This window comes from Autumnicola lenta (assembly GCF_031846515.1).
GTDB classification, from domain to species: Bacteria; Bacteroidota; Bacteroidia; order Flavobacteriales; family Flavobacteriaceae; genus Autumnicola; species Autumnicola lenta.
The window spans coordinates 57672-173014 of sequence record NZ_JAVRHO010000006.1; the positions used below are offsets into that span (position 1 = coordinate 57672).

117 protein-coding genes, 2 tRNA genes and 1 pseudogene (2 of these 120 cut by a window edge) are annotated in these 115343 nt (G+C 38.8%); 36 read left to right on the forward strand and 84 right to left on the reverse strand.

Annotated elements, in window-relative coordinates; translation table 11 throughout:
* On the forward strand, positions 1-663 hold the 3' portion of the coding sequence (locus RM545_RS05465; protein WP_311494310.1) for a zinc ribbon domain-containing protein. The gene continues 117 nt to the left of window position 1, outside the view; 663 of the gene's 780 nt are visible here — the last part of the coding sequence; its start codon lies beyond the left edge, outside the window; its stop codon occupies positions 661-663.
* A gap of 193 nt (positions 664-856) precedes the next feature.
* Positions 857-1516 carry a peptide-methionine (S)-S-oxide reductase MsrA gene (msrA, locus tag RM545_RS05470; RefSeq protein ID WP_311494311.1) on the forward strand — a complete coding sequence of 220 codons (660 nt, stop codon included), beginning with the start codon at positions 857-859 and terminating at the stop codon, positions 1514-1516.
* 59 nt (positions 1517-1575) lie between these two features.
* Here the strand turns inward: msrA and RM545_RS05475 are convergent, their stop codons facing one another.
* On the reverse strand, positions 1576-2925 hold the full coding sequence (locus RM545_RS05475; RefSeq protein ID WP_311494312.1) for an FAD-dependent oxidoreductase: 1350 nt from the start codon (positions 2923-2925) through the stop codon (positions 1576-1578).
* A 221-nt stretch (positions 2926-3146) separates the two neighbouring features.
* On the opposite strand from RM545_RS05475, the gene RM545_RS05480 reads away from it, so the two are divergent.
* The 5 genes from RM545_RS05480 to RM545_RS05500 all read left to right on the forward strand — a co-directional run bounded on the left by RM545_RS05480 (position 3147) and on the right by RM545_RS05500 (position 6028).
* Entirely contained in the window at positions 3147-3392 is a 246-nt protein-coding gene (locus RM545_RS05480) for a hypothetical protein (protein ID WP_311494313.1), read from the forward strand.
* Between the two features lie 74 nt (positions 3393-3466).
* Positions 3467-4114, forward strand: coding sequence for a flavin reductase family protein (locus tag RM545_RS05485; RefSeq protein WP_311494314.1), 648 nt, complete (start codon positions 3467-3469; stop codon positions 4112-4114).
* 193 nt (positions 4115-4307) lie between these two features.
* Positions 4308-4460 carry a lmo0937 family membrane protein gene (locus RM545_RS05490; RefSeq protein WP_311494315.1) on the forward strand — a complete coding sequence of 51 codons (153 nt, stop codon included), beginning with the start codon at positions 4308-4310 and terminating at the stop codon, positions 4458-4460.
* 59 nt (positions 4461-4519) lie between these two features.
* Entirely contained in the window at positions 4520-5278 is a 759-nt protein-coding gene (locus tag RM545_RS05495; RefSeq protein ID WP_311494316.1) for an SDR family oxidoreductase, read from the forward strand.
* Between the two features lie 69 nt (positions 5279-5347).
* Positions 5348-6028, forward strand: a complete 681-nt coding sequence (locus RM545_RS05500) for a hypothetical protein (protein WP_311494317.1) — start codon at positions 5348-5350, stop codon at positions 6026-6028.
* A 47-nt stretch (positions 6029-6075) separates the two neighbouring features.
* Here RM545_RS05500 and kynU read toward each other — a convergent pair whose 3' ends face one another.
* Positions 6076-7359, reverse strand: a complete 1284-nt coding sequence (gene kynU / locus RM545_RS05505) for a kynureninase (RefSeq protein WP_311494318.1) — start codon at positions 7357-7359, stop codon at positions 6076-6078.
* Between the two features lie 94 nt (positions 7360-7453).
* On the opposite strand from kynU, the gene RM545_RS05510 reads away from it, so the two are divergent.
* Positions 7454-8095 (forward strand): O-methyltransferase, encoded by a 642-nt coding sequence (locus tag RM545_RS05510; RefSeq protein ID WP_311494319.1) that lies wholly within the window; start codon positions 7454-7456, stop codon positions 8093-8095.
* A 24-nt stretch (positions 8096-8119) separates the two neighbouring features.
* Here the strand turns inward: RM545_RS05510 and RM545_RS05515 are convergent, their stop codons facing one another.
* The 7 genes from RM545_RS05515 to RM545_RS05545 form a co-directional block, all read right to left on the reverse strand.
* Positions 8120-8506 carry a phosphatase PAP2 family protein gene (locus RM545_RS05515; RefSeq protein ID WP_311494320.1) on the reverse strand — a complete coding sequence of 129 codons (387 nt, stop codon included), beginning with the start codon at positions 8504-8506 and terminating at the stop codon, positions 8120-8122.
* A gap of 191 nt (positions 8507-8697) precedes the next feature.
* On the reverse strand, positions 8698-8979 hold the full coding sequence (locus RM545_RS05520) for a Sec-independent protein translocase subunit TatA/TatB (protein ID WP_311494321.1): 282 nt from the start codon (positions 8977-8979) through the stop codon (positions 8698-8700).
* Between the two features lie 80 nt (positions 8980-9059).
* Positions 9060-11372 carry a M1 family metallopeptidase gene (locus RM545_RS05525; protein ID WP_311494322.1) on the reverse strand — a complete coding sequence of 771 codons (2313 nt, stop codon included), beginning with the start codon at positions 11370-11372 and terminating at the stop codon, positions 9060-9062.
* Positions 11373-11432: 60 nt separating this feature from the next.
* Positions 11433-11939 (reverse strand): DUF6702 family protein, encoded by a 507-nt coding sequence (locus RM545_RS05530; protein WP_311494323.1) that lies wholly within the window; start codon positions 11937-11939, stop codon positions 11433-11435.
* A 163-nt stretch (positions 11940-12102) separates the two neighbouring features.
* Positions 12103-12750: a peptidase associated/transthyretin-like domain-containing protein gene (locus RM545_RS05535; RefSeq protein ID WP_311494324.1), complete on the reverse strand. Its 648-nt coding sequence runs from the start codon at positions 12748-12750 to the stop codon at positions 12103-12105.
* A gap of 44 nt (positions 12751-12794) precedes the next feature.
* Entirely contained in the window at positions 12795-13586 is a 792-nt protein-coding gene (locus RM545_RS05540) for a peptidase associated/transthyretin-like domain-containing protein (RefSeq protein ID WP_311494325.1), read from the reverse strand.
* A 25-nt stretch (positions 13587-13611) separates the two neighbouring features.
* Positions 13612-14409: a peptidase associated/transthyretin-like domain-containing protein gene (locus RM545_RS05545; RefSeq protein WP_311494326.1), complete on the reverse strand. Its 798-nt coding sequence runs from the start codon at positions 14407-14409 to the stop codon at positions 13612-13614.
* A gap of 95 nt (positions 14410-14504) precedes the next feature.
* Here RM545_RS05545 and pepE point away from each other — a divergent pair, with 95 nt between their 5' ends.
* Complete coding sequence (gene pepE, locus RM545_RS05550; RefSeq protein ID WP_311494327.1) at positions 14505-15212, forward strand: dipeptidase PepE; 708 nt, start codon at positions 14505-14507, stop codon at positions 15210-15212.
* A 1-nt stretch (position 15213) separates the two neighbouring features.
* Positions 15214-16128 (forward strand): glutaminase, encoded by a 915-nt coding sequence (locus RM545_RS05555; RefSeq protein WP_311494328.1) that lies wholly within the window; start codon positions 15214-15216, stop codon positions 16126-16128.
* Positions 16129-16247: 119 nt separating this feature from the next.
* Here RM545_RS05555 and rpsT read toward each other — a convergent pair.
* The 4 genes and pseudogenes from rpsT to proS form a co-directional block, all read right to left on the reverse strand.
* Positions 16248-16486: pseudogene (gene rpsT, locus RM545_RS05560) on the reverse strand (30S ribosomal protein S20).
* 32 nt (positions 16487-16518) lie between these two features.
* Positions 16519-16590, reverse strand: a tRNA-Glu gene (locus RM545_RS05565).
* 68 nt (positions 16591-16658) lie between these two features.
* Positions 16659-16730 (reverse strand) — tRNA-Glu (locus RM545_RS05570).
* Positions 16731-16807: 77 nt separating this feature from the next.
* Positions 16808-18286 carry a proline--tRNA ligase gene (gene proS / locus RM545_RS05575; RefSeq protein ID WP_311494329.1) on the reverse strand — a complete coding sequence of 493 codons (1479 nt, stop codon included), beginning with the start codon at positions 18284-18286 and terminating at the stop codon, positions 16808-16810.
* Positions 18287-18398: 112 nt separating this feature from the next.
* On the opposite strand from proS, the gene RM545_RS05580 reads away from it, so the two are divergent.
* Both RM545_RS05580 and RM545_RS05585 read left to right on the forward strand, forming a co-directional pair.
* Positions 18399-19565: a hypothetical protein gene (locus tag RM545_RS05580; RefSeq protein ID WP_311494330.1), complete on the forward strand. Its 1167-nt coding sequence runs from the start codon at positions 18399-18401 to the stop codon at positions 19563-19565.
* Positions 19566-19649: 84 nt separating this feature from the next.
* Positions 19650-21137 carry an OmpP1/FadL family transporter gene (locus RM545_RS05585; protein WP_311494331.1) on the forward strand — a complete coding sequence of 496 codons (1488 nt, stop codon included), beginning with the start codon at positions 19650-19652 and terminating at the stop codon, positions 21135-21137.
* A gap of 67 nt (positions 21138-21204) precedes the next feature.
* On the opposite strand, the gene RM545_RS05590 is transcribed toward RM545_RS05585, so the two are convergent.
* Positions 21205-23049 (reverse strand): T9SS type B sorting domain-containing protein, encoded by a 1845-nt coding sequence (locus RM545_RS05590; protein ID WP_311494332.1) that lies wholly within the window; start codon positions 23047-23049, stop codon positions 21205-21207.
* A gap of 143 nt (positions 23050-23192) precedes the next feature.
* On the opposite strand from RM545_RS05590, the gene folE reads away from it, so the two are divergent.
* From folE to RM545_RS05615, 5 genes are read left to right on the forward strand one after another with little or no spacing between them, the layout of a single operon-like run.
* Positions 23193-23870, forward strand: coding sequence for a GTP cyclohydrolase I FolE (folE, locus tag RM545_RS05595; RefSeq protein ID WP_311494333.1), 678 nt, complete (start codon positions 23193-23195; stop codon positions 23868-23870).
* 37 nt (positions 23871-23907) lie between these two features.
* Positions 23908-25392 carry a cysteine--tRNA ligase gene (cysS, locus tag RM545_RS05600; protein WP_311494334.1) on the forward strand — a complete coding sequence of 495 codons (1485 nt, stop codon included), beginning with the start codon at positions 23908-23910 and terminating at the stop codon, positions 25390-25392.
* Positions 25393-25396: 4 nt separating this feature from the next.
* Entirely contained in the window at positions 25397-25636 is a 240-nt protein-coding gene (yidD, locus tag RM545_RS05605) for a membrane protein insertion efficiency factor YidD (RefSeq protein WP_311494335.1), read from the forward strand.
* A 56-nt stretch (positions 25637-25692) separates the two neighbouring features.
* Positions 25693-26514, forward strand: a complete 822-nt coding sequence (gene lgt, locus RM545_RS05610) for a prolipoprotein diacylglyceryl transferase (protein ID WP_311494336.1) — start codon at positions 25693-25695, stop codon at positions 26512-26514.
* Positions 26511-27008: a DUF192 domain-containing protein gene (locus tag RM545_RS05615; RefSeq protein WP_311494337.1), complete on the forward strand. Its 498-nt coding sequence runs from the start codon at positions 26511-26513 to the stop codon at positions 27006-27008. The genes lgt and RM545_RS05615 overlap by 4 nt, the downstream gene beginning before the upstream one ends.
* A 670-nt stretch (positions 27009-27678) precedes the next feature.
* On the opposite strand, the gene secDF is transcribed toward RM545_RS05615, so the two are convergent.
* From secDF to asnB, 5 genes are all read right to left on the reverse strand, one after another.
* Positions 27679-30705, reverse strand: coding sequence for a protein translocase subunit SecDF (gene secDF / locus RM545_RS05620; protein ID WP_311494338.1), 3027 nt, complete (start codon positions 30703-30705; stop codon positions 27679-27681).
* A gap of 165 nt (positions 30706-30870) precedes the next feature.
* Positions 30871-31797 carry a malate dehydrogenase gene (gene mdh / locus RM545_RS05625; RefSeq protein ID WP_311494339.1) on the reverse strand — a complete coding sequence of 309 codons (927 nt, stop codon included), beginning with the start codon at positions 31795-31797 and terminating at the stop codon, positions 30871-30873.
* 88 nt (positions 31798-31885) lie between these two features.
* Positions 31886-32842 (reverse strand): DUF6588 family protein, encoded by a 957-nt coding sequence (locus tag RM545_RS05630; RefSeq protein ID WP_311494340.1) that lies wholly within the window; start codon positions 32840-32842, stop codon positions 31886-31888.
* Between the two features lie 114 nt (positions 32843-32956).
* The gene (gyrB, locus tag RM545_RS05635; RefSeq protein ID WP_311494341.1) at positions 32957-34897 is read right to left on the reverse strand and encodes a DNA topoisomerase (ATP-hydrolyzing) subunit B; all 1941 of its coding nucleotides are present in this window, start codon (positions 34895-34897) and stop codon (positions 32957-32959) included.
* A 185-nt stretch (positions 34898-35082) separates the two neighbouring features.
* Positions 35083-36702: an asparagine synthase B gene (gene asnB, locus RM545_RS05640; protein ID WP_311494342.1), complete on the reverse strand. Its 1620-nt coding sequence runs from the start codon at positions 36700-36702 to the stop codon at positions 35083-35085.
* Positions 36703-36971: 269 nt separating this feature from the next.
* Between asnB and RM545_RS05645 the strand changes: the two genes are divergently transcribed.
* Positions 36972-37529, forward strand: coding sequence for a DUF2911 domain-containing protein (locus tag RM545_RS05645; RefSeq protein ID WP_311494343.1), 558 nt, complete (start codon positions 36972-36974; stop codon positions 37527-37529).
* A 47-nt stretch (positions 37530-37576) separates the two neighbouring features.
* Here the strand turns inward: RM545_RS05645 and RM545_RS05650 are convergent, their stop codons facing one another.
* The gene (locus RM545_RS05650; RefSeq protein ID WP_311494344.1) at positions 37577-38209 is read right to left on the reverse strand and encodes a 7-carboxy-7-deazaguanine synthase QueE; all 633 of its coding nucleotides are present in this window, start codon (positions 38207-38209) and stop codon (positions 37577-37579) included.
* A gap of 132 nt (positions 38210-38341) precedes the next feature.
* Between RM545_RS05650 and RM545_RS05655 the strand changes: the two genes are divergently transcribed.
* From RM545_RS05655 to RM545_RS05670, 4 genes are read left to right on the forward strand one after another with little or no spacing between them, the layout of a single operon-like run.
* A complete protein-coding gene (locus RM545_RS05655; protein WP_311494345.1) occupies positions 38342-39679 on the forward strand; it encodes a D-alanyl-D-alanine carboxypeptidase/D-alanyl-D-alanine-endopeptidase in 1338 nt (445 codons plus the stop codon).
* 58 nt (positions 39680-39737) lie between these two features.
* Positions 39738-40787: a S66 peptidase family protein gene (locus RM545_RS05660; RefSeq protein ID WP_311494346.1), complete on the forward strand. Its 1050-nt coding sequence runs from the start codon at positions 39738-39740 to the stop codon at positions 40785-40787.
* 16 nt (positions 40788-40803) lie between these two features.
* The gene (locus RM545_RS05665; RefSeq protein ID WP_311494347.1) at positions 40804-42321 is read left to right on the forward strand and encodes a helicase HerA-like domain-containing protein; all 1518 of its coding nucleotides are present in this window, start codon (positions 40804-40806) and stop codon (positions 42319-42321) included.
* Between the two features lie 12 nt (positions 42322-42333).
* The gene (locus RM545_RS05670) at positions 42334-42888 is read left to right on the forward strand and encodes a hypothetical protein (protein ID WP_311494348.1); all 555 of its coding nucleotides are present in this window, start codon (positions 42334-42336) and stop codon (positions 42886-42888) included.
* 74 nt (positions 42889-42962) lie between these two features.
* Here the strand turns inward: RM545_RS05670 and ftsZ are convergent, their stop codons facing one another.
* From ftsZ to mraZ, 13 genes are all read right to left on the reverse strand, one after another.
* Positions 42963-44942, reverse strand: a complete 1980-nt coding sequence (gene ftsZ, locus RM545_RS05675; RefSeq protein ID WP_311494349.1) for a cell division protein FtsZ — start codon at positions 44940-44942, stop codon at positions 42963-42965.
* A 29-nt stretch (positions 44943-44971) separates the two neighbouring features.
* The gene (gene ftsA / locus RM545_RS05680) at positions 44972-46327 is read right to left on the reverse strand and encodes a cell division protein FtsA (RefSeq protein WP_311484615.1); all 1356 of its coding nucleotides are present in this window, start codon (positions 46325-46327) and stop codon (positions 44972-44974) included.
* A gap of 3 nt (positions 46328-46330) precedes the next feature.
* Entirely contained in the window at positions 46331-47047 is a 717-nt protein-coding gene (locus RM545_RS05685) for a cell division protein FtsQ/DivIB (protein WP_311494350.1), read from the reverse strand.
* Entirely contained in the window at positions 47044-48390 is a 1347-nt protein-coding gene (gene murC, locus RM545_RS05690; protein WP_311494351.1) for a UDP-N-acetylmuramate--L-alanine ligase, read from the reverse strand. Before murC ends, RM545_RS05685 begins: the two co-directional genes overlap by 4 nt.
* Positions 48391-48522: 132 nt before the next feature.
* A complete protein-coding gene (gene murG / locus RM545_RS05695; RefSeq protein WP_311494352.1) occupies positions 48523-49617 on the reverse strand; it encodes an undecaprenyldiphospho-muramoylpentapeptide beta-N-acetylglucosaminyltransferase in 1095 nt (364 codons plus the stop codon).
* Between the two features lies 1 nt (position 49618).
* On the reverse strand, positions 49619-50821 hold the full coding sequence (locus RM545_RS05700; protein ID WP_311494353.1) for an FtsW/RodA/SpoVE family cell cycle protein: 1203 nt from the start codon (positions 50819-50821) through the stop codon (positions 49619-49621).
* Between the two features lie 64 nt (positions 50822-50885).
* Entirely contained in the window at positions 50886-52226 is a 1341-nt protein-coding gene (gene murD / locus RM545_RS05705) for a UDP-N-acetylmuramoyl-L-alanine--D-glutamate ligase (protein ID WP_311494354.1), read from the reverse strand.
* A gap of 1 nt (position 52227) precedes the next feature.
* On the reverse strand, positions 52228-53460 hold the full coding sequence (gene mraY, locus RM545_RS05710) for a phospho-N-acetylmuramoyl-pentapeptide-transferase (RefSeq protein WP_311494355.1): 1233 nt from the start codon (positions 53458-53460) through the stop codon (positions 52228-52230).
* 44 nt (positions 53461-53504) lie between these two features.
* Positions 53505-54971 (reverse strand): UDP-N-acetylmuramoyl-L-alanyl-D-glutamate--2,6-diaminopimelate ligase, encoded by a 1467-nt coding sequence (locus RM545_RS05715; protein WP_311494356.1) that lies wholly within the window; start codon positions 54969-54971, stop codon positions 53505-53507.
* Positions 54968-56965 carry a penicillin-binding protein gene (locus RM545_RS05720; protein ID WP_311494357.1) on the reverse strand — a complete coding sequence of 666 codons (1998 nt, stop codon included), beginning with the start codon at positions 56963-56965 and terminating at the stop codon, positions 54968-54970. The genes RM545_RS05715 and RM545_RS05720 overlap by 4 nt, the downstream gene beginning before the upstream one ends.
* A gap of 7 nt (positions 56966-56972) precedes the next feature.
* Positions 56973-57290: an FtsL-like putative cell division protein gene (locus RM545_RS05725; protein WP_311494358.1), complete on the reverse strand. Its 318-nt coding sequence runs from the start codon at positions 57288-57290 to the stop codon at positions 56973-56975.
* Between the two features lie 40 nt (positions 57291-57330).
* The gene (gene rsmH / locus RM545_RS05730; RefSeq protein WP_311494359.1) at positions 57331-58227 is read right to left on the reverse strand and encodes a 16S rRNA (cytosine(1402)-N(4))-methyltransferase RsmH; all 897 of its coding nucleotides are present in this window, start codon (positions 58225-58227) and stop codon (positions 57331-57333) included.
* Positions 58214-58681 carry a division/cell wall cluster transcriptional repressor MraZ gene (mraZ, locus tag RM545_RS05735; RefSeq protein ID WP_311494360.1) on the reverse strand — a complete coding sequence of 156 codons (468 nt, stop codon included), beginning with the start codon at positions 58679-58681 and terminating at the stop codon, positions 58214-58216. Before mraZ ends, rsmH begins: the two co-directional genes overlap by 14 nt.
* Positions 58682-58970: 289 nt before the next feature.
* On the opposite strand from mraZ, the gene RM545_RS05740 reads away from it, so the two are divergent.
* Positions 58971-59735 carry an alpha/beta fold hydrolase gene (locus RM545_RS05740; protein ID WP_311494361.1) on the forward strand — a complete coding sequence of 255 codons (765 nt, stop codon included), beginning with the start codon at positions 58971-58973 and terminating at the stop codon, positions 59733-59735.
* A gap of 58 nt (positions 59736-59793) precedes the next feature.
* Complete coding sequence (yihA, locus tag RM545_RS05745) at positions 59794-60399, forward strand: ribosome biogenesis GTP-binding protein YihA/YsxC (protein ID WP_311494362.1); 606 nt, start codon at positions 59794-59796, stop codon at positions 60397-60399.
* A 39-nt stretch (positions 60400-60438) separates the two neighbouring features.
* Here yihA and RM545_RS05750 read toward each other — a convergent pair whose 3' ends face one another.
* The 3 genes from RM545_RS05750 to gldB form a co-directional block, all read right to left on the reverse strand.
* A complete protein-coding gene (locus tag RM545_RS05750; RefSeq protein WP_311494363.1) occupies positions 60439-60789 on the reverse strand; it encodes a GTPase in 351 nt (116 codons plus the stop codon).
* A 64-nt stretch (positions 60790-60853) separates the two neighbouring features.
* Positions 60854-61192, reverse strand: a complete 339-nt coding sequence (gldC, locus tag RM545_RS05755; RefSeq protein WP_311494364.1) for a gliding motility protein GldC — start codon at positions 61190-61192, stop codon at positions 60854-60856.
* Positions 61192-62154 carry a gliding motility lipoprotein GldB gene (gene gldB / locus RM545_RS05760; RefSeq protein ID WP_311494365.1) on the reverse strand — a complete coding sequence of 321 codons (963 nt, stop codon included), beginning with the start codon at positions 62152-62154 and terminating at the stop codon, positions 61192-61194. The genes gldC and gldB overlap by 1 nt, the downstream gene beginning before the upstream one ends.
* A gap of 106 nt (positions 62155-62260) precedes the next feature.
* Here gldB and nadE point away from each other — a divergent pair, with 106 nt between their 5' ends.
* Together nadE and RM545_RS05770 are read left to right on the forward strand one after the other, a co-directional pair.
* Positions 62261-63052: an NAD(+) synthase gene (gene nadE / locus RM545_RS05765; RefSeq protein WP_311494366.1), complete on the forward strand. Its 792-nt coding sequence runs from the start codon at positions 62261-62263 to the stop codon at positions 63050-63052.
* A 118-nt stretch (positions 63053-63170) separates the two neighbouring features.
* Complete coding sequence (locus RM545_RS05770) at positions 63171-63809, forward strand: response regulator (RefSeq protein WP_311494367.1); 639 nt, start codon at positions 63171-63173, stop codon at positions 63807-63809.
* Here RM545_RS05770 and dnaG read toward each other — a convergent pair.
* From dnaG to RM545_RS05790, 4 genes are all read right to left on the reverse strand, one after another.
* Positions 63802-65763 (reverse strand): DNA primase, encoded by a 1962-nt coding sequence (gene dnaG / locus RM545_RS05775; RefSeq protein ID WP_311494368.1) that lies wholly within the window; start codon positions 65761-65763, stop codon positions 63802-63804. The two genes, RM545_RS05770 and dnaG, sit on opposite strands and share 8 nt — an antisense overlap.
* Positions 65764-65897: 134 nt before the next feature.
* Positions 65898-66920, reverse strand: coding sequence for a hypothetical protein (locus RM545_RS05780; protein WP_311494369.1), 1023 nt, complete (start codon positions 66918-66920; stop codon positions 65898-65900).
* Between the two features lie 92 nt (positions 66921-67012).
* A complete protein-coding gene (locus tag RM545_RS05785; protein ID WP_311494370.1) occupies positions 67013-67804 on the reverse strand; it encodes a hypothetical protein in 792 nt (263 codons plus the stop codon).
* Positions 67791-68354 (reverse strand): RNA polymerase sigma factor, encoded by a 564-nt coding sequence (locus RM545_RS05790; RefSeq protein ID WP_311494371.1) that lies wholly within the window; start codon positions 68352-68354, stop codon positions 67791-67793. The genes RM545_RS05785 and RM545_RS05790 overlap by 14 nt, the downstream gene beginning before the upstream one ends.
* A 192-nt stretch (positions 68355-68546) precedes the next feature.
* Here RM545_RS05790 and rluF point away from each other — a divergent pair, with 192 nt between their 5' ends.
* From rluF to RM545_RS05810, 4 genes are all read left to right on the forward strand, one after another.
* Entirely contained in the window at positions 68547-69386 is an 840-nt protein-coding gene (rluF, locus tag RM545_RS05795; protein ID WP_311494372.1) for a 23S rRNA pseudouridine(2604) synthase RluF, read from the forward strand.
* Between the two features lie 111 nt (positions 69387-69497).
* Positions 69498-69920: a VOC family protein gene (locus tag RM545_RS05800; RefSeq protein ID WP_311494373.1), complete on the forward strand. Its 423-nt coding sequence runs from the start codon at positions 69498-69500 to the stop codon at positions 69918-69920.
* Between the two features lie 18 nt (positions 69921-69938).
* Entirely contained in the window at positions 69939-70958 is a 1020-nt protein-coding gene (locus tag RM545_RS05805) for an AI-2E family transporter (protein WP_311494374.1), read from the forward strand.
* A gap of 27 nt (positions 70959-70985) precedes the next feature.
* Positions 70986-71414 (forward strand): YkvA family protein, encoded by a 429-nt coding sequence (locus tag RM545_RS05810; RefSeq protein WP_311494375.1) that lies wholly within the window; start codon positions 70986-70988, stop codon positions 71412-71414.
* A 2-nt stretch (positions 71415-71416) separates the two neighbouring features.
* Here RM545_RS05810 and RM545_RS05815 read toward each other — a convergent pair whose 3' ends face one another.
* From RM545_RS05815 to argS, 5 genes are all read right to left on the reverse strand, one after another.
* Positions 71417-72316: a bifunctional 5,10-methylenetetrahydrofolate dehydrogenase/5,10-methenyltetrahydrofolate cyclohydrolase gene (locus RM545_RS05815; RefSeq protein ID WP_311494376.1), complete on the reverse strand. Its 900-nt coding sequence runs from the start codon at positions 72314-72316 to the stop codon at positions 71417-71419.
* 33 nt (positions 72317-72349) lie between these two features.
* Entirely contained in the window at positions 72350-72667 is a 318-nt protein-coding gene (locus RM545_RS05820) for a four helix bundle protein (RefSeq protein WP_311494377.1), read from the reverse strand.
* A gap of 91 nt (positions 72668-72758) precedes the next feature.
* Entirely contained in the window at positions 72759-74087 is a 1329-nt protein-coding gene (gene ffh, locus RM545_RS05825; protein WP_311494378.1) for a signal recognition particle protein, read from the reverse strand.
* 156 nt (positions 74088-74243) lie between these two features.
* Positions 74244-75488, reverse strand: a complete 1245-nt coding sequence (locus tag RM545_RS05830) for a DEAD/DEAH box helicase (protein ID WP_311494379.1) — start codon at positions 75486-75488, stop codon at positions 74244-74246.
* Positions 75489-76156: 668 nt separating this feature from the next.
* Positions 76157-77935: an arginine--tRNA ligase gene (gene argS, locus RM545_RS05835; protein ID WP_311494380.1), complete on the reverse strand. Its 1779-nt coding sequence runs from the start codon at positions 77933-77935 to the stop codon at positions 76157-76159.
* A gap of 169 nt (positions 77936-78104) precedes the next feature.
* Here argS and RM545_RS05840 point away from each other — a divergent pair, with 169 nt between their 5' ends.
* On the forward strand, positions 78105-78530 hold the full coding sequence (locus RM545_RS05840; protein ID WP_311494381.1) for a hypothetical protein: 426 nt from the start codon (positions 78105-78107) through the stop codon (positions 78528-78530).
* Between the two features lie 65 nt (positions 78531-78595).
* Here the strand turns inward: RM545_RS05840 and RM545_RS05845 are convergent, their stop codons facing one another.
* Positions 78596-78799, reverse strand: a complete 204-nt coding sequence (locus RM545_RS05845) for an LPXTG cell wall anchor domain-containing protein (protein ID WP_311494382.1) — start codon at positions 78797-78799, stop codon at positions 78596-78598.
* 70 nt (positions 78800-78869) lie between these two features.
* On the opposite strand from RM545_RS05845, the gene RM545_RS05850 reads away from it, so the two are divergent.
* From RM545_RS05850 to RM545_RS05865, 4 genes are all read left to right on the forward strand, one after another.
* On the forward strand, positions 78870-80333 hold the full coding sequence (locus tag RM545_RS05850) for an SDR family oxidoreductase (protein ID WP_311494383.1): 1464 nt from the start codon (positions 78870-78872) through the stop codon (positions 80331-80333).
* A complete protein-coding gene (locus RM545_RS05855) occupies positions 80314-81804 on the forward strand; it encodes a BCCT family transporter (protein WP_311494384.1) in 1491 nt (496 codons plus the stop codon). Before RM545_RS05850 ends, RM545_RS05855 begins: the two co-directional genes overlap by 20 nt.
* 324 nt (positions 81805-82128) lie before the next feature.
* Positions 82129-83181, forward strand: coding sequence for a glycoside hydrolase family protein (locus RM545_RS05860; protein WP_311494385.1), 1053 nt, complete (start codon positions 82129-82131; stop codon positions 83179-83181).
* Positions 83168-86950 (forward strand): glycosyltransferase, encoded by a 3783-nt coding sequence (locus RM545_RS05865; RefSeq protein ID WP_311494386.1) that lies wholly within the window; start codon positions 83168-83170, stop codon positions 86948-86950. The genes RM545_RS05860 and RM545_RS05865 overlap by 14 nt, the downstream gene beginning before the upstream one ends.
* On the opposite strand, the gene ctlX is transcribed toward RM545_RS05865, so the two are convergent.
* From ctlX to rpsL, 38 genes are all read right to left on the reverse strand, one after another.
* The gene (gene ctlX, locus RM545_RS05870; protein ID WP_311494387.1) at positions 86947-87876 is read right to left on the reverse strand and encodes a citrulline utilization hydrolase CtlX; all 930 of its coding nucleotides are present in this window, start codon (positions 87874-87876) and stop codon (positions 86947-86949) included. The genes RM545_RS05865 and ctlX overlap by 4 nt on opposite strands.
* Before the next feature lie 13 nt (positions 87877-87889).
* Positions 87890-88801, reverse strand: a complete 912-nt coding sequence (locus RM545_RS05875) for a dimethylarginine dimethylaminohydrolase family protein (RefSeq protein WP_311494388.1) — start codon at positions 88799-88801, stop codon at positions 87890-87892.
* 81 nt (positions 88802-88882) lie between these two features.
* Positions 88883-90166: a citrate synthase gene (locus RM545_RS05880; protein ID WP_311494389.1), complete on the reverse strand. Its 1284-nt coding sequence runs from the start codon at positions 90164-90166 to the stop codon at positions 88883-88885.
* Positions 90167-90298: 132 nt separating this feature from the next.
* Positions 90299-91840 (reverse strand): glycogen synthase, encoded by a 1542-nt coding sequence (locus RM545_RS05885; RefSeq protein WP_311494390.1) that lies wholly within the window; start codon positions 91838-91840, stop codon positions 90299-90301.
* Between the two features lie 130 nt (positions 91841-91970).
* Positions 91971-93260, reverse strand: a complete 1290-nt coding sequence (eno, locus tag RM545_RS05890; protein WP_311494391.1) for a phosphopyruvate hydratase — start codon at positions 93258-93260, stop codon at positions 91971-91973.
* Between the two features lie 849 nt (positions 93261-94109).
* Positions 94110-95222, reverse strand: a complete 1113-nt coding sequence (gene carA, locus RM545_RS05895; RefSeq protein WP_311494392.1) for a glutamine-hydrolyzing carbamoyl-phosphate synthase small subunit — start codon at positions 95220-95222, stop codon at positions 94110-94112.
* 119 nt (positions 95223-95341) lie between these two features.
* Complete coding sequence (gene rplQ, locus RM545_RS05900; RefSeq protein WP_311494393.1) at positions 95342-95845, reverse strand: 50S ribosomal protein L17; 504 nt, start codon at positions 95843-95845, stop codon at positions 95342-95344.
* Positions 95846-95885: 40 nt separating this feature from the next.
* Complete coding sequence (locus RM545_RS05905) at positions 95886-96878, reverse strand: DNA-directed RNA polymerase subunit alpha (protein WP_311494394.1); 993 nt, start codon at positions 96876-96878, stop codon at positions 95886-95888.
* 20 nt (positions 96879-96898) lie between these two features.
* Positions 96899-97504: a 30S ribosomal protein S4 gene (gene rpsD, locus RM545_RS05910; RefSeq protein WP_311494395.1), complete on the reverse strand. Its 606-nt coding sequence runs from the start codon at positions 97502-97504 to the stop codon at positions 96899-96901.
* 89 nt (positions 97505-97593) lie between these two features.
* Entirely contained in the window at positions 97594-97989 is a 396-nt protein-coding gene (rpsK, locus tag RM545_RS05915; RefSeq protein ID WP_311486054.1) for a 30S ribosomal protein S11, read from the reverse strand.
* Between the two features lie 8 nt (positions 97990-97997).
* A complete protein-coding gene (gene rpsM / locus RM545_RS05920; RefSeq protein WP_311494396.1) occupies positions 97998-98372 on the reverse strand; it encodes a 30S ribosomal protein S13 in 375 nt (124 codons plus the stop codon).
* A gap of 2 nt (positions 98373-98374) precedes the next feature.
* A complete protein-coding gene (gene ykgO / locus RM545_RS05925) occupies positions 98375-98491 on the reverse strand; it encodes a type B 50S ribosomal protein L36 (protein ID WP_010519235.1) in 117 nt (38 codons plus the stop codon).
* 119 nt (positions 98492-98610) lie between these two features.
* Positions 98611-98826, reverse strand: coding sequence for a translation initiation factor IF-1 (gene infA, locus RM545_RS05930; RefSeq protein ID WP_014031991.1), 216 nt, complete (start codon positions 98824-98826; stop codon positions 98611-98613).
* A 3-nt stretch (positions 98827-98829) separates the two neighbouring features.
* Positions 98830-100167 carry a preprotein translocase subunit SecY gene (secY, locus tag RM545_RS05935; RefSeq protein WP_311494397.1) on the reverse strand — a complete coding sequence of 446 codons (1338 nt, stop codon included), beginning with the start codon at positions 100165-100167 and terminating at the stop codon, positions 98830-98832.
* Between the two features lie 10 nt (positions 100168-100177).
* Entirely contained in the window at positions 100178-100630 is a 453-nt protein-coding gene (gene rplO / locus RM545_RS05940; protein WP_311494398.1) for a 50S ribosomal protein L15, read from the reverse strand.
* Positions 100631-100638: 8 nt separating this feature from the next.
* The gene (gene rpmD, locus RM545_RS05945) at positions 100639-100821 is read right to left on the reverse strand and encodes a 50S ribosomal protein L30 (protein WP_311494399.1); all 183 of its coding nucleotides are present in this window, start codon (positions 100819-100821) and stop codon (positions 100639-100641) included.
* Positions 100822-100834: 13 nt separating this feature from the next.
* On the reverse strand, positions 100835-101359 hold the full coding sequence (gene rpsE, locus RM545_RS05950) for a 30S ribosomal protein S5 (RefSeq protein ID WP_311494400.1): 525 nt from the start codon (positions 101357-101359) through the stop codon (positions 100835-100837).
* A 6-nt stretch (positions 101360-101365) separates the two neighbouring features.
* Positions 101366-101719 (reverse strand): 50S ribosomal protein L18, encoded by a 354-nt coding sequence (gene rplR / locus RM545_RS05955; RefSeq protein ID WP_311494401.1) that lies wholly within the window; start codon positions 101717-101719, stop codon positions 101366-101368.
* A 12-nt stretch (positions 101720-101731) separates the two neighbouring features.
* Positions 101732-102274 (reverse strand): 50S ribosomal protein L6, encoded by a 543-nt coding sequence (gene rplF, locus RM545_RS05960; protein WP_311494402.1) that lies wholly within the window; start codon positions 102272-102274, stop codon positions 101732-101734.
* A 19-nt stretch (positions 102275-102293) separates the two neighbouring features.
* The gene (rpsH, locus tag RM545_RS05965; protein ID WP_311494403.1) at positions 102294-102692 is read right to left on the reverse strand and encodes a 30S ribosomal protein S8; all 399 of its coding nucleotides are present in this window, start codon (positions 102690-102692) and stop codon (positions 102294-102296) included.
* A gap of 66 nt (positions 102693-102758) precedes the next feature.
* Positions 102759-103028, reverse strand: a complete 270-nt coding sequence (gene rpsN / locus RM545_RS05970; protein ID WP_311484693.1) for a 30S ribosomal protein S14 — start codon at positions 103026-103028, stop codon at positions 102759-102761.
* Between the two features lie 2 nt (positions 103029-103030).
* Entirely contained in the window at positions 103031-103582 is a 552-nt protein-coding gene (gene rplE / locus RM545_RS05975; RefSeq protein ID WP_311484694.1) for a 50S ribosomal protein L5, read from the reverse strand.
* Positions 103583-103584: 2 nt separating this feature from the next.
* Positions 103585-103896 carry a 50S ribosomal protein L24 gene (rplX, locus tag RM545_RS05980; protein WP_311494404.1) on the reverse strand — a complete coding sequence of 104 codons (312 nt, stop codon included), beginning with the start codon at positions 103894-103896 and terminating at the stop codon, positions 103585-103587.
* Between the two features lie 12 nt (positions 103897-103908).
* Positions 103909-104277, reverse strand: a complete 369-nt coding sequence (gene rplN / locus RM545_RS05985; protein ID WP_311494405.1) for a 50S ribosomal protein L14 — start codon at positions 104275-104277, stop codon at positions 103909-103911.
* A 3-nt stretch (positions 104278-104280) separates the two neighbouring features.
* Positions 104281-104538 carry a 30S ribosomal protein S17 gene (gene rpsQ, locus RM545_RS05990; RefSeq protein WP_311494406.1) on the reverse strand — a complete coding sequence of 86 codons (258 nt, stop codon included), beginning with the start codon at positions 104536-104538 and terminating at the stop codon, positions 104281-104283.
* Positions 104539-104556: 18 nt separating this feature from the next.
* On the reverse strand, positions 104557-104748 hold the full coding sequence (gene rpmC, locus RM545_RS05995; RefSeq protein ID WP_311494407.1) for a 50S ribosomal protein L29: 192 nt from the start codon (positions 104746-104748) through the stop codon (positions 104557-104559).
* Between the two features lie 11 nt (positions 104749-104759).
* Positions 104760-105179: a 50S ribosomal protein L16 gene (gene rplP / locus RM545_RS06000; protein ID WP_311494408.1), complete on the reverse strand. Its 420-nt coding sequence runs from the start codon at positions 105177-105179 to the stop codon at positions 104760-104762.
* A 19-nt stretch (positions 105180-105198) separates the two neighbouring features.
* A complete protein-coding gene (gene rpsC, locus RM545_RS06005; RefSeq protein ID WP_311494409.1) occupies positions 105199-105924 on the reverse strand; it encodes a 30S ribosomal protein S3 in 726 nt (241 codons plus the stop codon).
* Between the two features lie 7 nt (positions 105925-105931).
* Positions 105932-106339, reverse strand: coding sequence for a 50S ribosomal protein L22 (gene rplV, locus RM545_RS06010; RefSeq protein WP_311494410.1), 408 nt, complete (start codon positions 106337-106339; stop codon positions 105932-105934).
* An 8-nt stretch (positions 106340-106347) separates the two neighbouring features.
* Positions 106348-106626: a 30S ribosomal protein S19 gene (gene rpsS / locus RM545_RS06015; protein ID WP_311494411.1), complete on the reverse strand. Its 279-nt coding sequence runs from the start codon at positions 106624-106626 to the stop codon at positions 106348-106350.
* Between the two features lie 6 nt (positions 106627-106632).
* Positions 106633-107460: a 50S ribosomal protein L2 gene (gene rplB / locus RM545_RS06020; RefSeq protein ID WP_311484702.1), complete on the reverse strand. Its 828-nt coding sequence runs from the start codon at positions 107458-107460 to the stop codon at positions 106633-106635.
* Between the two features lie 9 nt (positions 107461-107469).
* Positions 107470-107760 carry a 50S ribosomal protein L23 gene (gene rplW / locus RM545_RS06025; RefSeq protein ID WP_311494412.1) on the reverse strand — a complete coding sequence of 97 codons (291 nt, stop codon included), beginning with the start codon at positions 107758-107760 and terminating at the stop codon, positions 107470-107472.
* Positions 107761-107764: 4 nt separating this feature from the next.
* The gene (gene rplD, locus RM545_RS06030) at positions 107765-108394 is read right to left on the reverse strand and encodes a 50S ribosomal protein L4 (RefSeq protein ID WP_311494413.1); all 630 of its coding nucleotides are present in this window, start codon (positions 108392-108394) and stop codon (positions 107765-107767) included.
* Complete coding sequence (rplC, locus tag RM545_RS06035; RefSeq protein WP_311494414.1) at positions 108394-109005, reverse strand: 50S ribosomal protein L3; 612 nt, start codon at positions 109003-109005, stop codon at positions 108394-108396. The genes rplD and rplC overlap by 1 nt, the downstream gene beginning before the upstream one ends.
* A gap of 203 nt (positions 109006-109208) precedes the next feature.
* Positions 109209-109514 carry a 30S ribosomal protein S10 gene (gene rpsJ, locus RM545_RS06040; RefSeq protein WP_007094989.1) on the reverse strand — a complete coding sequence of 102 codons (306 nt, stop codon included), beginning with the start codon at positions 109512-109514 and terminating at the stop codon, positions 109209-109211.
* Between the two features lie 10 nt (positions 109515-109524).
* A complete protein-coding gene (gene fusA / locus RM545_RS06045; RefSeq protein ID WP_311494415.1) occupies positions 109525-111636 on the reverse strand; it encodes an elongation factor G in 2112 nt (703 codons plus the stop codon).
* 5 nt (positions 111637-111641) lie between these two features.
* Positions 111642-112118: a 30S ribosomal protein S7 gene (rpsG, locus tag RM545_RS06050; protein ID WP_311494416.1), complete on the reverse strand. Its 477-nt coding sequence runs from the start codon at positions 112116-112118 to the stop codon at positions 111642-111644.
* Positions 112119-112203: 85 nt separating this feature from the next.
* Positions 112204-112578: a 30S ribosomal protein S12 gene (rpsL, locus tag RM545_RS06055; RefSeq protein ID WP_010230128.1), complete on the reverse strand. Its 375-nt coding sequence runs from the start codon at positions 112576-112578 to the stop codon at positions 112204-112206.
* Between the two features lie 427 nt (positions 112579-113005).
* Here rpsL and RM545_RS06060 point away from each other — a divergent pair, with 427 nt between their 5' ends.
* Positions 113006-115343 carry the 5' portion of a SusC/RagA family TonB-linked outer membrane protein gene (locus RM545_RS06060; RefSeq protein WP_311494417.1) on the forward strand. 935 nt of this gene lie beyond the right edge of the window, so 2338 of the gene's 3273 nt are visible here — the first part of the coding sequence; the start codon lies at positions 113006-113008; the stop codon falls past the right edge of the window.

Consider the following 115343-nt stretch of genomic DNA (forward strand, 5'->3'; position numbering starts at 1 on the left):
GTTGAAGATTTGGAAGACGAAGTAGCAGGATTGAACACGCGTTTGGAAAAATTAGAAGCCGATATTGAAGTAATCGAGAATGATATCAAAAGTAAGAAGAACCTTATTGATGAGTCAAAAACTGCGATGAAAAAGTATTCTGAGCAACAAAAGAACGTTAGAAATAACCGTGAATTTAATGCTTTGAGCAAAGAAGTAGAGTTTCAGGAACTGGAAATCGAACTTGCCGAGAAAAACATTAAAGAATATAAAGCTCAAATTGAACAGAAAAAAGAGGTTATTGCCAAGACAACAGAGCGTGTTGACGAAAGAAAAAAACATCTTGAGCACAAGAAAAATGAGCTAGACGAGATCCTTGCTGAAACTGAGAAGGAAGAGCAGGCCCTTATAGACAAGTCTAAGGAATACGAGCAAAATATTGAAGAACGCCTTGTAAAAGCTTACAAGAGAATTAGAACCAACGTTAAAAACGGTCTTGCAATTGTTCCCGTAGAACGTGGTGCTTCAGGAGGTTCCTATTTTACTATTCCGCCGCAGGTAATCATGGAAATTGCAGGTAGAAAAAAGATTATTACAGATGAACATAGTGGGCGAATTCTGGTTGATGAAGAGCTAGCTAAGGAAGAGCAGGAAAAAATGGACGGCCTTTTCAATAGGTTTTAGTTCCATTCTTTAAACATAGAACACAAAGCTGCCGGAAATCTGGCAGCTTTTTTTTGTTTTACACCTTTGAGCATTGGGATTAACATCAGTTTTACAGTATTTACTGTCCAAAAAGTTATATTTAAAACAAAAAAACTATTCTCGCAGTAATTCCCCGAAATAATACAACTGTGAATTTTAAATCTAAAAAACTATGAAAAGTCTTTTAAGTGTAATTCTAATATTTTTTATGGCCTGCGGAAATCAGGCACAAAAAGAATCTGTTACAAAACCCGAAATTGCCAATGCAGAGCCTATAGAAGTGGCTACTGAAGATGGAATGGCACGTGCTTATTTTGCCAGCGGTTGCTTTTGGTGTGTAGAAGCAATTTACGAAAGTATTGAGGGAGTGGATGAAGCCATTTCAGGTTATGCAGGAGGGCACACAAAAAATCCTACGTATGAAGAAAGCAATACGGGGAGAACAGGCCATGCCGAAGCTGTAGAGGTTATTTACAATCCTGAAGAGGTCGATTTCAGAACGTTGGTAGAGGTATATTTTGGCTCTCAGGATCCAACACAAGTTAATGGACAGGGACCGGATAGAGGTTCCCAATACCGTTCTATTGTTTTTTATCAAAATCAGGAACAAAAAGAAATTATAGACGAAGTGAAGTCGCAGGTAGCTCAGAACTACGAAGAACCAATAGCGGCAGAAATTCTTCCGTTTCAAAAATTTTGGGTAGCAGAAGACTATCACCAGGACTACGAACGAAACAATCCGAACAACCCTTATATTCAGAATGTTTCTATTCCAAGACTTAACAGGTTTAAAAGCAACTTTCCGGAGATTTTAAAAACTAATGCTCATTAATTTTCATAGGTAGTTTTTCTCTCGAAATCAAAATACAAGAATGTCCCTGGAGACAGGAATTATTCTGTTCTGGCAAGCAGTTCCAGTATCCTGTCTTCTACCTCCTGGTTATTCCATCTGTTGCCGATATTGTCCATTTCCATGACCTCATCCATAATTTTTCGCTGCCTCTCACCTAGTGCTAAAGCTTCAGCATAAGGTTTATCTGAAAAAGTTACTCTGGAATACATAGGAATCCAGCTTTCAGGATGTTTTTCTCCCATTCGATTCTCTATTTTTTTCCGAAGAAGAAAATCGGGATCAGCTGTTTTGCTGCTCATTTCAATAAAATTCCTATAGCTAAGCTCGGCAATAGCATCTGTATTAAGCTTTCTTTCATTCTGATATTCCTCAAAAATCAATTTCCAGTTATCATTATGCTTATGAATTTTTTCAAATAATACCGAAATGTCTTCAAAACCGGCATTCATTCCCTGTCCATAAAAAGGAACAATAGCGTGTGCCGAATCTCCAACCAGAGCCACCTTATCGCCAAATGTCCATGGAAAACATTTAATTGTCACCATTGCACTGGTAGGATTTCTGAAGAAATCCCCCTTTAAATTCGAGATTTCATCTTTTATATCCGGAAAATATCTCTCAAAGAAATCATCTGCCTTTTCTTCTGTAGAAATACTTTCAAAAGAAATCTCCCCTTCAAAAGGCATAAAAAGCGTACAGGTAAAACTGCCATCCTGGTTAGGCATGGCTATAAGCATGAATTTGCCACGCGGCCAAATATGAAAAGAGGCATTATCCAGTTTATGGCTACCATCTTTATTTGCGGGTATCCGAAGTTCTTTATAACCCACATCAATAAAATGTTGGGAATAATTAAACCGACTCTGCCGCTGCATCTTGTGACGAATGCGGGAAAAAGCACCATCTGCTCCAAAAATGAGATCAAAATCATATTCCTCCCACTCTCCTTTTTCCGTTTCCCCGGTATAAAGCTTAGCACTCGGCATATCGATATCCCAAACCTTTTCCTCAAATTGAAACTTTACTCCGGCAGCTTCAGCAAGATCGATCATCTTTCGGTTTAATACTCCGCGGGAAATAGAAAATATGGCTTCTCCTTCTTTACCATATTTCTGAAAGTAAAGTGGTTTACTATTTACATGCATTGCTCTTTTATCCAAAGGAAGAGCGAGTTTTCTAATTTCTGTCTCAACTCCTACTATTTCCAGAGCTTTCCAGCCTCTGTTAGACATTGCGAGATTTATGGATCTACCTGAAAATTCTACCTTCCTAACATCAGGTCGTCGATCGAAGACAGTAACCTCGTGCCCAAGCTTTTTTAGATATAGGGCCAGCAAAGATCCCACAAGTCCGGAACCGACTACTGCAATACTTTTTTGTTTCTGCATGTATTAAGCTTTGTTATGCGTAACCTGACGGGACAACATATCACCTTGCGAAAATACTCATTATTTATGAATTATAATGAAAGGAAGCCCTGGATGGCATGTTGAGCTAGCGCACAGCGTTTGATTGACAGAATTTCCAATAAAAACAATAATCCAGTGATAAATTTTTCTTTACCCGCAAAATTTCCACTAAATTATCAAGAAACTTAAAATACTAAAAAATGGATAAACAAAAATTGGATCAAATGCGAGTGACATTAAGTAAACTGGAAGACATCAAAAACAGCCAGGAAAGCATTATCGATAAGATTAACCATGTTATTACCGATCTGTTTCAAAGCCCGGATAGCGAGCTGGAAAAGTCGATGGAAGCTGCCCATCAGAAATCTTCTGACAATGTGGATGCGATACGCGAAGCAATTGACACGTACGAAATGAAGATCAATAAACTGGAAAATCAGGGCTAATTTAAAATAGCATTAACAACTATTTATGCGGGGGATTATTAACTTGGGTTAGATTTTAATCTTTAACCTTTTTGATGAAACATATTAATGCTGAAGATATTCGGGAGATGGATAAAATTTTTCGACTCAACCTTATTAACAGTTGTACCGGCTACAAATCTGCAAATCTTATAGCCACAAAATCTAACTCAGGTGGCGCTAATGTAGCAGTATTTAGCTCAGTCACTCATATGGGAAGTAATCCCCCGCTCCTTGGTTTTATAACGAGGCCCAAGGATGTGGCGCGTAACACCTACAAAAACATTAAAGAAAATTCATTCTTCACAATTAATCATATTCAGGAAAATATGATTGAAAGCGCGCACCAGACTGCGGCAAAATACGAGGAAGAAATATCTGAATTTCAAAAAACAGGACTTGAAGAAGAATATCTGGATGGATTTTTTGCTCCCTATGTAAAACAGTCCGGTGTTAAATTGGGTTGTAAATATGTAAATGAATATGCAATTAAAGAGAACGGCACCACTTTAATCATTGGTGCTATTGAGCATGTTTATTTTGATGAAAGCATTCAGGCTCCAGATGGATGGTTGCGGTTAGATGATGCCAGTACTGTGGCCGTTAATGGACTTGATGGATACGCATTGCCAACACTCCTGGATCGTTTTCATTATGCCCGTCCGGGACAGGAAATCAAATCCTTCTTTAAAAGAGCGGATTAGTTTTTTCATACCAAAAAGGAAAAAACATTACGCTTAATCTTGGGGGACCAGTCAAACCCAAAGAAATGGAACAGATCGGAACAAGGGCTAAAGTAAAATGGAGTTAAACCGTAGTTAAAGCTTAATTAATCCTGCTTTCTATTTCCTAAATTCGTGAAAGCTAGCAACATTAGTTATACCTAAAATTTTGATTATGAAAGATTTAATTTGGCTTATCATCCTATTGCTGGTCATCGGCTGGCTACTGGGGCTTTTTGCTTTTGACCTTGGTCAATTTATTCACGTCCTGATTGTTCTGGCCGTTTTTCTTCTCTTGTATAAATTACTGACCGGTCGTAGACTTTAGGAGTATAACCCTTTGAAAAATCAAAGGGTTTTTTATTTTCAAAAATCATCGCAGCAAATATGTGGAGCTTAAAAAATAAAAAAGCGGTTATTACCGGAGGAACAAAAGGTATCGGTAAAGCTGCTGTTATGGATTTTGTAGCGTTGGGAGCAGAAGTGCTTTTCACGGCAAGAAACAATGAAGATGTTAAAAATTTCGAGGAATCATTGATAAGTAAGGGCTACAAGGCTAAAGGTCTCGTTTCAGATTCAAGTGTTAAAAAGGACCAGCTGGAATTGCAGGAATGGTTGGAGAAGAACTGGGGAGTTGTAGACATACTGGTAAACAATGCCGGAATAAATATTAGAAAAAAAGCCGGGGAATATTCTGAAGAAGAACATCGGAAAGTTATTGAAATTAATCTCATTGCTCCTTTTGAGCTAAGTCGTAAATTGTATCCGCTTTTAAAGAAATCAGGGAAAGGCGTCATTATTAACGTCGCTTCTTCTGCAGCCACACAAGATGTAGGCACAGGCACTCCATATGCGATGTCCAAAGCAGGTTTACTGCAGCAAACACGCAGCCTGGCAGTAGAATGGGCTGATGACGGAATAAGAGTTAATGCTGTTTCTCCATGGTTCACTGAGACTCCGCTTACTCAGGGCTATCTTACACAAAAAGAAAAAATGGATCCTATTATTAACCGTACTCCTTTAAAAAGAATAGCACAAGCAAAAGAGATTTCTTCTATTATAGCTTTTCTCGCCATGCATAAATCATCTTATATCACCGGCCAAAACATAGTTGCTGACGGAGGTATGAGCATAAATGCAATATAACAATTGAATTTTGTACATTTAGTGCTAATCTAATTCCGAAATACGCCGGAAGATTAAATTCCCTTAAATATGAAAAAGATATTCTTCCTTTCTGTTCTAGCCATGGCTGTATGCAGCTGTAATCAGAACACAAATAATTCAAATACTACAAGCAATTCCTCGTCTGAAGAAATAAAAGATTTGCCTCAGGAAATTGCAAATGCAAATGGTTTACAGTCCTTCGATGAAGTTGAAGAGCTCAATTTTACATTTAATGTAAAAGTTCAGGATACGTTAAGATCTCAAAGAAGCTGGGAATGGCACCCAAAAACCAATGAAATCAGTTTAACCGAGAACGGTACGACAAGTAGTTATACCCAGGATGAGGATTTGACTGAAGACGAGAAAAAAATAGATCAAAAATTCATAAATGATACTTACTGGCTGTTATTCCCTTACCAGCTGGTCTGGTCTGATGCAGAGATTACAGAAGAAAAAGATGCAACAGCTCCCATAAGTGGCGATACAATGGACAAGCTAATTGTTTCCTATTCAAGTGACGGTGGTTATACCCCAGGTGATACTTATGACATTTATTATAACGACGATTTAATGGTCCAGGAATGGGTTTACAAATCTGCCGATGGTAACCGCGAAATGCCTACCACCTGGGAGAACTATCAGGACTATAATGGGATGAAAATTGCCAAATCTCATAAGTCACCTGATGGTAGTTTTGAGCTCTACTTCTCAGATATCGCTGTGGAATAGATCGCTGTTAAAGACAGAACCTTAAAAAGACAATTATCGATATTAATTTATTGCTTTTTATTCAAAATCCCCTGTTTTAATACCTGTCCAAAGCGAAAAATATCTAAAAAAGAACAATAAAATGGTGCAGGAGCCAATCTTATGACGTTGGGTTCTCGCCAGTCCACAAAAACGCCATTTTTCATAAGATAATTGAAGATTTCTTTGCCTTCACCATGTAGAAATACAGAAATTTGAGTTCCTCTTTCCGCCTGGTCCGAAGGAGTGATAATTTCAAAAGAACTCTCTACTTCTTTATCTATTTCCCGCAGTACAAATTCCAGATACGCGACAATTTTATTCCGTTTTTGGATAAGAGCCGGCATTCCAACCTCATCAAACATCTCCAGGGAAGCGAGGTAAGGAGCAAGTGCCAAAACCGGAGCGTTACTAATCTGCCATGCATTTGCATCGGGTTCCGGTTGAAATTCAGGTTCCATCAAGAACCGTCTTTTCTTATTGTGTCCCCACCAACCTTCGAAACGGGGAAGATCTTTGCGATTATGATATTTTTCATTAATGTAGCACCCGGAAGCATTTCCAGGACCGGAATTCATGTATTTATAACTACACCAGGCGGCAAAATCCACATTCCAGTCATTTAATTTAAGCTCGACATTTCCAGCCGCATGAGCCAGATCCCAACCTACAAAAGCACCAATATCGTGTCCTGCTTTAGTGATTTCTTTCATATCAAAAACCTGCCCGGAGTAATAATTCACTCCTCCAATCAAAATTAAAGCACACTCCTCTCCTACTTCTCCAATTGTTTGAAGAACATCTTCAGTCCTAAAATTGTTCTCACCCTCGCGTTTCTTTACTTCTACAATAACTTCGGAAGGATCAAAACCATGAAAGCGCACCTGACTTGCCAGCATATACTGGTCACTTGGGAAAGCTTTTTCTTCACAGATAATTTTACATCTCTTTCCTGATGGCCTGTAGAAGGAGACCATTAATAAATGAAGGTTTACGGTAAGCGTATTCATCACCGTGATTTCAGAAGGTTTTGCGCCCACGACTTTGGAAAGCTTTTCTGAAAAACGTTCATGATAATCCCACCAGGATTTTTCGGCTTTAAAATGACCTTCCACAGCCAGTTCTGCCCAATCCTGCATTACCTCATCTACATACTTTTTTGCGGATCTTGGCTGTAGGCCAAGTGAATTTCCCACAAAATAAACAACTTCTTTCCCATCTACTTCAGGAAAGATAAATTGCTCTCTGTATTTGGCAAGATCATCTTCGGCGTCCAATTTTAGAGCAAATTCCCTGTTATTTTTAAATTGCATAGCATCTTTTTTGTGTAAAAATACAATTTACCAAAGAGAATAATTGGTAAAATTTGCCTGTCTAAATTATTTAGATTTGTAAAAAAGTAAAGCAATGGATTTTCTGCCCGATAAAATCGATAACTACATAATTGCCAATTCTCAAAAAGAACCTGAGTTTCTTGCAAAGCTTAATCGCGAGACGAATCAAAAAATACTACAGCCGCGTATGTTAAGCGGACATTACCAGGGGCGGTTACTAAGTATGCTGTCTAAGATCATTCGCCCAAAAACTATTCTTGAAATTGGAACCTTCACGGGTTATTCTGCTTTGTGCCTGGCAGAAGGACTGGCAGAGAATGGGACAATTCATACTATTGATGTAAATGAAGAGCTATATGATTTTCAGAAGAAATATTTTGAAGCATCTGATTACAGCAATAATATTCAGCAATATCTCGGGGATGCCCTGGAAGTAATTCCGCAGATCAATGAAAACTTTGATCTGGTTTTTATAGATGCAGATAAGCCAAACTACCCGGCATATTTCGATTTGATCATTAACAAAATGAATCCAGGAGGAGTTATTTTATCTGATAATGTTTTGTGGAGCGGAAAAGTCGTCGAAGAATTAAAACCAGATGATGAATCTACAAAAGCGCTGTTGATGTATAACGAAATGCTGGCTAATGATACCCGCGTGGAGACAATTATACTTCCTATAAGGGACGGACTTACCTTAACCAGAAAAAAATAGAATAAAATTCTTTATGCTGCAATTCTACAAAGCAAAACGCTTACCTGATCTTTGGTAAACCCAAAAGAAAATAAAGGCCATTATTACACCTACAAAGGCACCCACAAAGATATCTGAAGGATAATGGACTCCCACGAAAATTCTGCTCAGCACAAAAATCAGAGGCCATATATAGGCGAGAAAAATCCACGCCGACTTTTCTTTTAGCACCAACACGATAAAAGTCACGGCTGCAAAAGAAGTAGATGCATGTCCTGAAAAGAAACTATAGTTAGTTGGTTCCTGCAGAATGCGTATAATTTCAATGAGGTCTGGATTATTATTGGGCCGTAATCTTATCGCAATCCCCTTTACCAGATTTGTAAATGCCAGAGTAGTTCCAACTGTGGCAAGCAGAAAAAGTGAAGCCATTAAGGCTTTTCTCCAGTGATAAGAAATAAAAAAAAGGATAAAAAACAGAATGTGTAGCGGAATCCAATTCTCTGGTTGGGTGACAAATATCCAGAAGTTGTCGTGAGATTCAATTCCTAAGCTATTCAGATAAACAAAGAGTTCTCTGTCCCACGTTTGTAGCTTATCCCACATGCTTTTCTACAGAGTAATTATAATTTACGTCTTACAGAACCGGTGATTTCATCGATATCTTCTCTTACCTTATCTATTTCACCTTTAATATCGTTAGACATATTTTTATCAATTCCCTGATTTTCTGCACTCCGCTGGATTTCACCTTTGATATCGTTGGAAGCATTACGGAGCGTCTTCATTCCTTTCCCTAAACCACGGGCAATTTCCGGAATTTTGTCTGCTCCAAAAACCATCACAAGGATGAACATAATAAATGCGATTTCAGCACCGCTAATAAATAATGGTAGTAATAACATAGCACACAAATATATATACAAATATGACCAAAAAAAAAGCCGGCTCGTTAAAGTCGGCTTAATTTTTTAAGTTAAAATTATTATTCCGCGTTTTCCTTAAATTGTTCAAATTGGTTCTTCGTCTCCGTCTCTGGCCAAACATTGTTGGACAGATCAACATCTGCAGTTTCAAGATCCGGATCAATAGTAATTTTTACAATTTCTTTGTCCGTAGCAATCGCTTTACTAACCCGATCATCATTTTTCCTCCAGATTTGAGCAGGATAAGTGACTTTCTCTGCAGTACCATCGGCATATTCATACTCCACGATAAGTGGCATTACTAAACCTCCCGGCTTTTCAAAAACAATCTGATAAAAGTATTTAGGTGTTTTAAGGTTACGACGCTCCTCTTCAGAAAAATTATCCATCAGATATTCCTTAAGGGATGGTGCATTTTCCAATACAGTTTTTCCCTTCATACTTTCTTCAAAACCTTCGCTACCTTCTTCCACTACATAAAGCGCATCAATATCGTCGGGATTGGATATACCCTGACTTCGTAGAAACTCCACAGCCTTCTCTGTTGGCTTATCTGTTACAAAGAGCTTCTGAACCTGCTCAATTCCTATATCCACGTTGTCGGTTCCATAAAACCAACCATTCCAGAACCAATCCAGATCTACACCTGAAGCATCTTCCATAGTTCTGAAAAAATCTTCAGGAGTTGGATGTTTAAACATCCATCTTTGAGCATACGTAGCATATGCATAATCAAATAACTCCCGCCCCATTACGGTCTCTCTAAGAATATTAAGTGCTGTTGCCGGTTTTCCATAAGCATTATTTCCAAGCTGATGCACTTCTTCAGGATTGGACATAATTGGAGCAATAAATTGCTGATTCCCCTTCATATAAGGAATTATTTTGGAAGGTATACCTCTTCTTGAAGGATACTCATCCAATGGCGCTATAGCTTCCGGGTACTCTTCAGCAAATTTTTGCTCTGCCAGAAACTGAGTGAAGGTATTGAGACCTTCATCCATCCAGCCCCACTGGCGCTCATCACTATTCACGATCATTGGGAAATAATTATGCCCTACTTCATGAATAATTACACTTATCATCCCAAATTTTACGCGATCGCTATATTCACCATTTTCATCTGGTCGTCCATAATTCCAGCAAATCATTGGATATTCCATACCCTGATTCTTTGCGTGTACAGAAACTGCTTTATGGTAAGGATACTGGAAAGTATAATTTGAATAACTTTTTAAAGTACTGGCAACTGCTCTTGTTGACCACTGTTCCCAAAGCGGATTCCCTTCTTTAGGATAAACAGAAACTGCCACAACATCTTTCCCCATTACATCTACAGCCATCATATCCAACAAGAACTTTCTTGATGTAGAGAAAGCAAAATCCCTCACCATATCAGCTTTATAGGTCCAGGTCTTTGTTTTACTGGTCATTCCCTGCTCAGCCTTTTCTGCCTCTTCCTGAGTAACAATCATTACAGGCTTATCAAAAGACTTTTTTGCCTGCTCATACCGGTTCATCATTTCACGAGAATACACTTGTTTTCTATTCTGAAGTTCTCCGGTAGCCTCCATGATATGATCTGCAGGAACTGTAATATTTACTTCGTAGTCTCCAAACGGAAGTGCAAACTCCCCGCTTCCCCAAAATTGCATATTTTGCCAACCTTCTACGTCGTTATAAACTGCCATTCTGGGAAAAAACTGAGCGATTACATAGGCCCTATTGTCATCTTCAGGAAAGTATTCGTATCCTGAACGTGCTCTGTTAGTGACATGGTTATTAATGTTGTACCACCATTTAATGGTGAAAGTATAGTTATCCCCAGATTTTAAAGGCTCGGGAAGATCTATTCGCATCATGGTCTCATTGATGGTATAATCCAACGGTTGCCCGTTGCTGGATACTTCTTCAATGTTAAAACCTCCATCAAAAGGCTCTTCAAGATATTGACTAACAAAACGACCCGGAGTAGAAACAGGTGTCATTCCACTTGGATCCTTCTCGAGAGCAGGTGCATCCTTTCTTCGGATGTTTTGATCCAGCTGCACCCATAAATACGTTAATTCTTCCGGAGAATTGTTATGGTAAGTTATAACTTCCTCGCCATCTAATCTGGTATTTTCATCATCCAGCACTATATTCATTTTATAGTCTGCCTGATTTTGATAATAAGCAGGCCCCGGAGCTCCCGATGCAGCACGGTATTGATTAGGGGTTGAAAAAATCTGATAAAGTTGTCTAAATTTGTTCTCATTTATATGCCCTTCCTGACGCTGCGGCTCCTGGCTTTCTCCAGTATTCTCCTGAGCATTAACTCCGGCGAACAGGAACATTGCAAACACTGAACATACTAATCTCATTGTTCTCATTAAGTAATTTTTAATTTAAAGATTGCTAAAAGTAATATTTTCATTGCTAATGAATAAACACTACCCAAAATTAATAACTCCTTTATCCCGGTCTTTATCGAGTAAAAGGCTTTTTATTTGGTCGTCAATTTTTACATGTACCACGTTTTTTTGATCATCATAAAGATCGGTTAAAATAGCATTTTGTACTTCAATCTGCTTAAAATCAGGTACATTCTCTACCTCAACATATAGAATTAATTGATCCCCATCATATTCTTTTCCCAGGTAATTGAGCTTCAGTTCTTCACCATTGATCATAAGATTGAGCTTTTGCGAAAGATACTTATCTATGCTGTTTCTAATATCCCCTGTCTCCTTCTCATGAGAAAGACTGATTTCTTTACCGTAACGCTGATTGAGTACTTTCTGAAAATCATCAATAAATACCCTACTGATAATTTGAAGAGCACCTGAATCCTTTTTGTATTCAATTTCCGTCACACTTAAGAAAAATTCGTGGCGGCCATTCGTCTTAAAGGAAGAAAACAATATGAAGCAAACCAAAATAAGGGTTAAGTTTTTCATTCATAATTTTTTTTAATCTTAGCAAACATCAGTCCAAATTGTAAATTTGAATAAAATCAGGAGCACGTCTTTTATATAGCTCCATAAGTTCTATTACTTTTTCTTCGCTCAACAAGTTCTTAAACCGCGGCTCTTCAGCACAGAAATAAAGAAAACTGATAACTTAAGCTTCAGGTATTTTAAGATCATCTGTGTAGAAAGACAACGGCACCATTTTCTCGGCCTTTTCCAACACAGCCCGAAATTTTTCATTTTTTCCGACCTTCTTCAGCATCTTTATTTCTCCGTTCAAATGCCCAAGAAGCAAATCTACAGGGCTGCCCCCGTAAACTGACATTTTTCGCTCGCTTACCGTCCGAACATCCGGGCCTACACGTTTAAAACCATAATTTTCTTCGATAATGTCCATTTCAGAAATGTCACTTACAAGATTTCCGGTCAAAGAGATATTGCTGATCTTTACTTCCTCTAATTCGTTTATCCCTGGAATCAGCTCCACTTCAAGATAACCTGATTCAAAAATCATCTTATTGATTACAACTGCAAGTTTTTTGTACTGGATTGAGGAAAATTGAAGGGTATCTTTTTCCCTTACCACAATTTCAAATGCCCCGGAAGTAGAATTAATGGTTCCGGTATTGGTATTTTTATTAATAATATTTATAAAACTTCCTTCCAGGGAATCATTTAAAATTCTTCCCTGAAGTTTTATACTTTCCTGACTCCATGCCGGTGAAAGATTCGCAATGCATATAAATCCAAAGAGCATTATGCTCCATTGGAAACTTTTAATCTCAGAAACAGATCTCATTAGCAAAATTTGATGATGGTGATGAAAAAAGCAATGAGCAAAATTTATTCTGAATCTTTCCCATTCAGAAATTCAGGAGCATATTTCATGTAAAACTCCAACAGATCCAATCTGTTCTCCTCTTTTAAAAGATACTTCAGCTGATGATTTTCTGCACAATAATAAACGAAATTAATAATTTTATCTTCCGGAATTTTTAGCTCTTCAACAAAAAAACGGGTAGAAAAAACAGCTACACCTTTTTCTACCATCTGCTGAAGTTTTTCATTTGCAACTATTTTTTTCAGCTCCTTTGTCCTTCCGGTGATGGCATTGATCAAGGGATCGAGACCAGCTGACGCTCCTGCACCATTTGAAACAGATGTAGATATATTAGTAGCAGTGGCCGTGTAAAGTCGCCTTTCTGCAGCACTAAGAGGTGTTCTGTTAGCATTGGGAATTCCAAATTGGGAAATACTGTAGGTATCCATTGCACCTATATCCCTGCTCAAATTTCCAGTAAGATCGATATTGCTAATTTTTACCTCGTCCAACTCGCTTACTCCCGGCACCAGAAGTACTTTTAAATATCCTGATTCGATCACTGTTGGAGTGACTACAACTTCCAGCTTTTCATACTGAATTGAAGAAAACTGAAGGATATCATTTTCTTTTACCTGAATTTTAAACTCACCCGAAGAAGAGTTTATAGTTCCGATATTTGATGTTTTGTTGATAATGTTGATAAACGAACCGTCAAGAGAATCGTTGACAATTCTTCCGTTTAACTGAATACTCTCCTGGGCAAAATTTAAAAATGGGATAAAAAATATAAGGACAATAAAGTTTTTCAGCATAAAAAAAGGTAGATTTTCTGCGTCTCTAAAATTCCTGCCTGTACTGCTCTTTCTGTTCAAAAAGAAACTGCATAATTTCCAAATCGTTCTTGGTATTCAGGAATTCCTGGGTTAGACCATTATCTATAACGTATAAAAGGAACTGGTTGGTATGTTCCCCGGCAATATTAAGGGTTTCTACGAAATAATCTTCACCCATACGTAGCCAAATTTGATCTGCCAGCTTCTGGGGAGAAAGCTTTTCCTCTTTTCTCCCATTTTTGCCGTATTCCTTAAAAAGTGCTCTAAAAATGTTTGCGAAATTTAGGCCCTGGTAATCACTAGCCGTCACATTTCCCATCGCATCGTTGCGCACATAACCGGAGCGGTATCGCTGTGGCATACTTTTTAATCTCTGGAGTTCTGGGGTAGAGACCCACTCTTTCTCACCACCTACCACCCTGATTCTTTTAACATCTACCTCTATAATTCCTGAAAGGTCGCTTATTTTCACCTCAGGAAGGTCATTAACTGCAGCATTTAAGTTAACAGTCATCACCCTTTCTTCCATCAGGTTTTCTGTCACTGTTATTGCAAAATCCTCAAACTGTACCGCCGAAAAAACAAGACTGTCGCCTTGCCTGGCCAATATCTGAAAATCACCATTTCCATCTGTAACCGTTCCTGATCGTAAGTTTTTATTGAAAATTGTGATTCCACCAGCATCATCACCAGGCGGTACTAGAATACGTCCATCCAGAACAGTCCGGCTTTCCTGTGCACCCATTACAGCAGGTAACAGAACAAAAAAGAGGATGAAAAAATGACGTACTGCAACTTCCATTCTTTAAAGTAACGATAGTTCCCTCTAATAATGACAAATAGTAGTTTAAATTCCTCTTAAAAAAGCAATTTTTCTACTTTTACAAAAAGTATACTATGAAAAACGCCATTCTTGCAAGCACTTCAACTTTACACGACCAGAAATACCTTGAATACCTCCTTCCGGAGATAAAAAAGCTCTATAAAGAAACTTCAGAAGTGATTTTTATTCCGTTTGCAAGACCCGGAGGAATATCCCTGAATGAATATACAGAAAAAGCGAGCGAGGCCTTTAAAATGGCAAATATCGACCTCAAGGGAATCCATGAATATTCTAATCCCGCTGAAGCTCTGGAAAATGCAGAAGGTATTTTTACCGGTGGCGGGAATACTTTTCTTCTGGTTTCAAAATTATATCGTCATAAATTGATGCAACCCCTAAGAGAGACAATTTTATGCGGAACTCCTTATCTGGGAACGAGCGCAGGAACCAATATTGCAGGTTTAACGATGCAAACCACTAATGATATGCCCATAGTCTATCCTCCAAGCTTTAAAACACTTGGAATTATCCCTTTCAATATTAATCCGCATTATTTGGATCCCGACAAAAATTCTACTCACAAAGGGGAAACCAGAGAGACAAGGATCAAAGAATTCCATACGATCAACACTCAACCTGTTGTAGGTCTTAGAGAAGGTAGCTGGCTGGAGATTATTGATAATAAAATATCGTTAAAAGGAAGCCTTAGTGCCCGAATTTTTAAAAAGGATAAATTACCTTACGAATTAGATACAAACAATACTTTAACAGATCTTAATTAAAATGGATTATCAGAAAATTCTTGACTCTATTTATGAGGAAATGAGTTATCGGGATGTGACCGGTAAAGTAGCCTCCTACATTCCTGAACTTGCCAAAATCGATCCTAAAAAATTCGGAATGCACCTCTACTGTGGGCAAAAGCAGCACTATGGTTTTGGTGATAGTGAAGAGAACTTCTCTGTACAAAGTATCACCAAGGTTTTTACGCTGGCGATGACGATGAACATTATGGGAGAAGACCTTTGGAAACGTGTAGACGTGGAACCTTCAGGCAATCCATTTAATTCTCTTACTCAATTAGAACAGGAAAGCGGGATTCCGCGAAATCCTTTTATTAATGCCGGAGCCCTTGTAATATCTGATATACTTGTAGATCATCTGGATAATCCTAAAGAAGATCTTCTCAATTTTGTACGGAAAATTACCCGTGATGATGACATTCATTATGATCCAACTATTGCTGCTTCAGAAAAATCTACCGGATATAGAAATATTGCGCTGGCAAATTATATGAAAGCATTAGGAAATATTAAATGTGATGTAGATCCAATCCTGGATTTTTACTTTCACCAGTGTTCCCTGGCCATGTCGTGTAAAGATCTTGCTAAAGCTTTCATGATTTTTGCCAATAAAGGGAGCATTCTGGAAACGGGAGAAAACGTCCTAAAACCGGAAATCGTAAAACGAATAAACGCTCTTATGCAAACCTGTGGCTTTTACGATGAAGCCGGTGAATTTAGTTTTGAAGTTGGTCTCCCGGGGAAAAGCGGTGTAGGTGGTGGAATTGTAGCCATACACCCCGAAAACTATTCTGTTGCAGTCTGGAGTCCTATTTTAAACCCCAAAGGAAATTCTGAATTAGGAATGAAAGCTCTGGAAAGATTGACAACACTCACGGGAGTTTCGGTATTCTAAGCTGAAAAATTGAATCAAAAGATCTCAACACTTCTCTCTTACCTAAGAATCTTCTGTAAATAAAAAAATGCTTTCTATTTTCACAGAAAGCATTCCCTATAAATTGAACACTAGTAAATTTAAAGCGCAGCTACATGTTTAGTCAATTGAGACTTAAGGTTTGACGCTTTATTGTCATGTATAATATTTTTCTTCGCTAATTTGTCTACCATAGAAACTACAGAAGGCAATAATGCTTCGGCTTCCTGCTTATCAGCTTCTTGATAGCATTCCTTGTAGTTTTGTGCTGGTAACGGTTTCTAAGACGTTTAGCCTCATTACTACGTATCCTCTTTAACGATGACTTGTGATTTGCCATTACAAATTCTGTTTAAATTATTTTCTTAAAAGTAGTCCGTAGGGGAATCGAACCCCTGTTACCAGGATGAAAACCTGGCGTCCTAACCCCTAGACGAACGGACCATAAATTATTTCAAATATCGACCTTTTCAGGTCTGCCTCTGTACAAATAACTAATTTTGTACCTCTTGTAGTCCGTAGGGGAATCGAACCCCTGTTACCAGGATGAAAACCTGGCGTCCTAACCCCTAGACGAACGGACCGTTTTTTGTTTAATTGCGGATGCAAAAATACAACTATTTTTGAATGGCGCAAATGTCAAACAAAAAAATTTCAAAATTTAATACGCCTTTGCAAATAACACTCTCTGGGAAGAAGGTTTTCCTGTCAATACACAACTCCCCTCTTCTTTTTCCTGATTGAATGGCACACAGCGTATTGTGGCTTTTGTGAGCTCCTTTATTTTGTTTTCTGTCTCTGGTGACCCATCCCAATGAGCGGAGATAAAACCTCCTTTTTCTTTTAAAACTTTTTTAAATTCATCGAAAGAATCTACTTCAGTAATATGTAAATCCCTAAAAGATTTAGCTTTTTCAAACAAAGAATCCTGCATCTCAGTCATTAGTCCGTTTACCTTTTCTACCACCTCATCCTGATTTACAAATTCTTTGGTAAGAAGATCCCTTCTGGCAAGTTCCACTGTTCCTTTTTTGATATCCTTTGGACCAATTGCCAGACGCACCGGCACACCCTGAAGCTCATATTGGGCAAATTTCCATCCCGGCTTTTGTGTGTCGCGATCATCATATTTCACAGAAATACCTTTAGCTCTTAAATCTGAAGCTAATTGATTGGCTACTTTAGAAATTTGATCCAATTGATCTTCACTCTTATATATTGGCACAATCACCACTTGTATCGGCGCAAGGTTTGGAGGAAGAACTAGTCCGTTATCATCACTATGAGTCATGATAAGTGCACCCATTAGCCTTGTAGAAACACCCCATGATGTTGCCCAAACATGCTCAAGTCCACCCTCTTTAGAGGCAAATTTCACATCAAATGCCTTTGCAAAATTCTGACCGAGGAAATGTGAAGTTCCCGCCTGTAAGGCTTTTCCATCCTGCATAAGAGCTTCAATACAATAGGTTTCTTCTGCACCTGCGAACCGCTCATTTTCGGTTTTACTTCCTTTAACCACAGGAATAGCCATGAATTCTTCAGCAAAAGTGGCGTAAATATTGTTCATCTGCATTGCTTCATCTAAAGCTTCCTGCTTTGTAGCATGTGCGGTATGTCCTTCCTGCCAAAGAAATTCTGCAGTACGTAGAAATAACCTCGTTCTCATTTCCCATCGAACAACGTTTGCCCACTGGTTAATGAGAATAGGCAAATCCCTATAGGACTGCACCCAATTTTTATAGGTGTTCCAGATAATAGCTTCTGAAGTAGGTCTTACTACCAACTCCTCATCCAGCTTTGCATCAGGATCGACCATTAGCTTTCCGGGTTCATCTGGATTATTCTTTAGACGATAGTGTGTTACCACCGCACATTCTTTCGCAAAACCTTCAGCATTTTTTTCTTCAGCTTCAAAAAGGCTCTTCGGCACAAAAAGTGGAAAATAAGCATTTTGATGTCCTGTTTCTTTAAACATTTTATCCAGTTGAGCCTGCATCTTTTCCCATATCGCATATCCATACGGTTTTATAACCATACAGCCGCGCACAGCCGAGTTCTCTGCGAGATCGGCTTTTACAACCAGTTCATTATACCATTTTGAATAATCTTCACTTCTGGCAGTTAGTTTCTTCCCCATTAATCAGTTATTTGGCACAAAACTTGTGTTTTGTTATACACAGGTTAAATCCTCTGTTAGTTAGCGCAAAACTAACTATTTTTGTAATGTTCAACAATAAAATACAATGCTAATGATACGCAATGACAAGAAATATCGACAGTTTTCCTTCTTCATGGCCCCTGTATTTTTGCTATTGTTAGCATCCTGCGGTTCTTACGAATATACAGGCTACGGCAACGATGGCATTTATGGTGATGAGAATCCTGATGTTCGCTATGACCGCAGGGCTGATAGTCGACAGGATAGCTATACAGAAGAGCAAAATAACAATAACAGCAGTGAGTACTATAAAAACCTATTTGCTGAAAAATCTCAAATGTACAATGATGTTCTGGAAAACGGCGCCATTTTTACTGATGTAGAATCTTATTCTTCTACAGAAGGTCAGGATGAAGAGTACTATGATGATTCTATCGCCTACACTGGTGGTTATGCTCCATGGGGAGGGGATCCTGATGAATATACTGTTAACATTTATAATAATGGCTGGAATGGCGGATTTATGAATCCTTACCGTTGGGGCTGGGGTAACAGATTTGGATATGGGTACGCCGGATATGGAGGATTTTGGGGAGACCCCTACTGGGGAGGATGGGATCCTTTTTGGGGACCAGGATTTGGACATCCATTTATGGGAGGTTATGGAATGGGATTTGGACACCCTTTTATGGGCTACGGAATGGGCTACGGCTGGGGTTATTCCGGTTTTTACAATCCCTACTTTTACAATCGCGGCATATTTAACCGTGGCTGGTATGGATCTCCATATTACGGCCAATATGATAACAGGCGCGATATTGCTTTCAACGAAGGAAGAAGAAACTCAAGACAATCTTATTCTGACAGGAGCACGAGAAACTCTTCTGTTAGTACAGCACGCGCAAGGAACTCCTCTTACTCGCGAAGCATAAGGGAAATAAGAAACAACAGAACTGCAGATTATAGCGGTTCCCGAAGCAGGTCTGCAAGGTCTTCTAATGACGATTCTAATGTCTATAGCAGAAGTGCCACCAGGTCTACCCCTGTAAGAGTAAATTCTGAATCATCAAGAGGAAGTAATTCTTCTTATGAAAGGTCTTCTTCACCAACCAGAAGTAGAAGCACACAAACCAGATCTTCAACTCCTACAAGAAGTAGCAGCGGAAGCGTGAGAAGCTCCAGCAGCTCAGGAAGAAGTAGTTCTGGCACCAGAAGTTCTGGTGGAGGACGTTCGTCTTCAAGAGGAGGCAGAGGATAGGATAATATAATTTCATTAAACATTCGACCTTACAGCCTAACACTGTAAGGTTTTTTGTAATACCCATTTAAAATCTTCCATATTATGAAAAAGTTACTTTTAACCGTCTGCATTGGCTTGCTCTCGCTCTCATACGCAGCAGGACAGACTACTGCAGATGCTTACAGATATTCTTCAGAAGAATTAACCGGAACAGCACGTTACCGTGCCATGAGCGGAGCCTTTGGTGCTCTTGGTGGTGATTTGTCTGCGCTAAGCACCAATCCCGCCGGTTCTGCGGTTTTTTTGAATAGTTTCGCAACTGTTACTCTGGACCACCGGAATTCTGAAAATGCCGTTAATTATTACAATGGATTAACCACAAGTGAAAGATCAGATTTTAATTTTTCACAGGCTGGTGGTGTATTAGTATTTCAGGGAAACGACGACAATCCATGGAGAAAATTCACTCTGGGTATTAATTTCTCTGAAACCAACAACTTTGACGATAATTTTATTGCGCGGGGAACCAGTAATGCTTCAATAGATGAATATTTTCTAGGCTATGCTGAAGGTCTTCCTTTGGATTTACTTGAAAACAGGGACTACTCCTATCTTGGAGAAATAGAAGGATATGGTGCACAACAGGCATTTTTAGGATATCAGGGATATATTATAGATCCGGTTAGTACAGATCTTGACAATACTTCTTACACCTCGGCTATTGCAGAGGGTAGTTTTTCTCAAAATTACGCTATGGCATCGACAGGGATGAACGGGAAATTGTCTTTTAATTTTGCAACACAGTATCAGGACTTCCTTTATTTGGGTTTAAACCTGAACAGCCACTTCTTAAACTATGAAAGCTCTTCGATTTTCACTGAATCCAATAATAACTCTGGCAGCAATACTTCTTATGTAGAGTTCGAGAATAATCTTAGCACAACTGGTGATGGATTCTCTTTCCAGCTTGGTGCCATTGCCAAAGTAAACAACAGTGTGAGATTAGGTGCTTCTTACGAATCGCCTACCTGGTATAACATAAGAGAAGAAGGCATGCAATATTTGGAAACTGATAATGACGTGGAAGGCACAACCGTAGTAAATCCTGATGTCCTGAATGTCTACCCGGATTATACTTTAAAAACTCCAGGGAAGTACACAGGAAGTCTTGCTGTATTATTTGGAGGCAGTGGATTAGTTAGTTTTGACTATTCTTACAAAGATTACACAACGATGGAATTTCAACCTACAAATGATCCGGATTTCGGTATCCAGAACCAGGATATTGCGAATAACTTCCAGGCTGCATCGAGCTACAGGCTTGGTGGTGAATATCGTATCCAGGGCTGGAGTTTACGCGGTGGATATCGCTTTGAAGAAAGTCCCTATAAAAATGACAGTACCTTAGGAGAAGTAACCGGATATTCCGGGGGGCTTGGATATAATTTTGGTTCGGTTAAACTCGATCTGGCTTACAATCTTACAGATTATACAGAATCAAGGGAATTTTATAATGTCGGATTCACCAACACAGCAAATATCGAACGTGATATTTCTAATTTTGTAATTTCCCTAAGCTTCGGTTTATAACTAAAACAGTTTTAAGATAAAAAAGGTCTAAAAAAAGTGAGACGGTCTCCTGCTTTTTAGACCTTTTTTATCTTATGAGACTAAAGTTACCGCTGAATTCTCCCTTATTACCGGTAAGCTCATCCACAAATATTATTTTAAACCAGTAATCATCAGCAGGAAGATCTTTTCCATTGGTTGTTCCATCCCATCCTGCTCCTGCAGGAGATATTTGCTTTAACAACTTGCCGTATCTGTCAAAAATATAAATCACTCTAGTGGTCACCCCAGCTTCATCAATTACATTCCAGGTATCATTATACCCATCAGAATTTGGTGTGAAAAAGCGCATGTATCCTATGATATTAAATTTTTCAGAACTGGTCATACCACAACCGTTGACCTCCCTTGCACTAATAACGTGCGCTCCGGGATTTACATTTCTAAAAACTGCACCAGATTGCCAGCTACCGTCATCCAGCTGATATTCATATTCTGTCGCACTACCCAAGCCCTGCACAGCCTCTGCAGTAACCGTGGCGCCACCGGTAAAGTCACTCCCCTCTACGGTAATAAGAACTTCAGCAGGTGCTGAATAATACTGTATTTGGGTTTCAAAATTTCGACTGCATCCGGTTTCATTATCGGTAAGTATTAACCTGTAATTTTCTGCAGAAGGAACTTCAGAAAAAATAAGGACAGGCTCATTGGAAATAATTGCACCAGCACTTCTCCATTGATAGGAATATGTAGAGCCAAGGTCATTCCCTAATCTTATATCATTTTGCAAACCTCCATCTGGTCTTAAGCAGACCTGCGTAATTTCACTCAGGTTCACTTCAGGAAAAACCGTCTGATCTAAACCAAAGGAAACCAGGCTGGATCTACAACCACTTTCAACACCTAAGACCTGTGCAAAAATCTGCTCACCTTCTTCCCAAATATATGCTGATGGTGAATTGACGGGTATATCTTCATCTGCTGCCTCTTCTGACTCATAATAAAGTACCCTGTAATTTTCACGATCTGAATTTCCGGATAAAATTTCGGCAGATGCCTGCGTCAAATCCACGGGCTCACCTTCTCCGGCGCAGATAAGGAAATCGGCCGGTAAACTGGCTACAGGCTCATCATAAAAGTTGACGTCTACATTATCCTCTGCGGTATCATCACCATCAGAATTAGTCACTACCACTCTATAATTTCCGCTCGAAAAAACACTCAAAGTCGGACTGGTCTCGCCCGGAAGAAGATCATACGTAGCTAAATCCTCATTGTATACAAACCATTCATAATCTGTCGCTCCCTCTGTTTCACCATCAAGAATAATTTCCTCTTCACCACAACCTATCCTATCATCTCCTAATGTGCTCTCCAGAATACTACAATCTGTCGCACCCGCACCCGGCTGAGAAGAATTTGTTTGTTGAAGACTTATATATCCCGGCGACTCAGAAAAATTGGTTATAAGTACTATATAAATATCATCGGCCTGGGCGTTATTAATAGTCATCGCTTCAACAGCCGATTCAGAAAAACTACAGTCCACGAGGTTCAGATTACTAAGAGCTGCATCATTGCAATAATCTTCATCCTCATTAAAAGGACCCCACACTGCAAAATCTACATCAAGACTCGCTCCTGAACCATCCCGGTTCTGAAACTGAGAAATCTTAAACTCCAGATTTCCTGAATTTTCTATCTGAAGATAAAACCAAGCCGGGTAAGGCTGAGAAAGAAGACAACCATAATAAGGACCGGACTGGCCCTGGGCCAAAGAACCACTAGCAAAGTTTGAATTCGGAAAAACCAGTTCCTGATCCCCGGCACAAAAAGGTTCAACCTCTTCACATAGACTACCCTGTCCATAGGAACTACCAGTCACAACAAATAGAAATATCGCAAATAAGTGTTTGAAAAATCTGGATTTCATCAAATATTAGGTCTTATGCAAATTAAAGAATAAAATCCCAATACTTTTTAGTATGCTTTTATTTAACTACTATCCTAAAAGCTTATAAATATGTATCTTTGCAAGCTCAACTGCCGGTTTACGACTATTATTGTAAAAATAGGATGAAAATAGATAAGATTTTGAACGAAATAGATGAAATTGGAGAAGCGCATGCAAGTAGTAGTGCTGAAACCCCGCTTCGTGACGATGCTTTTGAAGTAAGCGACTTAGAAAAGATTGAACTTATTAAACAGGATGTAAACAGCATCATGAAAACCCTTGGTCTTGATCTGACCGACGATAGCCTGAAGGGAACACCACAGCGAGTGGCAAAAATGTTTGTTAATGAAATTTTTTCCGGTCTTGATCCTAAGAGAAAACCTAAAGCATCAACTTTTGATAACAAATACAAGTATGGAGAAATGCTTGTCGAAAAGAATATCACGGTTTATTCAACATGTGAGCATCATTTACTACCTATTGTAGGAAAAGCACATGTGGCATACATCTCGAATGGATCGGTTGTTGGTCTTTCTAAAATGAACCGTATAGTAGATTATTTCGCTAAACGTCCACAGGTACAGGAGCGCCTTACTATGCAAATTGTCCAGGAATTACAGCGCGTACTTGGAACCAAAGATGTTGCCTGTGTAATAGACGCAAAACATTTATGTGTTAACAGCCGGGGCATTAGGGATATCGAAAGCAGCACGGTTACCAGTGAGTTTGGAGGAGCGTTTAAAGAAAAAGAGGTTAAACGTGAATTTTTAGATTACATTAAACTGGACACGACTTTCTAACTAGCTGTACAATTTTTCTTAAAACAACAAGGTATTTATGGCGCTTTACCAGGAACAAAGCTTAAAGATTTACAACTCCATGACGGGTGAAAAGGAGAAATTCACTCCTATTAATGAAGGTAATATTGGAATGTATGTTTGCGGCCCAACCGTTTACAGTAATGTGCACCTTGGCAATTGTAGGACTTTCATTTCTTTTGACCTCGTTTTCAGATATCTCAAACACCTGGGATATAAAGTACGATACGTGAGGAATATAACAGATGCCGGACATCTGGAAAATGACGCTGAAACAGGGGAAGATCGCATAGCAAAAAAAGCACGCCTTGAGCAAATCGAACCCATGGAAGTTGTGCAACGCTACACTATTGATTTTCACAACATACTCGAGAAATTTAACAATCTTCCCCCCAGCATTGAACCCACGGCCACCGGGCATATTGTTGAGCAAATTGAAATCATTAAAACTATAATTGAAAATGGTTTTGCTTACGAAGCAAACGGGTCAGTATATTTTGATGTCCTTAAATTTAATGAGAAAAACAATTACGGCAAATTAAGCGGCAGAGCCATTGAGGATATGATCGCAAATACAAGGGAGCTTGCTGCACAGAGCGACAAGAGAAATCCGCAGGATTTTGCACTTTGGAAAAAGGCAGAACCCCAGCATATAATGAGATGGCCTTCACCATGGAGTGATGGTTTCCCCGGCTGGCATTTGGAGTGTACTGTTATGAGTACGAAATACCTGGGTGAAGAATTTGATATTCACGGCGGCGGAATGGATCTGAAATTCCCACATCACGAGTGTGAAATTGCCCAGGGAGAAGCAGCAACAGGAAAAAGCCCTGTTAATTACTGGATGCACGCCAATATGCTTACCTTAAATGGCAAAAAAATGGCAAAAAGTACAGGTAACAATATTTTGCCTAACGATATTTTCAGCGGAAACAATGATATTCTGGAGAAAGCTTTTTCCCCAAATGTGACCCGGTTTTTTATGCTTCAGGCGAATTACAGGAGCATTCTTGATTTTTCCAATGAAGCGCTTTCGGCAAGTGAAAAAGGCTTTAACAGATTAATGGAAGCCTATCATTCTATAGAAAATCTTCCGGTGAGCGATTCATCATCTTTTTCTTTACAAGACTGGAAACAGTCGTGTTATGATGCTATGAACGACGACTTCAACAGCCCTACAGTCATTGCGAAATTATTTGATGCTGTTAAGAACATCAATAACATCAAAGAAGGAGCATCCACTATTACTTCCGAAGATAAAGAAGCTTTAAAGAAAACAATGTCGGACTTTATGTTTGATGTACTTGGATTAAAAGATGTTCTGGAGGAGAAAAACGACTCTACAGATAAACTTTCCAGTACTATTGAACTTCTTATCGGTCTAAGAGCTGAAGCCCGTGCAAATAAAGATTTTGCCACGAGTGATAAAATCAGGGATCAGTTACAGGAGATGGGCATCCAATTGAAAGATGGAAAAGAAGGCACTACGTTTTCCTTAAATTGATACTGTGAAGCGGTGGCTGGCATATCCATTTATAATCCTGGTAAAATTTTACCGGAAATTTATTTCGCCACTAACCCCTGCCACATGTCGCTATACTCCTACCTGTTCGCAATATACACTCACTGCCCTTGAGAGGTTTGGAATGTTTAAAGGCGGATGGATGAGTTTAAAAAGGATGTTTAGCTGCCATCCCTGGGGAGGTTCTGGATATGATCCTGTACCTTCAAAATCTGCACATAAATGATATGGCAGAAACGTTCAAATATGTATATTTACTCTCCTAACAAATAAATTCCCTTCATGTTATTCAACGCCATACAATGGAATCCTTCAGAAGGCCTGGATCTGGGTTTTTTTATGCTTCACTACTACAGTTTAATGTTCCTAATCGCCTTTGGGTTGGGATGGTATATCATGAAAAGCATATTTGTTAGAGAAAAGATCGAAATTGAGAAACTGGACTCCCTCTTTATATACACCGTGCTGGCAACTCTTATTGGAGCCAGGCTCGGCCACGTTATTTTTTATGACTGGGATTACTTTCAATATCACCTGCTGGAAATATTCCTGCCCGTAAAATTTGAACCGGAATTTCAGTTTACCGGATTCCGAGGTCTTGCTAGTCATGGAGCGGCGCTGGGTATAATTGCAGCAATGTTCCTGTACAAAAAACGGATTTTAGATAGACCCGTTTTATGGATATTAGACAGAGTTGTTATTCCCGTAGCCTGTGGAGGAATATTTGTAAGAATCGGGAATTTTATGAATTCAGAAATTGTTGGTAAACCTACCAATTCTGATTACGGAGTTATTTTTCAAAATTTAGGAGAGACATTTCCGCGGCATCCCGCCCAGTTATACGAATCGGTATGTTATTTGGCAATTTTCAGCTTCCTTTGGTATTTGTACTGGAAGACAGAAAAGAGATTTAAAATCGGCTATATTTTTGGAGCTTTTCTTGTCCTTCTTTGGACGGTGAGATTTTTTATTGAATTCCTTAAAGAGCCACAGGTAGAAGAACGTGCTGTATGGCTGCTTAATACCGGGCAATGGCTAAGCATCCCATTTATATTGGCTGGATTTTATTTCATGTTCAGATCCACTAAGAAACGTATGCTATGATTGGCAGAAATAGTTTTGTGATTCTTTTCTTCTTCGGAATATTATGTACCGGGTGTAAAAGTGAATCTGAAGAACCTGAAAGTATAGAAACAGAACCTATTGTTTTTACCAAAGAAGCGGAATTATACCTGATTAAGCCTGAGGGCGACACAATTCAGAAAATCGATATTGAAATTGCCGATAATGACTATGAAAGGGAAACAGGTCTCATGTACCGGGAGAGTATGGAAGAAAACCAGGGAATGCTTTTTGTTTACGATACCCAGTCTCCCCGTAGTTTTTATATGAAGAACACTTATTTCCCCTTAGATCTTATCTTTTACAACAGCGACAGTACCGCGGTAAGTTTCCAAGAGAATGCGCAACCTCTAAATGAAGATCATCTGCGATCGGGAGAAGCCGCTCAGTTCATTCTCGAGCTCAATGCCGGCCTTGTGGAGAACTGGAATATTGAAGAAGGTGATACATTTTCTGTAGTCACAATAGAGGAATAACAAGCCATTCCGATAAGCGTTACCACCCATCCAGGCTGTTTAAAGCATGCCTGAAAATGCCAATTATCGGCCTTTAAATTGTTCGGAGTCGATAAAGCAAGAGGTAAATATCACCTTCAGAATAAGTTCGGATAAAACCTCAAGAAGTACTGGCTGAAAAAGGCAATTATAAGCCCTAGAATTACTTGGAATCAGGTAAAGATAGAGGGAAATATCACCTTCAGAAAAAGTTCGGATAAGACTTCAAAAAGTACTGCCTAAAAATGCCAATTATCGGTCTTAGCATTCTTCAGAATTGGATAAAGCAAGAGGAAAATATCTCCTTCGGAATAAGTTCGGATAAGACTTCAAAAAGTACTGTCAGAAAAATGCCAATTTTCGGCCTTAGAATTCTTCGGAACTAGATAAAGCAAGAGGAAAATATCTCCTTCAGAATAAGTTCGGATAAAACTTCAAGAAGTACTGCCAGAAAACGTCAATTATCGCCCTTAGAGACATTTAAACCTATAAAAAAAATTGGCAATAACTTTCCACCTCCTTAGCTTCGAAATATTGTCAACAAAGAGAGGCTTTAAAATGCCAATTATCGCCCCGGAGGCACCAAAGAAGGAATAATAAAAAAGGCTCCCCTTGTGGAGAGCCTTTCTTTCAGTATTATAATTCAGAAGAATTAAGCTGTAGTAGTTGTACCTGCTTTCTCTGGTTCTTCTTCATTCTTCTTTTTCTTCTCAATTTTAGATTTATCTGTTACACTATCGAACATGATTGGTGTAGCAATAAAAATAGAAGAATATGTACCTACAATTACACCTACTATAAGCGCAAACATAAATCCTCTGATGCTTTCTCCTCCAAAGATGAAGATTGCAAGCAACACGATTAAAGTAGTAAGCGAGGTGTTTAAAGTTCGGCTTAGTGTACTATTAAGGGCACTATTAATTGTTTTACCTAATGGCCAGCTGGAATGCTCATTTACGAATTCCCTAATCCTATCGAACACTACCACTGTATCATTCAGGGAATATCCAATTACAGTAAGAATTGCAGCAATAAAAGCCTGGTTAATTTCCATGCTAAAAGGCATCACTTTATAAAGCAGGGAGAAAATACCCAGAACAATTAGAACATCATGGAATACAGCGGCTACCGCACCAAGGCTAAACTGCCATTTTCTAAATCGCAACAAAATATACAGGAAAACAACAATCAGTGAGCCCAAAACTGCCCAGAATGACGCATTCTTAATATCATCTGCAATAGTAGGTCCAACCTTCATAGACTGCATAATTCCAAGGGATCTACCTCCAGAACCAGCGGTAAAATCGTCATATGACAGATCTGTTGGCAGGTAACCTTGTAAAGCTTCATATAGATTTTGCTGAATTTCTTCATCTACTTGTGCTCCTTCATCATCTACACGGTAGTTTGTGGTAATTTTAAGCTGATTATTTGGACCAAATGTTTTTGCTTCAGCACTTCCAAAGACAGCAACAAGATCCTGTTCCACTTCAGTAGGATTAACATCCTGATCAAACCTTACAGTATATGTTCTCCCTCCTACAAAATCAACACCCTGATTAAGTCCCTGTACAAATAAAGATCCGATGCTAATAATAACAAATATAGCAGAAGCTACATAAGCGATTTTCTTTTTCCCCAGGAAGTCTATGTTCATATTCGTGAACAACTTCTTAGTAGCTCCAGTTGAGAACGACAGGGATTTTCCATTTTTCCCATATCCGTCAATGAACAGCCTGGTGATAAAGATTGCAGTAAAAAGAGAAGTTGCAATACCAATTAATAACGTGGTAGCAAAACCTTTAATTGGCCCTGTACCTAATATTAATAATATAAAACCGGTTAAACCTGTAGTTATGTTCGCATCGAGAATTGAAGAAAGAGCATTGCTAAAACCATCCCGAATAGCATCTACCTGTGATTTACCTTTAGCAAGTTCTTCTTTAATCCTTTCAAAGATAAGTACGTTAGCATCTACCGACATACCTATTGTCAACACAATACCTGCAATTCCAGGTAAAGTAAGTACGGCTCCCAGACCCGCAAGAATTCCAAAAATAAACAAGATGTTTACCACTAAGGCGACATCTGCAAATATACCTGCCTTACCATAGTAGAACACCATCCATATAAGAACAAAAATAAGTGCTATAGCAAAAGAGAGTACTCCACTGTTAATGGCCTCCTGACCTAATGACGGTCCTACTATTTCACTCTGAATAATTTCTGCTGAAGCGGGAAGTTTACCGGCACGTAAAACGTTTGCTAAATCCTGACCTTCAGTAATTGAAAAATCTCCTGAAATTTCACTTCTACCTCCCGAAATAGGTCCGGTAGAAACACCAGGAGCAGAATAGACAATGTTATCCAGTACGATAGCAATATTACTTTGCTGATTTGAAGCCTGACCAGTCATTTCCTCCCAGATCTTAGCTCCTGTACCGTCCATTTGCATAGAAACAGCCACATTACCTAACTGGCCGTAAGTTTGCTGTGCATCTGTAATTACACTACCACTCAAAGGAGGCTCCATATTACGGTTACCCTTTAAAGCATAAAGACCTACAGTACCTGTTTCTTCGTCCGGCACACCCCAAACAAATTTTGCGTATCGGTGCTCGGCGGGCAATAAAGATCGTACTCGTGGTCTGCTCAAATAATCATTAACCTTTGCCGTATCGGCGACTGCAAATGTGGCAAGTACCGGGCTTCCCTGGAAACCTGGTGATTTTATAAGTTCAAATAAAGGATTGTTTCCGGTGGCTACTTCTGTAGTATCTTCAGCATCTGCAAGAAGTTCACTAATATCTTCATCTGCGGCAGTTGTTGTATCTGTAGCAATAGTATCTGTAGTTTGAGCAGCCTCCTGTTCATTATCCACAATATCGGCCAGAACATTGTTTGCTTCAAAAAGAAAATTCCCCAGTTCTGTATTTTTGTAGACATGCCAGAACTCCAGTTGGGCTGTACTCTGTAAAAGATTTTTAACCCTGTTTACATCTTTGGCTCCCGGCAACTCAACAAGTATTCTTCCGGAATTTCCTAACCTCTGAATGTTTGGCTGGGTAACTCCAAATTTATCAATACGTTTACGAAGCACTTCAAAAGCCGAAGTAATAGACTCATCAACTCTACGTCTAATGATTTCCTCTACCTCATCATTGGACATGTCAGGATTAATTTCATCACTAAGAGCTTTATTAAAGAAAACGTCCGGAGAAGCTAAACGCGCATCTGGAATGGAGTTAAATTCTTCAAAAAAGAGATCTATATAATCTTCCTGACTATCTGCCTGAGCTTCGTCGGCCCGGCTTATAGCCTGATTAAATGATGGATCGTTTGTATTCTCTGTCAGACCTTTCAGAATATCTCTAACAGAAATCTGAAGAATAACGTTAATCCCACCCTTAAGGTCGAGACCTTTATTTAATTCTTTTTCCTTTGCACTATTATAGGTAATCCCTGCAATAATTTCTTCATTTCCAATAGAATCAAGATATCTCTGCTCCTCAGCATCTCTTAACTCAGAGTAATCCTCTACTTCTTCACTAACTCTTCGTTCTGCATAATCTTCAGCATCGTTTTCAACTTTATTGCTTATAAAGGTAAACGACAACTGGTATAGACATACCAGTCCAAATAAAATTGCAAAAACTTTGATAAGTCCCTTATTCTGCATTATTCCTTAAATTATAATTAAATAGGTCTATTTTAAAAACGGACAAATATAGGCTTTCAGAAATGAAATCCCAATATTTTTTTTTTGAATATTTTAACTTTTAAACATAAGAAAGACCACTAGTTAGTGGCCTTTCCTGCTTATGCTATTCTTCTGTAGTTTCTCTTAAACCTCCAGCAGTCCGTTGGTTTTCTTTACACCTTCGGCGCTTTCTTTAATTTTGTTCTTTTCTGCCTCGTCAAGTTCAATTTCTACTATTTCTTCTAATCCGTTTTTTCCAAGAATAGCAGGAACACCTATACAGAGGTCATTAAGTCCATATTCACCCTCAAGCAAAGCAGAACAAGGGAACATCTTCTTTTGATCGCAGGCAATTGCCTGTACCAAACCAGACACTGCAGCCCCGGGAGCGTACCATGCGCTTGTACCCAGCAATTTCGTTAAAGTTGCACCTCCTACTTTAGTATCTTCAGCAACCTGGTTCAGGCGATCTTCAGATAAAAATGCAGTTACCGGCACACTATTTCTGGTAGCCAGTCTGGTAAGGGGTACCATACCAGTATCACTATGTCCACCAATCACCATTCCATCCACGTCAGACGGTGGACATTCCAAAGCTTCACTTAATCTATATTTGAATCTTGCACTATCCAAAGCTCCTCCCATTCCGATAATTCTGTTTTTCGGAAGGTTGGTAGTTTTATGTACAAGATATGTCATTGTATCCATAGGATTACTCACTACTATAAGAATCACATCCGGAGATTGCTCGATAAGTTTAGAAGAAACTTCTTTAACAATTCCAGCATTTATACCGATTAATTCCTCCCTGGTCATCCCTGGTTTACGTGGAATACCACTGGTAATAACAGCAATATCACTACCTGCTGTCTTTGAATAATCGTTCGTACTTCCAGTGATTTTGGTGTCAAAGCTGTTTAAAGTAGCAGTCTGCATAAGGTCCATAGCCTTTCCTTCTGCAACCCCCTCTTTAATATCCAGTAAAACAACTTCTGAAGCAAAATCCTTAATTGCAACATATTCCGCACAGCTGGCACCAACAGCACCTGCTCCTACTATAGTAACTTTCATACTTAAATATTTATTCGGTTTATAATTAAAACAAAAATATGAATTATGTTAATGATTTTATAGTAACAAGGGGTTAAAGTACGTCTTCTTATATCCTGAAATGAAGGCCAACATTAAGATTAAAGAATTTTCCGGCCGTAGCCATTGTACTAACCTTAAACTGATTAAAGTAAATATTAAAACCAATATCTCCCTTAAATTGCGCTTCGGAATCTCCTAAGTCTTCCAATGCTTCATTTATAACGTTTAGTCCAAAGTTACTCCCTTGCATCATATAAGAAAAATCTGAACTAGCTACTCCAAGAGCTCCAAATATTTCAAAGTTTTCATATCGTTTTGATCCGAGCAATTCTGCAGTCCACACATTTGCATCCACATCTATAGCATCTAATTGGGCGAAATCAGCCAGATCAACAGGCTCAAAAGCATAGGCGACGTCAAAAATACTATAGGCAACAAAGGCAGAAAACTGAAAGTCTTCTGGCTTGTTATACCTGAGATATTGGCTAAAGTTATGTTTAATTCCGGCGCCATACTGGCTTACCTGCACATCATTAACGGTTAATTTTGGCATTGCCCTGACAGCAAGTTCTGTTTCATAAGGAAGACCGACGGTGACCTGCGCAAAAGGATGCGCCACAACACTTTGATCTACTCCCTCTATAGCCTGAAAGTCGAACTCCTGCCCCGCTACTTCTCCTTCAAAATAAACGTCAGAAGAAGAACCAAAAGCGGTAGGAATTATCGCACTACGCCCCCCTCCCTGAATATTGAGGGAACCCAAATTACTTATGGTAAACGATTTTCTACTTTCGGGTACAATTAAAGCATTGGCATGCAAAGAAACTTCGAATTTCCAAACTCCTAAAGTTTGTGCAGAAGAAAACCATCCTCCATTTGCCTGATAGGCTATACTGGTTGCTGCAGGTCGGGCAAAGTCATCAGCCATATTTTTCAAATCACTCACTAAATCCTCCTGGGCCGAGGCTGAAATACCCAGCAGCAATGCCGCAAGATATAGAATGCTATTTTTTAAGTTTTCCATAGGTGAAATTCAATTTTATTGGGGTGTAAAAATAGTAAATATTTTGCGCAAGGTTTCACAAAAAAAAACAGGCCTGCAAATCTGCCGGCCTGTTTATCATTTATTTAATACAATTTATGCGTCGATATTAGCATACTTCGCATTCTTTTCTATAAACTCTCTTCGAGGCGGAACCTCATCTCCCATAAGCATTGAGAAAATTCTATCTGCCTCTCCACTATTATCAATAGTCACCTGTCTCAATTTTCTACGTTCAGGATCCATTGTAGTATCCCATAGCTGCTCAGCGTTCATTTCTCCAAGACCTTTATATCTTTGGATTTGCACACCTCCGCTGTAACTCTCTGCAATTTCATCACGCTCCTTTTCTGACCAGGCATAGCGCTTTTTTGAAGCTTTCTTGACGAGATATAAGGGTGGTGTTGCGATGTAAATGTGCCCACCTTCAATTAACTCCTTCATATATCTATAGAAAAAAGTCAGGATCAACGTTTCAATATGGCTTCCATCCACATCGGCATCACACATAATCACAACTTTATGGTACCTTAACTTTGACAAATTCAAAGCTTTACTATCTTCTTCTGTTCCAATAGTAACACCAAGAGCCGTGTAGATATTTTTAATCTCTTCGTTATCGAAAACGCGGTGGGTCATCGCTTTCTCCACATTAAGAATTTTACCTCTCAAAGGAAGAATAGCCTGGAATTTCCTGTCCCTACCTTGCTTTGCTGTACCTCCTGCAGAATCTCCCTCTACAAGAAAAACCTCACATTGTGCAGGATCCTGTTCAGAACAATCTGATAATTTCCCGGGCAATCCACCAATACTCATTGCAGTTTTACGCTGCACCATCTCACGAGCCTTCTTGGCTGCATTCCTGGCTTGTGCTGCAAGAATTACCTTCTGAACAATAGTTTTTGCATCATTGGGATTCTCTTCCAGATAAATGTCAAGCATCTCGGACACCGCCTGAGAAACAGCTGATGTAACTTCACGATTACCTAACTTGGTCTTTGTCTGACCTTCAAACTGAGGCTCTCCAACCTTAACCGAAATTATTGCTGTTAAACCTTCACGGAAGTCATCTCCTGTGATTTCGAATTTCAGTTTGTCGAGTAATCCTGAAGCATCTGCGTACTTCTTTAAGGTAGTTGTTAAACCCCTTCGGAATCCTGAAAGGTGCGTACCACCTTCATGGGTATTAATATTGTTTACGTAAGAATGTAGATTTTCATTAAAAGAGGTATTGTAGACCATGGCCACTTCTACAGGAATATCATTCTTTTCCCCTTCCATGGAAATAACGTGACCTATAATAGGCTCACGGTTACCGTCTAAAAATTTTATAAACTCCTTCAGTCCTTCTTCAGAATGAAAAGTTTCAGAAACAAAATTTCCTTCTTTATCTTTTTGCCTCCTGTCGGTAAGACTTATGGTAAGTCCTTTGTTCAAAAAGGACAATTCACGCATTCTGCTGGAAAGTGTATCGTAACTATAATCTACAGTTTGCTGAAAAATACTGGGATCTGGCTTAAAAGTAACCACAGTCCCGGAAAGTTCCGTTTCTCCCACTGGTTTAACAGGATAAAGTGGTTTACCCAGCTCGTACTCCTGCTCCCATATTTGGCCGTCACGATATACAGTAGCTTTAAGCGCAGAGGATAATGCATTCACACAACTCACCCCTACCCCATGCAAACCACCGGAAACTTTATAGGAGTCCTTATCAAATTTCCCTCCGGCACCGATTTTGGTCATCACCACCTCAAGAGCAGAGACACCTTCTTTTTTATGAAGATCAATAGGTATACCCCTACCATTATCTTCTGTGGTGACAGAACCATCTTCATTTATAGTAACTTTTATTGTATCGCAATGGCCCGCCATTGCTTCATCAATAGAGTTATCTACTACTTCATAAACCAAATGATGGAGACCTCTTACTCCGGTATCCCCGATATACATAGAAGGCCGCATACGAACATGCTCCATCCCCTCGAGGGCCTGTATACTATCTGCCGAGTAAAGTTTTTTCTTGGCTTCTTCGCTCATGTAATGTGTAAATTAAATTCGTGTATTTTTGGTAACGAACAAATATAGCAAAACCCATGCTTTTACACTGTGAGAGCGAACTTTAAAGCCTTTAAGTTATTAACAATTAATGTGGAAAACCCATAGCAGAACCGATCAAAAAACCGGGCGCTACGGGTTAAACAAACCACACGAAAATTTTTTCTCTAGACTTTGGCTAATTCATCCAGTTGCTTCTTAGCAGTAGAAGCTACGTGTGAAGTATTTGCTCTTCCACTTGGATCCAAATCTGCCTGCCACTTAGGAACCCATCTCTTCACTGTTTTAGCTGCACTTTCCTGTGGGAAATGACTATGGAAGATCTCTCTGTAGAAGTAAGCTTCTTTTGTCGCAGGGGTATTGTGAGGGAACCTTTTTGCTGCTTCTGCCATTTGCTCATCAGTTACACGCGCAGCTGCATATGCTATAAGTTCATCTATCCAGTTATAACCCACACCATCGCTAAATTGCTCTTTTTGTCTCCATAAAACCTCATCAGGAAGGAAAGGCCGCTCCGGAGTATCAAAAGCTTTACGAAGAATGTACTTTTCAACACCATCATATGTGCTTGGCATTTTCTCTTTTGGCTCGGTTTCTATAGCTGTTTTAAGGAACTGCTTATCCAGAAATGGAACACGCGCTTCCAGGCCATGAGCCATTGTAGATTTATCTGCTCTTAAACAATCTGCAGTAGCAAGTCTTTGCACCCTTCTAATTGTTTCTTTCTGAAACTCTTCAGGAGAAGGAGCATTTTTAAAGTACAGGTATCCTCCAAATATTTCGTCTGCACCCTCGCCAGAAAGTACCACTTTCACCCCTTTATCTTTTATTCCTTTCGAAAGAAAATACATGGGTGTACTCGCTCTGATAGAAGTGACATCGTAAGTTTCCAGGTGCCATACAAGCTTTTTAAGGATTTCTATTCCTTCTTCAACAGTAAAGTATAGCTCTGTATGTTCTGTTCCTAAAAATTCAGCAACTTTCCTGGCAGCTATTAAATCAGGAGCCGTTTCATCCAGACCTATAGAAAAAGAATGCAATTTTTTACCTGTTCCTTCAAGCAACCTCGCCGCAATAGAAGATGTTAAAGAAGAATCAAGACCACCACTCAACAATACTCCTAATGGTACATCTGCCATTAACCGTTTTTTTGTAGCCGCGATAAGGCTTTCCCTCAATTTTGCAAGATCCAGCTTTTCTTTGCCTTTTTTATAATCATACCAGTCCGGAGTGTAATATTCTACAAAACCTGTTTCGGGAGTGTAGTAATGTCCAGGAGGAAATGCTGCAAAGTTTGAACAGTCATCAGCTAATGCTTTCATTTCACTTGCAAACCAGATAGCTCCATCATCATCTGTTCCGTAATAAAGTGGTTTCACCCCAATAGGATCACGGGCAGCAATAAAGTCTTTACCATCCACAACAACGAAAGAAAAATCTCCGTCCAGCTTATCTAAAAAATCATAACCATATTCTTCGTATAAATGAACAATCACTTCAGAATCCCCTGTAGTACGGAATTTATGATGCTTTAATTCATTTTCCCTAAGAGCTTCGTGATTATATATTTCACCATTATGTATCATCCAGGCAGTTGATGTACCCTGGATTGGCTGTTTTCCTGTTTCTAAATCTACAATAGAAAGTCTTTCGTGACTTAGTACATAACCTTCTTCGGTTATATGAACATCACTTTCGTCCGGCCCGCGGTGAGACATCCTCTTAGACAGGCTGCTTACTTTCTCTTTACTTAATCGATCTCCGATTACTGCTAAAATTCCACACATGACATTTTCGTTATTAATTTCAAACAAATATGAGCCGAAGCTTACACTTTTTAAAACCTCATTTACTAATTGGTTTCATCTGAAAATTTCAAATTAAATATTCGCACCTAAAAGATAGTTCGTGCACGAGTATTACTTATAAAAGATTACAGATGTAAAAATTCAGTATTTTAACAGCATCTAAATATATTTTTAACATAAAAGACGCCACGGCTAGAGTATCTTTAGAGAAAATATAGAAATAGTTAACAGTAAAATTAAAACAAGCAATGAAAAAAATATTGATAGCAATATTCGGACTAACACTTACATTCGGAAATTTAAATGCGCAGGAAGACAATATGAGCGCTCCTAATTTTTCGAAAATGGACTCCAGCCCAATGGATCTTGCCCTTTACCGGGACACAAACGAGGAACCTGTAGCAAGGGTAATATATAGCCGCCCACAAAGAAGGGATCGGGAAGTGTTTGGAAAGCTGGTACCTTATGGAGAAGTATGGCGAACCGGAGCCAACGAGGCAACAGAGTTAACCCTTTACAAGGATATGCAAGTTGCCGGCGAAAAAATTCCGCAGGGAACGTATACGCTTTATACTATTCCAAATGAAAACGAATGGACTGTAATCCTTAACAGAAAAACTCTTACGTGGGGTGCTTACGAATATTCAAGCGAACAAGATCTTGTAAGGATCAATGTACCCGTAAGAAAAGCTCCAAACGATATTGAGGCTTTATCCATGGCATTTCAGGAATCTGGTAATGGTGCCGACCTTCTGATAGGATGGGATGACAGCTATGTAAAAGTTCCTTTTGAACCAACAATGTAGAAAAAACATCTTTTAAAAATTAGAAAAGCGCCCTGGAGGCGCTTTTTTTATGGAATATTGAGGTATTTATGCGTTTGCAATGAAACCTTCCACTTTGGATTTTTCATTACATAATCTACGATAAGCGGAATCATTTTTTCCCTGTTGCTCCACTCCGGCTGCAGGTAAAGAATACAATTTTCACCAACTTTAGCTGCCTGCTCTTCCGCAAATTTTAAATCGTGCTTATTGAAAACAATGACCTTAAGCTCATTGGCGGCAGCATAAACTTCTTCCGTAGGCAACTTTATTTTCTTTGGAGAGAGACAAACCCAGTCCCACTCCCCGGTTAACTTGTAAGCTCCGGAAGTTTCGATGTGCGTTTTACAGCCTTTATCTCTAAGACTTTTAGTTAAAAGCGTCATATCCCACGTAAGCGGTTCTCCTCCCGTGATAACCACGGTATCACTACTTGCAGCTGCCTTTTCCACCATTTCACCAATATGCGTAGGTGGGTGCACTCCGGCATCCCAACTCTCCTTTACGTCACACCAGTGACAGCCTACATCACAGCCCCCAATCCTGATAAAATACGCCGCAGTACCCTTAAAAAAACCTTCCCCCTGTATCGTATAAAAATCCTCCATTAAAGGAAGCATTATACCTTCATCTACCAACGCCTGTGTTTCTTTTGTAATCATAGCGTGCAAAGATACGGAAACTGTTAGTTTATAGGTTTAAAATCCTTTTTCTTTCAAACCGACAAAAAATTTCCGCGGAATTGCACATATTTAAAGTAAATTCACATCATTCTAACCGGAAATCCTGAATTTTTGACGACTTCTAATTTTTACTATAAATCTTCTACGTTTCTACTAGTTTTTCTGCTACTCCTGCTTTTAAGTGGCTGTAGCGCTACAAAAAATTTAAACCAAAACTTAAGTAAGCAGATCAACCAAACTGGAAATTTCAGCACAGGTTTTACAGGTTTTGTTCTTTATGATCCTACTACGAAAAAGACAATTTTCAAACATAATTCGGATAAATATTTTACTCCGGCGTCCAACATCAAATTACTTACTTTTTACGCCGGACTCCAGACTCTGGAAGATTCTATTCCGTCCATGCGGTATGCTATTAAGAATGACAGCCTGATTTTTAAAGCTACCGGCGATCCTTCTCTTCTGAATCCTGATTTGCCAGATTCCGGACTGCTGGAATTTCTGAAAAGCCGCAATGAACAGTTATTTTATCTGAAGCCTTCTTATACTGAAAAAGCCTTTGGCCCCGGTTGGGCGTGGGATGATTATAATTACGCTTTTTCTGCGGAAAGAGCTGCTTTTCCTATTTATGGGAATAAACTGAAGGTAATTTTTAAAGAAAATAATCCTCTTCCGCGCACCAAACCTTCAGTATTTGAAAATCTAATCACTCCTGAAGAAAATTCACTGAAAAATTATACAGGAATACACCGGAAATTAAATTCCAATCATTTTACTTACATTCCGAAAGAAAACGAAGAGAATTTTGAAGCAAACGTTCCTTTTATTTATTCCGAAGAATTATTTCTGAAACTTCTCAGCGACACTTTGCAGCGCGAAATTCATCCAATTAAAGTTCTGCCTCAAAAATGGCAATTATCGTCCTCCTATTACGGAATTGCCACAGATACGCTTTACAAAAAGATGTTGCAGGAAAGTGACAATCTCATTGCTGAACAAATCCTGCTTTTAGCTTCAGAAAGTATTGCAGACACTCTAAAATCTGACATTGCAATAGAATTTATAAAGAAAAAACTTCTCAAAAGCCTTCCCGATGAGCCAATATGGGTAGATGGCTCCGGACTTTCCCGATATAATCTCATTACACCACGCACAATTGTAAAACTGCTGGAAAAAATTCAGAATGAAGTGGAATGGAAGCGATTATCTGCTCTTTTACCCGCCGGCGGTGAATCAGGAACTTTGAAAAGCAACTATAAAGCAGAATATCCTTTTATTTTTGCCAAATCTGGAAGTATGAGCAATAATTACAGTTTAAGCGGATATCTGAAAACCGATAATGGTAATATTTTGATCTTCAGTTTTATGAACAGCAATTTCACCGTTAGCAATCAACTCCTCAAAAAGAAAATTGAGCAAATACTGCTGTTCATAAAAGACAATTATTGAAAAAATTTTCAGGAAAGTCGGTAAAATGCCTAATTTCGGTAAGTCTCAACCTTCAAAAATGGAAAGAAGAAAATTTATTCAGAATATTGGAGCTGCAGGAATGGCAATTCCGCTGAGTTCCTTCAGCACTAGCACGAATTTTTCCATTTCCGAAGAAATTATACGTCCTAAAGCATTAAAAGAAGGCGATACAATAGGTATTGTAAGCCCGGCAAGTGCCATTTTTGAATCTGAACCTTATGAAATTGCCCGGGAATCGTTTGAAGCCATGGGATTGAAGGTGAAGTTTGGGAAATTTGCCAAAAACAGGTACGGACATCTCGCAGGAACAGACGAAGAGCGGGCAGGCGAATTAAACGAAATGTTTGGCGACCCGTCAATAATGGCAATTATCGCCCTTAGAGGCGGTTCCGGCTCGGCAAGGATTCTGGATAAACTGAATTACAATCTCATCAGGAAAAATCCGAAAATATTTATAGGTTACAGTGATATCACCGCATTACATCTGGCGATTTTTCAGAAAACCGGGCTCGTCACTTTCCACGGTCCGGTAGCAGTTTCTACCTGGAACAGCTTCAGCACAAATCATTTTAAAAAACTTCTTTTTGAGAAGGAAAAGCTTACACTTCAAAACCCCCAAGACAAAGGAGACGAACTTACACAAACAGAAAACCGCATTCGCACCATTCGTCCCGGAAAAGCCAGAGGAAAACTTCTTGGCGGTAATCTTTCAGTCTTAACCGGAATTATGGGAACTGAATATTTTCCGAAGGACTGGAAAGATAAGATTCTATATATTGAAGATATTGGTGAGAAAATTTATGCCGTAGATCGTATGATGTCGCAATTGCGACTTGGCGGAGTGCTGGAAGAAATTAGCGGATTTGTACTGGGCAAATGCAGCGATTGTGAGCCCGGCGGCAGTGGTTTTGGTTCGCTAACACTGGAAGAAGTTATAAATTCTTATATTGAACCTCTTAATATTCCTGCCTTTAGTGGCGCCATGATTGGCCATATTGATGATAATGTGACCATTCCCAACGGCATAGATGCAGAAATTAATGCTGAAGCAGGAACCATTAGCTTACTTAATGCAGCGGTGCGTTAATCTGTAAATATTTAAAGTGGAGAAAAGACAAAAATTTATTGATCATATTTCCTCTGGCTACCAGCCTAAAGGCCCTCACATTTATTTAGGTGCAGTGATGTATAACGGAGAAACTATTCCCGAAGCCGCTGTAAAGGTTCCGCTGAAAATGATGAACCGGCACGGACTAATCGCCGGTGCCACGGGAACGGGAAAATCTAAAACGCTACAAATTCTTGCCGAAAATCTTTCGGAAAAAGGAGTTCCGGTGCTTTTGATGGATGTGAAAGGTGACCTGAGCGGAATTGCAAAACCTTCTAATGGAGAAACTTTTCTATATAAAAGACACGAGAAAATAGGATTTCCATTTAAAACTAAAGCTGCCCCTGTTGAGCTTTTAACTATTTCTGAACAAAAGGGAGTACGATTAAGAGCTACCGTGAGTGAATTTGGCCCCGTTTTGCTTTCCAGAATTCTCGACGTGACCTCAACCCAGGCGGGAATAATTGCTATTATCTTTAAATACTGTGATGATAATCACCTTCCGCTTCTGGATCTTAAAGATTTAAAAAAGGTATTGCAATACGCCACAGATGAAGGTCGTGAAGAGATAGAAAAAGAATACGGCAGAATTTCTTCAGCATCTACAGGAGCTATTCTTAGAAAGATTGTGAGCCTTGAACAGCAGGGAGCAGAGCTTTTTTTTGGCGAACGTTCTTTTGATGTAAAAGATCTTACCCGAAAAGATGAAAATGGACAGGGCTTTGTAAATATTTTCAGGCTTACCGATATCCAGGATAAACCTGCACTTTTTTCCACTTTTATGCTGAGTCTGCTCGCTGAAATCTATACTACTTTTCCGGAAAAAGGTGACAGCGAAAAGCCAGAACTGGTCATGTTTATAGACGAAGCACATCTTATTTTTGACCAGGCTTCCAAAGCACTTCTCAGCCAGATAGAAAGCATCATAAAACTCATTCGCTCTAAAGGCGTCGGAATTTATTTTGTCACGCAGAACCCCACAGACGTTCCTTCCGAAGTACTTGGACAGTTAGGGCTTAAAATTCAGCATGCTTTACGAGCCTTTACTGCCAAAGACCGGAAAGCAATAAAATTAACTGCAGAAAATTATCCGATTTCTGAATTTTACGATACAAAAAACGAAATAACTACGTTAGGTACAGGAGAAGCGTTAGTTTCGGCATTAGATGAAAAGGGACGCCCCGGGCCGCTGGCAGCTACCATGCTTAGAGCGCCGATGAGCAGGATGGATATTTTAACGGGACAGGAACTGGATGAAATAATCGACCATTCTAAACTCGCTGAGAAATATAATAAGGAAATTGACCGGGAGAGCGCTTATGAAATCCTTTCTGAAAAAATTAATGAAGCTGAAGAGGAGCAGGCAAAGGAGAAAGCAAAATCTGAAAGGAAAACCGTGACAAAATCAAGTTCACGGAAACATACAACTACTGAAGGAGCTATTATTAAAGTATTAACCAGCGCAACATTTATAAGAGGAGTTATGGGTGTATTAAATAAGCTTATAAAATAACCTGACCGGAATATGAAAAACAACCTTTTACTATTACTACTAAGTCTTCTCCTGTTTTCCTGCAACAACGATGAAGATAATCCTTACCTGATCACTCCAACTCAGGTGGGAAAAATTAAAAAAGAGACCAGGATCAATCAATTGGATTCAATCTTCGCAGAGGATTCAATAATAAAACGCACGAGTGGCATTGATCAATTTAGAGCTACAAATGAGATACGGATTTATGAAAAGGGCGGTAAGCCATATATGTACCTCGAGCCCCTCCAGGAATTCGATTCTACAAGCACTATTGGCCATATAAGGATAATGGATGCCAGATATGAAACCAAAGAAGGTTTAAACATCAACAGTACTTTTAAAGATATTGTCAAAAATTACAACATTTCGAGAATAGAGAATACGCTTAATGCTGCCGTTGTTTTTCTTGATGATATAAATGCTTATATCACCATAGACAAAAAGGAACTTCCGTCTAATCTTAGGTATGATACCGATACAAGGATACGAGCTTCACAAATACCTGACGAATCCAAGATCAAATATCTTATGATCTACTGGAATTAATTGATTATACAATTCTCTAGAAATAAAAAAAGGTTCCGGAATTCCGGAACCTTTTTTTATTCAGTCTCTATTAATTAATCTACATTATCATGTAGAAAGGAATTATTTCTTCTAAACTGCAAGTCGTCGTTATCATCCTTTCCCAGGCTTGTCCTTGAAAGTTTGCTCTCTCCAGGCTTCCTGTCGTCCAGATCCACACCCTGTCTTTTGTAGGCTGGCTGCTTTTCTATCTCATCAATCTGAGCGGCATTACTCCTGAATTTATAATTAAACTCTTTCATTTTAGCCCGTCGCTCTGCAGCACGTTCAATAAGCATTTCAGAAATTGGGCTGTTAAACGGATCTTCTTCCTCTCCAGAACCCTGTTTCTTTTCCGGTGCCGGAGCTACCGTCTTCTTTTCAAAAGCGATAGTTTCATCTTTTGGCTCTTCCTTTTTTGCAGGTTTGGAATTTTCGAGTTTTTGCTCAAATTCCATGTAGTCATCCAGACTGTACCTCTTAACCCCCTGCGCAGAATTTTCTGTTACCGGAATTATTTCTACCGGCTCATTAACCTCAATATTCCTGGCTTTGTATGAAGTGTTTTCCTCTTCTTTCTGTTTTTCTTCCTGTTTTTTATTCTGCGGATTTACCGAAGTGGACTCTTTTTTTTCACTTTCTTCGTTTAGAGGAAAATCAAAAGTAAACATGATCTGATCGTCATTGGCCTCTTCCGGCTCATTAACTTCCACTTCAAAATTACTTTCTTCAGAAGTATCATTAATAATAAATTCTTCAGGATCAATTTCCTCATAATCCACATCCATATTCCTTGCTGAAGGTGGTGTGTATAGATTATCATCTTTCTTAGTAGAAATATTTCCTACTTCATCTACTTCTTCCAGTGCATCATCCAGGGTGTGAACAATTTTGTTCTCCTTCGGCTCCTCTTCAGTTTCTTCTGCTGTATTTTCTTCAAGAGATGAAGAATAGTAACCACCCTTTTTCGGCATTAATTCATGTTCGGCCTTCTGCTCATCTTCTAAGGTATGAATGATCTTCTTGGTTTCGGTATTTACGATATCATCCTGCTGCTCTACATTAAAACCCGTGGCGATAATTGTTACTGCAATAGCATCATCCAAAGTATCATCTTCACCAACCCCCATAATAATGTTTGCACTATGACCGGCTTCTGCCTGGATGTGGTCGTTAATTTCACCAATTTCGTCTATGGTAATTTCTTCGGCACCAGAAACAATTAGCAGTAATACGTTTTGAGCACCAGTAATTTTATTGTCATTCAACAATGGAGAATCCAAGGCTTTACGAATTGCATCGTTCGCCCTGTCGGCCCCAGATGCGCTTGCAGAACCCATTATAGCAGTACCACTATTGCTCAATACAGTCTTGGCATCGCGCAAGTCAATATTCTGAGTATAGTGATGAGTAATAACTTCAGCAATACCCCTGGAGGCTGTTGCCAGAACTTCGTCGGCTTTGGAGAAACCGGCTTTAAAACCGAGGTTTCCGTATACCTCGCGAAGCTTGTTATTGTTAATCACGATAAGTGAATCTACATGAGAACGCAATTTTTCTACTCCCAGCTGAGCTTGTTCATTTCGCATTTTTCCTTCAAACTGAAAAGGAATGGTACATATACCCACTGTTAAAATACCCATTTCTTTAGCCTGTTTGGCTATTACGGGAGCGGCACCTGTACCGGTTCCACCGCCCATCCCGGCAGTGATAAACACCATCTTGGTATTTACATCGAGCATCTGCTTAATCTCGTCAAAACTCTCTACTGCAGCCTGCTCACCCACACTGGGATTTGCACCTGCACCAAGCCCTTCGGTAAGGCTAACCCCCAGTTGGATTTTATTGGGAACGGAACTGTTATCCAACGCCTGCGCATCGGTATTACAGATCACAAAATCTACTCCTTTTATTCCTAACTGAAACATATGGTTAATGGCATTGCTACCACCACCTCCTACGCCAATCACTTTTATGACGTTTGATTGATTTTTCGGTAAATCGAATGAAATGTCTCCAAATTCTGTACTGCTCATAAATTCAATTTTACTGGTTGTATGTTGTATTACTCTGCGTTATCTAAAAAATCTTTAAACTTCTCTGCCCATTTGTCAAAAATGCTTTTCCTGGGCTCTTTTCGTTGTGAATCTGAACTTTCCTGCGAGAAAGATTCATCTTCAGGATCATCAGAGATTTCCTCCCCTACTTCATGCGCGTCATCTTCTTTTTTAAGAACAACCTCTTCCTGAAAACGGCTTTTGCTGTGTTCCAGGCTGTTCATTACCAATCCAACGGCGGTTGCGTACACCGGACTAGTGGTTTCAGAATCGTTGGTACCGGCAAGATGCTCGTTTGGATAACCAATCCTGGTATCCATTCCGGTAATATATTCTGCCAACTGCTTAAGATGTTTTAACTGTGCGCCACCGCCTGTTAATACCATCCCGGCAATCAGTTTTTTCTTCTGCTCCTCGTGGCCGTAATTTTTAATTTCCAGGTAGACCTGTTCAATAATTTCCACCACTCTGGCATGGATAATTTTTGAAAGGTTTTTAAGGGTAATTTCCTTGGGTTCCCTTCCGCGTAATCCGGGAATAGAAACAATTTCATTATCCTTATTTTCTCCCGGCCATGCAGAACCAAACTTGATCTTAAGCAGCTCTGCCTGCTTTTCAATGATCGAGCAGCCTTCTTTAATATCTTCAGTAATCACATTTCCGCCGAAAGGAATTACAGCCGTATGCCTGATGATCCCATCCTTGAAAATTGCCAAATCTGTGGTACCGCCACCTATATCGATTAAAGCCACTCCGGCTTCTTTCTCTTCCTGACTTAATACAGCGTTTGCTGAAGCCAATGGCTCCAGGGTTACTGCAGAAAGTTCAAGGCCCGCGCTTTTTACACATCTTCCAATATTTCTAATGGAAGAAACCTGGCCTACCACCACGTGAAAATTGGCTTCCAGGCGGCCACCGTACATCCCGATAGGTTCTTTAATTTCTGCCTGGCCATCTACTTTAAATTCCTGCGGAAGCACATGAATAATCTCCTCTCCCGGCAGCATTACCAGTTTATGAACCTGGTTGCAAAGGGTATGAATATCCTCTGCGTCTATAACCTCATCTGGATTTGGCCTCGTGATATAATCGCTGTGTTGTAAACTTCTTATATGTTGCCCGGCAATCCCCACCACAACATCTTCAATTTTTAATCCTGAATCTGCTTCAGCTTCCTGAATAGCCTGCTGGATAGACTGGATCGTTTGGGTAATATTATTTACCACTCCACGATGCACACCAAGACTTTTGGACTTCCCGATCCCGACAATTTCCACTTTGCCGTACTCGTTTTTACGCCCAATCATGGCTACAATCTTGGTAGTCCCTATGTCTAATCCTACTGCTATCTCCTTCTGTTCCATAAATTATTTTTTCGTGCAAACAACCTGATTACCAAATTGCAAGTTCACTTTTCTGTAGGTATTTAACTTATCGTCCTTAAGAGCCTTTTTGTAAAAAGCTTTAAAATTGTTGAACTTTAATTCTATGTTTTCTGCCTTACCGAAATACACCAGGAAATCTATTTTTCTCATTTCCAGTTCAAATTTTCCTGTGCTCAGGCGGTTAATTCCTGTTATATGTTGGGTTAAAAATTCATCATTCTTTATATAATCCAAAAGCGAATAAGCCTCTGCCACATTACCCCCGTCAAAGCCAAACATCAATGGCACACGAGCTGAATAATAAGGTGAAAGCGGCATTAACTCTCCATTTTTGTCCAGGTAAAAAGAAGAATTCCCCACAACCCTTCCAATAGGTTTACGCTGCCTGATCTCTGCCTGAAGTTTGCCATCCAGCGTCAAAAAAACTTCAGCGTTTTCTATCATGTCGTGGTTATTTAAGAGTGTTTCTACCCTATTCAAATCTAAAGTTTCTTTATCCATGTTTAGAGCGGCCACTTTATTTTGTATTAACAATTTATTAACCGCTTCCTCAGTCACATACAGATTTTCATCGTCTGTAAATCGCACTGCTACTTCACTGACTTTACGCGATTTCTGCCTCTTTTCAGCAAAACCGAAAAGGAACACGACAAGAGCGATTAGTAAAATTGCTTTTATATATCCTGAAACAGTTCTCATTGCAACGCCAATTTTACTTTTTCTACTTCCTCTCCAATGTCTCCTGCCCCCATCATAACTACCACTTCAGCGTTTGCACCTTTTATTTTTTCTGAAAGATCTTCCTTCTGAACAAGTTCCTTATTCTGATTATCAATTTTGTCCAGAAGCCATGCTGAAGTAACTCCTTTAACCGGAAGTTCCCGAGCCGGATAAATATCCAGTAACATCACCTGATCGAATTTGCTGAGGCTTTCAGCAAAATCATCTACAAAGTCTTTTGTTCTGCTAAATAAATGTGGCTGAAAAACCGCCAGAACTTTTTTCCCTGCATGCATTTCCCGAACAGCCTGATATACCGCCGAAATTTCTGCAGGATGATGTGCATAATCATCTATAAGAACAAAATTTTCAGATTTAATTTTATAGGAAAATCTACGTTTTACTCCTTTAAAACTATATAGAGCCCCGGCAAGCTGATTCGTGGGGGAACCATATTCTATCGCCATGGCCAGGGCTGTTATAGCATTTAGCAAATTGTGTTTGCCGGGTAAATAAAACTGTAAATTTTTTATAGTCTCTTTCGGAGTTTTTAAATCAAAATTATAAGCTCCGTTTTCTATTTTTATATTAATTGCTGAAAAATGGGCATTATCATCAATTCCAATTGTTGCGCCTTCCAGTGACAGCCCATTCCGCACAAATAACCTGCCATTAGCAGGAATCAGTGCAGCAAATTTTTTAAAGGTGGCCTGTAATTGCTCATTTTCGCCATAGATATCCAGGTGATCTGCATCCATAGAGGTAATTGCAGCAATATTTGGCGATAATTGTAAAAATGAACGGTCGAATTCGTCTGCTTCAGCAACTATTACCTCGTCGCCCTGCATAATGAGGTTACTTTGGATATCTTCGCTAATTCCGCCCAGAAAAGCCGTCACTTTTGCGCCGGTTTCCTTCAAAATATGCGCTAATATGGCTGTTGTAGTCGTTTTTCCATGCGTACCCGCAACGGCAAGCGTGAATTTCTTCTGTGTGACCATTCCCAATACCACCGCGCGCTTTTTGAGGTTATAATTATTGGCTTTAAAGTAGTTGAACTGCTCGTGGCCTGTGGGAATCGCCGGAGTATAAACCACTAGCGAATTTTTATCTGATATGATGGCATCCGGAATCTGCCCAATATCGTCCTTAAAGATAACCACGATCCCTTCTTCCTCCAGCTTTTTTGTAAGCGGACTAGGAGTTTTATCGTACCCGGAAACGTTCTTCCCTTTTGCGTTAAAATACCGCGCAAGGGCACTCATCCCAATCCCACCGATCCCGATAAAGTAAAAGTTTTGTATGTTATTTATATCGTTCAAATTTCGTTATTTCCTATTCTCTATTTTTTATTTCTTCATACCTACAAGGTTTAAAAACCTTGCAGGATTTCTGGCTTAGACCTTATAAGTTCTTGTAGACCTCACAGGTTTTAAAAACCTGTGAGGTCTGTGTTACTTATTTATCAGCTTTTCCACCTCATCTACAATATTGGCTGTCGCATTTGGCAACGCCATTTTTTTAATATTATCACCTAATTCTTTCTGCTTTTCTTCCGAGTTAACCAAATCGAAAAAGGCTTCTTCAAATTTTCCTTCCAGTTCAGCTTCGGTTAAAGTCAGCGCTGCATTATTTTTTGTAAACGCCATTGCATTTTTGGTTTGATGATCTTCAGCAACATTTGGCGACGGAATAAAAAGCACGGGTTTCCCCACAATACTTAATTCTGAAACGCTTCCTGCACCAGCCCGGGAAATAATGACATCTGCCGCCGCATAAGCCCAGTCCATCCTGTTCAAAAACTCATAAGTCTGCACCAAGTCGCTGTTATGCTTCCGGTATTCATCATAATATAATTTTCCAGTTTGCCAAATAAGCTGAATGTTCTCTTTTTCAAATTTTGGCGCCCAGGTTTCTATTAACTGGTTTATTCTTCTAGCACCTAAACTTCCGCCAATTACCAGTACGGTTTTCTTTTTCCTTTCAAGATGAAAAAATCGCTGCGCTTCTTCTCTCTTTTCAGTAACTTTTAAAAGATCCAGCCTCACAGGATTTCCCGTGATTACCGTTTTTTCAGCAGGAAAGAATCTTTTTACTTCTTCATAAGCCGCACAAATCATATTGGCTTGTTTTGACAAAATCCTGTTGGTTATTCCGGGATAAGAATTCTGCTCCTGGAGCAAGGTTGGAATTTTTTGAGAAACCGCCACACGTAGCAAAGGACCACTGGCAAACCCGCCTGTTCCTATCACCACATCTGGCTTGAATTTCCTGATTATTTTCCTGCTTTTGCTAAGGCTGCTCATTAGCTTAAATGGAAACATCAGGTTTTTCAAAGAAATTTTTCTCTCAATTCCGCTAATCCACAAACCCTCTATATCGTAACCCGCCTGCGGAACTTTTTCCATTTCCATACGATCTTTAGCGCCCACAAAGAGAACTTCGGAATCAGGATAACGCCTGCGAATTTCATCTGCAATAGCGATGGCCGGGTAAATATGCCCCCCGGTGCCTCCTCCTGATAATATGACACGTAAATTCTCTTTCACTTTAGATCGCTTCACTTAAAATATCTAACGGATTTTCATCATCAGTTTCCTGAGATTCCGCTTCTTTAATTTCTTCTCTTTTTGCACTTACACTTAAAATAATTCCCAGCGCCATGCAGGTCATCCAGATGGACGTTCCACCGCTACTTATAAGCGGCAGTGTTTGCCCCGTAACCGGAAATAATTCCACCGCAACCGCCATATTCACCAGTGCCTGGAAAACTATTGGAATTCCCACTCCCATTACGACCAGCTTTCCAAATGTTGAATTCGCTTTTGTGGCGACGATCACTATTCTAAAAAGTAACATGAGGTAAGCCAGCATCACACCAAAAGCCCCAATCAACCCCATTTCTTCCACAATTATCGCATAAATAAAATCTGAAGAAGACTGCGGTAAGAAATTCCGTTGTACAGATTTTCCTATTCCGGTACCGGTGACCCCACCTCTTGCAATGGCAATTTTCGCCCTTTCAATTTGGTAATCGGCTTCAGTATCATCATCATTAGCAAAATTTTCTATCCTGCTCGCCCAAGTGTCCACCCGGCTGGGCAGTACGCCGGGGAAGGCTTTTGCTGTAAGTATGAAAATTGCCAAAAATACGGCTCCAACCCCCACAATCGCACCAAGATATTTTAAAGGATAGCCACCCAGGAACATTAAAACCAGTGTCATTGCAAAAATTAATGCCGCGGTAGAAAAGTTAGCCGGAAGAATGAGTGCGAGAATGAGGAACACCGGTAACCACAAGGGTAAAATAGTTTCCTTAAATGTGACCGTTCTCTCGGTTATTTTAGATAAATACCTCGCTACATAAACCATAAGCACTACCGAAGCCAAAGTAGATGACTGGAAAGAAACTCCTAAAACAGGAATTTGTATCCACCTACTGGCATAAGCACCCCCAATAAAAGTGCCTTGTGCCACCGTATATATAAGCAGCACAATAATGACGGGCAGCATTAAAATCGACAATCCGCGGAAATAATTGTACGGAACGCGATGTACTGCAAAGAGCAAACAAAATCCCAATAGCAGATGGAAGAAATGCACCACCAGATAATTGAAGGTGCTTCCATCTCCATGAAGATACGCAAGATTACTACTGGCGCTGTAAACCGGCAGGAACGAAAATATTGCCAACAGCCCCGCGGTTGCCCAGATAACCTTGTCTCCTTTAAGATTTGAAAAAATACTGCTCATTTGTTACTTAATTCTTGTTTCAGCCCTCACAGGTTTTAAAAACCTGTGAGGGCTTGTCAACACCTTATAAATTCCTTACTGCTTCTTTAAACTGGCGGCCTCTGTCCTCATAATTCTCAAAAAGATCAAAACTTGCACATGCCGGGGAAAGCAAAACTGTTTCGTTTTTTTCAGCAATTTTGTAAGCAATTTTTATCGCTTCGCCCATAGACTGCGTTTCCACAATGGTATCTACGCAGTTTCCAAACGCAGCCATAATTTTTGCATTGTCCACCCCAAGGCAAATAATTGCTTTTACTTTTTCGTTTACCAAAGGCAACAAATCGCTATAAACATTCCCTTTGTCTACGCCCCCAACAATCCAAACCGTCTCGGTTTCCATACTCTCCAAAGCATAGAAAGTTGCATTGATGTTAGTAGCCTTAGAATCGTTGATGTACATCACATTGTTGATCTTAAGCACCTTTTCCAGGCGGTGTTCCACTCCCTGAAAATTCTCCATACTTTCCCGAATAGTTTGTTTCCTGATTCGTAAAAGTTGTGCAACCGTAGCGGCCGCCATCGCATTTTTTGTGTTGTGCTTGCCCTGAAGGCTAAGATCTGTTGTTGGCATATTAAATTGGGTATTATTTATTTTTACTATTATTTCGTCATTTTCTAAAAAGGCACCGTTTTCAAACTTTTTTTCTAATGAAAAAGGCAGCTTTTGTGCTTTAATCTGGTTTTTCTCGAGCCACTTCATAATATTTTCATCATCTGCATCATAAATGAAGTAATCTGATTCTGTTTGATTTTTAGTAATCCTGAATTTTGATTCTATATATTTATCCAGACTGTACTCATACCGGTCTAAATGATCTGCAGTTATGTTCGTTAAAACGGCAATTTTCGGCCTGAAGTTGAGGATTCCATCCAGTTGAAAACTACTCAGTTCCAATACGTACCACTCAAAGTCATTCTCTGCAACCTGTTTAGCAAAACTATCACCTACATTGCCCGCCATTCCTGCGGAAATACTTCCGGCTTTAAGAATATGGTGGACAAATTTTGTAGTGGTCGTTTTTCCGTTGCTTCCGGTAATACCAATTACTTCTGCTGAAGTAAATTCTGAAGCAAATTCAATTTCAGAAATTACCGGAACGCCTTTGCCCTTGAGTTTTAAAACCAGCGGAGCATTATCAGGAATTCCCGGACTCTTCATTACGACTGAAGCTGTCAGGATACTTTCTTCAGAATGAATATTCTCCTCCCATTCAATTTCATGATGTTCAAGAACTTCCTTATACTTTTCTTTTATCTTTCCCTTATCTGAAACAAAAATTTCAAAGCCCTCCTTTTTGGCTAATATCGCCGTCCCTACGCCACTTTCGCCTCCTCCCAGGATTGCAATGCTCTTTCTTTCCATATTATCTCACCTTCAGGGTAACTACAGTTACAATTGCCAGGAAAATCCCAACGATCCAGAATCGCACTACAATTTTACTTTCGTGATGCCCTTTTTTCTGATAATGATGATGCAGGGGTGACATCAGAAAAATTCTGCGGCCTTGCCCAAATTTCTGTTTTGTGTATTTAAACCATCCTACCTGCATTACCACAGATAAATTCTCCATGAGAAAAATTCCGCAGAGAATAGGGATAAGCAGCTCTTTTCTGGTCGCTATGGCTAAAACGGCAATTATCCCCCCAATGGTGAGGCTACCCGTGTCCCCCATAAAAACCTGCGCGGGATACGTATTGTACCATAAAAAACCGACCAAAGCACCCGCCATTGCGGTGATATAGATCGTCATTTCACCAGAGCGTGGGATATACATAATGTTGAGATAATCTGAGAAAATGATGTTACCAGAAACCCATGCAAAAATCCCCAGCGTAAGCACTATAATTGCTGAAGAGCCTGCAGCGAGGCCATCTACACCATCGGTAAGATTGGCTCCATTTGAAACTGCGGTTACAATGAAGATCACAATTGGAATAAAAATTAACCAGGCATATTTAGAATAATCCGGATTGATCCAGGTTATTAAACTTGCATAGTCAAATTCATTATTTTTTACAAAAGGAATTGTAGTTGTGGTGGTTTTTTGTTCCGGGCCCATCTCTCTGAGTCCCCCCACTTCCACTAACTCCTGATTAGGCACTACAGAATTTGCCTCTTCCTTTACGGTAATGCCGGGATGGAAATACATAGTGCCGCCAACAATTAAACCCAATCCCACCTGACCAATAACTTTAAAAACGCCCTTAAGACCTTCTTTATCCTTTTTAAAAATTTTTATATAATCGTCCAGAAAACCTATGGCTCCCATCCAAAGCGTAGTGACAATTAGCAAAATCACATATATATTATCCAGTTTCGCAAAGAGCAAAACCGGAATAAGTGTGGCAATAATGATAATTAAGCCACCCATGGTTGGGGTTCCTGCCTTTTCACTCTGACCTTTAAGCCCAAGTTCACGAACACTTTCGCCCACCTGTTTTGCCAACAAATAAGTAATTATTTTTTTACCATATATTGTGGAAATCGCTAAAGACAAAATAATGGCCATAGCCGACCTGAAGGAGATATATCCAAACAACCGAGCTCCCGGCAACTCATATTCTGACCCTAAATATTCAAATAGATAGTATAACATCCTTTATCTTTCCGATTTTCCTTTTTAAAAGAAAAAAGCTTCAGTTACTTATTCTGTTGTTTTAAAAATTCTTTTACGATCTGGAGATCATCAAAATCATGACGCTCCCCGTTTACCTCCTGGTAAGTCTCATGCCCTTTTCCGGCGATTAAAATAATATCATTCTTCCCAGCCAACTGGCATGCGGTTTTAATCGCCTGTTTCCTATTGGTAATAGACATTGTTTTTTTAAAGTTTTGAGGCTGCACACCAGCCTCTACATCTTCAATAATTTTTTCAGGATCTTCAGTTCTTGGATTATCACTGGTGAAAATTACTTTGGTGCTTAAAGCTGAAGCTATATGCCCCATCTTTGGTCTTTTAGTTTTATCCCTGTCACCACCACAGCCAACAACAGTAATTAACTCTTCATTTTTGGTGCGAATCGCATTAATCGTTTCCAGCACATTTTTTAAAGCATCAGGAGTATGTGCATAATCAACGATGGCTGTAATTTGCTCATTATCGGAAACTACATACTGAAATCTTCCGCTTACAGAATTAAGTTCACTTATAATTTTCAGGCTTTCCAGTGTTTCTAATCCGAGTAGTTCGGCAGTGGCATAAATTGCCAACACATTGTAAGCATTAAAAGTTCCTATTAACCTGGACCAAACTTCCTGCTCGTTCACCTTCAGCAATAATCCGGTAAACTGATTTTCCAGAATTTGCGCCTGATAATCTGCATAAGATTTTAAAGCGTAGGTATATTTCTTTGCCTTTGTATTCTGAAGCATCACCTCACCATTCTTATCATCTACATTGGTGAGCGCAAAAGAAGAGACCGGTAATTCGTCAAAAAACCGCTTCTTCACATCACGGTATTCTGCAAAATCCTTATGATAATCTAAATGATCGTGCGAAAGATTGGTGAAAATACCACCTGCAAATTCCAGAGCAGTTGTTCTGTGTTGTGCGATTCCGTGCGAGCTTACTTCCATAAAACAAAACTCCACACCCTCATCATTCATCTCCTTTAAATAAGAATTTATCGTAACAGAATCTGGTGTGGTTCTTATGGCCGAAAATTGCCTTTCTGCCACCATTACTTTTACGGTGGAAAGCAAGCCGACTTTAAATCCGGCTTTTGTGAAAAGATTATAAAGCAGGGTCGCTATTGTTGTTTTACCATTGGTACCTGTTACACCGACCAATTTCAATTTTCCTGAAGGATTCCCGTAATAATTAGACGCCATGTAAGCCAGCGCTTTTTTGGAATCTTCTACCTGAACATAAGTGACCCCGTTAATGATATGCTGCGGTAGTGCCTCGCAGATAACCACCAACGCCCCTTTTTCTATCGCTTTTTGAATATAATCGTGACCATCGGAAAGAGCACCTCTAATTGCAATAAAAACATCGTTCAGTTCCACTTTCCTCGAATCGAAATGGAGATTATTAACAGTTACCCCGGTATTTCCAACCACGGCTTCCATTCTTACACGATATAGGATGTCTTTTAAAATGATCAACTTAATTCTAATTTTATGTTCAATTCTTTATTCTGACTAATCTCCATTCCCGCAGCCACAGACTGACTTTTAACTTTCCCCTGCCCTCTGAAATTCACTTTAAAACCAAGGTTTTCCAGTAAGGAAATGGCATCCATAGCAGGCATCCCCGTAACATCTGGCATTAGGATTTTTTCATTCTGAATTTTACTGTAATACTTTTGAAAGTCGGCTTCCACATCTTCATTTTCCACTTCCAGGGAAGGCAACTCATCCATAATGGGAGTATCTGTATAAATTTTTTGAGCTATACTTTTAAAAACCGGCGCGGCAACAATATTCCCATAGTAGCCTTTTCTTTTGTTAGGCTTATGAATCACCACAATACAGGAGTATTTTGGATCTTCAGCTGGGAAATATCCCGAAAAAGAGGCAATATACCTACCGGGTTCAATCCAGTATTCTACCTGACAGGTTCCGGTTTTTCCCGCCATGGAGAAATTTGGAGTATAAATGTTGGCCGCGGTCCCACGTTTAACTGTATTTTCCATCATTTTCCGCACTTTTCTGGCGGTTTCCGGAGAACAGATAGAAGGATTTATTACTTCCTTTTCCACCTTCACAATGGTTTTATCCCATTCTTTCACTTCCTTAATAAATCGTGGCTTTACCATCTCACCATCATTCGCAATAGCATTGTAAAAAGTAAGTGTTTGCAAAGGAGTTAAAGACACGCCATAGCCAAAAGCCATCCAGGGAAGGCTAAGGCCATTCCAGTTTTTATCATCCGGATGCGGGATTCTTGGCTGCCCTTCTCCATTTATATCAAGACCTATTTTTTTATTAAGCCCCATGTCATAAAGCCGGTCCACAAATTTGGAAGGGTTTGTTTTATACCCTTCAGTAATTATTTTAGTAAAGGCTGTGTTTGAGGAAAGTTCAAAGGCTTTTGCTGCCGAAATTTTTCCATAGCCACCGTGATGAGAATCCCTAACAGCACGACCGTAATAACGAACTACTCCGTTCTCTGTGTCCACAATTTGTGCAGTATCTACCACCTTATCTTCCAGGGCAGCCACCATTGCCATTAATTTAAAAGTAGACCCCGGCTCGTGAGATTCATAAACAGCATAATTCCTCTTTTCGAAATAAGTGCCTTCTTTTGTTCGACCTAAATTAGACATCGCTTTAATCTCCCCTGTTGCAGTTTCCATAACCACTACAGTTCCATGCTCAGCTTCAAAATCTTCGAGTTGCTTTAAAAGTGCATGGTGGGCGATATCCTGAATATTAACATCTATAGTAGAAATTACATCATAGCCATCCCGCGGTTCCACTTCGTTGTTATCACTAATTGGTTTCCACTGGCCTTTTGCAATTTTTTGTTTGAGCCTTCTCCCATCAGTTCCTCTCAGGTAATTCCCAAAAGCACCTTCCAGACCTACCCGGGTAAAATAACCATCTGCATCTTTTCTTTCATACCCAACGGTTCTCTCACCCATTTTACCAAGAGGATGCTCCCTGACCGTTCTTTGTTCTACAATTAAACCGCCTTTATAAGCACCCAAATTGAACATGGGAAAGTTTCGGAATTTAATATACTCTGAGTACCCAAGGTTTTTTGCGATTAGGAGATAGCGCTGTTTATTAACTCTTGCTGCTCTAATCTTCTGTGAATAATTAGATGCACTTCCTCCCAGTGCTGCTGAAAGTTTTTCGGACAATGGTCCTATATTACTTTCAAAATCTTTATCTGAAACAGTAACTGCATCAAACCTGATATCAAATTTGGGAACTGAAGTTGCTAGTAAGCTGCCGTTGGAATCATAAAGATTCCCTCGGTTGGCAGGAATTTTGAAATTCCTGTACGTCCTGTCCTCTGCCAGTTCTTTATAATACTCCCCTTCTACGAACTGAATATCCATTAACTTAAAAGCAACAGCAAACGCGAAGATGAACAGGCATCCTGCGATAAAATATAATCTGTTTAATATGCTTTTTTCAGTAGTTGCCATGAAATCGCTACTCTTTTAAGTTTACTTTTATCTTGTATGGCGGAGTTTCAGAAGGCTGAATTCCTGTTCCGCTTAATTTATTGATGATTGTTGACTCCATTTTAATGCGCATAAGCGCAGATCTACGGTCTACAAATTCACTTCTCAATTCCCTAACTTCGTTATTAAGCCTTGCTATTTCATGAACTTTACGTTCTGCACTGTGAGAGCTGGCAATCATTACGATTGCCAGGAGCGTACAAAAAACAATAAAGCGCCAGTTCTTAACAGCATCGTTGCTTATAAGAAAATTCGCTTTTAATATGTTATACAACCCCTTGTTCATATTAATCTATATAACTCAAGACATGAGAAAAAGCCCCTGATTATAGCTTTTTAGCAATACGAAGTTTTGCACTTCTGGCCCTGTTATTTCTGGCTATCTCTTCTTTACCAGGAACTATTAAGCCTTTTACTTTTTTGAAAGGAACAGAAATGTTTCCGTAGAAATCTTTTTCCGGCTCACCTTTAAACAATCCGCTTCTTATATATCTTTTCACTAAACGATCTTCCAGAGAATGGTAAGAAATCAAACTCAGTCTTCCTCCGGGTTTAAGCAATTCCTCTGTTTGTAATAAAAAATCTCTTAAAGCTTCTATTTCCTGATTTACTTCAATCCTGATCGCCTGATAAATCTGCGCCAGGATTTTATTCTCCTTCCCCTTAAAAAGGCTTGGTTTTAATAAATCATTTAGCTGTTCACTGCTTTCAATCGGCATCTCCTTTCGCTCTGTCACGATCATACGAGCCAGTTTGGGAGCATTCTTCAAATCTGCATACTCATAGAACATTTTCTTAAGCTGTTCCTCATCATATTCATTTACCACCTCGTAAGCACTAAGCTTGCTATCCTGGTTCATCCTCATGTCCAGTTTTGCATCAAACCGGGTAGAAAATCCGCGTTCGGCCTCATTAAACTGATGAGAAGAAACACCGAAATCACCAAGAATTCCATCTACCTGCCTTACACCATAGAAACGTAAAAACCTCTTGATAAACCTGAAGTTCTCATTAATTAGCGTAAAACGCTCATCCTCTATTTTATTCTGCAAAGCATCCTTATCTTGATCGAAAGCATAAAGTTTACCTTCCGGCCCCAGCTGTTTCAGGATCTCTCTGGAATGTCCTCCACCGCCAAAGGTCACATCCACGTAAACACCATCTGGCTTTATATCCAGACCACGCACGGTTTCTTCCAGTAATACAGGTTTATGATATTCCATCAAAATCATCGTTTCCCATCACCTCTTCCGCCAGATCTGCAAAATCATCTGAAGCGGCATCGATAGCATTTTCATATTTATCTTTATCCCATATTTCAATAATATTAATTGCAGAAGAAAGCACTATTTCTTTCCCAATTCCTGCAAAACCAATAAGATCTTTAGGGATTAATAACCTTCCGTTAGTATCCACCTCAACAGTTTTTACACCTGCAGTGAAGCGACGAATAAAGTCGTTGTTCTTTTTCTTGAAGCGGTTGAGCTTGTTTATTTTCTGCATCATTTCATCCCACTGTTCCATAGGATACAACTCGAGACAAGGCTGAAAAACAGAGCGCTTTAAAACAAAACCATTTTGCAACATAGGAGCAAGCTGCTTCTTTAGAGCTGAAGGAACCATTAACCGCCCTTTCGCATCTACCTTGCACTCATATGTTCCAATTAAATTTACCACTCCTGAATTTATAGATCAAATATATCGAAAAAAAAACCACTTTTTACCACTTCTTACCACATTGTTGATAAGTTTTACCACCGTATTTCACTGAAACACTTCTGAATAGCTGTATTTACTTATAATTCAGAAGGTTGATAGCAGTGGGAAATATTAACCAAAAATTCTTCTTAAATATAAAGCCAGAGATCGTATTAAGCTTTAGCAAAAACTCTTTGCTATTAGGCAAAAATGATTATACTTGTATTGAAATCGCTATATTTGCGATTGCTAACCGCAAAGGGCATCAATGAAAAATCACTTAAAGCAAGAAGGAAAGTTTACGTACTTAGAGGAGGGAGAAGGCACACCAATTGTAATTTTACATGGGCTTATGGGAGGCCTCAGTAATTTTGATGGTGTCGTGAATTTTTTTCCATCTAAAGGTTATAAAGTTTTAATTCCGGAATTGCCTTTATATTCAATGTCTCTTCTTAAAACCAGCGTCGCAACTTTTGCTAAATACCTTAAAGAGTTTATTGAATTTAAAGGTTTTGAAGAGGTTATCCTGTTAGGGAATTCTCTTGGCGGCCATATCGCCCTGGTTGCCACTAAACTTTACCCTAGTCTTATAAAAGGCCTTGTAATTACAGGAAGTTCTGGTCTTTATGAAAACGCAATGGGAGAAAGTTACCCGAGACGTGGAGATTATGAATTTATTAGAAAAAAGGCGCAGAATGTTTTTTACGATCCCGAAGTGGCCACAAAGGAAATTGTGGATGAAGTTTATGAAACCGTGAGCGACAGGAATAAGCTGGTAAAGACTTTGGCTATTGCAAAAAGCGCCATTAGACACAACATGGCTAAGGATTTACCAAAAATGCTTACCCCTACCTGTATCATCTGGGGGAAAAATGACAATGTCACTCCTCCCGAGGTAGCTGAAGATTTTGACAGATTGTTACCGGATTCTGATCTTTACTGGATTGATAAATGCGGGCATGCGGCTATGATGGAGCACCCGGAAGAGTTTAATGCCTTACTACATGCCTGGCTCGAAAAAAGGCAATTTTAGGCATAGACTTTCTTACCCCCGCAACTCAACCAGTTTAGAAAAAAAATAGAGATTAAAGATGAAAATCAAGAATGCTGAATTTGTGATAAGCAACAGCAGCGTTGCGAAATGCCCTGATAGTAAGCTTCCGGAGTACGCGTTTATAGGAAGAAGTAACGTAGGTAAATCTTCTCTAATCAATATGCTGACCGGGCGTAAAGCTTTGGCCAAAACCTCTGCAACTCCAGGCAAAACGCAGTTAATAAATCACTTTCTTATTAATGATAACTGGCACCTGGTAGATTTGCCAGGTTATGGGTACGCCAAAGTTTCAAAATCTACAAAAAACACTTTTCAAAAGTTTATAACGGCATATTTTGAGAAACGGGAACAAATGATTTGTGCGTTTGTTTTGGTGGACTCAAGGCATAGTCCTCAGAAAATAGATATGGAATTTATGCAATGGCTGGGAGAACACCAGGTTCCGTTTTGTATAATATTCACAAAAGCAGATAAAACTAAGTCTAAAGAACTCGAATTAAAACTTGAGAATTACGAAGCTGATATGCTAAAGACATGGGTGGAAATGCCACAATATTTTGTCACCTCAGCAAATACAGGTATGGGCCAGGAGGAAATACTGGACTATATAGAAGAGATAAACAAAAATCTAAAGTTGAGATAACGATTGTTTTTTTACTATAAAAAATAATACTCTCCTACCCTATGCTCTCGCAGTAATCAATTCTTTTAATTCTACATCATCTTTCAACTTATTTAATTCTACAGTAGAAATTAACACCTGTAAACCTTCGTCGCTTTCAGTTAAAACGATAGGATAATCAAATTTATATCCGAATTTTGAAGCGTACTGCTTTCTGAATTCATCAGCATGCAGAAACTCCATTTCCAAACCTGAAGATTTCCTGAAGTGTTTCCAGGATTTCTTTTCTCCTGTAATTCCATAAGTAAGCTTGCAAAGGCTGCAACTATAAGTACCCGGACTAAAAATTTTATGCAGGCTGTCAAGCACTCCGTTTCCGGGGCCTGAAGCTGCATTATATATGAAAATCAATTTTTTCAGGTGATCATTTTTATAAGGGTTTCAGACCTGGACATCACCAGGAAAGCTTCAGAAATTATTCCTTCTTCAGGTTCATTTTTTCAGCAAAATAGTCACAAAAATCCTGCATTGTTGCTGTCATTTTTTCGTCTTGTGTGGCGCGATTAAAAGTGTTACTCATAGCCACCAGTGTCTGGTGAAAAAATTTCTTCATCTCATCTACCGGCATGTCTTTGGTCCAAAGATCTATCCTTAGGGTTTCCTGGGCCTTACTATCCCATACAGAAAGCATTAGAGCTTTTGCTTCTTCTTTGTAGATATTCCCATCTTCTGCAGTCCAGTAAAGTTCCTCCGGAACGTGGTTTTCATCTGTAACTACCTCTATATTTATCTCAGATTTCTTGAATTGAGCCATTATTTCTTTGGTTTATAATTTGCATCATTAAATATTTCTTCAGCACTGGCATCCAGCATTTCCTGAATGCTAACATCATTTTTGTCCATATACTGTCTCAGCATTTGCCATGCTATATATTGCCCGAGCCTGTCCGGAGTTTCACTATCCAGCAACAAATAAAACTTCGAGAATGGTGCAGGATATAGGAAACGCGTATAAAGTTCAGAATTCGTATCAAAGAGCACCTCTTTTTCTACAAAGTACCTCCAGGTTTGCGCTTCGTTCTTTCTTGCCCACTCCAACTCCTCTTCAGTATATCCCATTTTTTCGGCATCAGATTTAAAAGGAATCCAAAGATCCTTGAGATAGAGAATCTTTCCATAATAAATCATATGAGCTAAAAATGTACGGGATTTTGGGCGAGGCACATATTCCTGGGCTATTGCAGTAGCCGCATCGGGAATTATTTGTTTTTTTTCAAAATTCTTCTTCAAGTATTCCTGAAGCCCGAGATAAAACCGATGATCTTCACCAAGGTAGGTATCCAGCGAAATAAGCAGTTTACTTCCTGTATAAATAATTTTATTTTTATAGTCTACTTCAGAAGTTACAGTATAGACATCGGGCACTTCGAAGGTGGGAAAATAATATTTCACGTACTGAAAAAGACTCTGCAACTCATCTTCCACTTCAGAAAATTCGGGATAAGCTTCAGCAACTTCAGTGTTTATTTCCTGCTGTATGGTATCTGAAATTTTATTTACCCAAACGCTGTCATGATATTGCGGCGGAAAGAAAAACGGAAACTCTTCCTTTAACGTGTCCAGGTTTCCCCGTGTAGCATCTGCAAAACGTTTGTCAAACCTCGTTACTTCAAAATCCACCTGAATTTTCTCTACTTCCTTCTCGACATCAGATTTAGAATCACATGCAAACATTAAGGCAGTAATACTTAATATGAATAAAATTTTCCTGATCATTCTATCGTTATTGTGAAGGGTTTAACGCCGGTACCTTTTATAAATTACGTATAAGTATTAGATTTGTGTGCAAAGGTATTATTTACAAATTTAACCACCCAATATTATGCAGACCGAAAAAGTGACGAATCATATCATTGACTGGCTAAAAGATTATGCCACAAAGTCCAACATGCAAGGTTTTGTTTTAGGAATAAGTGGAGGAATAGATTCTGCAGTCACCTCAACTTTATGTGCGAAAACAGGCCTACGTACTTTATGTGTAGAAATGCCAATCCACCAGGCTCCAAACCAGGTAACAAGGGCGAAGAACCACATAAAGGCGTTAAAACAAAACTTCGCAAATGTTACTAATATCACGGTGGATCTTACTACAACTTTTGATCAATTTAAGGAAGTGCTCCCTGCCGGGGAAAACAACCAGCTGCTTGATCTCTCACTGGCAAATTCCCGTGCCCGGCTCAGAATGAGTACGTTGTATTACTTTGCTGGTCTCCACCGATACCTGGTTGCCGGAACCGGAAATAAGGTAGAAGATTTTGGTGTAGGTTTTTATACTAAATATGGTGATGGTGGCGTTGATTTAAGTCCAATCGCAGATTTAATGAAAAGTGAAGTTTATGAAGTGGGTAAATACCTGAACGTTGCAGATGAAATTCTAGATGCAGCCCCTACAGACGGACTTTTTGATGATAGTCCAAGTGACGAGGAACAATTGGGTGCAAGTTATGACGAGTTGGAATGGGCTATGAAGCAACAAGAAAAAGGAAAGACCTATGATGATTTTTCGGGAAGGGAAGCAGAGGTTCTTCGACTGTATCATATTTTAAATACTAAAAATCAACATAAGATTCAACCTATCCCGGTATGTGAAATACCCGTTCATCTTAAGAAATAATCCCTTTATCGAAAACTTACCTAAGTCTCTAAATATGATAAGATTATCATCTATTTTTAAATAATTATACATGTATTAAGATTCCCCCGGTTTGATACATGCCAATATCAGCCAAACTATGTATAAAGTATTAGTCGCAGACCATCATCCCGTGATTAGCCGGGGTATTGGCTTTATCCTCAAGAACAATCCGGCACTGGAAATAATCGGAAATGTCACCAACGGGGACGAGTTGTTTAAATTTCTTGAAAATGGAGTTCCGGATGTCCTTATTATAGAACTGGATTTACCACAGATCAATGGAATAAATGCATTGAGGAAAATAAAAAAGGATTATCCGGGCACAAGAATGTTGATCTTTAGTACACATCCTGAAGAAATGTATGCTTTAAGCACAATTAAGGCTGGAGCAGCGGGGTATATTTCTAAAACAACAGATCCTGAAACTCTGGAGAAAGCTATTTATCAGGTGGCAAGAGGTGGTATTTACCTAAATAAGAAAATCACCGAACGTTTAAATTCCGGGATTTCTCAGGGAAAAGGGCTTATTGCGAAATTTAAAAGGCTTTCTACAAGAGAAACCGAAGTGCTCAATCTTCTTTCTTCAGGAAAAAGGAATAAAGATATTGCTGAAGCATTGGCAATTAACGAAAAAACAGTAAGTACTTATAAAACCAGGTTACTGAAGAAATTGAAGGTGGATAATGTTGCCGATCTTATAACCCAGTCCAGACTATTGCAACTCAATCTTACATAACCCTATTAAGTTTATTGGAAAGTACCTTGTTAAGACTTAAGTAATCCATTACATCCTGGAGCGTGGCTGAATTGTCCTGACCTGTAACTTCTTTTACTTCCTGCTTTAGCTCTTCAATCTTTTGAGATACAAGATGCCGGCGCAGGTTTAGAATTGTCTCGCTAACCAGTCGGGCGACCCCCTCTTTTTTATCTTTTACAAAAATATCATTCCGTTCCCAGTCATGTAACTGATACTGCTCCTCCTCCATTAATATAGTCGTAACCTCTGAAACTTGTTGAGATTCCATTTCGTTGATAAAGCTTTCTATAGTAAAATCGGGATCGCTGTTAAACTTCTGAATAAGTATAGAGTAAATTTCCTGGAACTGAGGATTGGTAAAAGCGATTTCATCTTCCTGTAAATCCAGGAAAATCTTTTCAAATACTTTAGCCATGTGCTTTTCCGGCTCAAGCAGAAGTTCTCCGCTTTCGCTTTGCTTTAAAACAAGGTCTTCAAATTCTTCTTCTCTGCTCCCGTATAGTAATAAAAGACTTATTATATTCCGCTCCAGCTCATACAACTGGTTGATCTTTGGCTTTACCTTTTGGTCATCTTTTACAAGTTTGAGGGATTTTTCAGTAGATTTTTTTCCTGAAGAATTCCCCTTAGAATCCCTGGAGTTTAATTGGGCCAGGGTTGTAAATAAAACGTCTTCAGAAATATCCATGATCCGGGAGCATTCCTGCACATAAATCTCCTGTTGGATATTATCAGGAATTTTCGAGATAGAACTTACCATATCCCGTATAACATCAGCCTTCTTTACAGGATCATTTTTCGCCTCTTTTACAAGAAGCGAAGCTTTATAGGAAATAAAATCGTAAGCATTTTCCTGCAGGAACTTCCTCAACTCCTCTTCACTATACTTCTTCGCAAAGCTGTCTGGATCTTCACCCTCGGGAAACGTACAAACTCTCACATTCATTCCCTGCTCCAGGATAAGATCAATTCCCCGAAGGGAAGCTCTCGTTCCTGCCGCATCGCCATCAAAAAGAACTGTAATATTTTTTGTTAGCCGGTTTATTAATCTTATTTGCTCTGAAGTTAATGCAGTTCCAGATGAAGAAACCACATTTTCAATCCCGGTCTGGTTAAACTGAATAACATCTGTATAACCTTCTACGAGGTAACAATTATCTTCTTTTGCAATCGCCTGCTTTGCATGGTAAATTCCGTAGAGAACTTTGCTCTTATGATAAATCTCACTTTCCGGAGAGTTCAGGTACTTGGCAGCTTTCTTATCATTGGTAAGAATTCTACCGCCAAATCCTAAAACACGACCGGACATCGAATGGATAGGAAACATCACCCTTCCCTTAAACCTGTCAAACTGCTTCTCTCCTTTTACAATGGTAAGACCGGTTTTTTCCAGGTAATCCAGTTTATAGCCGCTGCCCAGAGCTTCTTTGGTAAACATATCCCACTCGTCCAGGCAATATCCTAAATCGAATTTCTTAATCGTTTCAGCAGTAAAACCGCGTTCTTTAAAATAGCTTAATCCAATTGCATTTCCCGGATCGGTTTTATGCAGAATTTTCTGAAAATACTTACTTGCATATTCCGAAACCAGGTACATACTTTCCTTCTCATCTGCCTGCTGCTTTTGCTCGTCTGTCTGTTCGGTTTCTTCGATTTCGATACCGTACTTTTTGGCGAGGTACTTTATAGCTTCAGGATACGTAAAATGCTCGTGCTCCATTAAAAAAGCAATCACGTTTCCCCCTTTTCCGCTGGAAAAATCTTTCCAGATTTGCTTTACGGGAGAAACCATAAAGCTCGGCGTACGCTCATCGCTAAACGGACTAAGACCTTTTAAATTACTTCCAGACTTCTTTAACTGAACAAAATCTCCGATTACTTCCTCTACACGGGAAGTTTCAAATACATTGTCGATGGTGGTTTTAGAAATCAAGGATCAGAAAGTTTTTACCTAAACAGGCCACAAAAATATACAATTCCATCCACATTACATGGCTGGCATAATTTCAAAAAACCTCATAAATTCTTCCGAATCTATGAGGTTCTCTCTTAAAGAATTAGAAATTCCTATTCCAGGTCAAATCTTAATCCGACAGAAAAATTATTTAGCTCCACATTAGGATCCTGAAAAATAGGGTTCAAATCATATTTAACATACAAAGAAGTACCTCCCCATCCCATGTAACCACTAAGACCGTAGACAAAATCGTTGGTATTATAATCATTCTTAAGCTTCTCCTTTACCCTATCGCCATCTGCTTCATACTTCAGTTTTTGACGCTCTCCAATATTAAATCCTGCATAACCTCCAAGACCTATTTTAAACATTTCATTAGTATCAAATTTTACACCACGGTAGGATTCATAACGCCTCGAAGGACCAAATTCAAAATGTACGGGAAAAACCAGGTTGTCCATACGAAATTTGGATTTATCCAAATCATATTCAAATTCTTCTAAATAAGTAAGATCTCCATCTTCAACAAAATAGTGGTTATCTTTAGGCTTCAACCCGTTTAATTGAAAAGAAGCTCCGTATCGTAATCTCAACCAGTTGGACTTATTGAAAACACGGGTATTAAATGCAATTCCAATTTCAAAGAAGCGGCTACCACCGATCTTAAAGTCTGAATCCTGCAGCGACTGCCCCTCGGAAAGCGCGTTGTTAAATCCTGCAGCAACAACCAGCGCAGAAGTTGTTCTTGTATAATAATTTTCATTATTATGCGGGCGCGAGTCTTTCTCAAACCTCCAGAAACTATCAGATTCATCTTCCTCCTCTTCTCCGCGGGAAAGCAGGGCGATTTTATTCTCCAAAATAGCCACCCTGTTTTCTATATTTAAGGCATGCTTTTTTGCCGCTTCTTTCTTCAAGTTCTCAGCTTGTTCCCTGTTTATTTCTCTATTTTCCAGTTGAGAATTTATCCGCTCCACTTTTTCTTTTAACTCAGCTTTTTCTTCCGCAACAATTTCCTCTTTTTGCTTCTGAAGATTTTCAATTTTTTCAGCATTTTCAGTTGTTTGAGTTTGCGCTTCGCATATCTCGTAACTAAATAAGCTAAGAGCAATGTAAAAAATAACAGTTTTCATGATTTTTGATTTTTTAATGAAAGATTTCTCCTTCAGATTGATTGATGAATGACCCTTTCGGGATTGTGATGATTATTATTAACTTTTTAGTACTAATCGTTTCTTGCTGCTACCGCTGTTCTTGCTTTCACAAAGCCATCTTTTAACATATCAAATACTTTCTCTCTAAAAGACGCATCCAGCTCTTCCTCTACATCTGCCAAAAGCGAAAGTGCATCTACCGACCCCGCAGTATATCGAAATTGTGAAGATTTGCTTATCTCTTTTGCGGCACTTGCCAGCAACTGGTCCACCTCATTATTTGTCAATTCAGGACCTTGGGCTTCTTTTGCAGCTACTTCAGCAATTATCTGCTCCAGTTTGCTCTTTAAAATTTCGTTTTTAGTCAATTCCTCTTCAGAAGTAGGCATTCTACTTTCGTTGATCGTATTTTCTTCATTTTTCTTCGGAATTTCAGCAGCCACAGCGACGATTTGCGTATTATTTACTGCTTTTTCAGGTTTCTGAACATTTTTTTCTTCCGCAGAATTAAATTTTGCTTCTGAAAGATCTTCAACTTCATTTTCTTCTGAAGCAATTCTTTCTTCAGGTCGATAATTGGCATTTTCAGGGGCTGCCTTATTTTCTTCAATTTCTTCCGTAGGATTATCTACAATTGAAGGTGAAGTGTTGGAAATGTCAGTTTTCAGTACAAAGGTGCCAATGAGGAGCGCCGTAACTGCCGCAGCGGCAATTCCCATCCACCATTTACGACTAATGCCGGATGACTTTTTCTCTTCAGCATCCAATCTTCTGCTTAATTTGTCCCAGCTGTCTTCTGAAGGCGAAATTTGCCTTTTTTCGAACTGCTCTTTTATATGTTTTTCAAATTTATTTGGTGCCATAACCTGTAGTACTTTGTGATTTTAATTTCTCCTGCAACATTTTTCTCGCTTTAAACAATTGTGATTTCGAAGTTCCTTCAGAAATATTCAGCATTTTCGAAATCTCGCTGTGCTTATAACCTTCTACAGCATACATTACAAAAACCATCCTGTAACCTTCGGGAAGTCCATCTATTAACTGTTGCAAATGCGCTACTTCCAATTCAGAATTAATATTATTTCCACTTTCAGAATAATGGGTCATTTCCTCCTGCTCAAATGCTACTTTGTGATTTGCCCGTAAAAAAGAAATTGCTTCTCTAACCATTATTTTTCGTATCCAGCCTTCAAAACTTCCTTCATCTTTAAACGAATCTAAGTTGGTGAAAACTTTGAAAAATCCGTTTAGCATTACCTCTTCAGCATGATGAAGATCTTTAATATACTGCCTGCAAACACTCAACATTTTCCCAGAATGAATCTCGTACAAACGCTGTTGCGCCTCCCGGTTATTGTTGGCGGCACGTTTGATGAGTCGCGTATCGTTTTTAAAAAGCTGAATTACTTTCACCTGGTAATTGTTATTAAAGGCTTCTATTTACATAGACGCGGAAAAGTTACAAAAGGTTGCCTGACCCAATTATTTTTTATTGAAATTTCTTCTGAAGAAAAATTATCCCTGAATTTACAGGTCGAAAATTGCCATTTTAAGCACGTGCCTATTGGGATTTAAATCTTGTATCTTTGCAACAGAATTCATTTTATGTCTGAAATTAAACTTACCAGAATCAACAAATACCTGAGTGAAGTGGGCTACTGCTCGCGCCGGGAAGCCGATAAATTAATCGAACAGGGCAGAATTACCCTAAATGGAGAAGTCCCTGAAATGGGAACCAAAGTTGCTCCCGGAGATGAAGTGCGGGTAAATGGAAAATTAGTTTCCAAAGAAGAACTTAAGGAGCCGAATGTTTACCTGGCTTTTAATAAGCCTGTTGGTATTGTTTGCACTACAGATACTCGGGTCGAAAAAGATAATATTATAGATTACATCAATTATCCCAAACGGATTTTCCCAATTGGCCGGCTGGATAAACCAAGTGAAGGATTAATTTTCCTTACCAACGATGGTGATATTGTAAACAAAATTCTGCGTGCCCGCAATAATCACGAAAAGGAATATATTGTAAGCGTCAATAAACCAATCACCAAAGATTTTATAAACCGAATGGGCTCCGGAATTCCAATTCTGGGAACAACTACAAAGAAATGTGAAGTAGAGCAGCGCGGGAAATATGAATTCAGGATTATTCTGACCCAGGGATTAAACAGACAGATTAGAAGGATGTGCGAATTTTTAGGCTATGAAGTTACATCGCTGAAGCGCATTAGAATTATGAATGTACAACTGGATGTTCCGGTTGGAAAATGGCGGGAACTAACCGAAGATGAACTTAAAACCATTAACAGAATGGTAGATGAGTCTGTAAAGACAGAAGAAGCCTCAAAACTTAAAGATTCGCCCAATAACCAGAAAATTGCGAAGCGCCTTCCGAAGAAAGAAAATCCTCATAATGTAAGGCGTAAGCGCAGAAACAAATCTTAACAGATTATTAGCGCCCGGTGCAGCCTTCATCTAAATTTATCTTGCTAATTTTAAGCGAAATTGATTTTCTCTGGTACAGAAAAACCAGAATCCCTTAAACCAACCAATAATATGAGAATACAACCTTTCCATCTTGCCATACCGGTTTCTGACCTTCAGAAATGTAGAAAGTTCTATAGGGAAACCCTTGGTTGCGGAGAAGGACGTAGTAGCGATCATTGGGTGGATTTTAATTTTTTCGGTCATCAACTGGTCATTCATCACAAAGCACCTGAAGACACAGCTTCTTCCGGGAGCAATCCAGTGGATGGGAAAGATGTGCCAATACCTCACTTTGGAGTAGTTTTGCAATGGGATGTTTTTCAGGAGTTTGCCAAATTACTAAAATCCAAAAATATCGATTTTGTTATTGAACCTTATATTCGTTTTAAAGGAAAGGTAGGCGAACAAGCTACAATGTTTTTTAAAGATCCATGCGGAAATGCTCTGGAGTTCAAGGCTTTTAGAGATATGGATCAGCTTTTTGCCCAGTAACTACCAACTAAATATACTATGAACACATTAAAACCGGCTCTGGTACGTCAGATTTTCGTGCTATTGCTGATTCTTTTTTTAGCGGTTTTAATCTTTAAGGAAATTGTCCCTTATTTATCAGGAGTTCTTGGCGCAATTACACTTTATGCACTTCTTATAAACTGGATGCGAAAATTACTTTATCGTGGATGGAAACCCAGTCTCGCAGCAGCCTTTTTAATGTCCGGTTCTTTTGTTGGTATACTTGTACCGGTAACTTTAATTGTGCTTATGCTTTCTTCTAAAATAGGAAAAGCAGTTGCAAATTCAGAAAGGGTTGTTTCTGCTGTAAAAGAACAGACCTACTACCTGGAGGATTATTTCGGGTACAATTTGAGTCAGACTATCGACACCTCCTCCGTTACAAGCTGGATCTCTACTAATCTTCAAAGCCTTGCAGGAGGCACCTTTGATGCTTTTATAGCAATAGGGATTATGTACTTTATGCTCTATTACATGCTTACAAACAGAGAGGCTCTTAAAGATTCCCTTATTGCATACATCCCCTTGGGAAAAGAAAACCTTACTCATATTGGCGAAGAAAGCAATCAGCTGGTTAAGTCGAACGCATTGGGAATACCATTGGTAGCACTATGCCAGGGGATTATTGCGTTAATAGGTTATCTCGTAATAGGTGTCCCCGATCCTTTCTTCTGGTTTGTAATTACAGCAGTTGGCTCTATGATCCCTTTTATAGGAACCGCACTGGGGATTCTTCCGGTAACAATCCTTCTCTTCGCTCAGGGAGATAATCTCCAGGCGATTGCGATTCTAATTTACGGACTTGTAGTGGTAGGAGCAACAGACAATATTATACGTCTTTATGTATTGGAAAGACTGGCGAGTGTTCATCCTCTAATTACGCTCTTTGGGGTAGTTGTAGGTGTGCCTCTATTCGGATTTATAGGACTAATATTTGGACCTATTTTGATCTCTTTGTTCTTATTAATTCTGAAGATATATAAGAAAGAATACGGAAATGCCCATAACAGATTGTAATTAAAAAATAACTAAAACCTAGAAATAATGTTAGAAAAGAAGCTCAACGAATTAGATGAAAAGTACCTGAAAGAAGGAGCCGCAAAAATAAAAGACGGAGATGTGGAAATTGCTGCGGAAAATCAGGAGCAGATTTCAGACAAAATCCTCAATTCCAGTATGCTGAAAAAATATACTGAAATAGGAAAATTATTGTTTGGTATGCTGCAGGATTACCGTAAGGGAATCTACAGCAATATGCCATGGTTTACGATTGCGGCTATTACATTCGCACTGCTGTATATTCTAAACCCTCTGGACGTTGTACCCGATTTTATTCCCGGACTTGGTTATATAGATGATTTTGCCATCATGACCGTAGCCTTGAGATTTCTTGAAACTGACCTACACAGTTACCTTGACTGGAAACTTGCTGAAGGAGATTCGGGAGAAGAGGAAAATCCGGAAAACGCATAATATTAGCTTTGGTGTTCTTTTTTTAGAGCTCTATGACGTTCTCTTGCAAGTAAAGTGTTTTTCAGCAACATAGAAACAGTCATAGGGCCTACACCTCCGGGCACCGGAGTGATATAAGATGCACGTTTACTAACATTTTCGAAGTCCACATCTCCTTTGATGATATATCCCCTGGGACTATCTTCATCTGGAACGCGGGTGATTCCCACATCGATGATGATAGCATCATCTTTTATCATTTCGCCTTTAAGAAAATCGGGGATACCAACAGCAATAATTATAATATCTGCCTGGGAGGTAATTTGCGTAATGTTTTTGGTAAACTCGTGGGTAAGTGTAACCGTAGAATTCCCTGGGAAGCCGCTACGCCCCATAAGGATGCTCATTGGTCTTCCAACAATATAACTTCTGCCAATCACCACAGTATGTTTTCCTTTGGTAGGAATATCGTATCGCTCCAGTAATTCTAAAATCCCAAAGGGTGTCGCCGGAATAAAAGAGGTCATATCAAAAGCCATTTTTCCAAAATTGGTAGGATGAAATCCATCTACATCTTTATCTGGATCTACAGCCAATAAAACCTTTTGAGTATCGATTTGTTTTGGCAACGGAAGCTGAACAATAAACCCGTCGATATCATCATTCTGATTTAATTCTTCAATCTTATCCAGTAATTCCAGCTCACTCACGGTAGAAGGCAATCTGTAGAGCGAAGATTCAAATCCCACCTGCTTGCAGGATTTCACTTTACTATTTACGTAAGTAAGGCTCGCACCGTCGTTTCCAACAATAATTGCAGCCAAATGCGGAACTTTCTCTCCGCGTTCTTTCATTTTTGTAACCTCTTTAGCAATTTCATTTTTAATGTCGTTGCTGATTTTCTTACCGTCGAGTATTGTCATATTTAGTTAACAGTGTTCAGTCTCAGTTTGCAGTCATTCTTTACTTGCTCCAAACTTAGCAGGATTGTTTATCATATAGTTTAGCAGCTTTCCAACTTCTAAACTTTTTTGGTTTAGTTCTTCTTTGGTATTTTTAGTAATATATCCATAAGCAAATTCCAGCCAACTTTGGGTTTCAGCATTTTCAGCATCACTATCAATTAATTTGCTGATAAAGTGACTTGGGTAGCGCCGCTTTCGATAAGCTTCCGCCACATTTGCACAAACTGAACGGGAACTTCTTCTGATCTGGTCTGTCAAAGAATATTTCTCTTCTTTTGGAAAATCTCTTGTCAGATTAAAAATGTCCATTGCAAGGCCAAAACCAGTTTCTTAAACTTTTAACGACCTGAAATCCATTAACTCCAAATTTTTCTGCCTACTGCCCCTGCAAACTGATTTTTTACTTCATCCCCTTCATCATATTCATCATCTGCCGGCCACCACCACCTTGCATCATCTTCATCATTTTTCCCATCTGGTTGAATTGTTTCAACAGCTGATTCACTTCCTGAACAGAAGTTCCTGATCCTTTTCCGATTCTTTTCTTTCTGCTGGAATTAATAATTTTTGGATTACTTCTTTCTTCCGGAGTCATCGAATGGATTATCGCTTCAATTCCTTTAAATGCATCGTCATCTATATCTACATCCTTCAGCATTTTTCCAGCTCCGGGAATCATCCCAAGAAGGTCCTTCATAGAACCCATCTTCTTAATTTGCTGAAGCTGATTCAGAAAATCATCAAATCCGAATTTATTTTTGGCAATTTTCTTCTGAAGTTTCCTCGCTTCCTCTTCATCATATTGCTCCTGCGCACGCTCCACAAGGGAAACCACGTCACCCATCCCCAAAATTCTATCGGCCATACGGGAAGGATAGAACACGTCCATCGCATCCATCTTTTCACCGGTCCCGATAAACTTTATAGGCTTGTTTACAACAGATTTAATCGAAATTGCAGCACCACCACGAGTATCACCATCTAATTTAGTAAGGATAACCCCGTCAAAATTAAGGCGCTCGTTAAAGGTTTTTGCAGTATTCACTGCATCCTGACCTGTCATGGAATCTACCACAAACAATGTTTCCTGTGGTTGGATGGCACTGTGAATATTAGCAATTTCGGTCATCATCGCCTCATCAATCGCCAGACGACCCGCGGTATCTATGATCACCACGTTGTGTCCGTTTTCTTTAGCATGCGCAATGGCAGCCTTGGAAATTGCAACCGGATCCTGATTTCCTTCATCACTAAAAACCTCAACGCCAACCTGTTCTCCAACTACGTGAAGCTGATTGATCGCCGCCGGCCTGTAAACATCACAGGCAACCAAAAGTGGTTTTTTAGTTTTTTTATTTTTAAGATAATTCGCAAGTTTCGCTGAAAAAGTTGTTTTACCACTCCCCTGCAAACCAGACATTAATATTACAGAAGGGTTTCCTGAAAGGTTTACTCCAGCAGCTTCACCACCCATAAGCTGGGTTAGCTCGTCTTTTACAAGCTTCACCAACATCTGGCCCGGTTTTAAAGCCGTAAGTACATCCTGTCCAAGTGCCTTTTCTTTAACCTTATTAGTAAATTCCTTTGCAATCTTGTAATTAACATCGGCATCTACCAAAGCCCGTCGCACTTCCTTTAAAGTCTCTGCTACGTTTATTTCAGTAATCTGGCCATGCCCTTTTAAAACATGAAAGGCATTATCTAACTTGTCACTTAAATTATCAAACATATTCTTGCTACGTTTTTAAGAATTGCAAAGATAAGGATTGGCAACTTAGTTACAAAGGCAGTTATGCGGAAAAGATTGAAGATTAAATTGTTTGACTCAACAAAAAAACCACCATACAAAAGTACAGTGGTTTCTAAAAATATCTTATTATCAAGCCTAATTTCGCCTTCTACTGTAATTACCGCCAGATTTTGGCTTATTATTTTTTCTTCTGGGACGGTTATTTGCCTTGTTTTCAGCTTTCTTTTCTAAAACCTCATCAAGACTTTCAGTTGGTTCAAAACCAGTTATTACATCTTTTTCCAGCGTTTCCCCAAGGAGTTTTTCGATACCCCGTACATATTCGTTTTCATCTACACTTACCAAAGAAATGGCTTCCCCGCTGGCTCCTGCCCTTCCTGTACGTCCAATTCTATGTACGTAGTCTTCCGGAATATTGGGAAGTTCATAATTTATGACGTGTGGTAGAAGCGGAATGTCCAGGCCACGGGCGGCAATATCTGTTGCAACCAGTACGCGTACATTTCCTTTTTTGAATCCGTCGAGTGCTTTTGTACGCGCACCCTGGCTCTTGTTACCATGGATTGCTGCGGAAGTAATTCCGGTTTTTCCCAGTTTTTCGCTGAGACGGTTTGCACCGTGTTTGGTTCTGGTAAAAACAAGCACCTGTTCCCAGTTTCCGTCTGAAATTAATTTGGTAATTAAAGCAGTTTTCTTCGACTTGTTTGTCCTGTAAACTTTCTGATCTACCTTTTCTGCAGTAGTATTTTCCGGAGTGGCTTCAACTAAAACAGGTTTTGTAAGGAAAGTATTCGCCAGTTGCTTTATTTCCTTTGAAAAAGTTGCTGAAAAAAGCAAATTCTGACGCTTCTCCGGCATAAGTGCAAGAATTTTCTTGATATCTCTAAGAAAACCCATGTCGAGCATCCTATCGGCTTCATCCAAAACCAAAATTTCAATATTGGATAAACTAAATGCTTTTTGCTGATGCAAATCCAGCAAACGACCAGGTGTTGCCACCAGAATATCTACACCCTGGCGCAAAGCACGTATTTGTGGTGCGGAATTTACTCCGCCAAAAATTACATGTGATTTGATATCCAAAAATGTACTATAATCCTTAACATCCTCTAAAACCTGTGCGGCAAGTTCTCTCGTTGGCGTTAAAACTAAAGCACGGACGGGCCTTTTTCTTAAATTTTCTCCTTCAGATAAAATCTGAAGCATTGGCAAAGTAAACCCGGCTGTTTTACCGGTTCCTGTTTGCGCCGATGCTAAAATATCTCTTCCTTCTAAAATAAATGGAATTGCCTTTTCCTGAATAGGGGAAGGCGTAGTGTATCCTTTTTTACTGATTGCTTTCAGCAAGGGTTCAGACAGACCCAATGATTTAAATGACATAAAAATTGTTTAAAAAATGACAATTTTAAGCTATGCCATTTTTATATAAGCGGCAAAGGTACAGCTAATTCCCGAGCTAATCTATTTTTAGGGTTTTTGAGGGTTTGTTGTCTGTTGTTTGTGGTTCGCCGCAGGAACCCATATACTTCTCCACGAAAAAAGTAAAAATTGAAAAGTGAAAATTCTAATTTTCCTCTCTCCTCTAAAAAAGTTGAACTTCAAAAATGGCAAATATCGACCTATTATCTTTGCCTCAAATTCATCTATTTTCTTTCCTCTCTCCTCTTTTTCTCTATTCTCTCCTCTGAAAAAAGGCAAGCTTCAAAAATGGCAATTATCGGCATAAAAGGTTCGTACTTCTAACTTTATACCCCATAATTCTATTTCTCCCGCAGATATGCGCAGATCATTTTTATGAACTTTGCAGAAAGTGAAGACACTCAAATGATAATTACCGACCTACTGAAGATTCTTCTGCTACCAATTCACAAATAAACATGAAATACTTCTGAAAACATGTCTATTTCTTTCCTCTCTCCTCTTTTCTCTATTCTCTTTCCTCTAAAAAAGCTAAACCTCAAAAATGGCAATTATCGGCACTACGTCTCAATTTACACCTCCCACTTCCCACTTCGTTACCTCGAACTTCTAATTTCGTACTTCAACAACTACATTCTCTCCGGAACCTCAATTCCCAATAAAGCGAAAGACGATTTTATCACGTTTCCAACTGCCTTAGATAATTGAACCCTAAAAATTTTCTCTTCCAGTTCGTCTGCACCTAGAATGGTCACGTTTTGATAAAATGAATTAAATTCTTTCACCAAATCATAGGTGTAATTGGCAATAAGCGCCGGACTATGATTCTCTGCAGCTAACTGCACTGTTTCAGGATAAAGCTGAAGCTGCTTTATCAATTCTTTCTCCTTGTCGTGCAACTGATAGTCTGCCGGGACATCTTTACTGTGGTCAAAATTGGCTTTTCGGATAATCGACTGAATCCTGGCGTAGGTGTACTGGATAAACGGGCCCGTATTTCCCTGGAAATCCACCGACTCTTTTGGATCAAATAAAATCCGTTTTTTAGGATCCACCTTCAGGATATAATATTTTAAGGCTCCAAGACCAATGGTGCGATACAATTCGTCTTTTTCTTCTTCAGAATAACCGTCTAATTTTCCTAATTCTTCAGAAATAGTACGGGCTGTTTCCTTCATTTCAACAATAAGATCATCGGCATCTACAACCGTTCCTTCGCGGCTTTTCATTTTTCCGCTTGGTAAATCCACCATTCCGTAGCTAAGGTGGTAGAGATAATCTGCCCAATCGAAACCAAGTTTTTTCAGAATAAGGAAAAGCACTTTAAAGTGATAATCCTGTTCGTTTCCTACGGTATAAACCATTCCGTTAATGTCGAAATCTTTCACACGCTGGATGGCCGTACCAATATCCTGCGTCATATAAACCGCCGTACCATCGCTTCTAAGGACAATTTTCTCATCCAGGCCTTCGTCTGTAAGATCTATCCAAACACTGCCGTCGTCTTTTTTATAAAAAACTCCTTTTTCCAGTCCCTGGTTTACCACATCTTTGCCAAGAAGATAGGTGTTGCTTTCGTAGTAATTTTTGTCAAAATCCACTCCCAAAGCATCGTAGGTTTTCTCGAAACCATCGTAAACCCACTGATTCATCTTTTCCCAGAGCGCAACCACTTCAGGATCTCCCGCTTCCCATTTTAGCAACATTTGTTTTGCTTCAACCAAAATAGGAGCTTCAGCTTTTGCAGCGTCTTCAGAAAGGCCTTTTTCCTTTAATTCAGCAATTTCTTTTTTGTATTCCTGGTCGAATTTCACATAGTAATTGCCGACCAGTTTATCTCCTTTAAGCCCTGTAGACGCCGGAGTTTCTCCCTTTCCGAAGCGCTCCCAGGCAAGCATGGATTTACAAATATGGATTCCGCGGTCGTTTATAATCTGAGTTTTATAGACTTTATTCCCGGCAGCTTTAAGAATTTCTGAAACCGAATAGCCTAATAAATTATTCCGGATATGTCCAAGATGTAAGGGCTTGTTGGTGTTTGGCGAGGAATATTCTACCATAATTCCCTTGGCATCTTGAGCCGGAGGAAGAATTCCGAAATCTTCCCTGTTCTTCATATTTCCGAAGAAATTGAGGTAAAAAGAATTACTCAGAACTATATTTAAAAATCCCTGCACCACGTTAAAATGAGAAACCTCAGCAACATTTTCCTGAAGATAATTGCCAATTTCCTGCCCTAACTTTGCAGGATTAGTTTTGACCTGGCGCAACATAGGAAAAGTAACCAGCGTAACATCACCTTCAAAATCCTTACGTGTAGGCTGAAATTCTATCTGGTCTATTTCAACATCATGAATCTTTTTTACAGCTTCTTTTACGTGTGTTGCAAGAATGCTCTGAATTGCCATTTTATCCTATGTTTAAAATTATATTCTGAATTAAGAAGGTGCAAAGATAAGAGAAATTAGACGTTTGCCTACAGGCTTTACATTCAAATAGCTATCTTTAGTGTTCCAAAAAAGAGTTCGGAATTCGGAGTTCGGGTTTAACCTTGCCTGCAAATCAAATTATAATTATATGCTTCAGAACATTTCCTATAATCGTCCCGCTATTAAAGCTAAAATTGATACTGAAGTAGGTAAAACTTTTACGCTTCTGGAAAGAATGCGGCTAAATGGAATAGGCTCTCCTAAACTTCATATCACCGATACCAGTATTGAAATTCAGAATTTACTAATCCTGGACAACAATGCAAAAACCTGTAATATCGAAATGCGCCCTAACGGAATTATCGTGATGTTCCGTAGTATTCTGGAGACTTATGCTTTAATAATACCGTATTACAAGCTTACGCTGTATAAGGGAAAAGCCGAAGAATATTCGATTTACCGCGAACACTATTTTATTAAAGTAAAAGCAAATTCTCCAGCCATTCATAAATTCTTCCGAAAAATAATTGATTATAAAGCAGATAACGCACCGTCTCAAATTGATGATCTTTGATAAATCTATACTCTAAAAGTCTACTTTAGACCTTTTAGCTTTTGTTTAGAGACCTTCCCGGCAAATTACCTCCGTCTAAAAGCCAGACCGCCTATAAGTGCAAGTATTCCGAAGCCTATCATTGCATAAGCCTGAGTGTTATCCCCGTGTGCTTCTACCTGGATTGGCCCCGCGTTAATGGCAAATTCCGGAGTAATTACAGCATAAAGTCCGTAGGCTATAAGTCCGATACCTATCAGTAAAAGCACGATCTTCAGGACGTTATTCATTTTATAAAGTTTTATTAAGTATAGGTGAAAGTACTAATATATTCTTTAAATTATAAGATAAACTACTTATATGCGGATTCTATTGACGGGTGCAAATGGTTATATTGGAATGCGCCTGCTTCCCGAACTTCTGGAGCAGGGTCACGAGGTAGTGTGTGCCGTCAGGAACAAAAATCGCTTTTCTTCTTCAAGCGAACTAAGAAAACAGGTGGAAATTGTGGAAATCGATTTTTTAGAAGACAATGAGCCGCCGGAAAAGGTCCTGGACATTGATATTGCTTATTATCTCATTCACTCCATGTCTGGCTCCACCACAGATTTTGAAGAAAAAGAAGCTAAAGCTGCACACAATTTTAATAAAATGATGGCCGCCACTTCTGTAAATCAGGTTATCTATTTAAGCGGAATTGTTAATGAGGAGCACCTCTCCAAGCATTTAGAATCCCGAAAAAAAGTTGAAGACATTCTCTACAAAGGAGACTTTAACACTACGGTATTAAGGGCGGCTATAATTATAGGTTCAGGGAGTTCTTCTTTTGAAATTTTAAGGGATCTGTGTGAAAAATTGCCGGCAATGATCACTCCGCAATGGGTGAGAACCAAATGCCAGCCACTGGCGATTAGAGATGTGATTAAATTTCTTACCGGAGTGATTGGCAAGGAAGAATGTTATAACGAATCTTTTGATGTTGGTGGTCCAGACATCCTTAGTTATCAGGAGATGATGGAGCAGTATGCAAAAGTGCGCGGATTAAAAATCTGGATCTGGAGTGTACCTGTAATGTCACCAAAGTTATCTTCTTACTGGTTGTACTTTATTACCTCTACCTCCTACAAACTGGCGCAAAACCTGGTGGATAGCATGAAGATTGAAGTGGTTACCAAAGATAAGCGGCTTCAGGAATTACTGGATATTGAACCTTTACATTATACTGAAGCTATAGAATTAGCTTTTTACAAAATTGAACAAAACCAGGTGATTTCCAGCTGGAAGGATTCCCTGAGCAGCGGACGTTTTAAGAAGGAACTGAATAAATACGTACAGGTACCTAAATACGGATGTTTAAAAGACGAACAATCTATAAAAGTTGATCATCCTGAAGAAGTTCTAGACAGGATCTGGTCTATTGGCGGACTTAAAGGCTGGTACTACGGAAACCAACTTTGGAAATTCCGTGGCTATGTCGATAAATTATTTGGTGGCGTAGGCCTTCGCAGAGGGAGAACCCATCCTACAATGATCGCCAGCGGAGACTCGCTGGATTTCTGGCGGGTTTTACTCGCAGACCGCGAAGAAAGACGGCTTCTATTGTTTGCTGAAATGAAAGTCCCAGGGGAAGCATGGCTGGAATTTAAAATTGATGAAGAGAATATTCTCCACCAAACTGCTACCTTCCGGCCAAAAGGAATTTGGGGAAGACTCTACTGGTATTCTATGTATCCATTTCATTATTTTATCTTTGAAGGAATGTTGAATAGAATTGCCAAAGGAGAACCACAAAATCCAAGTAGAATTGAACAACTTCAGGAATAAGATAAAACAGAATCCGCTTTTTTATTTCTCTACCGGAGTTCTTCTTATTTTCTCTCTCTTCATTTTCTTTTTTACTGAAGAATTTTATGAAGTTATAGAAAGCGGTTCCATTTGGGTAAGGGAAATTTTTGGAGGTTTCTATTTGTGGCTCGGGCTCATTTGCGTAGTTTTTTTACTCTTTATAGCCTTTTCGAAATTCGGAAAAATACGTTTAGGCAATTCCCCTCCGGAATTCGACAGGCTCTCCTGGATCGCAATGCTTTACAGTGCAGGAATGGGCGCCGGAATTCTTTTGCGCGCCGTCCAGGAACCGGTTTATATGTATTTGAATCCGCCACTTTCCACTTCTTCTTCCAATGAAGTTATTGCGCTGGAATACACTTTTTATCAATGGGGATTTACCGCCTGGGCATTTTATGGCGTCTTTGCCATTGTTATTGGTTATTCCATTTTTGTAGAAAAAGCAGATGTGCGGCTAAGCTCTGGATTAACTAATAGTCGAAAATTGCCATTTTTGCCACTGCTTATAGATCTGCTTACCATTCTTACCACCGTCTTTGGCCTGGTAGCAGCAATCGCATTGGGAACCACACAAATTGAAGGCGGACTTAGTCATTTACTGCAAAAACCTGCCGGAGAGCTTGCTCCTGTTCTAGGAATCGTCTTTCTTGTTTGTCTGCTAGCCTTTTTTTCGGCCTGGGCCGGTGTGCAAAAAGGAATTAGGAGAATTTCAAACCTGAATATCTACACCACGGTTATCCTTATGCTGTTTGTGCTATTTTCAAGTAATATTTTGGCAATTTTCAGCAACTTTTTCCAGTCGCTCTACCATTATGTGGTAGATTTTATTCCGTTGAGCCTCGCTTTGGGAGATTATAATCCTGGAAAGCAGTTCTTGACCGACTGGACGTACTATTATTGGGCATTCTGGCTGGCATGGGCACCATTTACGGGAATCTTTATCGCCCGCATTTCTAAAGGCCGCAGCCTACGGGAGATGATAATTGGCATTTTACTGGTGCCATCTTTAGGAAGCTTTTTCTGGTTTAGCGTTTTTGGAACTTCAGCATTTCATATTATTGAAGGAATGAATACCTACAATGGAGAATTCAGCAATGTATTTACTTCTATGTTTGTATTTTTTGAAAACCTGCCGTTCTCCGGAATTTCCAGTGTGGTGGTAATTCTACTGCTTATGAGTTTCCTGGTAACTTCGGTAGATTCAGCAATATTTGTGCTGAGTATGTTCAGTGATAAGGGAAAAGAAGAGCCAAAAAAGAAATTCCGACTTATTTGGGCTATCCTTATCCTTATTTTTTCTGAAGCTATTATTGTATTGGGAAATATTAAACCCGAAAGTGACGTATTAACAGCTATGCAGAAGTTTTTAATCATCAGTTCCCTCCCATTTGCCATTTTTACGGCGGGAATTTTAGCAATAACAGCTAACAAATTTTTAAGAAATATCTAACTCTTCTGTACCTGTTTGTTTATATCTTAGCACATCCCCCTACAACTTTTACTATGAAATTCTATTACTCTGAAAAAACTGAGAACAATACGGATTACAGGACTTTTATTCCTTTTCTTTTGCTGCTGCGCTTGTAACGACAGTCAAAAGGATTCTGAAACCATCCCCTCTGTTTTTGTAAGAGAGACAAAACAAGGTCATGAACTCATAAGGAACGGCAAACCTTTTTATATTAAAGGAGCAGCGGGAGCAGGGTTTTTAGAGGAATTAAAAGCTGCAGGAGGAAATACTATACGTCTATATGATACTATAGATCTAAAAAAAGTGTTAGATCGCGCTGAAGATCTTCAGCTAGCAGTAGTCGCAGATATTCCTTTACCAAAATTCTATAATAATCAAAATTACTGGAGCAGTGATATGAATGGTGTAAAGCAAAGAATTGCAAAAACTGTTTCTCAACATAAAGATCATCCTGCTTTGCTTTATTGGAATCTGGGAAATGAAATAGGATATCCCGAGGTTTACGAATTTTCTGATTTTTTTAAAAATTTTAATGGACTAATTGAAGTTATTCATAAAAATGATCCATTTCATCCTGTCAGCACCGCTTTAATTGCGGGAAGCAGGAGAACGCTTATAAGTATTTCCTTGCGAAGTCCCCAACTGGACTTTGTTTCTCTTAATTCCTTTGGAAGTCTTCGCAATCTTGCTCCAATGCTCGAATCCATATCCTTGTTGTGGGATGGCCCCTATGTGATTTCTGAATGGGGTATAAACGGCCCTTGGGAAGAAGAAGAAACATCTTGGGGAGCACCAATTGAACAAACCAGTACTAAAAAAGCTGAAATCTTGCCGACTCGATACTATTCTGAAGTATTACAGGATAAATCCTGTTTGGGAAGTTTTTATTTCTATTGGGGCACTAAATACGAAAGAACCAACACCTGGTTTAGTTTATTTCAAGAAGATAGCACCCGCTCACAAGTTTTTTATTCTTTAAAGAATGTTTGGAATAATAAAAAGTCTGATTACAAAGGTCCAGAGATTAAGTACGCCTTGCTGAATGATAGAGGTGCTATGGAGAGTATAGTACTAAATTCAGGTAGTACTGCCAAAGCAGAATTATTATTACAGAATCCAGAAGACTCCTTAAATATTCATTGGGTAATAAGAAAAGAAGCATGGGAGAATATTTTGGAGGAAACTTCTGAAATTAAGAATAAATGGAAAGAGCGCTTTGATAGTAAAGCAATTTTTGAAGTACCTAAAGAGGAAGGACCATACAGAATATTTGTTTATGTGAAGGATCGAAATGGAAATCATGCGTCTACAAATATTCCTTTTTATGTCATAAATCCAGTAAATGGGAAAAATTAGAGAACCAAATAAAAAGGAACTTCGGATTATAAAACTTATGATTTTTTTCGGAATTATAAGTATAATTCATTTCGTACTTTATTTTTTTCAACCACAATACAGGGGAAATATTCCTCTTTATATCCTCTTAACCATAACTATACTATATGGTGCTTTTAAGAAATTTTACATGTGGTATAACTACTCAAATATTTCTATTCCAAAAGAAAGAGAAATAGTTACGGATTTTAAAGTTGATATACTCACTACCTATTTTCCCGGTGAACCTTATCAAATGATTATCACTACTTTAGAAGCAATCCTCAATATTTCCTATCCACATGAAACATATTTATGTGATGAAGCTAACGATCCTTATCTTAAAGAGTTTTGTAGAGAACACGGAATTCATCATGTAACCAGGAATAACAGGGTGAATGCAAAGGCTGGAAATATAAATAATGCACTAAATACGGTTGCTAAAGGTGATATCTGCGTCGTACTTGATCCCGATCATATTCCCCATACAGATTTTCTTTATCCTGTATTACCACATTTCGAAGATCCTGATATAGGTTTTGTCCAGGTCGTTCAATCCTACTATAACATTAAAGAGTCACTTGTAGCGAGAGGTGCAGCTGAACAGACTTTTCAGTTCTATGGACCAATAATGATGACCTTGAATGCCTATAAATCTGTAAACGCAATTGGTGCAAATTGCGTTTTCAGGAGAAAAGCGCTCAATAGCATAGGAGGACATGCGCCGGGATTATGTGAAGACATGCATACAGCAATGCTTTTATATTCCAAAAACTGGAGGGCTGTTTACGTGCCTCAAGTACTTGCACAGGGATTGGCCCCCTCAAATCTTACAAATTTCTTTAAACAGCAACTAAAGTGGGCAAGAGGGAGCTTTGATTTACTAAGAAAAGTTTACCCTAAAATTTTTAAAAGACTGACTACCAGACAGAAAATTCATTTCGGTATTTTGCCTTTACACTACCTTGGAGGTTTAATATGCCTTTTTACTTTTTTAATACCTATTCTTTCCTTACTCTTCTCTGTTACTCCTTGGAAAGGTAATATTGTGGACTTTTTCATTATGATATTACCTGTTGTGGTCAGTTCTATATTAATTAGAGTTTACATTCAAAAATGGGTTATAGAAAAAAAAGAAAGGGGCTTTCATATTATAGGAGGACTATTGTACATTAACACCTGGTGGATATATATAGTTGGACTTTTATATACTGTTCTTGACAAGGATGTCCCATATCTTCCCACTCCAAAAGAAGATGAATGGAACACCAATTTAAAAATCGTTATTCCTAACGCTACTATAGCCATCCTCTCTTTATTTTCTATTATTTATGGGCTGCAAAAGGACCTTACACCTTTTTCGATTATCATGGCAGGTTTTGCCTTTTTTAATTTCTGCATAATGTTTTTTGGGATTTATCTTACAATTAGAATTTCAAAATTAAGAAATAAAAAAATCCTTCTTTTAGAGAAAATGTCTGGAATATATAAGCTCTTGAGAGAAAAATTCTACATTCTTGCGAACCTATTATTTTTTCTTAGCAGAAAAATTGCCCTTCCTATTTTACTGATTGTATTACTAATCTCAATGACAGTAAAACATAATAAGGATAATAAAAAATGGAAAAACATGGAGATTTCTTATGTTGACAAAGAACATGACCGTTATCTCGGTATTTTTCATCCCACTTCTGATTCTGGAGTTTCCGATTTGGATACCATAGTAAATATTGAGAATCAAACAAATACTAATTTTGATATTATTTCCTTTTACCTGGCTTGGGGAGACAAAAGCTACAGTGATTTTCCTGGGGATCTGGTAAATTCGATTTATGGGATGAATGCGATCCCGATGATAACATGGGAACCATGGACATCTGATTTTCAGGAATCTGAAGAAATTTCGGCACTTGAAAGAAACCAAAAAGTTTTCAAATATATTGCTGCAGGATATTTTGATGACTACATTAAACAATTTGGGGTAAAACTTGCAGCTTTTGAAAGGCCTGTATTTCTGAGGTTCGCACATGAATTTGATAACCCACAGTATCCTTGGTCAGCAAAGGGAGGAAATACACCCAAAGAATTTATTGTGGCCTGGAGGCATGTGCATGATCTGCTAAAATCGGTAAATGCACATCAGGTAATGATGGTCTGGAATCCATGGCGTTCACAATTATTACAAAAATATTATCCGGGAGATGATTATGTAGATTGGATTGGAATTACTGCCTTGGATTATGGGAAATTAAATAGTACTAAGCAATCTTATTCTTTTAATCAACTTTACCAGCCTTTCCATAGCGAGATAGGCGCTTTTACAAATAAACCTGTAATGCTTGCAGAATTTGGTTCACTCAAAATTAACAAGAATCAGAAAAAATGGAGTCTGGATGCAATTGAAACGATAAATAGCACATATCCAGAAATTTCAGCTATTGTTCTTTTTAATAGTTCTTATGACAAAAATATTCCATTAAATAATTGGTACGACAAAAAACAACTTGATTGGACCACCTCTTCCCTAGCTTCTATAGACCAGAGATTTAAACGTAATCCCCTGGCTCTTAAATCGTCATATTCAGATGCCTCTAACACATTCCCAAATACAAAATCAATAAATCCCCTGACCAATTATGACATTAGAGGAGTGAGATACAAAAAAGGATATACATGGGAGGAAAACTTTTACGCAGCTACAAGGGAAACTATAAGAAAGGATTTTGAGCTTTTAAAGGAGGCTGGATTTAATACAATTCAATTCAGGGGGGGCAATGTTTACAATCACAACCTTCTCACTTATGCTGGCGAATATGGCTTAAATGTGATATATGAGTTCAAAGTTGATAACACCCTTAACTTTATCGTCGATAAGGACCAATTAAAAGATCTTAAAGAGGAAATAATAGCACAGGTTCATCAATTTAAAGAAAATAACACCATTATTGGTTTTACCTTTAGGGATGACCTTGATACTTTTTACGGCAAACCTTTACTTTTCTATCAAAGAAGTGCCTACTATGACTGGTTATCCACGCTGGCACAAGAAATCAAGTTAATTGATCCAGAAAAATCTTTGAATATAGATATGGCGTGGAGCAAAACGGCAGCTTACAACATTAGAGAATTATATATTCAATCTCCATTCGATTCTTTTGGAATCAGAATTTCTGACTCTACAGGTATGAGCAATTATCAAACTTTCGCACAACAGAATCAGACGCCGGTATATATAAGTTCTGTTACTCCAGAAGTACTTTCGCAATTTCCTATCGCATTAAAGAACTATAATTTTATCCTTCAGAATTACCAGAATGAAAGACAAAGCGATTACATCACTTTTGATGGCATAGTTGATTTTGATGGTAACAAAAAACGTACTCTGGAAGAACTTGAAAAACATTGGAAATCTAATGAAGTTGTTGATTCCGACATTATCGTAAGAATTCTACGTCCTTCAGAACCTCTTCTTGCCAATCAATCTTCTGTTTTCCATCCCGTATTGTTCAAAAACGACCAGTGGACGTATCCTTCAGAAATGAATAGTAATTATAATTTTAAATGGCATCTTATAAAAAACGATCGCTACGGAAATCCAATTGCTATTAATCAAATTGGCAAGGAAGCCACTCTTGAGCTTGAAATTCCCGAAAATTACAAGGAGTACGAATTACTTCTCACCTTGTATGATACAGAAAAAAGATATAGCTTAAGCTCAAGGTCGCAGTTGCACACCCCTTCACCCGACTAATTTGTCTTCGGAAGGAAAATTTCGGCCATCATACAACGGGCACTACCGCCGCCGCAGGTTTCAATCATATGTAAATCACTGCTCAAAATTTCGCAGTGTTTTTCAATTTTGGTTATCTGTTCTTTAGTGAGGCTTCCATGCGCCTTTGCACTCATCACCAGGTACTTTTTATCAAAAGCCCCCTGCACCTGCAGCATGTTTCCTGCAAACTCGTGCATTTGTGCTTCAGAAATGGCAATTATCTCCTTCCCGTCCTGCTTAAGGTGTTTTAGTACATTTTTTCGTTCTTTCGCATCATCAATCGTATCCAGACAGATCACTGCAAATTCTTCAGCTAAACACATCATCACATTGGTGTGATAAATAGGTTTTCTCTTGCCGTCCACACTCTGGTTTGCTGTAAAAATAACCGGAGTAAATTCAAAATCCTCACAAAACTCAATAAGCAAATCTTCATCTGCCCGGGGAGAGATCGCGCAGTAAGCCTTTTGGTTTACCCTGTCCAGCAGCATACTTCCCGTGCCTTCCAGGAAAAGATCATCCTCTTCAGCAGCAGTATAATCTACGATATTGTTGATTTTAAAGCCTGCTTCTTCCAGCCGTGCAAAATATTCCAAACGGCGCTCCTTGCGTCGGTTTGGAGCAAACATTGGATAGAGAGCGATATTTCCATTCTCATGAAAAGAAACCCAGTTATTCGGAAAAATCGAATCTGGTGTATCTTCTTCAATTACATCATCTACCACAATTGTTTTAACGCCAACAGCATTTAATTTCTTTACAAAATCATCAAATTCCTGCTGGGCCTGTTTATTTACATCGGCATTTTTTATATCTTCCTGGAAATAATTGTTCACGGCTGTTTGCTCATTCATCCTGAATGCCACAGGCCTTACCATTAAAAGCGTGTCTGTTATTTGTCTCATAGTCGTAAAAATTTTAATCCCTTATTAAGGGTAACGTAGAACAGCGCAACAGTCCTTCCTGTTTAGAAATTTCAGCATAAGGAACTTCTTCTACAGTAATGTTATTCTCCCTGAGCCAGTTGTTTAGCCTGCTAAAATTTCTTTCTGAAATTACCACATCTTCAGATATGGAGAAAACATTGGAGTACATGTGGTACATCTCATCCCGCGTGATCTCGAATATATTTTTACTTCCGAAGAGGTTTACCAGCCATTTATACTCCTTTTCATCAAGAAATCCGCCTTTATAGATAATGGCCTTGTCTTTGCCTACCTGCTGAAAACAGCAATCCAGGTGCAGTGCGTTCTCCCGGGCTTCTGTATTGGATTTCTTCAGGTTAAACGGAACCACTTTCTTTTTCGGAAAAATATCCCGCAACGCATCTACCGCGTGCTTGTTTGTTCTTGCTGTGATATAATTTTTATAATCTTCGCCGGTGTAAGTGCCAACCAGAATATAGTCACCAAAAGGCATCACGTCACCCCCTTCTATATGCGCATTTTCAGGTAATTCTATTATTTTTTCTGAGGGTATCTGGTTCATTATATGACTAATGGCTTCGATTTCCTGCTCCCTATCGGGTAATATATTGGCAGTTACAAATTTGTCCTCAATAACAAAAGCAATATCCCGGGCAAAAATTTGATTATAGTTCTCAATAACTTTAGGCCTATAGACTTTCACATCGTACTTTTTCAATACAGCGGCAACAGATTCTATTTCGTTGATCATATCCTCCTCTTTAGGATAAGTTCCCGCTTTTATATGTTCAATGGACTTAGGATCATAAGCTTTAGAAACTTCCGGAATACCACCCGTACTTTCTGCCGTTCCCAAGATCACAGCCCTTAATCGACCGGTTTCATTATTAATATTTAAGTGCATCCTGCAATTTTTTGCAAATATAAAAAAAGCCTCATGCAGAGATGAAGCTTTTTTCGGAAATTAATAATGTGAAATATAGAATTACCTGTTATCTAAATTTTTAAATTCTCTAAGTCCTTCACCAATATAAATCTGACGTGGACGTCCAATTGGTTCTTTCATTAACCTCATTTCTCTCCATTGCGCAATCCAGCCTGGCAAACGTCCAAGAGCAAACATGACCGTAAACATCTCTACAGGAATTCCAAGTGCACGATAGATTATTCCGGAATAGAAATCTACATTAGGATATAATTTTCTTTTTACGAAATAGTCATCTTCCAAAGCTTCTTTTTCCAGGCCTTTGGCGATATCCAAAACAGGATCATCGATTCCTAACTGACCAAGAACTTCATCTGCTGACTTTTTAATAATTTTAGCGCGTGGATCAAAGTTCTTATAAACCCTGTGTCCAAAGCCCATTAACCTGAAAGGATCTTCTTTATCCTTGGCCTTAGCCATGAATTTTTTAGTATCCCCACCGTCTTCTTTAATTTTCTCAAGCATTTCTATAACCGCCTGATTGGCACCTCCATGTAAAGGTCCCCAAAGGGCAGAAATACCTGCTGAAATGGAAGCAAAAAGACCGGCATGAGAAGACCCAACCATTCTTACCGTTGAAGTAGAACAGTTCTGCTCATGATCTGCATGCAAAATAAGAAGCTTATCCAAAGCATTAATGACAGCTTTGTCTACGCTATACTTCTTCCCGGGTTTTTCAAACATCATTTTATGCAGATTCTCTACATAACCAAGAGAGTCATCACCATAATTAAGAGGATCACTTTTCTTCTTTCTTAAAGTCCAGGCTGCCAATACAGGAAATTTTCCGAGAATTTTAACTATAGCTTTGTACATATCTGCTTCTGAAGAAACATCTACAGAAGAAGGGTTAAAAGCGATTAATGCACTGGTAAGAGAAGAAAGCACTCCCATTGGATGTGCCGATTTTGGAAAACCATCCAAAATCTTTTTCATTTCTTCATCTACTTCAGATTCTTCTTTTATATCGGAATAGAATTTGTCAAGCTGTTCTTTAGTAGGAAGCTCACCGAAAATTAATAAGTAAGCTACTTCAAGAAAATCAGCTTTTTCAGCAAGATCTTCAATAGCGTATCCACGGTATCTCAAAACTCCTTTCTCCCCATCCAGGAAGGTGATTGCACTTTCGCAACTTCCGGTATTTTTAAATCCCCGGTCCAAAGTAATAATACCAGCTTGAGAACGCAGAGTTTTTATATCTACTCCTATTTCATTTTCGGTGCCTTTGACAACCGGAAACTCATATTTTTTTCCTTGATATTCTAATGACGCTTTATCTGACATTTTGATTGTTTCTGATTAGACTTACTATAGTTGCGAAATTAAGAAAAATTAACAAGTATATCAATTGATAATTTGTGTTTAAGGTATAATTAACAGGGGGTAGAGCGGTTTAAATGTTATTATTTTTATTCTTTAAGAATTTATAGAGTACAGATGTTTATAATAATCGTCTACTGATTTTTTCCACGTAAACTTTTGCTTTTTGGCATTGCTGCAAATCTTTTTCCATTCTTTTTTATCAGTGAAAAACAAATCTACTGTTTCAGAAAAAACCTGTACAAAATTCTGCTTCTTTTCCTCGAGTGTATCTCCGCTAAAACTAAAACCTGTTTTCCTATGAACTACTGTATCCTTTAAGCCACCTGTTTCATGGACTAAACAGGGCTGGCCATTCCTCATGGCTAACATCTGGCTAATGCCACAAGGTTCGAAAAGGCTCGGCATCAAATAAAGATCTGATTCCTGATAAAGCATATCGATAATGCTTTCTGATTGCGCATTAATGAAAATAAAATTCTTATGCTCATAGCTGGCAGCTCTGAAAATAGATTCATATTCTGGTGCGCCGGTCCCTAAGAGAATAAAAACACCGTTGTTCTCATTTAGCTTCTTCATAAGTTTTGGCAGAAGGCCTGGATCCTGATGAAAAAAATAAAATTTCTGTTCGGTAAGACGGGCGACACTGGTACAAATAAAAGCTGGATTATCTTGTTGAAACCTTGTAAGCTTTTCTCCTGTATGAGCCAGATAATGCGCTTTATAATCTTTCTTTTCTTCCTGTAACCACCTGAACAACCTACGGATGCATTGCCTGAAAAGAATTCCTTTTTCAACTTTATTAATATTAGAATAATTTGCTCCGTTTAGAATACCAAATAACCGGCCTTCGTTATTAGCCTGCTTCAGTTCTTCTTCAAGTCCTTCACCACCTATAAACTCAGGCGGAGCACTGGGTTTAAGAATGTCTTCTTTATAAGATGGGGAAACGGTGTGCACGGCATCGGCAAAACGAATTCCTATAGCCATTAAGTTTATACAGTCCCGGAACCTGTGATCCTGCAATTCTTCGTAATTAAGTTCCAGGTCTGGAAACCAGTTCTCGACAGAAGAATAGCTTCCGGAAAAAGGACGAATGCCCTGAATAGCAAGATTATGTATTGTGTAGACAAAACGGATCTCCTTAAGCGACTGGTAAGCAGGGTGAAACCTTCTAAGAAAAAGAACGAGACTGGAATGCCAGTCATGCAAATGCACAACATCCAGTTTACCAAACGCCCCACTTTTTATAGCTTCAGCTACTGCTGTACAAAAAATAATAAACTTAATAGCGTCGGTAAAGAAAGGCTCAGTTAAATCATTGTGATAGATATGGGCAATGTCACCCGCTTTTATATCGGGATGATGAATTACGTAATGGTGAATATTTTCAAATTCAGTTTTTGGTTGAACTTTATATAAATCGGCACTATATGGTTCCCCTCTTAGGTTAAAATTTAACTGACTTATGAAAGTACCCTGTTCGTGCAGGCGTGAATAAGAAGGTGTTATGACATGAGCTGTATCCCCCCTCTCAGCAATCTGCCGGGGAACATCACGAACTACATCTCCCATTCCACCCGCTTTACACTTAGCAATAGCATCATTTTCTGCAGCTACAAATAGAAATTTATTCATAAAAAGTTATAAGTTGGTTAGAACTATAAGTTAATTATTTATTTACTAAAATTCCGCTAACGAATTGGTAAATATCATAAAAAAACCCCTCAATTATTGAGGGGTTTTGAATAATTTATGATCTAAAAAATTATTTTAACTTAAAAGCTTTTTCAGCAGGATAATAAGCCGTATCCCCAAGCTCTTCTTCTATTCTAATTAGCTGATTGTATTTGGCCATACGGTCGCTACGTGAAGCAGAACCTGTTTTAATCTGTCCTGTATTTAAAGCAACGGCAAGATCTGCAATGGTATTATCTTCAGTTTCACCTGAACGGTGAGACATTACAGAAGTATAACCTGCATTGTGAGCCATGTTTACTGCCGCAATAGTTTCGGTTAAAGTCCCAATCTGGTTTACTTTAATAAGAATGGAATTAGCGATTTTTTCATCGATTCCACGTGAAAGCCTTTCAACATTGGTTACGAATAAATCGTCTCCTACAAGTTGTACTTTGTCTCCAATTTTTTCGGTTAAAGCTTTCCAGCCCTCCCAGTCGTTCTCATCCATTCCATCTTCAATAGAAATGATTGGATATTTTGAAGATAGTTCAGCTAGATAGTCTGCCTGTTCCTGGCTGCTTCTTATTTTTCCTGAATCTCCTTCAAATTTCTTATAATCATATTTTCCGTTCTCATAGAATTCAGCAGCAGCACAATCCAGAGCGATCATAACGTCGTCTCCGCCTTTATAACCTGCATTTTCTATAGCTTTAAGGATAGTATCCAAAGCATCTTCAGTTCCGTCTAAAGTTGGTGCAAAACCACCTTCGTCCCCAACAGCAGTACTTAAACCACGGTCATGTAATACTTTCTTCAGATTATGAAAAATTTCCGTACCCATTTTTAAAGCATGAGAGAAATCTTTAGCCTTTACCGGCATTACCATAAATTCCTGAAAAGCAATTGGAGCATCACTATGTGAACCACCGTTGATAATGTTCATCATAGGTACAGGAAGCGTGTTTGCGCTCACCCCACCAACATAACGATATAACGGAAGACCCAGCTCGTTCGCTGCGGCCTTGGCCACGGCAAGAGAAACACCAAGAATGGCATTCGCTCCCAGCTGTGATTTATTTGGCGTACCGTCTAAATCGATCATTGCCTGGTCGATCTGATTTTGTTGAAAAACCGAATAGCCCAATAATTTTTCTGAAATAGTCTTATTTACATTTTCTACTGCCTTGGTCACGCCCTTTCCCATAAAGTCACTCCCACCATCACGAAGCTCTACAGCCTCATGTTCACCTGTTGAAGCACCTGAAGGTACGGCAGCCCTTCCTAAAATTCCATTTTCTGTAATTACATCCACCTCTACCGTAGGATTTCCCCTAGAGTCAAAAATCTGACGTGCATGAATATCTACTATAACACTCATAGTCTGTTTAATTAGTTAATTGATTAATGCGCAATATACAAAGAAGCCCCTAAAATTGCGAGGAATAAGCTTAGTTTTAAGGCTTTTATAAGATAAAATTCACTCAATCGTTTTCTGAAATTGCCCAAAAAAGATTTTAGGAAAAAAACGGTTAATTTTAAATTTCTGAAGTTGATTTTTTAATTAAGTAGCTGCCGAATTTGAAATTTTCATTTTTTTCCAAAGACCTAAAACCTTCCAGGAGTGTAGAGTTTAGATGCACTACGTTTTAATAGTCACGGGTGCCCTTTTTTCTTTTTTCAGATTTAAAAGGTTTAAAAAACCTTGCAGTATTTTTCAATTTTTTTTGATAGCCGAGTTCTTAAGGTCAATAATTGCAAAAAAGCAAGGTCCCCATTATTCCGGTGAAAAGTGATAAAACCTTTAAATTGAAGCAAACAGATCCGCCTGAAAAAATTCAGAAATTATATGACAAACTGAAGTTTTTGAGAGTACAGCTTCATATTTTTGGTGTAAGACAAAGCTGAAAAGCAATCTGGAGAACGAAAAACTCGAAATCGAGCCTAAATCACTAATAATCAAGCGATCAATGATTGTTTTTTCTTCTGAAAGTGATTTTTGGATGTGTTTTTACTTACCTGAAACTGAAAATCGCCATTTTTAGCTCTACGGTTCTTACAAAAGTAAAATAAGAAATAAGTGATAGGCTGAAAATGGCAATTATCGACCTTATTTCTTTCTGAAGGATCAAGTTTAAGACATCCATTCTTTCCCCAGATAATTAGCAAAAAAGCAGAAGCCCGAAAACATCAATTTTCGGGCTTCTATATATAGTGTAAAAAAGATTAATTAAACATTTACCGGCTGCAGACGATCCAGAAATTCATCAAAAAGGTAGTGGGCATCATTTGGACCCGGACTTGCCTCCGGATGATATTGTACGGAGAAGCAATTCTTGTTTTTCATCTTTAATCCGGCTACCGTGTGATCATTTAGATGCGTATGGGTAACTTCCACATCATGATGACTTTCTGCTTCTTCTTTATTCACAGAGAATCCGTGGTTTTGAGACGTCATTTCCCCTTTTCCGGTCTGCAGGTTTAAAATTGGATGATTTATACCCCTGTGCCCGTGATGCATTTTATAAGTACTTATTCCGTTTGCAAGGGCAATAATCTGGTGACCAAGACAAATTCCCATTAAAGGTCTATCCTCTTCCATAATGTCTTTTGCCACTTGAATTGCGTTTTCGAGTGGCGCAGGATCACCAGGACCATTTGACAGTAAATAACCATCTGGCTCCCACTCCTTCATTGCGCTATAGCTGGTATCATAAGGGAAGACCTTGCAATAGACGTCGCGATTAGCCAGGTGCTTTAGAATACTTCTTTTTACTCCCACATCCAAAACCGCTACTTTATGTTTAGCATCTTTATTTCCGAAGAAATACGGCTCTTTAGTGGACACTTTTGATGCCAGCTCTAAACCATTCATATCAGGAACATCGGCAAGTTGCTTTTTAAGTCCTTCTATATTATCAACATCGGAAGAAATAATAGCATTCATTGCACCATTTTTCCGGATGTACGTAACGAGAGCACGGGTATCCACATCTGAAATCGCAAAAAGATCACTTTTCTTCAGAAAAGCCTGAAGGGACATATCTGCTGCCGGTCTTGAATGAAAGTAGCTGAAGTTTTTACAAATAAGTCCCGAAATTTGGGCTGTATCGGCTTCTTCTTCATTTTCATTAGTGCCATAATTCCCGATATGGGCATTTGTGGTCACCATAATTTGTCCGAAATAAGAAGGATCTGTAAATATTTCCTGATAACCAGTCATTCCTGTATTAAAACAGACTTCACCAAAGGCAGTACCTCCTTTGTCTCCAACAAGTTTGCCATGAAAAATTGTACCATCTGCAAGTAATACAATTGCTTTTTTCTTAGTTTGATATTTCATAGGTAAAAAAAACTTCAGTTAATTTCGCTTATTACTTATTATTTAATTAATGTATATAAAAAAAAGGATAAACTCACAGAGCTTATCCTTTTTTCTAATTTCTGATTTAAAAGAATCATCTATTCTTCTTTTTTATCTTCCTTATTTTCTGAAGTTTCTTCAGATTTAGTTTCTGCTTGTGGAGCCGGTGCATCTGTAGTAGATTTCTTCTTACCTGCTCTACGAGTAGATTTTTTCTTCTCTGGTTTCTCAAGATTATACGTTTCGTTATAATCTACCAGTTCGATCATTGCCATGTCAGCATTATCTCCCAATCTGTTACCTAATTTAATAACCCTTGTGTATCCACCCGGACGATCTCCAACTTTAGGAGCAACTTCACGAAACAATTCACTTACTGAATCCTTATCACGAAGTTTACTAAAAACCAATCTTCTGTTATGTGTGGTATCTTCTTTAGACTTGGTTACTAAAGGTTCAACAAAAACTCTAAGAGCTTTGGCTTTGGCAACAGTGGTATTAATGCGTTTGTGCTCAATTAGGGAACATGCCATATTCGCCAACATAGACTTGCGGTGTGCAGTTTTACGCCCTAAATGATTTATTTTCTTTCCGTGTCTCATTACTATTCTCTTTTAGATCTAGAATTCATTAAAGAATGAACTAGTCTTTATCTAATTTATATTTTGATAGGTCCATACCAAAGTTTAAACCTTTATTATTAACAAGCTCTTCAAGTTCTGTCAAAGACTTCTTACCGAAGTTTCTGAATTTCATAAGATCGTTCTTGTTATAAGATACAAGGTCACCAAGGGTATCAACTTCAGCCGCTTTTAAACAATTTAATGCTCTTACTGAAAGATCCATATCTACCAATTTGGTTTTCAATAATTGTCTCATGTGAAGAGATTCTTCGTCATAAGTTTCAGTTTGAGCAATTTCATCAGCTTCAAGAGTGATGCGCTCGTCAGAGAACAACATGAAGTGGTGAATTAAAGTCTTGGCAGCCTCTGTTAAAGCATCTTTAGGATGAATAGAACCATCACTGATGATTTCAAAAACTAGTTTTTCGTAGTCAGTTTTCTGTTCTACACGATAGTTTTCGATACTATACTTTACATTCTTTATTGGTGTATAAATAGAGTCTGTAAAAATAGTTCCTAAAGGCGCATTGGACTTTTTATTTTCTTCAGCCGGAACATAACCTCTACCTTTTTCAATAGTGATTTCCATATTCACGTTCACCTTTTTATCAAGATGACACACTACAAGATCTGGGTTTAACACCTGAAATCCTGAAATGAATTTCTGAAAATGACCTGCAGTAAGTTGATCTTCTCCGGAAACAGAAATTGTAACGGCTTCGTTATCTATTTCATCAATTTGCCTCTTGAACCTAACCTGCTTCAGGTTTAGGATAATTTCTGTTACATCTTCAACCACTCCCGGGATAGTAGAAAATTCGTGCTCTACTCCTTCAATTCTAACTGAAGTAATCGCGAATCCTTCTAATGAAGATAACAGCACTCTTCTTAAAGCGTTACCAACGGTCAATCCATATCCTGGTTCCAAAGGGCGAAACTCAAATTTCCCTTCGAAATCGGTGGAATCAATCATTATAACTTTATCGGGCTTCTGAAAATTTAGTATTGCCATATTACGACTTCTGTGAATTATTACTTCGAATATAATTCGACGATGAATTGTTCATTTATATTTTCCGGAATCTGAACCCTTCCAGGTACAGAAACGAAAGTTCCTTCTTTTGTCTCATTATTCCAGGTAATCCATTCGTATACACTGCTAGAATTAGCAAGTGAATCCTGAATTGCCTGTAAAGATTTAGACTTCTCCCTTACTCCTACAACATCTCCTGCTTTTAACTGATAAGAAGGAATATTTACTTGTTCCCCATTTACGGTTATATGCCTGTGGGAAACTAATTGTCTGGCTCCTCTTCTTGATGGAGAGACACCCATTCTATATACCACGTTATCTAAACGTGATTCACATAATTGTAAAAGCACCTCACCGGTAATTCCAGTTGATCTTGTTGCTTTTTCAAACATGTTTCTAAATTGACGCTCAAGAATACCATAAGTATATTTCGCTTTTTGTTTTTCCATTAACTGGATAGCGTACTCAGATTTCTTTCCACGACGACGGTTGTTCCCGTGCTGTCCAGGAGGATAGTTTCTTTTTTCAAAAGATTTATCGTCTCCGAAAATAGCTTCACCGAATTTACGGGCTATTTTTGTCTTTGGACCAGTATATCTTGCCATTAAATTTTAATTTATTAGAAAGGGATTATGAATTAAGGTCACTGTCCTTCGATAATCGCAATATCCTTTCTTATTATTATACTTATTAATTAAACTCTACGTCTTTTAGGAGGACGACATCCATTGTGCGGAAGTGGTGTAACGTCAATAATCTCAGTCACTTCAATACCACTGTTGTGAAGGGAACGAATAGCAGATTCTCTACCATTACCAGGTCCTTTCACGTATACTTTTACTTTACGCAAACCAGCTTCGTGAGCTACTTTAGATGCATCTTCCGCTGCTAACTGAGCCGCGTAAGGAGTGTTCTTTTTGGAACCTCTAAAGCCCATTTTTCCAGCTGAAGACCAGGACACAACATCACCTTTTTTATTTGTCAAAGAAATAATGATGTTATTAAAAGAAGCAGTAACATGTGCCTCTCCATTAGCCTCAACGATAACTTTGCGTTTCTTCTGAACAGCCTTTTTTGTTGCCTTTGCCATATTACTTACTATTTAGTCGCTTTTTTCTTGTTAGCAACTGTTTTTCTTCTACCTTTTCTGGTTCTTGAGTTGTTTTTGGTTCTTTGACCTCTTAAAGGTAAACCAGATCTATGTCTGATACCTCTATAACTTCCAATATCCATCAGACGTTTGATACTCAATTGAACCTCAGTACGTAACTCTCCTTCGATTTGATAATTACCTACAGCTTCACGAATACGACCAATCTCATCATCATCCCAGTCGGAAACTTTTTTACTCTCATCTACTTTGGCCTCTTCCAGGATGCTTTGAGCCCTGCTTTTGCCAATTCCGAAGATATAGGTCAATGCTATAACTCCTCGCTTTTGTTTAGGTATATCAACCCCTGCAATTCTTGCCATAATTAGCCTTGTCTTTGTTTAAATCTAGGATTCTTTTTGTTAATTACGTAAAGCCTGCCTTTTCTGCGAACTATTTTACAGTCGGCGCTTCTCTTTTTTATTGATGCTCTAACTTTCATCTCTTCAGTTTTTTATGTTTACCGGATGTAAAACTGAAATTTACATCCAATATTATTGCTACATAATTTTTTTCAGGTTGCAAAAGTACTGAAAAAAAATTTAATAGCTCAATTCTAAATTAGTATCTGTATGTAATTCGCGCCTTAGTTAAATCGTAAGGGCTCATTTCAAGTTTCACTTTATCCCCGGGCAACAATTTAATGTAGTGCATACGCATCTTACCAGAGATATGTGCAGTCACGACGTGACCATTTTCTAATTCAACACGAAACATCGCATTGGATAATGCCTCGATAATCGTTCCGTCCTGTTCAATTGCTGGTTGTTTTGCCATAATTTAAGCTACTGCTTTTCTGTTCTTACCTGATTTCATTAATCCGTCATAATGCCTGTTAAGCAGATATGAATTCACTTGTTGCATCGTATCTATAGCAACTCCCACCATAATTAAAAGCGAAGTACCTCCAAAAAACAAAGCCCAATTTTGTTGCACACCCAGCAAACTAACAACAATCGCCGGGAACACAGCTATTAAGGCAAGGAATATAGAACCCGGTAAAGTAATTTGTGACATTACCCGATCTAAAAACTCCGCAGTCTCGGTTCCAGGACGAATTCCCGGAATAAAACCTCCACTTCTCTTAAGGTCATCGGCCATCTTGTTAGTAGGTACAGTGATTGCCGTATAAAAATATGTGAAGATAATGATCAATAAAGCAAAAACAAGATTATACCAAAATCCAAATATATCACTAAACACTGTTGCTAATCCCTGTGCTGCATCAGAATCTGAAACTCCAACAACAGCAAGAGGTATAAACATAATTGCCTGAGCAAAAATGATAGGCATAACACCCGAAGCATTTAATTTTAATGGAATATACTGTCTCGAACCAAAAACGTTCTTCTCATAACCTCCAGAAGCACTTCTCCTTGCGTACTGAACCGGAATTTGACGAACCGCCATGACAAGCATTACAGAGGCAAGAATAATCGTAAACCAGATTACCAATTCAATAAGGATCATAATTAATCCTCCATTCGATTCAAAAACCCTGGAAGCGAACTCCTGAATAAAAGCTTGTGGTAAAGTTGCAATAATACCAACCATAATCAATAATGAAATACCATTACCAATACCTTTATCTGTAATTTTTTCACCCAACCACATAGCAAATATGGTACCTGTTGTAAGAATCACCACAGAAGAGGCTACAAAGGTTATTGTATCACCCAACATAAAAGCGCCCTGCGGAAGAGTCGCAAATAAGTTATAAATATAACCCGGACCCTGTACCAATGTAATAGCTATGGTCAACCAACGTGTGATCTGGTTAATTTTTCTTCGACCACTTTCTCCCTCTTTCTGCAATTTTTGAAGATAAGGAATAGCGATCCCCATCAATTGAACTACAATAGAAGCCGAGATGTAAGGCATAATTCCCAAAGCAAAAACGGAGGCATTAGAAAATGCCCCGCCTGTAAACGCATTAAGAAGACCTAAAAGTCCTCCATCAGTTTGATTGGCAAGGTTAGCCAATTGAGATGCGTCTATTCCGGGAAGCACAACCTGCGCTCCAAAACGATATACAAGGAGTAAACCGAGGGTTACTAAAATTCTATTTTTTAGCTCCTCGATTTTCCAAATATTCTTAATAGTATTGATGAATTTCATTTGATTTCTATTATAAAGTTACAACTTCACCTCCGGCAGCTTCAATAGCTTCTTTCGCTGAGGCAGTAAATTTATGAACAGATATTTTCAACTTTGCTTTTAATTCACCTCTACCTAATATCTTAACAAGCTCATTCTTTCCAGCCAATCCATTTTCAACAAGCACATCCATATCTACAGTATCCTTTATTCTACCTTCATCCACAAGTGACTGAAGAGTATCTAGGTTAACACCTTGATATACCTTACGATTTCTGTTGTTGAATCCAAATTTAGGAACACGGCGTTGCAGCGGCATCTGACCTCCTTCAAATCCAATTTTCTTGGAGTAACCAGAACGTGACTTGGCCCCTTTGTGACCTCTGGTAGCAGTACCACCTTTGCCGGAACCTTCTCCGCGGCCTACACGCTTGTTATTACTTTTAACTGAACCTTCTGCAGGTCTTAAGTTACTTAAATCCATGTGTATTATTATTTTGTTCCTTCTACAGAAACTAAATGTTTAACTTTATTTACCATACCAAGGATGTTTGGCGTCTCATCATGCTCCACCGTCTGACCAATCTTCTTAAGACCTAAAGATTCCAGAACTAATTTCTGGTTCTTACTACGGTTAATAGCACTTCTTACTTTTGTAACTCTAATCTTTCCCATCTCTGTCCTTGATTTATCCTTTAAAAACCTTGTCTAACGAAATTCCTCTTTGCTTAGCAACAGTTTCTGCACTTCGCAATTGCAATAAAGCATCAAAAGTAGCTTTAACCACGTTATGAGGATTGGAAGATCCCTGGTTCTTCGAAAGTACATCGTGCACACCTACTGATTCCAGTACAGCACGAATTGGACCACCAGCAATAATACCTGTACCCGTGGCAGCTGGTAGTAGTAATACTCTTGCTCCACCATACTTACCTTTTTGCTCATGCGGAAGAGTTCCTTTAGTTAAAGGAATTCTAACTAAATTCTTTTTAGCATCTTCTACAGCCTTGGAAATAGCGTCAGCAACTTCTTTAGATTTTCCTAAACCTTGCCCTACAACACCATTTTCATCTCCTACTACCACGATAGCAGAAAAACCAAATGCTCTACCTCCTTTAGTAACTTTTGTAACACGCTGAACTCCAACAAGACGATCTTTTAACTCAAGTCCTCCCGGTTTTACGTGCTCTACGTTTTTATAATCTTGATACATAATTTCTTAGAATTTTAGTCCTCCTTCTCGAGCACCTTCTGCTAATGATTTAACTCTTCCGTGATACAAGTAACCACCTCTATCGAAAGAAATAGTTTCTATTCCAGCTTCTTTAGCTTTCTCAGCAAGGGACTTACCTACCAAAGTAGCTTGCTCCATCTTACCTTCAGCTGAAGAAATACTTTTATCTCTTGAAGAAGCTGCGGCCAAAGTTTTACCTTCAACATCATCTATAATCTGAGCATAAATTTCTTTATTACTCCTAAAAACAGATAATCTTGGACGGCTTCCGGTTCCTGTAATATCCCTACGGATACGCTTCTTTATTTTTTGTCTTCTCTTTTCTTTTGAAAATGCCATATCTAAACTTTATTAAGCTGATTTACCTGCTTTTCTTCTTAATTGCTCTCCAACAAACTTGATACCTTTACCTTTATAAGGCTCTGGTGTTCTAAATGAACGGATTTTCGCCGCAATTTGTCCAACCAATTGTTTGTCGTAAGAAGTAAGTTTTATGACAGGGTTTTTCCCTTTTTCAGAAACTGTTTCCACTTTAACTTCGGGCGCCAAATCTAGCACAATATTATGGGAATACCCAACAGCCAAATCTAATTTTTGACCCTGGTTAGATGCCCTGTAACCTACACCTACCAATTCTAATTTCTTGGTATATCCTTCAGTAACACCAGTTATCATATTGTTAACCAAAGCTCGGTACAAACCATGCTTCGCTTTCTGATCACTTTTTTCAGAAGATCGCTCAAAATAAATAACTCCTTCTTCGATTTTAAAATCGATGTCATTAATTTCCTGCTTAAGCTCTCCTAATTTTCCTTTTACCGTTATTACATTTCCATCAATGTTAACATCAACACCTTCTGGAATTGCAACTGGGCTTTTACCTATTCTTGACATTGTTTAAGTCTTTTAAGTATTAGTAAACGTAACACAATACCTCGCCACCAACTTTCTCAGCTTGCGCCTGCTTTCCTGTCATAACTCCATGTGAAGTAGAAACAATAGCAATACCTAAACCGTTCAAAATTCTAGGTAGTTCGCTGGCACCGGAATACTTACGTAAACCAGGTTTACTTATTCTTTGAATATCTTTAATTACGGACTCTTTAGTAGATTTATCATACTTAAGAGCAATCTTTATACTTCCCTGAGCGGTTGTATCCTCAAATTTATAACTAAGGATATAACCCTGATCGAATAGAATTTTTGTAATTTCTTTCTTAAGGTTAGAAGCCGGGATCTCAACCACCCTGTGGTTTGCCGCAACAGCATTTCTAATCCTCGTCAAATAATCTGCAATCGGATCTGTATTCATTTCTATTTATTTATGGTAGTGGTTTTCCCAGGAAATATCCAAAGAACCTTCCACCCATTTATATTCTTACCAACTTGCTTTTCTTACCCCAGGAATCAATCCATTGTTAGCCATTTCCCTAAAAGTTACACGGGAAAGACCGAATTGTCTCATATATCCTCTTGGACGGCCTGTTAGTTTACAACGATTGTGCAAGCGTACGGGGGAAGCATTTTTTGGTAATTTCTGTAACGCCTCATAATCTCCAGCTTCTTTCAAAGCCTTACGTTTTTCAGCGTACTTTTCTACCATTTTTTGTCTCTTCACCTCACGGGCTTTCATTGATTCTTTAGCCATAATTAATTCTTTTTAAAAGGTAATCCTAGTTCGGTTAACAATGATTTAGCTTCCTTATCGGTAGCGGCCGTGGTAACAAAAGTGATATCCATCCCAGCAATTCTATTCACTGCATCTATATCAATTTCAGGAAAAATAATTTGTTCTGTTACACCCAAATTATAATTTCCCCTACCATCGAAACCGTTCGCCTTAATTCCGTTGAAATCACGTACACGTGGCAGCGCACTGGTAATTAAACGATCTAAAAATTCATACATTCTATAACCCCGCAAAGTGACTTTAGCACCAATTGGCATTCCTTTACGTAGTTTAAATGAAGCAACATCCTTTTTTGAAATTGTAGACACTGCCTTTTGACCGCTAATAGCAGTTAATTCATCTAAAGCGTAATCAATAAGCTTTTTATCTGCAACAGCTCCACCAACTCCACGGCTTATCACTATCTTCTCAAGCTTTGGCACTTCCATAATATTGGAGTAGCTGAATTCTTCTGTAAGAGCAGATTTTACTCTGTCATTATACTCTTGTCTAAGTCTTGGTACGTATGCCATAACTATATTACTTCATTAGATTTTTTGGAAAATCTCACTTTCTTTCCATCCTCCGTTTTGTAACCAACTCTTGTTGTTTCACCATTCTTGTCAATAAGCGCAAGATTAGATACATGAATAGGAGCTTCTTTCTTTTTAATGCCTCCTTGTGGATTAGCTGCACTTGGTTTCTCATGTTTAGAGATCTCATTTACACCTTCCACAATAGCCTTATTCTTATCCAGAAGTACTTTTTGCACCTTACCTTCCTGCCCTTTATGCTCTCCGGCAATAACGCGAACTGTATCTCCCGATTTTATTTTAAGCTTTGTCATCTTTTTAATGTATTAAAGCACTTCTGGTGCCAATGATACAATTTTCATGAATTGCTTATCACGAAGTTCTCTCGCCACCGGACCAAACACACGTGTACCACGCATTTCTCCCGTTGGGTTTAACAGAACACAGGCATTATCATCAAAACGGATGTAAGATCCGTCTGGCCTGCGAACTTCTTTCCTGGTACGCACAACAACTGCTGTTGAAACTGCACCCTTCTTGATGTTTCCGTTAGGTGTAGCTTCTTTTACGCTGACAACTATTTTGTCTCCAACAGAAGCGTATCTTTTCTTTGTACCTCCTAATACACGTATAGCTAAAACTTCTTTAGCACCTGTATTATCTGCTACTCTTAGTCTGGACTCTTGTTGTACCATGGTTTACTTCGCTCTTTCAATTATTTCTACTAATCTCCAAGTTTTGGATTTACTTAAAGGTCTTGTTTCCATGATCCTTACAGTATCACCTTCATTGCAGTCGTTTGTCTCGTCGTGTGCTACGTACTTTTTAGTTTTCAAAACGAACTTTCCGTACATAGGGTGCTTTACTTTCTTAACTTCAGAAACCACAATGGACTTCTGCATTTTATTACTTGTAACTACGCCTACACGCTCTTTTCTTAAGTTTCTTTTTTCCATCTTTCAGCAGAATAACAATTATTGTTGTTCTCTTTTATTTAACTCTGTAGCAAGTCTCGCTATGCTTCTTCTTACAGCTCTTAACTGTATAGGGTTCTCCAGTGGCGAAACTGCATGAGCCATTTTCAAATCTGAATATGCTTTTCTAGATTTTCCAAGCTCTTCTTGTAATTCTGCCACAGACAGTTCCTTTACTTCTGATTGTTTCATAAAATTATATATTAAGCTTGATAATCTCTAGCTACAACAAATTTAGTTTTCACAGGAAGTTTTTGTGCAGCAAGACGTAACGCCTCTTTAGCAACATCCATCGGTACTCCACCAATTTCAAACATAATTCTTCCTGGTTTCACAACAGCTGCCCAATACTCTACAGCACCTTTACCTTTACCCATACGTACTTCAAGAGGTTTCTTTGTAATTGGCTTATCTGGAAATATTTTAATCCAAATAGACCCTTCCCTTTTCATGTAACGAGTAGCAGCAATACGCGCAGCCTCTATTTGGCGAGATGTAATGAAACTAGAATCCATTGATTTGATCCCGAAAGTTCCATTTGAAAGTCTATGCCCTCTTCCGGCATTTCCTTTCATGCGGCCTTTTTGTTGCTTACGATATTTTGTTCTTTTAGGTTGTAACATTTTTCTTTACTTTAAAAAATTACTTTCTACGACGTGATTTATTACCACCTCGCCCGGATCCTGATCCTCCTTTACCTCCTTGTTTCTTTGCAAGACCAACAAGTGGGGAAAGTTCTCTTTTTCCGTACACTTCACCTTTCATGATCCATACTTTAACACCCAATCTACCATAAGTAGTATGAGCTTCCACTAAAGCATAATCAATATCGGCCCTAAAAGTAGACAAAGGAATTCTTCCATCTTTGTAGGATTCATTACGTGCCATTTCAGCACCGTTTAAACGTCCGGAAATCTGAATTTTGATTCCTTCAGCATTCATCCTCATTGCAGCCGCAACAGCCATTTTTATTGCACGACGGTAAGAAATACGATTCTCGATTTGTCTTGCAACACTAGATGCCACTAAATGCGCATCAAGTTCCGGTCTTTTAATTTCAAAGATGTTAATTTGAACCTCCTTATCGGTAATCTTCTTAAGCTCTTCTTTCAGCTTGTCTACCTCCTGACCACCTTTCCCAATAATAATACCAGGTCTGGCAGTGGTGATAGTAACGGTTACAAGCTTTAGGGTACGCTCAATAATTACCCTGGATACACTCGCTTTCGAGAGGCGAGCATGGATGTACTTTCTAATCTTATCGTCTTCGGCTAATTTATCGCCGTAGTCATTTCCTCCGTACCAGTTAGATTCCCATCCTCTGATAATACCAAGGCGATTTCCGATTGGATTTGTCTTTTGTCCCATACTCTTCTTAGCTTTGTGTATTGTTGTTTGCTCCAAGCACTAATGTTACGTGATTGGATCTTTTTCTAATTCGGTGTGCTCGACCCTGTGGTGCCGGACGAAGTCTCTTCAGCATACTTCCACCGTCTACACGAATCTCTTTCACAAATAATTCAGCCTCTTCAAGATTCACATCTTCATTTTTAGCCTGCCAGTTAGCAATAGCCGAAAGCAAAAGCTTTTCTACGCGTCCTGATGCTTCTTTCTGACTGAATTTTAATATCTGAAGCGCTTTTTCTACTTTCTCTCCCCGAACCAAATCCGCAACTAAGCGCATTTTCCTCGGCGAAGTAGGGCAGTTATTTAACTTTGCAAAAGCTACCTGTTTCTTGGCTTCTTTTATTTGCTCTGCTCTTTCTCTTTTACGAACTCCCATAGCTTCAATTATCTTTTACCTTTATTTTTCGCACCAGCGTGTCCTCTAAAAGAGCGGGTTGGTGAAAATTCTCCTAATTTATGCCCTACCATGTTCTCAGTCACATAAACAGGAACGAATTGTTTCCCGTTGTGCACTGCGATAGTCTGCCCAACGAAATCTGGAGTAATCATAGAAGCGCGTGACCAGGTTTTGATAACCGCTTTTTTACCAGACTCAACATTTTGAGAAACTTTCTTATCTAATTTATAGTGAACGTAAGGTCCTTTTTTTAATGAACGTGCCATATCTTATTATTTCTTTCTACGTTCTACAATATATTTATTACTCGATTTGGTTTTAGAGCGGGTTTTAAAACCTTTTGCAGGTAAACCTTTTCTAGAACGAGGGTGACCACCTGAAGCCCTACCTTCACCACCACCCATTGGGTGATCCACAGGGTTCATCACAACAGGTCTGGTTCTAGGCCTTCTACCCAACCAACGTTTTCTACCGGCTTTACCAGAAATCTGCAATTGGTGATCACTGTTTGAAACAGCACCAATAGTAGCCATACATGTAGAAAGCACCCTTCTAATTTCTCCTGAAGGAAGTTTTATGGTGGCGTATTTTCCTTCTCTTGCTAACAACTGAGCAAAAGCACCGGCACTACGAGCCATAACAGCTCCCTGACCAGCTCTAAGTTCGATACACGAAATAACGGTACCAAGAGGAATGTTAGCCAAAGGCATAGCATTTCCTATTTCCGGAGCCGCAGCCTCATTGCTTGACACCACATTCTGATCTACCTGTAAACCGTTTTGAGCAATAATATACCTTTTCTCACCATCCTGATAATTCAATAAAGCGATAAAGGCCGTTCTATTAGGATCGTACTGTATACTCGCTACAGTAGCAGGAATACCCTGCTTGTCCCTTTTAAAATCAACTACTCTGTAACGTCTTTTATGCCCACCACCTTTATAGCGCATGGTCATTTTTCCCTGACTGTTTCTACCACCTGATTTTTTTATCGGAGCTAATAAGCTTTTCTCCGGCTTGTCAGTAGTAATGGCGTCAAACCCATTAACTACTCTAAAACGCTGACCAGGGGTGATTGGTTTTAATTTTCTAACTGACATTTTTTAATCTTAAAGATTACTGTATAAATCAATAGTTTCACCTTCCGTCACCTGTACTAAAGCTTTCTTGTAAGCTGAAGTTTTACCAGTAATCATACCAGATTTTGTATACCTGGTTTTGCGATCTGGACGGACATTCATTGTGCGAACTTTAGTAACTGAAACGCCATAAGCAGACTCAACCGCGTCTTTAATTTCAATCTTATTCGCCTTATTATTTACCACAAACGAATAGCAGTTATTCAACTCACTATCAGCCGTGGCTTTCTCTGTAATAATAGGTTTTATTAAGACACTCATACGTTTATTTACTTAAATTCGACTCAATTCCTTCTAGAGAACCTTCTAAAAATACAATATTGTTTGCATTTAATATTTTATAAGTGCTTAATTCTGTGCTACTTACAACTTCAGAGGTTTTCAAATTTCGTGATGACAAATATACATTTTTATTTGACCCACCCAACACTATCAGAGATTTTTTGTTTTCAATGCCTAAGGCCTTCAAAACATCTTTGAAATTTCTGGTTTTTGGTGCATCAAATTGGAAATCTTCCACAACAATGATTGATTTGTCATTTGCTTTGATAGACAAAGCGGATTTTCTTGCCAAACGCTTTAGGTTTTTATTTAATTTAAAACCATAGTTTCTTGGTCTTGGACCAAAAACACGACCACCACCTCTAAAAATAGGAGACTTAATACTACCAGCACGTGCTGTACCAGTACCTTTCTGCTTCTTAATTTTTCGAGTACTACCAACAATCTCTGCACGCTCTTTAGCCGAGTGCGTTCCCTGGCGTTGATTCGCCAGGTACTGTTTAACATCAAGATAAACAGCGTGATCGTTTGGCTCTATAGCGAAAACAGCATCAGAAAGGCTTGCCTTTCTACCTGTTTCTTTTCCTTTTATATCTAAAACTGCTACTTCCATTACTTACTAATGATTACGTATGAGTTTTTATGTCCCGGAACAGCTCCTTTTACTACTAAAAGATTCTTATCTGCAACAACTTTTAAAACTCTCAGGTTTTCTACTTTTACTTTTTCGCCACCCATTCTTCCGGCCATCTTCATTCCCTTGAAAACTCTCGCAGGATATGATGCAGCACCAATAGAACCAGGAGCTCTTAAACGGTTATGTTGACCGTGGGTCGCCTGACCTACACCACCAAAACCGTGTCTTTTAACAACACCCTGAAAACCTTTACCTTTAGATGTACCTGCTATATCAACAAATTCACCTTCAGCAAAATGCTCCACAGTAATAGCGTCGCCTAATTTATAATCCCCATCAAAACCCTGGAATTCAACGACTCTACGCTTTGGAGCGCTTCCTGCTTTTTTAGCATGCCCTGTAGCAGCCTTATTTGCAGTCTTTGCGTCATCGAAACCAAGTTGAAGTGCTTCGTACCCGTCAACCTCATTGGTTCTGACTTGGGTAATTACACATGGTCCTGCCTCAATAACGGTACAAGGGATATTTTTCCCATTTTCGTCAAAGATGCTGGTCATGCCTATTTTTTTTCCTATTAACCCAGACATAATTCTTAATTATTATTAATTTTTATTCCCTATTCTTTATCAAAATCTAAAATCGCTTTCCCTATAGGGTTGGGGAAAGAAATCATTTTAAAAAAATTCAGGGCAGAAAAATACTTTCGCCCTGAATGTATCTTTCTTCCGTTTTTCCCTCGCCAACTGCTCAGGACATGTCACTGAAAATGTCAATTTTCAGCCTATAACTATCACACCTTAATCTCTACTTCTACCCCACTCGGTAATTCAAGCTTCATCAAAGCATCAATAGTTTTTGACGAAGAACTGTAGATGTCAAGAAGCCTTTTATAAGAGCTTAACTGAAACTGCTCTCTGGATTTCTTGTTCACGTGAGGTGAACGCAATACTGTAAAGATTTTTTTATGCGTAGGTAACGGAATTGGTCCGGTAACCACAGCACCCGTAGTCTTTACGGTTTTTACAATCTTCTCAGCAGATTTATCTACCAGGTTGTGATCGTAAGATTTTAGTTTTATTCTTATTTTCTGACTCATTTTCCTAATATTATTCGTTTGATGTACCCTTTGCTGCTTTAATCACGTCTTCAGAAATATTAGAAGGCGTTTCAGCATAATGAGAGAATTCCATTGTTGACGTTGCTCTACCCGAAGATAATGTTCTTAATGTCGTTACATAACCAAACATTTCAGAAAGCGGCACTTCAGCCTTCACAACTTTAGCTCCAGATCTGTCAGACATACTATTTACCTGACCTCTTCTTCTGTTAAGGTCACCAACAATATCACCCATGTTTTCTTCCGGAGTAACAACTTCATTTTTCATGATTGGTTCAAGGATAACAGCCCCTGCTTTCTTCGCAGCTGCCTTATATCCCATTTTAGCAGCCAATTCGAAAGACAATTGATCAGAATCCACAGGGTGAAAAGATCCGTCTTTCAAAACAACTTTTAGGGTATCCATCTGGAATCCGGCAAGAGGACCGTGTTTCATAGCCTCTGTAAATCCTTTTTGTACCGAAGGAACAAATTCTTTTGGAATACGTCCACCTTTAATTTCATCTACGAACTGAAGTCCCGGACCTTCAAAATCTTCGTCTGCAGGACCCATTTCAAAAACAATATCAGCAAACTTACCACGACCACCGGACTGTTTCTTATAAACCTCCCTATGATCTGCGCTCCTGGTTACCGTCTCCTTATACTCAACCTGAGGTTGACCTTCGTTTACTTCAACCTTAAATTCTCTTTTCAAACGATCAACAAGAATTTCGATATGTAATTCACCCATACCGGAAATAATTGTTTGTCCTGAATTTTCATCAGTCTTCACCTGAAAAGTAGGATCCTCTTCGGCTAGTTTAGCCAAAGCCATACCCATTTTATCCACATCGGCCTTGGTTTTAGGCTCAACAGCAATACCAATTACCGGTGCAGGGAATGACATAGATTCTAAAACAATAGGATGATTCACATCTGTAAGAGTATCCCCTGTTTTAATATCTTTAAATCCAACTGCTGCTCCAATATCTCCAGCCTCAATCTTATCTATCGGCTCTTGTTTGTTAGAGTGCATCTGATAGATACGTGAAATACGTTCTTTTTTACCTGAACGTACGTTCAAGACATAAGAACCAGCATCAAGAGTACCTGAATATGTTCTAAAGAAAGCCAAACGTCCTACGAAAGGATCGGTAGCAATTTTAAATGCAAGCGCAGAAAATGGAGAATCCACATTAGGCTTACGCTTTTCTTCTTCCCCTGTGTCAGGATTTGTACCTTCAATAGCTTCAACATCTACCGGTGAAGGCAAATATCTCATCACAGCATCAAGCATCGCCTGAACACCTTTATTTTTAAACGCTGAACCACACATCATAGGTATGATAGACATATCTATAGTAGCAGCTCTAAGAGCAGCGATTATCTCATCCTCTGTAATAGAGTCTTCATCTTCAAAGAATTTCTCCATTAAAGCTTCGTCGTATTCAGCAACCGCTTCAACGAGTTCAGTTCGGTATTTATTGACATCATCTTTAAGCTCTTCAGGAATGTCGATGATATCATAAGTCATCCCCATATCCTCATCACTCCAGATAACAGCCTTTTTAGAGATAAGATCCACAACTCCTTTAAAGTCAATCTCATCTCCAATTGGAACTTGTAAAGGAACAGGATTACCTCCCAACATTTCCTTAACCTGCTTACATACGTTAAAGAAGTCAGCACCCTGACGGTCCATTTTATTTACAAATCCTAAACGCGGAACTTTATATTTATCCGCCTGTCTCCATACAGTTTCGGATTGAGGCTCAACCCCATCCACTGCACTAAACAAGGCAACCATACCATCCAAAACACGCAACGAACGCTCTACCTCTACAGTAAAGTCCACGTGCCCCGGAGTATCAATAATATTTACAGTAAATTCCTGGTCTCTGTACATCCACTTACAGTGAGTCGCAGCCGAGGTGATTGTAATACCTCTTTCCTGCTCCTGCTCCATCCAGTCCATTGTTGCCGCACCGTCATGAACCTCTCCAATTTTGTGACTTACACCAGTATAATAAAGGATACGCTCTGTTGTTGTTGTCTTACCAGCATCAATATGAGCCGCAATTCCTATATTTCTTGTATATTTTAAATCTCTTTGCGCCATTATTTCTAGAATCTAAAGTGAGAGAATGCTTTATTAGCTTCAGCCATCTTATGAGTATCAACTCTTCTCTTAACTGCAGCACCTTCTTCTTTAGCAGCAGCAAGAATCTCCGCAGCTAATTTTTGAGCCATAGCTTTTTCATTTCTCTTTCGAGCAAAGCTAATTAACCACTTCATAGCAGTTGATACTTTCCTGTCTGGCCTAATTTGCATAGGTATTTGAAATGTCGCACCACCAACACGCCTACTTCGAACTTCTACGTGCGGCATAACGTTAGAAAGAGCATCTTTCCATATCTCCAAACCGGATTTTTCCTCGTCTTGTTTCTTTTGTTCCACCACGTCAATCGCGTCGTAGAAAATCTTAAAGGCAACCGATTTCTTTCCGTCCCACATCATCATGTTCACGAACCGTGTAACAAGTTGATCATTAAACTTAGGATCCGGTAAAAGTGGTCTTTTCTTAGCCTGTCTTTTTCTCATTTCTTCTTTGTAATAAGTTAATCGTTAATTGTCATCAATAAAAGAAAAGAATCCCCCTACTTTTATCTTTAACTCTAACCTTGTTTTACTTCTTAGGGCGTTTTGCACCGTACTTAGATCTACGCTGTGTTCTACCTTCGACACCAGCGGTATCTAAAGCCCCACGAACGATGTGATATCTAACTCCCGGCAAATCTTTTACCCTTCCGCCTCTAACTAATACTATCGAGTGCTCTTGTAAATTGTGACCCTCTCCCGGAATGTAAGCATTCACCTCTTTTCCGTTTGTCAACCTTACCCTTGCTACTTTTCTCATAGCCGAGTTAGGTTTTTTAGGAGTGGTAGTATACACACGGGTACACACCCCTCTCCTTTGAGGACACGAATCCAAAGCAGCCGATTTACTCTTCTTAGTTATTTTGGCTCTTCCTTTTCGTACTAATTGTGAAATTGTTGGCATAATTTCTTTTACCTAATTATTATTAAATTTTACCTCCCCATTTTTAAGGGTTTGCAAAGGTAGAAATAAAAACAAATTATTCAAACGATAATGAATTAATTTTCAGTAGTTTTTATATATTCCTCTCTTATTATTAAAATAAAACAAGCCTAACTTCAATATTGATAATGCACTCAAATCACGAAAACCTTGTATTTTTTCTAATCGATCTTTAAAAAGAGGTGATTTTATTCATGAAAATGAAGGAAAAACCTCATTCTAAAAAATTTAACATAATTCGTTAATTTTGTTACCCCCTCAAAACTAAGGACCTATGACATGTTTTAACATGCAGCAAAGATAATAGTAATGATTTCATAAAAGATCACTTGTGTAATAAACCTTTTATTATCACTTTTGATATGGCTAATTCAAATAAATTTTTAAAATGAAAACAAAGTTAAGTAGTATTCTAACGCTATTACTGGCGTTTGTTGTGCAAATATCCTTTGCACAGGAAAGGACTATTTCTGGTACGGTTACAGACGAAGACGGTCTGCCCCTGCCTGGAGTAAATGTCCTTATTCAGGGAACATCCACAGGTGTTCAGACAGATTTTGACGGAAATTATTCCATAGTAGCTTCTCAGGGAGATATATTGGTATTTTCTTTCATTGGATTAGAAACAGCAGAATACGCTGTGACAAATGTGGATGAAATCGATGTGGTGCTCTCTAATGACGCAGCACAATTAGACGAAGTGGTAGTAACCGCTTTAGGTATTAAAAGAGAAAAGAAGTCTTTGGGGTATGCAACTCAGGAAGTAGATGGTTCTGAAGTTTCTGATGTTCCTACTCAAAACTTTGTAAATTCTCTTTCGGGAAAAGTTGCAGGTTTAAAGGTTAGTTCAACTGGTACCCTGGGAGGATCATCCAATGTGATCATTCGTGGTAATTCTTCTTTAACAGGAAACAACCAGGCACTATTTGTAATTGATGGAACTCCTGTAAGTAATGCCAACAACAACTCTGTAGATCAACAGAGAGGCGCAGGAGGATATGATTACGGTAACGCTGCATCAGACATCAACCCGAATGATATTGCTTCCATAAACGTATTGAAAGGTGCTGCTGCCACGGCTTTATATGGAGCAAGGGCAGCAAACGGAGCGATTATAATTGAAACTAAAAAAGGTAGCAAAAACAAAGGTATTGGAGTTGCCATTAATAGCACTTTAATGGTCTCTAATGTAAATGATCAGACACTACCTGAATATCAGGACCAGTACGGTGCTGGTTATGGTGCATACTATGATACGGGCTATTTTAACCTCTATGATGTAGATGGAGATGGAAACTTAGATGAGGTCACTCCTTTTACAGAAGATGCTTCCTTTGGTGCGGCCTTCGATGGTCAACCCATTTATCAATGGAATTCCATTTATCCACAGTTAGACACATACCAACAGGCAACTCCTTGGTTGCCCGGCGAAAACAATGCGAATACCATTTGGCAAACAGGCTATACAGCAATTAATTCCATTGCACTAGATGGCGGAACTGATAAGAGTTCTTTTCGTGTAAGTGCTACTAACTTCAATCAGCAGGGGAACCTCCCTAATAGTGAGATAAAAAGAAACACTATAAAGTTTAGTGGGGGGCATGACTTCACAGACAGGTTTAGCGCCCAAACCAATGTCACCTTCACAAAAACAGATGGTAAAGGACGGTATGGTACAGGTTATAGCTCTTTGAACATTATGCAACAGTTCAGGCAGTGGTTTCAAACCAACGTCGATTTGCAGGAGCAGCGAGATGCTTATTTCGCAACAGGAGAAAATATTACCTGGAACCCAAATAACCCAGATAATCTTTCTCCAATATATTCCGATAACCCCTACTGGACACTTTATGAAAATTATCAAACCGATACCCGTAACAGGTATTTTGGTAATATTAATCTTGATTATGAGATAAGTGACGTATTTAGTGTCTTAGGAAGATTTACATTTGACACTTATGATGAGTTACAGGAGGAAAGAATTAATGTAGGGAGCGCTGGTGTATCTGAATATAGCAGATACAATAACAGGGCTGCAGAATACAATTACGATCTTATTCTCAATTTCAATAAAGACATTACTGAAGATCTTAACTTGGATGGAAATCTAGGTATGAATATACGTAGAAATGAAAGAAGTTATATCGATGCGGCTACAAACGGAGGATTAAATGCTCCAGGATTTTACGCTTTAACCAACACAGTTAGTCCGCTCAATCCACCTACTGAGTACGAAATGACAAGAATGCTTGATGGTGTATATGCAAGGGCAGGGGTCGGTTATTTAGGCACCTACTACCTTGAAGGAACTATAAGAAGAGACCGTTCTTCAACGCTTCCTGCTGAAAATAATACATTTTGGTATCCTTCTGTTTCTACCAGTATACTTCTTTCTAACATTGTAGAAGCAAATTGGCTCGATTTTGCAAAGGTTAGGGCGAATTATGCGGAAGTAGGAAATGATACTGACCCATATAATGTTTTCAACACTTATCTTCTTGCCAGTCAAGCTGGAGGATCTGAGTTTTCAGCTTTTGGTAATGCAGGCTGGGCTACAAATGCTAATTCATTAAATAACCTTGATTTACGTCCTGAACGTATGAAAGCATATGAGGTAGGCCTTGAGGCTAATTTCTTAAATCGTTTAATCGGATTCGATCTGTCCTACTATAATTCTCAAACTGAAGACCAAATTACGCCTGTTAGAACATCAACTGCCACAGGAT

Excerpts from the sequence above, each read along its gene's own strand:
- msrA (WP_311494311.1), top strand. The coding sequence starts at position 857 with ATGAAAAGTCTTTTAAGTGTAATTCTAATATTTTTTATGGCCTGCGGA.
- RM545_RS05475 (WP_311494312.1), bottom strand. The coding sequence starts at position 2,925 with ATGCAGAAACAAAAAAGTATTGCAGTAGTCGGTTCCGGACTTGTGGGA.
- RM545_RS05480 (WP_311494313.1), top strand. The coding sequence starts at position 3,147 with ATGGATAAACAAAAATTGGATCAAATGCGAGTGACATTAAGTAAACTG.
- RM545_RS05485 (WP_311494314.1), top strand. The coding sequence starts at position 3,467 with ATGAAACATATTAATGCTGAAGATATTCGGGAGATGGATAAAATTTTT.
- RM545_RS05490 (WP_311494315.1), top strand. The coding sequence starts at position 4,308 with ATGAAAGATTTAATTTGGCTTATCATCCTATTGCTGGTCATCGGCTGG.
- RM545_RS05495 (WP_311494316.1), top strand. The coding sequence starts at position 4,520 with ATGTGGAGCTTAAAAAATAAAAAAGCGGTTATTACCGGAGGAACAAAA.
- RM545_RS05500 (WP_311494317.1), top strand. The coding sequence starts at position 5,348 with ATGAAAAAGATATTCTTCCTTTCTGTTCTAGCCATGGCTGTATGCAGC.
- kynU (WP_311494318.1), bottom strand. The coding sequence starts at position 7,359 with ATGCAATTTAAAAATAACAGGGAATTTGCTCTAAAATTGGACGCCGAA.
- RM545_RS05510 (WP_311494319.1), top strand. The coding sequence starts at position 7,454 with ATGGATTTTCTGCCCGATAAAATCGATAACTACATAATTGCCAATTCT.
- RM545_RS05515 (WP_311494320.1), bottom strand. The coding sequence starts at position 8,506 with ATGGCTTCACTTTTTCTGCTTGCCACAGTTGGAACTACTCTGGCATTT.
- RM545_RS05520 (WP_311494321.1), bottom strand. The coding sequence starts at position 8,979 with ATGTTATTACTACCATTATTTATTAGCGGTGCTGAAATCGCATTTATT.
- RM545_RS05525 (WP_311494322.1), bottom strand. The coding sequence starts at position 11,372 with ATGAGAACAATGAGATTAGTATGTTCAGTGTTTGCAATGTTCCTGTTC.
- RM545_RS05530 (WP_311494323.1), bottom strand. The coding sequence starts at position 11,939 with ATGAAAAACTTAACCCTTATTTTGGTTTGCTTCATATTGTTTTCTTCC.
- RM545_RS05535 (WP_311494324.1), bottom strand. The coding sequence starts at position 12,750 with ATGAGATCTGTTTCTGAGATTAAAAGTTTCCAATGGAGCATAATGCTC.
- RM545_RS05540 (WP_311494325.1), bottom strand. The coding sequence starts at position 13,586 with ATGCTGAAAAACTTTATTGTCCTTATATTTTTTATCCCATTTTTAAAT.
- RM545_RS05545 (WP_311494326.1), bottom strand. The coding sequence starts at position 14,409 with ATGGAAGTTGCAGTACGTCATTTTTTCATCCTCTTTTTTGTTCTGTTA.
- pepE (WP_311494327.1), top strand. The coding sequence starts at position 14,505 with ATGAAAAACGCCATTCTTGCAAGCACTTCAACTTTACACGACCAGAAA.
- RM545_RS05555 (WP_311494328.1), top strand. The coding sequence starts at position 15,214 with ATGGATTATCAGAAAATTCTTGACTCTATTTATGAGGAAATGAGTTAT.
- proS (WP_311494329.1), bottom strand. The coding sequence starts at position 18,286 with ATGGGGAAGAAACTAACTGCCAGAAGTGAAGATTATTCAAAATGGTAT.
- RM545_RS05580 (WP_311494330.1), top strand. The coding sequence starts at position 18,399 with ATGATACGCAATGACAAGAAATATCGACAGTTTTCCTTCTTCATGGCC.
- RM545_RS05585 (WP_311494331.1), top strand. The coding sequence starts at position 19,650 with ATGAAAAAGTTACTTTTAACCGTCTGCATTGGCTTGCTCTCGCTCTCA.
- RM545_RS05590 (WP_311494332.1), bottom strand. The coding sequence starts at position 23,049 with ATGAAATCCAGATTTTTCAAACACTTATTTGCGATATTTCTATTTGTT.
- folE (WP_311494333.1), top strand. The coding sequence starts at position 23,193 with ATGAAAATAGATAAGATTTTGAACGAAATAGATGAAATTGGAGAAGCG.
- cysS (WP_311494334.1), top strand. The coding sequence starts at position 23,908 with ATGGCGCTTTACCAGGAACAAAGCTTAAAGATTTACAACTCCATGACG.
- lgt (WP_311494336.1), top strand. The coding sequence starts at position 25,693 with ATGTTATTCAACGCCATACAATGGAATCCTTCAGAAGGCCTGGATCTG.
- RM545_RS05615 (WP_311494337.1), top strand. The coding sequence starts at position 26,511 with ATGATTGGCAGAAATAGTTTTGTGATTCTTTTCTTCTTCGGAATATTA.
- secDF (WP_311494338.1), bottom strand. The coding sequence starts at position 30,705 with ATGCAGAATAAGGGACTTATCAAAGTTTTTGCAATTTTATTTGGACTG.
- mdh (WP_311494339.1), bottom strand. The coding sequence starts at position 31,797 with ATGAAAGTTACTATAGTAGGAGCAGGTGCTGTTGGTGCCAGCTGTGCG.
- RM545_RS05630 (WP_311494340.1), bottom strand. The coding sequence starts at position 32,842 with ATGGAAAACTTAAAAAATAGCATTCTATATCTTGCGGCATTGCTGCTG.
- gyrB (WP_311494341.1), bottom strand. The coding sequence starts at position 34,897 with ATGAGCGAAGAAGCCAAGAAAAAACTTTACTCGGCAGATAGTATACAG.
- asnB (WP_311494342.1), bottom strand. The coding sequence starts at position 36,702 with ATGTGTGGAATTTTAGCAGTAATCGGAGATCGATTAAGTAAAGAGAAA.
- RM545_RS05645 (WP_311494343.1), top strand. The coding sequence starts at position 36,972 with ATGAAAAAAATATTGATAGCAATATTCGGACTAACACTTACATTCGGA.
- RM545_RS05650 (WP_311494344.1), bottom strand. The coding sequence starts at position 38,209 with ATGATTACAAAAGAAACACAGGCGTTGGTAGATGAAGGTATAATGCTT.
- RM545_RS05660 (WP_311494346.1), top strand. The coding sequence starts at position 39,738 with ATGGAAAGAAGAAAATTTATTCAGAATATTGGAGCTGCAGGAATGGCA.
- RM545_RS05670 (WP_311494348.1), top strand. The coding sequence starts at position 42,334 with ATGAAAAACAACCTTTTACTATTACTACTAAGTCTTCTCCTGTTTTCC.
- ftsZ (WP_311494349.1), bottom strand. The coding sequence starts at position 44,942 with ATGAGCAGTACAGAATTTGGAGACATTTCATTCGATTTACCGAAAAAT.
- ftsA (WP_311484615.1), bottom strand. The coding sequence starts at position 46,327 with ATGGAACAGAAGGAGATAGCAGTAGGATTAGACATAGGGACTACCAAG.
- RM545_RS05685 (WP_311494350.1), bottom strand. The coding sequence starts at position 47,047 with ATGAGAACTGTTTCAGGATATATAAAAGCAATTTTACTAATCGCTCTT.
- RM545_RS05700 (WP_311494353.1), bottom strand. The coding sequence starts at position 50,821 with ATGAGCAGTATTTTTTCAAATCTTAAAGGAGACAAGGTTATCTGGGCA.
- murD (WP_311494354.1), bottom strand. The coding sequence starts at position 52,226 with ATGGAAAGAAAGAGCATTGCAATCCTGGGAGGAGGCGAAAGTGGCGTA.
- mraY (WP_311494355.1), bottom strand. The coding sequence starts at position 53,460 with ATGTTATACTATCTATTTGAATATTTAGGGTCAGAATATGAGTTGCCG.
- RM545_RS05720 (WP_311494357.1), bottom strand. The coding sequence starts at position 56,965 with ATGGCAACTACTGAAAAAAGCATATTAAACAGATTATATTTTATCGCA.
- RM545_RS05725 (WP_311494358.1), bottom strand. The coding sequence starts at position 57,290 with ATGAACAAGGGGTTGTATAACATATTAAAAGCGAATTTTCTTATAAGC.
- rsmH (WP_311494359.1), bottom strand. The coding sequence starts at position 58,227 with ATGGAATATCATAAACCTGTATTACTGGAAGAAACCGTGCGTGGTCTG.
- RM545_RS05740 (WP_311494361.1), top strand. The coding sequence starts at position 58,971 with ATGAAAAATCACTTAAAGCAAGAAGGAAAGTTTACGTACTTAGAGGAG.
- yihA (WP_311494362.1), top strand. The coding sequence starts at position 59,794 with ATGAAAATCAAGAATGCTGAATTTGTGATAAGCAACAGCAGCGTTGCG.
- gldC (WP_311494364.1), bottom strand. The coding sequence starts at position 61,192 with ATGGCTCAATTCAAGAAATCTGAGATAAATATAGAGGTAGTTACAGAT.
- gldB (WP_311494365.1), bottom strand. The coding sequence starts at position 62,154 with ATGATCAGGAAAATTTTATTCATATTAAGTATTACTGCCTTAATGTTT.
- nadE (WP_311494366.1), top strand. The coding sequence starts at position 62,261 with ATGCAGACCGAAAAAGTGACGAATCATATCATTGACTGGCTAAAAGAT.
- RM545_RS05770 (WP_311494367.1), top strand. The coding sequence starts at position 63,171 with ATGTATAAAGTATTAGTCGCAGACCATCATCCCGTGATTAGCCGGGGT.
- RM545_RS05780 (WP_311494369.1), bottom strand. The coding sequence starts at position 66,920 with ATGAAAACTGTTATTTTTTACATTGCTCTTAGCTTATTTAGTTACGAG.
- RM545_RS05785 (WP_311494370.1), bottom strand. The coding sequence starts at position 67,804 with ATGGCACCAAATAAATTTGAAAAACATATAAAAGAGCAGTTCGAAAAA.
- rluF (WP_311494372.1), top strand. The coding sequence starts at position 68,547 with ATGTCTGAAATTAAACTTACCAGAATCAACAAATACCTGAGTGAAGTG.
- RM545_RS05800 (WP_311494373.1), top strand. The coding sequence starts at position 69,498 with ATGAGAATACAACCTTTCCATCTTGCCATACCGGTTTCTGACCTTCAG.
- RM545_RS05805 (WP_311494374.1), top strand. The coding sequence starts at position 69,939 with ATGAACACATTAAAACCGGCTCTGGTACGTCAGATTTTCGTGCTATTG.
- RM545_RS05810 (WP_311494375.1), top strand. The coding sequence starts at position 70,986 with ATGTTAGAAAAGAAGCTCAACGAATTAGATGAAAAGTACCTGAAAGAA.
- RM545_RS05815 (WP_311494376.1), bottom strand. The coding sequence starts at position 72,316 with ATGACAATACTCGACGGTAAGAAAATCAGCAACGACATTAAAAATGAA.
- RM545_RS05820 (WP_311494377.1), bottom strand. The coding sequence starts at position 72,667 with ATGGACATTTTTAATCTGACAAGAGATTTTCCAAAAGAAGAGAAATAT.
- ffh (WP_311494378.1), bottom strand. The coding sequence starts at position 74,087 with ATGTTTGATAATTTAAGTGACAAGTTAGATAATGCCTTTCATGTTTTA.
- RM545_RS05830 (WP_311494379.1), bottom strand. The coding sequence starts at position 75,488 with ATGTCATTTAAATCATTGGGTCTGTCTGAACCCTTGCTGAAAGCAATC.
- argS (WP_311494380.1), bottom strand. The coding sequence starts at position 77,935 with ATGGCAATTCAGAGCATTCTTGCAACACACGTAAAAGAAGCTGTAAAA.
- RM545_RS05840 (WP_311494381.1), top strand. The coding sequence starts at position 78,105 with ATGCTTCAGAACATTTCCTATAATCGTCCCGCTATTAAAGCTAAAATT.
- RM545_RS05845 (WP_311494382.1), bottom strand. The coding sequence starts at position 78,799 with ATGAATAACGTCCTGAAGATCGTGCTTTTACTGATAGGTATCGGACTT.
- RM545_RS05850 (WP_311494383.1), top strand. The coding sequence starts at position 78,870 with ATGCGGATTCTATTGACGGGTGCAAATGGTTATATTGGAATGCGCCTG.
- RM545_RS05865 (WP_311494386.1), top strand. The coding sequence starts at position 83,168 with ATGGGAAAAATTAGAGAACCAAATAAAAAGGAACTTCGGATTATAAAA.
- ctlX (WP_311494387.1), bottom strand. The coding sequence starts at position 87,876 with ATGAGACAAATAACAGACACGCTTTTAATGGTAAGGCCTGTGGCATTC.
- RM545_RS05875 (WP_311494388.1), bottom strand. The coding sequence starts at position 88,801 with ATGCACTTAAATATTAATAATGAAACCGGTCGATTAAGGGCTGTGATC.
- RM545_RS05880 (WP_311494389.1), bottom strand. The coding sequence starts at position 90,166 with ATGTCAGATAAAGCGTCATTAGAATATCAAGGAAAAAAATATGAGTTT.
- RM545_RS05885 (WP_311494390.1), bottom strand. The coding sequence starts at position 91,840 with ATGAATAAATTTCTATTTGTAGCTGCAGAAAATGATGCTATTGCTAAG.
- eno (WP_311494391.1), bottom strand. The coding sequence starts at position 93,260 with ATGAGTGTTATAGTAGATATTCATGCACGTCAGATTTTTGACTCTAGG.
- carA (WP_311494392.1), bottom strand. The coding sequence starts at position 95,222 with ATGAAATATCAAACTAAGAAAAAAGCAATTGTATTACTTGCAGATGGT.
- rplQ (WP_311494393.1), bottom strand. The coding sequence starts at position 95,845 with ATGAGACACGGAAAGAAAATAAATCATTTAGGGCGTAAAACTGCACAC.
- RM545_RS05905 (WP_311494394.1), bottom strand. The coding sequence starts at position 96,878 with ATGGCAATACTAAATTTTCAGAAGCCCGATAAAGTTATAATGATTGAT.
- rpsD (WP_311494395.1), bottom strand. The coding sequence starts at position 97,504 with ATGGCAAGATATACTGGTCCAAAGACAAAAATAGCCCGTAAATTCGGT.
- rpsK (WP_311486054.1), bottom strand. The coding sequence starts at position 97,989 with ATGGCAAAGGCAACAAAAAAGGCTGTTCAGAAGAAACGCAAAGTTATC.
- rpsM (WP_311494396.1), bottom strand. The coding sequence starts at position 98,372 with ATGGCAAGAATTGCAGGGGTTGATATACCTAAACAAAAGCGAGGAGTT.
- ykgO (WP_010519235.1), bottom strand. The coding sequence starts at position 98,491 with ATGAAAGTTAGAGCATCAATAAAAAAGAGAAGCGCCGACTGTAAAATA.
- infA (WP_014031991.1), bottom strand. The coding sequence starts at position 98,826 with ATGGCAAAACAACCAGCAATTGAACAGGACGGAACGATTATCGAGGCA.
- secY (WP_311494397.1), bottom strand. The coding sequence starts at position 100,167 with ATGAAATTCATCAATACTATTAAGAATATTTGGAAAATCGAGGAGCTA.
- rplO (WP_311494398.1), bottom strand. The coding sequence starts at position 100,630 with ATGGATTTAAGTAACTTAAGACCTGCAGAAGGTTCAGTTAAAAGTAAT.
- rpmD (WP_311494399.1), bottom strand. The coding sequence starts at position 100,821 with ATGGGAAAGATTAGAGTTACAAAAGTAAGAAGTGCTATTAACCGTAGT.
- rpsE (WP_311494400.1), bottom strand. The coding sequence starts at position 101,359 with ATGTATCAAGATTATAAAAACGTAGAGCACGTAAAACCGGGAGGACTT.
- rplR (WP_311494401.1), bottom strand. The coding sequence starts at position 101,719 with ATGGCATTTTCAAAAGAAAAGAGAAGACAAAAAATAAAGAAGCGTATC.
- rplF (WP_311494402.1), bottom strand. The coding sequence starts at position 102,274 with ATGTCAAGAATAGGTAAAAGCCCAGTTGCAATTCCAGAAGGTGTTGAT.
- rpsH (WP_311494403.1), bottom strand. The coding sequence starts at position 102,692 with ATGAATACAGATCCGATTGCAGATTATTTGACGAGGATTAGAAATGCT.
- rpsN (WP_311484693.1), bottom strand. The coding sequence starts at position 103,028 with ATGGCTAAAGAATCAATGAAAGCCCGTGAGGTGAAGAGACAAAAAATG.
- rplE (WP_311484694.1), bottom strand. The coding sequence starts at position 103,582 with ATGGCATACGTACCAAGACTTAGACAAGAGTATAATGACAGAGTAAAA.
- rplX (WP_311494404.1), bottom strand. The coding sequence starts at position 103,896 with ATGACAAAGCTTAAAATAAAATCGGGAGATACAGTTCGCGTTATTGCC.
- rplN (WP_311494405.1), bottom strand. The coding sequence starts at position 104,277 with ATGGTACAACAAGAGTCCAGACTAAGAGTAGCAGATAATACAGGTGCT.
- rpsQ (WP_311494406.1), bottom strand. The coding sequence starts at position 104,538 with ATGGAAAAAAGAAACTTAAGAAAAGAGCGTGTAGGCGTAGTTACAAGT.
- rpmC (WP_311494407.1), bottom strand. The coding sequence starts at position 104,748 with ATGAAACAATCAGAAGTAAAGGAACTGTCTGTGGCAGAATTACAAGAA.
- rplP (WP_311494408.1), bottom strand. The coding sequence starts at position 105,179 with ATGTTACAACCTAAAAGAACAAAATATCGTAAGCAACAAAAAGGCCGC.
- rpsC (WP_311494409.1), bottom strand. The coding sequence starts at position 105,924 with ATGGGACAAAAGACAAATCCAATCGGAAATCGCCTTGGTATTATCAGA.
- rplV (WP_311494410.1), bottom strand. The coding sequence starts at position 106,339 with ATGGGAGTTCGTAAAAGAGAAAGAGCAGAGCAAATAAAAGAAGCCAAG.
- rpsS (WP_311494411.1), bottom strand. The coding sequence starts at position 106,626 with ATGGCACGTTCATTAAAAAAAGGACCTTACGTTCACTATAAATTAGAT.
- rplB (WP_311484702.1), bottom strand. The coding sequence starts at position 107,460 with ATGTCAGTTAGAAAATTAAAACCAATCACCCCTGGTCAGCGTTTTAGA.
- rplW (WP_311494412.1), bottom strand. The coding sequence starts at position 107,760 with ATGAGTGTCTTAATAAAACCTATTATTACAGAGAAAGCCACGGCTGAT.
- rplD (WP_311494413.1), bottom strand. The coding sequence starts at position 108,394 with ATGGAAGTAGCAGTTTTAGATATAAAAGGAAAAGAAACAGGTAGAAAG.
- rplC (WP_311494414.1), bottom strand. The coding sequence starts at position 109,005 with ATGTCTGGGTTAATAGGAAAAAAAATAGGCATGACCAGCATCTTTGAC.
- rpsJ (WP_007094989.1), bottom strand. The coding sequence starts at position 109,514 with ATGAGTCAGAAAATAAGAATAAAACTAAAATCTTACGATCACAACCTG.
- fusA (WP_311494415.1), bottom strand. The coding sequence starts at position 111,636 with ATGGCGCAAAGAGATTTAAAATATACAAGAAATATAGGAATTGCGGCT.
- rpsG (WP_311494416.1), bottom strand. The coding sequence starts at position 112,118 with ATGAGAAAAAGACAGGCTAAGAAAAGACCACTTTTACCGGATCCTAAG.
- rpsL (WP_010230128.1), bottom strand. The coding sequence starts at position 112,578 with ATGCCAACAATTTCACAATTAGTACGAAAAGGAAGAGCCAAAATAACT.